Here is a 115,343-nt window from a genome sequence, read left to right on the forward strand (position 1 = left end):
TGAGGGAACAAACCTCAAAATAGTCTGGTGGCGATAGCGAGAAGGTCACACCCGTTCCCATACCGAACACGGAAGTTAAGCTTCTCAGCGCCGATGGTAGTTGGGGTTTTACCCCTGTGAGAGTAGGACGCTGCCAGGCGCACGAAGAACAGCTGATAGAGCTGTTCTTTTTTTTGTTTCTTTGTCCGGAAGGATCAGACAATATTTTGACTATGATAGAAAAAAGAATGTACCAAGATAGAAAGGAAGGAGTCAAGGAAGCAAATTAGAGAGGCCTGGGTGTACGATGTAAACTAGAACTGATCGAACGCGGCTGAGGCAGAGATCCGCCGCTTATTACCGTCAAATGATACAGCCGGAATAGCATAATCCATGGCAGTTGAATCCCTCCCTGTACGGAAAGGCAGATAAAATTTTTGTCAGCGTGGGAATTGTTATGCCAATTGATGTGCTAAAAATGATTTTCGACTACTAGGGGTTTTAGTTGAGGAAGATTTGGCGTTGATGTTGTTAATGATATACAGGGAGGCTGATAAATAAACATTCTTTCTTATCCTTAATTCAGTAACCAGTGATCTATACAACAATAAGCGGAGGATTTACCGTTATACTGCAGAATAGAGCTAGGTTCGGGATATAAGCGGAATCTTTCCCTTTATTTAAGCAATTTTCAGTACTTTTTTCTAGATAAGAGGAATTTCTCCGCTTATTTATCAACCATGCAGATTCCCTTCGCTAGCCTTGCGAGTCCGCTCTTTTATGGTAGAAGTTGAGCAGAATATTGCTGAAGAAGAATTAATGAGTGGCTAATGGACTACCGGGGTACTGAATTTCCATAAGATTGATATAAAAAATGCTTGGAACATATGTCTCCAAGCATTTGTCTTTGCTCATTTACTTACCACTTTGCTTTTTAACGGTAGTGCGAATTACTATACGAATTCGTATTTTTCACTTCAAAACAGAATCAGATATATGATTTTAACAAGCTTTGTAAGCAAGGAGATCACTAATCCCAGGTGATTTCTACGTACGAGATGAAAATAAGAAGAACATAATCACATGAGCATATTAGTAATTTACTTCGTTAAGGGGGAAAATACTCAATGTGCAACATTGGGCTCAATTAGACAATTATGGTTAGTAGTAATAAATTTAGCGATAGTCTTTATAACCATCTCTGTAAAATCACTCCTATGAATGATCAATTTGGTTTACAAACTGTTACTTTTTTGGGAACATTAAAGCCAGTTAAAGGAGAAGGGGCTGACGATTTGCTTGAAAATGGATTAGTTATGGTTGTTATCATATTAGTAATTAATATTGTGTATGTCTCATTTTTTACGATTAGGATGATTCTTACTTTAAAAGGGCAAAGGTATCAGGCTGCATTTTTAAGTACATTTGAAGTAGTAATTTACGTTGTAGGTCTCGGGTTAGTTTTGGATAATTTAAATCAGATTCAAAACTTAATCGCATATGCGCTTGGTTATGGAATCGGAGTTCTCGTAGGAATGAAGATTGAGGAAAAGCTAGCGCTAGGCTATATTACAGTAAATGTTATCACAAAGGAATATGATGCAGATTTGCCAAGGCAGCTTAGGGAAAGAGGGTACGGTGTTACGAGCTGGCCAGCGCAAGGGCTGGAAGGAGACCGGATGGCTATGCAAATTTTAACCCCAAGGAAATATGAATTAAAATTGTACGAGACCATAAAAGATTTAGATCCAAAGGCTTTTATAATAGCATTTGAACCAAAGACAATTCATGGCGGTTTTTGGGTGAAGACAGTCAGGAAAGGAAAGTTGTTTTCATGAGTCAAAAAAGGAAGTTTGAAGTACTTGAAGGTGAAACGATCTCGGAGTGCCTTGATCGCATGGACAAGGAAGGATATACTCCTGTAAGGCGTATAGAAAAGCCGATTTTTAAGGAAGTAGCTAAGGGGAAGGAAACTGAATATGAGCCTGCAGGAAGGCAAATATTCTTTGAAGCGAAAGTAAAAGAGTAGAAAACACGAACGTTTTTTAATTGATATTTGTTAACGTTCGATTTTATGTTGACTATGATGGCTGTAATTGTTAATATGTAAGTGGAAATTATAAACGATTTTTTCCCTCGTATAATAATGGGGATATGGCCCATGAGTTTCTACCCGGTAACCGTAAAACATCGGACTATGAGGGAAAGTAGTGTCAATTTAGAAGGGAATAAGAAGGTTATATCAATGTCTTGCTGATATAGGTTTCTTTGAGCATGCCCGGACAGACTACTTTCTCTTCTGTTTGTAAGAGAAAGCTAGATGTCTGGGCCTTTTTGATTTTGAATGTCAGAGGAATTTTACTAAAGGATTCAAGGAGGTAAATCTATGGCGGAAGTTGCTGTAATTATGGGAAGCAAATCAGATTGGGAGACGATGGGTCATGCCTGTGAAATCCTGGATTCATTAGAAATTCCCTATCTGAAAAAGGTTGTTTCTGCACACCGAACGCCAGATTTAATGTTTGAGTTCGCTGAAGGTGCCCGAAAACAGGGGTTGAAGGTTATCATTGCTGGAGCTGGAGGGGCTGCTCATTTGCCGGGCATGGTGGCTGCCAAAACAACACTGCCGGTTATTGGTGTTCCGGTACAGTCAAAAGCCTTGAACGGACTGGATTCGCTGCTTTCAATTGTTCAAATGCCGGGCGGTGTTCCTGTAGCGACGGTGGCAATTGGTAAGGCAGGAGCCCTGAACGCTGGACTGTTGGCTGCTCAAATGATCGGAGCATTCAAACCTGAAGTGGCTGAAAGACTCGAGAAACTTAGAGCTGAAACGAAGCAATCCGTTCTAGAAAGCAGTGATGAACTTGAATAAAACAGTGATTGTACCGGGGCAAACGATAGGAATTATTGGAGGCGGCCAGCTTGGCAGAATGATGGCTTTTGCTGCAAAAGCCAATGGTTTTAAGGTAGCTGTATTGGATCCAGCAAAAGATTCGCCTGCAGGCCAGACAGCGGATTATTCAATTATCGGACAGTATGATGATTTGTCTGCTGTAAAAAAGCTGGCTGAAGTAAGTGATGTAATTACATATGAATTCGAGAATATTGACGCGAATGCGTTAAATTGGCTGAGTGATCATGCCTATGTGCCACAGGGTACAAGATTGTTAGAAATCACTCAAGACAGGATCTTTGAAAAAAGAGCGATACAACAGGCGGGAGCCGAAGTAGCACCTTATAAAGAGATTCACCAGATTGAGGACCTTTATAAGCACATTAACGGGATTGGCTATCCAGCTGTTCTAAAAACAGCCAGGGGCGGCTACGATGGCAAAGGTCAGCTCATACTAACTGGAGAGCAGGATTTAGCTAACGCTCATGGCCTTTTAGATCAAGGTGCTTGCGTGTTAGAAAAGTGGGTCGCTTTTGAAAAAGAACTATCTGTTATTATATCAAGAAATCCCCAGGGAGAAGCAGCTGTCTTCCCAGTCGGGGAAAACATTCATAAAAATAATATTCTTTATCAGACAATTGTTCCCGCCAGGATTAGCCAGGATGCAGCTCGAAAGGCGATCACACTTGCCACACAGCTGGCTGAGTCTTTGGATTTAACAGGTACGCTGGCAGTTGAGATGTTTTTAACTGCAGATAACGAGATTTATATTAATGAATTGGCACCAAGGCCTCATAATTCCGGACATTATACAATTGAAGCATGTGAAACCTCCCAGTTTGAGCAGCATATCAAGGCTGTCTGCGGATGGCCGCTTGGCAGTACAGAGTTGTTGAAGCCTGCTGTTATGGTTAATATTCTTGGTGATGAACAGGTTGGACTTATTGGTAAAATAAGTGAGTTAAAGGATTGGAAAATCCATCTATACGGGAAGCAAGAAGTAAAGCCGCTCCGTAAAATGGGCCATGTGACTCTGTTGCGCCCAACTGTTGAGGAAGCATTAAATGAAGCAGATCTAAGTGGGATTTGGAACACAGCAAAGGAAAAGATCGGAGGAACAAGTAAATGATAGATCGTTATACCCGCCCTGAAATGGGGGCCATATGGACAGAAGAAAACCGCTTTAAAGCCTGGCTGGAGGTAGAAATTCTTGCTTGTGAGGCATGGGCTGAGTTAGGTGATATACCAAAGGAAGATGTACAGAAGATTCGTGACAATGCCTCTTTTGATGTCGCGCGAATCCAAGAGATTGAAGAAGAGACAAGGCATGATGTCGTTGCCTTTACCCGTGCTGTTTCCGAAACACTTGGAGAAGAACGAAAGTGGGTTCATTATGGATTGACTTCAACGGATGTTGTTGACACCGCTCTTTCGTACTTATTAAAGCAGGCAAATGAAATTTTATTAAAAGATATTGAACGTTTTATAGAAGTACTTAAAAATAAGGCGCAAGAACATAAACATACTGTGATGATGGGCCGTACCCATGGAGTTCATGCAGAGCCGACAACATTTGGCCTTAAGCTTGCTTTATGGCTTGAAGAGATGAAGCGGAACCTGGAGCGATTCAGGACTGCAGCCGAGGGAGTAGAATTCGGGAAAATCTCTGGGGCAGTTGGAACATATGCCAATATTGACCCCTTCGTTGAAAAATATGTTTGTGAAAGACTAGGCCTTCAGGCTGCACCAATCTCAACTCAAACATTGCAGCGGGACCGCCATGCTTTTTATATGTCATCACTAGCGCTAGTTGCAACATCAATTGAAAAGTTTGCTGTAGAAATCCGCGGTTTGCAAAAAAGTGAAACACGCGAAGTGGAAGAGTTTTTTGCTAAAGGCCAAAAAGGGTCTTCTGCAATGCCGCATAAACGTAATCCGATCGGCTCCGAGAATATGACTGGCTTGGCAAGAGTAATTCGCGGTTATATGACAACAGCCTATGAGAATGTTGCCCTCTGGCATGAACGAGATATATCTCATTCCTCAGCAGAGAGAATCATTTTACCTGATGCAACGATCGCACTGAACTATATGCTTAACCGTTTTAGCAATATTGTAAAAAACCTGACAGTCTATCCGGAAAACATGAAGCGTAATATGAATGCGACATTGGGTTTAATCTATTCTCAGCGTGTCCTTCTGACATTGATTGACAAGGGGCTGTCCCGTGAGGAAGCTTATGACACAGTGCAGCCTCTGGCAATGGAAGCATGGGAGAAACAAGTCTCCTTTCGTCAACTGATCGAAGAGGATGATAAGGTAACTAAATTTCTTTCGGCAGCAGAAATTGAGGATTGCTTTGATTATCGTTACCATATAAAGCAGGTTGATGGCATCTTTGAACGGCTAGGCTTATAAGAGCTAAATAAAGAGGGAAGAAGAGTCTTCCCTCTTCCAAATAAAAAAATTGGAAAAAATGCATGCTGAAGATTCCCAATCTTCTATCTATAGGAGGCTTTGTGATGGAGAAGCAAAATCTGCTTTATGAAGGAAAAGCCAAAAAAATTTACACGACAAGCGAAGAAACGATCGTTTGGATTGAATATAAAGATTCAGCGACCGCTTTTAACGGAGAGAAAAAGGCAGATATTCTCGGTAAAGGCCGTTTAAATAATGCGATTACAAGTTTGCTATTCTTGAAGCTTCAAAAAGCAGGAATTGATTCACACTTCATTAAACAGATTTCAGACACAGAACAGCTTGTCAAAAAAGTGAAGGTTATCCCGCTTGAAGTTGTAGTCAGAAATGTGGCTGCCGGGAGTCTTGCGAAGCGACTTGGAATAGAAGAAGGGAAAGAACTCTCAGCCCCCTTGGTGGAATTTTATCTGAAAGATGATAGTCTTGGTGACCCGCTTGTCACTGACGCTCACATTGATGAATTAAAGCTGGCGCCTCTAGAGGAAAGAAACATTCTGATTGAAAAGGCCTTGCAGGTAAATCGAGTTTTAAGCTCCCTATTTGATGGGATGGGTATTCGCTTGATCGATTTTAAACTAGAGTTTGGAAAGGACTTGGAAGGCCGGATTTTACTGGCTGATGAAATATCACCAGACACTTGCCGGCTGTGGGACAAAGAGACAAATGAGAAACTTGATAAAGATGTTTTTCGCCGGGATTTAGGCAGCCTGACAGATGCTTATGAAACCATTTTAGCTAGATTGGGAGGAAAGCAGCATGTATAAAGTAAAGGTATATATCACGTTAAGGGAAAGTGTATTGGACCCTCAGGGAACGGCAGTCAAAGGTTCATTACAAACGCTTGGCTATTCATCTGTAGAAGATGTCAGGATCGGAAAATATTTAGAACTGACACTGAATGAGCGGACGGAAAACATCGATCAGGCTGTTCAGGAAATGTGTGATAAACTGCTGGCAAACCCAGTTATTGAAGATTACCGTTATGAGATTGAGGAGAGTGTTGCACAGTGAAATTCGCTGTAATTGTATTCCCAGGATCTAACTGTGATGTTGACATGTACCACGCTGTTAAAGACGAGCTTGGACAAGAGGCAGAGTATGTGTGGCATGATGCCGAAAGTCTTGACGGCTATGATGGGATTTTACTTCCGGGCGGCTTTTCATACGGTGATTACCTCAGAACAGGTGCCATAGCCCGTTTCAGCAAGATCATGAAGGAAGTCGTGAAGGCGGCGGAAGCAGGGAAACCGGTTCTGGGAGTTTGCAACGGATTTCAGATTTTATTGGAGTCAGGCCTTCTTCCCGGTGCGATGAGACGAAATGAAAGCTTAAAATTCATATGCCGCTCTGTATCTCTAAAGGTGAGGAACAACCAAACGATGTTTACATCTGCTTATGGGCAGGATGAAATTATTCAAATACCAATTGCTCATGGTGAGGGTAACTATTATTGTGACCAAGAAACTCTAGATAAGCTGAAAGCCAATAAACAGATTGTTTTTTCTTATGAAGGAATCAATCCCAATGGCAGCCTGGAAAATATTGCAGGCATTATAAATGAAAATGGTAACGTTCTAGGCATGATGCCTCATCCGGAACGCGCAGTTGATCCGCTTTTGGGCGGAGCAGACGGGCTGAAGCTGTTTAAAGGTATTGTTAAGCAATGGAGGGAAACATATGCTGTTAACGCGTGAACCAGGTCCTGAGCAAATCAAATCATTAAAACTATACAAAGACATGGGTTTGTCTGATGAAGAATTTCAAATGGTAGAAGACATCCTTGGACGGATCCCGAATTATACTGAAACTGGTCTTTTTTCTGTAATGTGGTCAGAACATTGCAGCTATAAAAACTCAAAACCAGTTTTAAAGAAATTTCCAGTCACAGGTGAGAAAGTGCTTCAAGGACCGGGTGAAGGTGCTGGAATTGTCGACATTGGAGATAACCAGGCGGTCGTTTTTAAAATTGAAAGCCATAATCACCCATCTGCAATTGAACCTTTTCAGGGGGCAGCAACAGGGGTTGGCGGTATCATTCGGGACGTCTTTTCTATGGGAGCAAGACCAGTTGCGCTTCTTAATTCGCTGAGATTTGGGGAACTTTCTTCCCCAAAGGTGAAATATCTTTTTAAGGAAGTAGTAGCTGGGATTGCTGGCTATGGGAACTGTATCGGAATCCCTACGGTTGGCGGTGAGGTTCAATTCGACGCATCATATGAAGGGAATCCGCTCGTCAATGCAATGTGTGTGGGAATTATTGACCATAAGGATATAAAAAAGGGGCAAGCACATGGGGTAGGTAACCCTGTCATGTACGTTGGTGCCAAGACAGGTCGAGATGGAATCCACGGTGCAACCTTTGCTTCAGAAGAATTGAATGAGCAATCCGAGGATAAGCGTCCGGCTGTTCAGGTTGGCGATCCGTTTATGGAAAAGTTGTTGTTGGAAGCATGTCTGGAATTAGTTCAGTGTGATGCATTAGTAGGAATACAGGATATGGGCGCGGCCGGACTGACCAGTTCATCAGCAGAAATGGCCAGCAAGGCGGGAATGGGCATCGAAATGAACCTTGATAAGGTTCCCCAACGTGAAACCGGAATGACAGCATATGAAATGATGCTGTCAGAGTCTCAGGAGCGGATGCTAATTGTCGTAGAAAAGGGCCGGGAACAGGAAATTATTGATATTTGCTCCAAGTATGATTTGGATGCTGTTACGATCGGCCTAGTAACAGATGATAAGCAGCTGCGTTTGATTCATAACGGGGAAACAGTCGCTGAGGTGCCGGCAGATGCTTTGGCAGAAGAAGCGCCTGTTTACCATAAGCCTTCAAGTGAGCCTGAATATTTCCGTTTATATCAGGAGATGCCAAATGAAACACCAGGTGTAGCCGATTATCAAGAAACCTTACTTTCACTTTTGAAGCAGCCGACGATTGCCAGTAAAGAATGGGTTTATGATCAATACGATTATATGGTCCGCACTAATACAGTAGTAGCACCTGGATCTGATGCTGCAGTTGTCAGAATCCGCGGGACTAAGAAAGCACTAGCAATGACAACTGACTGTAACTCACGTTATATTTACCTTGATCCGGAAACAGGCGGAAAAATTGCAGTGGCCGAGGCTGCTAGAAATATCATTTGTTCCGGCGGAGAGCCATTGGCAATAACGGATTGTTTAAATTTTGGCAATCCTGAAAAGCCTGAAATTTTTTGGCAGCTTGAAAAAGCGGTCGACGGAATGAGCGAGGCTTGCCGCAAGTTGAATACACCGGTTATCAGCGGTAATGTATCCTTATATAACGAGACTAATGGGACAGCTGTTTATCCAACACCGGTTGTTGGGATGGTCGGGCTAATTGACGACATCAGCCATGTAACAACACAGTCATTTAAACAGGAAGGCGATTTCATTTATCTTCTGGGTGAGGCTGCTGATGAATTTGGGGGCAGCGAGCTGCAAAAGCTTGTCCATGGGAAGATCTTTGGAAAAGCACCTATGCTTAATATAGAAAAGGAAGCTGAGCATCAGCGCCAAGTTTTGAATTCGATTAAAAAGGGACTAATATCTTCAGCTCACGATGTGGCCGAAGGTGGATTAGCAGTTGCTCTTGCAGAGTCGCTAATCGGCACTGGGATGGGCGCAAGGGTTGCTCTAAGCGGTGAGTCAACTTCTGCACTCTTTAGTGAATCACAATCCCGTTTTCTTTTATCAGTAAAAGAAGAAAACCGTGAAGAATTCGAAAGCTTATCAAGTGCTGTTTTAATTGGGAAAGTGACAAGTGATCCTCAATTACAAATAATGGTTGAAGGAAACCAGGTTATCAGTCTTCCCGTCGAGGAGCTGAAAAAAGCCTGGAAAGGGGCTATTCCATGCTTGCTGAATTAAAAGGATTAAACGAAGAATGCGGATTGTTTGGGATATGGGGTCACTCTGACGCAGCACAAATTACGTATTATGGTTTGCATAGCCTCCAGCATCGCGGCCAGGAAGGCACTGGCATCGTTATTAAAGAGGGCAATGAGCTAAAAGGAACGAAGGGTGAGGGCCTGGTTACAGAGGTTTTCACTACCGAAGTTATGCAAAAGCTAAAAGGGAGATCTGCAATTGGCCATGTTAGGTATGCAACTGCAGGAGGCGGGGGTTATGAAAATGTTCAGCCTCTGCTGTTTCATTCGCAAAATGGCAGTCTTGCCCTTGCACATAATGGCAATTTGGTTAATGCAAACGCCCTGAAGAATCAGCTGGAAGCCCAGGGAAGCATCTTCCAGACAAGCTCGGACACGGAGGTTCTTGCCCACTTAATTAAGCGAGGCGGTTACTCTAACATTAAAGGTCTTGTCCGGAATGCTTTAACAATGCTAAAGGGGGCCTTTGCGTTTCTGATTATGACTGAAACAGAAATGCTGGTCGCCCTTGATCCGAATGGCCTTCGCCCCTTGTCATTAGGTAAAATTGGTGATGCTTATGTTGTAGCTTCTGAAACGTGCGCCTTTGATATTGTTGGAGCGGAGTTCGTTCGAGACATTCTTCCAGGAGAGCTGCTGGTCATTAACGATTCGGGCATCCATTCGGAAATGTATTCACTTCATACTAATACTGCCATTTGTACCATGGAATATATTTATTTTTCACGTCCGGACAGCAATATTCACGGGATTAATGTTCATACAGCCAGAAAAAGCTTAGGAAAACAGCTTGCCGCAGAAGCGCCGATTGAAGCTGACGTAGTGACCGGAGTGCCAGATTCGAGCATTTCAGCAGCGATCGGATATGCTGAAGCGACGGGCATTCCCTATGAAATGGGCCTAATAAAAAACCGTTATGTTGGCAGGACTTTTATCCAGCCTTCCCAGTCATTGCGCGAACAGGGTGTGAAAATGAAGCTCTCTCCTGTCAGGGGAGTAGTGGAAGGCAAGCGGGTAATCATGGTCGACGATTCAATTGTCCGCGGCACAACGAGCAGGAGGATTGTCTCAATGCTGAGGGATGCAGGAGCAACAGAGATTCATGTAGTAATTAGCTCACCACCTATTCAAAACCCATGCTTCTACGGTATTGATACCTCCTCCAAGGAGGAACTTATAGCCTCAAATCATTCTGTTGAAGAGATTAGGGAACAGATTGGCGCAGATTCGTTAACTTTTTTAAGTGTTGCCGGTACAATTGAAGCTATAGGCCGAACTGATGCAGGCGAAAATCGCGGCCATTGCCTCGCTTGTTTTACTGGAAGGTATCCAACCGAAATTTACCCGTCAGAGCTTCAGTCGGCGGAAAAATGCTAATTAGGAGGCATCTTCATGGCAAATGCGTATAAGCAAGCTGGAGTCGATGTAGAGGCAGGCTATGAATCAGTTGAACGAATTAAAAAGCATGTGAACCGGACGGCCAGGCTAGGTGTTTTTGGTGGATTAGGCGGATTTGGCGGTAATTTTGACCTTTCAGCCCTTCAGCTTAAGGAGCCTGTTCTTGTCTCCGGAACAGACGGGGTCGGCACAAAACTGATGATTGCCTTTATGTTAAATAAGCATGACACAATAGGCATTGATGCTGTGGCCATGTGTGTAAACGATATTGTTGTCCAGGGAGCAGAGCCACTTTATTTTCTTGATTATATTGCCTGCGGAAAAGCAGAGCCTGAGAAGATCGAGCAAATTGTTAAAGGGATTGCTGATGGCTGTCAAATGGCCGGCTGTGCTCTTATTGGCGGAGAAACTGCAGAGATGCCAGGAATGTACGATGAAAACGAGTATGATCTGGCCGGTTTCACGGTCGGAGCATGTGAAAAAGGCGAACTAGTGTCCGGAGTTGATATTAAACCTGGTGACGTTCTGGTTGGGCTCGCTTCCAGCGGTATTCACAGCAATGGCTACTCACTAGTCCGTAAAATATTTTTTGAGAAGGGCAGCTATACAGCGGACCAACATATTGAAGAGCTGGGCTGTACACTTGGCGAAGAACTGCTTAGACCGACAAAAATTTATGTAAAACCAATTTTAGCCGCGCTAAAAAGTTATAACATAAAAGGAATGGCTCACATCACTGGGGGCGGATTTATTGAAAATATTCCAAGGATGCTCCCTGGTGAGCTTGGAGCTTTACTTGACGAAGGAAGCTGGGAAATGCCTGCCATATTCCCACTTATGGAGAAGGCTGGAAGCTTGAATCGGCAGGAAATGTACAATATCTTCAACATGGGCATTGGAATGGTTTTAGCGGTTGATCAAGCTTCAGCGGATGGACTTGTCAGCTTTCTTAAGGAACATGGGGAAAAAGCCTATAAAATCGGGAAAGTAACTACCGAAAAAGGTATTAAAATTTCTAACATCTAAATCGGAGGCGAACCATGAAGAAAATTGCAGTGTTTGCCTCGGGAAACGGCAGCAACTTTCAGGCCATTGCAGATGCTGTAAGGCAGGGCCGATTAAAAGCTCAAATTTCTTTGCTTGTCTGCGACAAGCCGCAAGCTTATGTCTTAGAACGTGCTTTACAAGCTGAAATTCCTTCCTTTGTCTTTAACGCGAAGGATTATTCCAGCAAGATCCACTATGAAGCAGAGGTATTGGCCCAGCTAAGAAAACGGGGAATTGAATTTATCGTTCTAGCCGGGTATATGAGGCTGGTTGGGGAGACCCTTCTGAAGGCCTATGATGGAAAAATTGTTAATATTCACCCATCTGTGCTTCCGAATTTCCCTGGTAAGGATGCCATCGGACAGGCGCTGGCTGCCAAGGCTGAAGAAACTGGCGTCACGGTTCATTTTGTTGACGAAGGAATGGATACAGGCCCTATTATTGCATCCGAAGTCGTTGAAATCAGCAGTGGTGAAACAAGGGAGTCGCTTCAAAATAAGCTACAGCAAATCGAACATGACCTATACCCGGCCGTCTTACAAGAACTGCTTGCCGGTAACAAGGAGGAACTTCTATGACAAAAAAACGCGCATTGCTTAGTGTATCAGATAAAAATGGAATTGAAGAACTGGCCAGACAGCTAGTTGAACTAGGATTTGAACTGATCTCTACTGGGGGCACAAAAAAGGCTCTTCAATCGGCAGGCATTCCCGTTATTGGGGTAAGTGATGTTACCGGGTTCCCAGAAATTTTAGAGGGCCGTGTGAAAACTCTGCATCCAAGTATACATGGGGGCCTTCTGGCTAAGTACGACGAGGCTGATCATCTTCGCCAGCTGGAAGAGCAGGGGATTGCTCCAATTGAACTAGTATGCGTTAATCTTTACCCTTTTCAGCAAACAATCGCCAAGCCGGATACAAGTGTCGCTGATGCCATTGAAAATATTGATATTGGCGGGCCGGCAATGCTGCGTGCATCTGCTAAAAACCATGCTTACATAACTGTACTTACTGATCCTTCTGACTATGAGACGGTTTTAAAAGAATATAAGAGTGAAGGAAAGACGCGCCCGGAAACGCGCCGCCGATTAGCAGCAAAGGTGTTTCGGCAGACTGCTGCTTATGATGCGCTAATTGCAGAATATATGACAGAACTAGCCGGTGAGGATACCCCAGAAAGATTAACGGTTACATATGAGCTAAAGCAGCCGCTAAGGTATGGAGAAAATCCTCATCAAAAGGCAACTTTTTACCGAAAGCCGCTTGGGTCCGAGTTTTCTATTGCGAATGCGGAGCAGCTCCATGGCAAAGAGTTATCATATAACAATATCAATGATGCAGATGCCGCTTTGCAAATCGTTAAGGAATTCACTGAACCGGCTGCTGTAGCAGTTAAGCATATGAACCCTTGCGGCGTGGGAACAGGCGACTCGGCTTTTTCAGCATTTGGCAAAGCGTTTGCTGCTGATCCTGTCTCCATTTTCGGAGGAATCATTGCGTTTAACCGGGAAGTGGATGCAGAAACAGCACATAAGCTTAGGGAAATATTCCTTGAAATCATCATTGCACCTTCCTTTACAGCAGAAGCTTTGGATATTTTGACAGGGAAAAAGAACTTGCGTCTGTTAACAGTTGCATTCGACAGCAGCAATAAGCCTGAACCGAAACTCGCTTCAATTGAGGGGGGCTTGCTCGTTCAGGAACAGGATCAATATACACTGCAGGATGCAACAATCACTGTCCCAACAAAGCGCCAGCCTTCAGAGGAAGAATGGGCGGCACTTAAGCTTGGCTGGAATGTCGTAAAACATGTGAAATCGAATGCAATTGTTGTTAGTGATAAAGATATGACACTTGGAATTGGTGCAGGCCAAATGAATCGAGTCGGGTCGGCTAAGATTGCCTTGGAACAGGCTGGCAGTAAGGCAAATGGAGCGGCGCTCGCATCAGATGCGTTTTTCCCAATGGATGATACCGTTGAAGCGGCCGCAAAAGCGGGGGTTACAGCAATCATACAGCCCGGAGGCTCAGTTCGTGATGAGGATTCGATTAAAAAAGCAGACGAATACGGTATTGCGATGGTATTTACCGGTGTCCGCCACTTTAAACATTAATAGGTAATCACGGAGGTGTAAGGAGATGAAGGTACTTGTGATTGGCAGGGGCGGACGGGAGCATGCTATCTGCTGGAAGGCCAGCCAAGACAGAAATGTAAACAAGGTTTATGCAGCACCGGGCAATCCAGGTATGGAGACTGTTGCCGAGAGAGTCAATATACAGGAGAGCTGCCAAGACGAGTTAGTCAATTTCGCGAAAGCTAATGCGATCGAGTTGACGATTATCGGACCAGAAGTTCCTCTGCTTGAGGGACTTGCTGACCGCTTTTCCGAAGAGGGCTTAAAGGTATTTGGCCCGAGCAAAGCTGCTGCGCTTATTGAAGGCAGTAAGTCTTTTGCAAAAGACCTTATGCTAAAGTACAAGATCCCGACTGCTGACTATCAAGTGTTTACTGATTATGAAGCTGCCAAGAAATACATTGAAGAAAAGGGCGCCCCGATCGTTTTAAAAGCGGATGGATTAGCGGCTGGAAAAGGGGTTACAGTTGCTTTTACAGTTACCGAAGCTTTAGAAAGCCTGGGGGAAATGCTTCTAGCGGGCAAGTTCGGTGAAGCATCAGCAACTGTTGTAGTGGAGGAATTTTTGGCAGGTGAAGAATTCTCCTTGATGGCGTTTGTAAATGGGACAACAGTTGTTCCGATGGAGATCGCCCAGGACCATAAAAGGGCATTTGATGATGACCAAGGCCCTAATACAGGAGGTATGGGTGCCTATTCGCCTGTTCCCCAAATATCAAAAGAAGCAGTATTAACAGCAATTGATACAGTCCTAAAACCTGCTGCGGCAGCTCTTGTGGAAGAAGGCCGAAGTTTTACTGGTATTTTATATGCAGGATTAATTGATACTAAATCAGGACCAAAGGTAATTGAGTTTAATGCACGATTTGGCGATCCTGAAACACAAGTGATTTTACCGAGAATGGTATCTGATTTGACGGACGTTATTTTGCAGGTTCTAAATGGAGAAACACCTGTAATTGAATGGACCGAGGAAACCATGCTCGGAGTAGTCGTGGCTGCTAATGGCTATCCTGAGCAGTACGAAAAAGGCGCAGAGTTATCAGGGATTCAAGAGCTTTCAGACCATGCATTGGTTTTCCATGCAGGTACCGCATGGAACGAGAATAGAAGCTTTGTAACAAACGGGGGAAGAGTGATTTTAGCCGGAGTGAAAGCTGGATCCCTGAAAGAGGCACATACTAAAGTATATGAGGCACTTCCAAACTTAAAATGTGATGGCGTTTTTTACCGGAGTGACATTGGGGAAAGAGCAATCAAAGCCGTTTCTTCCCGGGTTTCCGAATATACACAAATAGCAAAGCAATGATGCTTCCTATAATAGCGATTAAAACAAATGATACATGGTTTACGTAGTCCCAATACCATGACAATCTAGACATCTCCTTTCAGCCCCCAGCAAGTTGGGGGCTGTTTTTCTGTTATGCGGTATTTTTCCCAATTGATTTAGGTGGGGTTATACGGAAATCAGTTGATCCTGTTGACCTTGTGTTTGTTCTGATTGATTCGATTTAATCATGTCCTGAATCTTACCTCCATTTTCCTCAAAAAGAGCAGTTACAGGGCAGTATCTCACAATTCCTTCTGCAACCTTCATTCCGCCCAGCATGGCGATAATTAAGTTGGATTCACTCTGTGGCTGTTTTATCATTCTCGCCGTTGCCCACGACAAAACTGTGAGCCCCGCTGTAATTCGGATTAGTGCGTTTATGGTACCAACATTTGTCTTCACTTTCATGTGTATTCTCCTTTCCAAACTATTTACAAATAATTAAATTCTTTAGTGCGTTAAACAGTGAAATATGGTAGTATAAAACAAATGAAAGGGCTTTCTTTTCTTGTCTGAGAACTTTCAAGTTAATTATTAATTCCAGTTTAACTTTTGTTATGTTCGGAGTTGAACATTATAGAGAAATAGACAAGCAATACTTCAAGGCGGCCCGTAATGCTTCCTTGAAAAGGTGATAGATCAAGTCTGTGCCCGTTTAACGGGTACTCTGTGCTTATAATACAGGAGGGGAAACAGCTTGCTAGAACAACGATATAGATGGAAAAATAAACACTTGCGAAAACAAGCCGCTGTTTTAGACGGTACCCTTTCGCCCACAATTCTTTTGAAAAATGCGACATACCTAAATCAGGTTTTTCGGCAATGGATGCAAGCCAATATCTGGATCTACGAAGATCGCATTGTTTATGTTGGCGATAAATTACCCGAAAAAACAAATGGATGTGAAGTGGTTGATTGTTCGGGACAACTTCTTGTACCAGGATACATTGAACCACATGCCCATCCTTTTCAGTTATATAATCCCCACTCTCTTGCAAGCTATGCATCACAAGGAGGTACAACGACTCTAATCAATGACAATATGGTTCTGGCATTGCAGTTAGAGAAAAAGAAAGCATTCTCATTTTTAAGTGAAATGCGAAATCTTCCTGTTTCGATGTACTGGTGGTGCCGGTTCGATGCACAGACGGAAATAGAGAGTGAAGAACTTATTTTTTCTCAAGGGAATATTAAGTCCTGGCTGGAACATGACGCGGTATTGCAGGGCGGGGAACTTACTGGCTGGCCTAAGCTGCTTGATGGTGATGACTTAATGCTTCACTGGATACAAGAAGCCAAAAGAATGAGAAAGCAGATTGAAGGGCATTTCCCAGGAGCTTCTGAAAAAACCCTGGCCAAAATGATGCTCTTTGGAGCCGATTGTGACCATGAGGCGATTACAGGTGAAGAGGTCCGCAATCGCTTAATGCAGGGATATATGGTTTCGTTAAGGAATTCTTCCATTCGTCCGGATCTTGGAAAGCTGCTGGATGAGATCCACGAGATGGGAATTGCCGCTTATGATAAGTTTATGATGACAACAGACGGCTCGACTTCAAACTTTTATGAGGATGGAATTATGGATAACATGATTCGTATCGCTATTGAAAAAGGAGTACCTGTAATAGACGCCTATAATATGGCGACAATTAATCCAGCTCGATATTATAATATCGAATATTTGCATGGCAATATTGCGACAGGCCGTATTGCAAACATTAATTTCATCTCTGAGGAAAAAAACCCAACACCCGTTTCTGTATTAGCAAAAGGAGTATGGGTAAAAAAAGACGGAGTAAATTGCGGAGGTTTTCCAGAGGTTAACTGGACTGAGTTTGGGTTTGATAAGCTTGATATTGACTTCGAGCTGACAAGTGACGACTTCCAATTCTCAATGCCTTTTGGCATCAAAATGGAAAACGCTGTCATTACAAAGCCGTATTCCATGTCCATGGATGTATCCAGAGATCAATTGTCAGAGGACCATGACGAGTCCTTCTTTATGCTGCTTGATAAAAACGGAAAGTGGAGAATCAACACTGTATTAAAGGGTTTTGCAACAAGCCTGTCAGGACTTGCTAGCTCTTTCTCAAACACGGGTGATATTATATTAATCGGTAAAAACAAGAGCGATATGCTTGCTGCTTTCAATAGAATGAAAGAAATCGGCGGAGGGATTGTCGCTTGTGAAAATGGAGAGGTAGCAGAAGAAATCCAGCTTAGCTTAAAAGGCATTATGTCGGATAAGCCTGTTCTAGAGTTGATGGAACAGGAAAAACATTTGCTTAATTACCTGAAAACAAAAGGCTATCAGTTTGCGGATCCGATTTATTCATTGTTATTTTTCTCTTCAACTCATCTGCCTTATGTCCGTATTACTCAGCAGGGAATATACGATGTTATGAACAAAATGGTACTCTTTCCAACGATAATGCGTTAAAATGTAAAAGTGAATAGAGAGATATGGTAGACCTATAGGTTACCTTAATATAGGGGTGTATGGGAAATGAAAAAATGGCTGGCTATTGTTGCTGCAGTACTCGTTTTAGCTGCTTGCAGTGAAAAAGAGGAAACAAAAGAGCATGAGGAAAAGGAAACTGTCGAGGTTGAAAAGGAAACTCCAGAAGTGGAGGAATCTTCAAATCGCTTTCCGTTGTCAGGAATCCAAACAGATAACGAGATAACAGGGCGATCTATCGCAGCAGTTATCAACAATCACCCGTTAGCAAGGCCGCAATCAGGCCTTCATCAGGCAGATATTGTATATGAACTGCTTGCTGAAGGTGATGTCACGAGATTTCTGGCTATCTTTCAAAGTGAACATCCTGATAAGATTGGCCCTGTCAGGAGCGCGAGAGACTATCACATTGAGATTGCCAAAGGGTTTGACAGCTTTTTTGTAGCACATGGCTATAGTCCTGATGCAAAAAACATGCTTGAAAACGGCTACATCGACCATATAAATGGAATGGAGTACGATGGAACCTTGTTTAAAAGGGCCAGCTTTAGAAAAGCACCGCATAATTCCTATACCACCTATGAAAATATACTAAAAGGGGCAGAAAAGACTAAAGCCACTATGGACGAAGCCCCAGATTCTTTTGAATTTTTTACAGAAACAGAAGCAGAGAAAAGTAGCGGCCGTGAAGCAGCAGCTGTCTCCGTTGCTTACGGCAGCCCCGCCTTTGAAGTTACATATGAATTCAATGAAGCTGAGAAGAAATATGAGCGATATTCCGGTGGCGAGCTAACGGCAGATCTTGAAACAGAAGCCCCAGTCCTTTTAGACAATATCCTTATTTTAGAAGTTGATCACCGTGTAATTGACAACTCAGGGCGCCGCGAACTAAATTTGGCTTCAGGCGGAAAAGGACTTTTGGTCCAAAAGGGAATTGTTACTGACATTGACTGGGAAAATGTAGACGGAAGGCTTGTTCCAATGCTTAACGGTTCGGAAGCAAAGCTAGTGCCAGGAAAAACATGGGTCAATATTATGCCGGCGAATCCAGGAATTGAGCAGAGTGTATCAATTGGCGAAGATTCATAATCAGTCTATTAAAAGGAGAAAACACATGCAGATTGACAAATTAAGAGGAAAAGAGCTAGATCAGTTATTTAATTCGATCCTATCCCTTAAAGACTTGGAGGAATGCTACCGATTCTTTGATGACTTATGTACGATTAACGAAATTCAATCGCTTGCTCAGCGCCTAGAAGTAGCACGGATGCTTCAGGATGGAAACACTTACCATAAGATTGAAACACAAACAGGTGCGAGTACTGCGACAATTTCTCGGGTAAAACGCTGCTTGAATTATGGTAACGATGCATATGAAATGGCATTGGAAAGAATTAAAAAAGAATCCACGACTACTAATGAATAAAATGCCGGGGCATATTGCCTCGGTTTTTTTATCGTTTTAGACAAAATATGAAAGGAAGTTTCCACCAAGCATTTATTTTAGTACTTACAGTTCAGCTTTTTCGATCTTATAAGGTTAAAGTATAAAGCAAGGATGCTTATGGTTTATAAAACTCTTATTTCCTTTTTGGCTTCCTCTTAAAAAATGATATAATGGAGTAATGGAATTATAGATGGGGGGCAGTTTTTCCATGTATGAAATTAGCGAGTGGCGTCACGCCTTTAAACTCGATCCGAATAAACCGATTTCAGACGAAGATCTTGATAGAATTTGTGAGTCCGGGACAGACGCTATAGTTGTTGGAGGCACAGATGGGGTAACTCTGGAAAACGTCCTTGATTTAATGTCTAGAATTCGACGCTACACAGTGCCCTGTGTTATGGAGGTATCGACCATAGAATCGATTACCCCGGGGTTTGATTTTTACTTTATTCCAACCGTATTAAACAGCCGCAATCCAAAATGGATAACAGGACTCCATCATAAAGCTGTGAAAGAATACGGTGAATTGTTGAACTGGGATGAAATCATTGTTGAGGGATATTGTATTCTTAATGAGTCTTGTAAAGCAGCAGAACTATCGGAGGCTAACACAGATCTTTCATCTGATGATGTTAAAGCCTACGCCATGCTTGCCGAAAAGATGTTTCGCCTGCCAATCTTTTATTTAGAGTACAGTGGCGCATATGGTGACCCTGATTTAGTAAAAGAAACCAAGTCTGTACTTCAAAATACAGTGCTTTTTTACGGCGGCGGCATCGAGACCTCTGAACAAGCAGCAGAAATGGCGAAGCATGCAGATGTAATTGTTGTCGGTAATGCCATTTATCAAAATCTTAATGAAGCATTAAAAACAGTTAAAACAGTTAAGTCATAATGGTTAAAATAACATGCTCGTCTTCGGTATACCTGGGGCAGAGCAATAAATGTTTTACGGTGGTGAATAGTAATTATGCAATTTCTTACAGATAAATTATTAGGGGGATTAAATCCCCAACAGCAAATAGCAGTTAAAGCGACAAACGGCCCGCTCTTGCTAATGGCAGGGGCCGGCAGCGGAAAAACGAGAGTCTTGACCCACCGTATCGCATATTTAATGGTGGAAAAAGGGGTAAATCCCTATAATATTCTTGCCATCACCTTTACCAACAAGGCGGCTAGGGAAATGAAAGAGCGTATCCGCGCAATGATGGGCGGGGCGGCAGACGAAATCTGGATTTCAACCTTCCACTCGATGTGTGTGAGAATTTTGAGAAGAGATATTGACCGTATTGGCTTTAATCGTAATTTTACGATTCTTGATACGACCGATCAGCAGTCCGTTATCAAAGGAATACTTAAAGAGAAAAATATTGATCCGAAAAAGTTTGACCCTCGAGCCATTCTCGGAACGATCAGTTCTGCTAAAAATGAACTGATGGATGCTGAAACGTTTTCGAACCAATCAGGTGATTATTATGATCAAGTTGTCAGTGATGTGTATAAAGAATATCAAAAACGGCTCCGAAAGAATCAGGCACTTGACTTCGATGATTTAATTATGTCGACGATCACCTTGTTCCAGCGTATCCCTGAGGTCCTGGAGTACTACCAGCGCAAGTTTCAATATATTCATGTTGATGAGTATCAGGATACGAACAGGGCTCAGTATATGCTTGTGAAATTACTGGCTTTAAGATTTAAAAATCTTTGTGTTGTTGGTGATTCGGATCAGTCCATTTATCGCTGGCGCGGAGCAGATATTGCGAATATCCTTTCTTTTGAAAAAGATTATCCTAACGCTGAAGTGATTCTGCTTGAGCAAAATTATCGGTCAACACAGCGGATTCTTCTCGCTGCTAACCGTGTGATTGAAAATAATATGAACCGTAAACCAAAAAATCTTTGGACGGAAAATACAGAGGGAAACAAGATTGTGTATTACCGGGCTGATACGGAGCAAAGTGAAGCTCAGTTTGTGGTCGGAAAGATAAAAGAGCTTGTTGACCAAGGAAGCCGGAAACAGTCTGAGATTGCTGTGTTGTATCGAACCAATGCCCAATCGCGTGTAATTGAGGAATCGTTTCTTAAATCAAATATTGACTACTCTATTGTTGGCGGTATTAAGTTCTATGACAGGAAAGAGATTAAAGATATTCTTGCTTACCTTCGCTTAATATCAAATCCAGATGATGATATTAGCCTTCGCCGTGTAATCAATGTCCCGAAGCGCGGTGTAGGCGCCAGCTCGGTTGATAAAATTGCCAACTTTGCTGACATTCATGACCTGTCCATGTACCAGGCACTTGAAGCTGTCGAAATGATCGGTCTTAGTCCGAAAATAGAGCGAGCTGTCTCGGAGTTTCGTAACCTGATTAGAAATAATACTCAGCAGCAAGAGTATCTTTCTGTAACAGAGCTTGTTGAGGAAGTTCTTGAAAAGTCAGGCTATGTTGAAATGTTAAAAGCGGAGAAGTCAATTGAGTCACAAAGCAGGCTGGAAAACCTTGAAGAATTTCTGTCTGTTACAAAGAACTTTGAAGAGACGAATGAAGATAAAAGCCTAATTGCTTTCTTAACAGATCTTGCGCTAGTTGCTGATATAGATAAATTAGATGATGATGGACAAAAGGTTGATGGTGTCGTGTTGATGACCCTCCATTCTGCAAAAGGCCTTGAGTTTCCAATTGTCTTTTTAATTGGCATGGAAGAAGGAGTCTTCCCGCATAGCCGCTCGTTGATGGAAGAGGCCGAAATGGAAGAGGAGCGAAGGCTCGCTTATGTGGGTATCACAAGGGCAGAGGAAGAGTTGTATATCACGAACGCCCAAATGCGCACACTATATGGCAGAACGAATATGAACCCAGAATCAAGGTTTATTAAAGAAATACCAGAAGATTTAATTGAAAATGCAGTTCCTCGAATGGCAAGCAGCCAAGCATCAATGCCGTTTGGCTCAGGCCAAAGATCAGGCGTTCAGCGCAGGGCCGCAGTAAGGCCGGCAGCTGCATCAACTAGCGGTGCCGCTGATATTGGCTGGCAGGTCGGCGACAAAGCAGAGCATGGAAAATGGGGAATTGGCACTGTCGTAAGCGTTAAGGGAGATGGAGAAGGGAAAGAACTCGATATTGCTTTTCCAAGCCCAACCGGAGTGAAACGTTTGCTCGCAAAATTTGCACCAATTAAAAAAGCTTAACAGGGACCAATAACTTGTTTTATTAGGCTGCGTTATAGTTTAATGTTGTTTGCGGCTGCTTGATTTGAGAAGGGGAAGTCACACAAGTTTAGCAGAGTCATTTAAAAAACACTGTTTATTTTCTATGAAAGGGCTGGATTTATGGATCTTCAGACTGCTGAAAGAAGAGTCAAGGATTTGCAAAATCTCCTTAATCAATATAACTATGAATATCACTTTCTTGATAAACCGTCTGTTCCGGACTCTGAGTATGATCAGATGCTGCGCGAGCTGATTGAACTTGAGGCCGAATTTCCGGAACTTAAGTTCGAAGACTCTCCTACCCAAAGAGTAGGCGGAGATATTCTTGAAATGTTTACTAAAGTTGAGCACCGCTCGCCGATGTTAAGTCTTGGCAATGCATTTGGAGAAAAAGATCTTCGGGATTTTGATCGCCGTATCAGGCAGGCTGTTGGGGATGATTTCAGTTATGTTTGTGAATTGAAGATTGACGGACTGGCTGTTTCCCTTAAGTATACGGACGGATTGTTTGTTCAGGGAGCAACAAGAGGGGATGGAACAATAGGAGAGGATATTACGTCTAATCTTAAGACGATCCGTTCCTTGCCGCTTCGTTTAAAGGATCCAGTTACAATTGAAGTGCGCGGAGAAGCGTTTATGCCGAAACGTTCGTTTGAAAAATTAAACGAAGGACGGCTTAAAAAAGATGAAGAGCCGTTTGCAAACCCGAGAAATGCCGCTGCCGGTTCATTAAGACAGCTTGACCCTAAGATTGCTGCTTCCCGAAACCTCGATGTCTTTTTGTATGGGATAGCCGATGTTGGGGAAACCGGTGTACAGTCCCATAGTGATGGACTAGATCTTTTAGAGCAGCTCGGTTTTAGAACGAATAAAGAGCGCAGAAAAACTTCCGATATTGAAGGTGTCATCGAATATGTAAATGGCTGGGTTGAAAAGCGTGCCAATCTTCCATATGATATTGACGGTATTGTCATAAAAGTTGATTCGCTTGAGCAACAGAAGAGCCTTGGCACAACAGCCAAAAGCCCGAGGTGGGCCGTCGCCTACAAATTTCCTGCTGAAGAAGTTGTAACAACGCTAAAGACGATTGAGCTGAGCGTTGGCAGGACTGGGGTAATAACCCCAACGGCAATCCTGGAGCCGGTTCGTGTCGCCGGTACAACGGTTCAGCGGGCGTCACTTCATAATGAGGATTTGATTCGTGAGAAAGATATCAAGCTCGGGGATCAAGTTGTTGTTAAAAAAGCTGGGGACATTATTCCTGAAGTAGTAAATGTCCTTACAGAACGGAGAACTGGAGAAGAAATCGAGTTCAAGATGCCAACTCACTGTCCTGCATGCGAAAGTGACCTGGTCCGTTTGGAAGGGGAAGTCGCTCTCCGATGCATTAATCCAAAATGCCCAGCGCAAATCCAGGAAGGGTTGATTCACTTTGTTTCTAGGACAGCCATGAATATTGATGGTCTAGGCGAAAGAGTTGTCAGCCAGCTGTTTGCTGAAAAGTTGATCAAAGATGTTGCCGACCTATATAAACTAACAAAAGAACAGCTATTAGGACTTGAGCGGATGGGCGAAAAGTCAGTTACAAACCTTTTAAAGGCAATCGAAAACTCAAAGGTAAATTCGCTTGAGAAACTGGTCTTTGGACTTGGGATCCGTCATGTAGGTGCTAAAGCTGCAAAAACTTTGGCACAAGAATTTGAAACAATGGATCGTTTGATGGAGGCTGATCAGGAACAATTGACAGCAGTCAATGAAATTGGCGAAAAGATGGCTGAGGCCGTTTCGACTTATTTTAGCAATGAAGAAGTAAGAAGCCTGATTAACGAATTAAAAACAGCCGGAGTAAATATGGAATATAAGGGCCCTAAGCCCATTAATGCTGCTCAGTCTGACAGTGTTTTTGCAGGAAAAACGATTGTATTAACAGGGAAATTAGAACAGCTGACCAGGGGTGAGGCTCAGGAGCAGATTGAAGCACTGGGCGGAAAAGTCTCAGGAAGCGTCAGTAAGAAGACCGATCTAGTTATTGCTGGAGAAGAGGCGGGCTCTAAGCTCGCAAAAGCAGAGACCCTCGGGATCGAAGTATGGAACGAAGCGAGAATGCTCGAAGAATTAAATCAGTAATTCTCCGTCCTTTCATTTAAAATATGGGACTTATTAACTCTATATAGAGTAGGTTTCATTGATAAAGGAACTACAAATAGAAATAAAAATAAAGTTAAAATAGAGGTGTAAACCGTGAGGATATATCTGATGGCCGCTCTGTCAATAATGCTCTTGCTGTCAGGATGTGCTCCGAACTTCCAAAAGCAAGAGGAAGTCGTACAGCAAAAGGATAACGACACAAAAGAAAAGGCGATTATCCCCAAGTATAAGATTTCGGATCAGTATTATCGGACGATTATGCCATTTGAAGCAGGCAAGGCACGCGGGCTTGTCGTTAATAACCTTAATACTCGCTATGATATCCATGAGTTTGAAACAGGATTAATGCGAGTTGCCCAAAATAACTTTGACGCTAACCAATATGTTTTTAAAGAAGGACAATACCTTGATAGTGGGACAGTAAGGTCATGGTTGAACAGGAAATATACAGAGGATCAGTTAAAAGAGCAGAAACTTGATAAATCAGACAACCTCGGACTTAACCCAGAGATGCCATCTAAGGGCAAGATTGAGGAGCTGAACAAAGACAACCCAATCTACCTGGCTCATATTCTAGAGCATAATTACCTCGTGCCAGTACAGGGTGAGAAATCGACATATCAGCTAGGCGGCGTGGTTATTGGGCTTGCTCTTAATACGGTTCATTATTATCAAAAAGAGGCTTATGGCGCGACGTTTGAAGAGAAGATCCCACGTGAGGTTGTTGAAAGGGAAGGAAAAAAGATTGCTGAACAGGTTCTTAGCCGCTTAAGGGGAATTGATGAACTCAAGGACGTGCCGATTACGATTGCCATGTTTGAACAAAAAAACAGGACCTCGGTTATTCCGGGTAATTTCTTTGCTTATTCCCATGTCCCAAAAGGAAGTTCAAATTTAGGGGACTGGGAAAATATCGATGAAAAGTATGTTTTATTTCCTTCTGACAATGCAAAGGCAGACCACCGCGAAGACTGGACCTTGTTTGAGAATTTTAGGCAAGACGTGGAAACCTATTTTCCAAACTTTAGCGGGGTAGTTGGCAGGGCCTTTTATGCGGAGGGACAAATGCATGAAATGCGCATTGATATCCCGATTCAATTGTACGGCAAGGCGGAGGTGATTGGTTTTACCCAATATGTTACCGGTCTTGTTATGGAACGCTTTCCAGACTACATTGCAGTAGAAGTTACGATATCTTCAGTTAACGGAGAAGAAGCCCTGGTTGTTCGGAAACAGGGTGAAGACGAGCCAATTGTTCATGTATATCAATAACTTAAGCTAAAGAATCTTACTGGTTCTTTAGTTTTTTTTGTGCACCTATTAAAAAAGAAATTCTAGTAAATTTGCTGGTTATTGATAGCGATTTCAGATAATTGAATAGGTTTACGGAAACATGATAGAATGACAGTGGATGAAAACGAATACATTGGAGGCGATCGGATGGTACAGCCATACAAACATGAACCTTTCACAGATTTTGCTGTTGAAGAAGAACGCAACGCTTATCTAGAGGCATTAAAAACAGTTGAAGGTTATCTTGGTCAGGATTACGATCTAATTATTGGCGGCGAACGAGTCACTACAGAAGAAAAGATTATTTCATATAATCCCGCTAATAAAGAAGAAGTGATTGGGCGCGTTTCCAAAGCGAATCAGGAGCTGGCTGAAAAAGCTATGCAAGCTGCTGTTGAAGCATTTAAAACTTGGAAAAAGGTTAAAGCAGAAACCCGTGCAGACGTTTTGTTTAAAGCTGCAGCAATTATCCGCCGGCGCAAACATGAATTCTCCGCATTGTTAACGAAAGAAGCAGGCAAGCCATGGAATGAGGCTGATGCTGACACAGCTGAAGCAATTGACTTTCTTGAATATTATGGCCGCCAAATGTTAAAGCATAAAGACGGAGTTCCAGTGAACAGCCGTCCAAATGAATATAACCGTTATGACTATATCCCGCTTGGAGTGGGTGTAATTATCTCTCCATGGAATTTCCCGCTGGCCATTATGGCAGGTACAACTGTTGCCGCGCTTGTAACTGGAAATACGGTTTTACTAAAGCCTGCTTCGACAACACCTGTCGTGGCAGCGAAGTTTGTTGAAGTATTAGAACAGGCAGGGCTTCCAAAGGGAGTACTAAATTTTGTGCCAGGAAGCGGTGCTGAAGTAGGAGACTATCTGGTCGACCACAAAGACACAAGGTTTATTTCCTTTACTGGTTCACGCGATGTCGGCCTGCGCATTTTTAATCGTGCTGCGACGCACGGTGATGGCCAGCTTTGGCTTAAGCGGGTTATCTCGGAGATGGGCGGGAAAGACACGATTGTTGTGGATAAGGAGGCTGATCTTGAATTAGCTGCCAAGTCGATCGTGGCTTCGGCATTTGGTTTTTCAGGCCAAAAATGTTCAGCTTGTTCCCGTGCGGTAATTGTGGAAGATGTATATGATCAAGTGCTTAATAGGGTAACTGAGTTAACGAACGAGCTAAAAGTGGGCAATCCAGAAGATAATAGCCACTTTATGGGTCCGGTTATTGATCAAAGTGCCTTTAACAAAATCATGGATTATGTAGAAATCGGGAAACAGGAAGGCAGAGTCGTTGCAGGTGGAGAGGGAGACAGCTCTACTGGTTACTTCATCCAGCCAACTGTTATAGCCGATGTTGATCCTAAGGCGCGCCTAATGCAGGAAGAAATCTTTGGACCGGTGGTAGCCTTCTCTAAGGCGAGGGATTTCGACCATGCGATCGAGATAGCTAATAATACTGAGTACGGCTTAACGGGTGCTGTGATTACGACCAACCGTGATCACATTCAAAAAGCGCGCGAAGACTTTCATGTAGGGAATTTATATTTTAACCGTGGCTGCACAGGGGCAATCGTCGGTTACCAGCCATTTGGCGGTTTCAATATGTCCGGCACGGATTCCAAAGCCGGCGGGCCTGATTATCTGCTGCTTCATATGCAGGGCCAAACTACATCTGAAATGTACTAATGCAAAAAATAGGCACTCTGAGAAACAAGGGTGTCAAATTGTCGGCAAAAGGTATCGAGGGCACACACTCTCTCGGTGCCTTTTGTCATTTTTACTATCAATTGCAGGAGAAAGGGTTCACTTACGCTCCAAGCGCTTGCATTACGGGAGGCGTTCGTCGATCCGCCTGTAAGGAAAACCCCCCAGGACATTGATTTGGCGTCTCGAATTTAGCCTGCTCTTTTAAGAAGTTGCTAGATTTTGCTTCTGCCTTGTCCCGATAAAGGGAAAAGTACTTTGTTGTCAACATGAAAAAATGTCAACAATGTAAAATTTATGTAATATATTGTTGCAATGTTTAGAAACTTATGTATAATAAGAATTAATCGAATATACGGGAAGAGACCAAGAGATGAAACCCTAAATGAAAGCCCTTCCAGATAGAGGGCTGCGTTTGGTGTGGACTCTCTTTTTTCTATGCCTTAAATTCGACAGGAATAATCTACTTAAAAATTTATAGGGGGTTTGAAGATGAAAAAGTTTGTAGCAATGCTAACTTCATTAGCATTAGTAGGAAGTATTTTGGCAGCATGTGCAGGGGAAAGTTCATCCGGAGACGGCGGCGGAAGCGGAGAAGAAGGGGATATCGGCAGAATCACTTTTTATTCTCCAGAAACACCTGACATGACAAAAGAACTAGGGCAAAAGTTTGAAGAGCTTAACGAAGGAAGCAGTGTGGATGTTCAATACGCAGGAACAAACGTATTGGTAAACCGCATGATGGCTGAAAAAGATAATCCGCAAGGTGACGTTTGGTACGGCGGCGGAGGGATCCTTCCGTTCGAAGCTGCTGTAGATAAAGGGATTATTGGTGCCTATGTTCCTGATATGGCACAAGATTGGGATGTTGTTGAAGATGGTATCAAGGTAAAGCACCAGGATGGAAAATATGTTGGTGTTGAAGTGTTCGTTTTAGGATTTGCATATAACACTGAACTAGTTTCCGAAGAAGAAGCACCTAAGACATGGGATGACCTTTTAGACCCGAAATGGGAAGGGAAAATTCAGTTCTCTAATCCAGCAGCATCTGGAACTTCTACTTTGATGGTTCTTAGCCAAATGATGCAGCGTGGAGAAGATGAAGGATGGGAGTATTTCCAAAAGCTTTCAGACCAAGCAAACTCTATTCCTGACTCAGGTTCTGGACCAACTAAAGCAGTTGCAATGGGTGAAGCGCACATTGGCGTAGGTTTTGACTTTATGGCTTATGAAGCAAAGGAAAAAGGAGAAAGTGTTGACTTTATTGTTCCAGACAAAACTCCTATTCTAGTAAATCCAGTTTCTATTGTTGAAGGCGGTCCTAACCCTGAAGGTGGTAAAAAGCTAATCGATTTCTTGTTATCCGAGGAAGGCCAGCAGATTCTTGCAAACTGGTACCATATTCCAATCAATCCGGATGTAGAGTCAAAGACTCCACTTTCGTTAGAAAATGTTAAGTCGCATGCTATTGACCTGGATATCGATTGGGTTAATGAAAATTATGATCGTGTAAGAAATGAATGGAAAACGAAAATTCAATAAATAAAGGTGGTTATTATGGGTTCGGTTAAAGTTGATCAACTAACTAAAGAGTTTGCAGGCGTAAAAGCTTTAAATAACGTGAACCTGGATATCCAAGAGGGCGAATTTTTCGCCCTGCTTGGCCCCTCAGGATGTGGTAAAACTACAACTATGAGATGTATAGCAGGTTTTGAACAGCCTACAACAGGTACTATATTAATTGGAGACAAGGCTGTAAACAAGATTCCGCCAAATCGCAGAAATTGCGGTATGGTATTCCAAAGCTATGCGCTATTTCCGCATATGAACGTTTTTGAAAATGTTGCTTACAGCTTAAATATTAAACAATTAAACTCAAGCAATGTGATATCGCAGGCGGGAATCTATTTAAGGCTTCTTAATAGAAAGTTTGGAAAGTATCCTAAGGATATTGAAAAGAAGGTCATGGAAATTCTAGAATATGTAGAATTGGATCGCTATGCTACAAGATTAACGAGTGAACTTTCTGGCGGACAGCAGCAGCGTGTCGCTCTTGCACGAGCGTTAGTTATGGAACCGGCAGTGCTGTTGATGGATGAGCCATTATCAAATTTGGATCAAAAGCTGCGTCATTCTATGCGTAATACGATAAGAAGGATACAGCAGGATTTGGGTATTACAACTATCTTCGTTACTCACGATCAGGAAGAAGCAATGAGTATGGCTGACCGGGTAGCGGTTATGGATCATGGAGAAGTCATGCAAATCGGGACACCGACGGACTTATATAGCAGGCCTGCGACCCCTTTTATTGCAAATTTTGTCGGAACATCTAATATGTTGAAGGGTACGGTTGTTGATGAAGTGGATGGTCTCTCGATTATAAAGGGAGATGGTTTTCAGTTAAGATCATCACAAACATCCACGAAGAAAGAAGTAGACGTAATTATTCGGCCTGAAAATATCAAAGTTTACAAAGCGGACCGTGTACCAAGCGATGCCTCAAATTTGCTGGAGGGTGACATTGTTGTTTCTACGTACCTAGGATCAATCGTTCGATACGATGTCCAGATAGGGAATTACCAGCTTGTTGTTGATACTACATATTCTTCAGGTGAAAGCATTTTAGCTGCAGGAGAAAAAATTAAAATGTCAATAGAGCCTGAAAGGGTGTTATTGATATGAACAAATTAAAGGATGCATTCAATGGACTAACGCTTGTAAAAGCTTTAATCTACCTTTTCTTCATAATTTTCATGCTGCTTCCTTTATTTTCGGTATTCTTAGTAAGTTTTACAGGACAGCCTATCAACTTATTAGGATCGTTAACAGATCCGAAAATCTTAAGCTCGACGATTGAAAAGTTCCAAGGGGCATCAATAGAAAGCTATACAAGCATGCTGCAAAACAGCAGCTATGGTAGTGCATTAAAAAATAGCTTAGGTCTTGCTTTGCTGGTAGCCCTGATTGTTATACTTGTCTGCATTCCGATTGCTTACGGGATTGCAAGAACAACTATGCCTTTCAAAAAAACGATTTCAGCATTATGTACTATTCCGCTGATTGTTCCAACATTTATTTCCGCCTACGCATTCATTATCATGTTTGGGCGCGCGGGCTGGGTTACGCATATATGGCAGTCGCTTGGGTTTGAGGGAATGTTAATCAACCCATATTCAATGACAGGGATTGTCCTTGTTCAAGTGTTTTTCTTTTTTCCATATGCACTATGGCCGATGGTTGCTGCTTTCAAGGTTAGTGATGTTACGCTTGAAGAAGCTTCGCAAAACCTTGGAGCGAAGAACTGGTTTACCTTTGTATTTGTAACCTTCCCGCTTGCCATACCGGGCGTAATATCAAGTGCTTTACTTATCTTTACTGTTAGTTTCTCTGACTTTGGAACCCCGATTATTTTAGCGCCAAGCAATCTCAACTTGCTTGTTGTAGAGGCGTACAGAGAAATTGCAGGTTTCTTTAACTGGGGTGGAGCAGCCATCTTAACGGTGGTTATGGTTCTTGTTGCGGCATTCTTTTTCTGGCTGCAGCACCTATTCACTAAAGGAAAAAACTATGGTTCCGTTTCTGGTAAACCAAAAGTTCAGAAATTAAACGATAATAAAGTTTTAACAAGAGTGATTACTGTTTATTCTGGTTTCCTAGTATTAATTCCATTATTAGCAATGCTTTCAATTACTTTACAGTCTTTTGCGACCACTTGGGGAAAAGATCCTCTCCCAAATGGTTATACGCTGGACCACTATAAAACTATTTTTACAAGCTCTATGGGGAATATTCAAAACAGTATTATTCTCGCGCTCGGAGCACTCGCTTTAAGTGTCGTAATCGCAACATTTGTATCTTATTTCGTTGTAAGGCAAAATTCAACTAAACTTGATTTCCTCACATCGATTCCCTTAGTCGTTCCGGGGATTGCTTTTGGTATTGCTTTGATTCAAACTTTCAACACTGCACCATTGCACCTTACTGGTACAGCACTGCTGTTAATCTTAGCGTACACCATTAGACGGCTGCCTTATATGGTTCGTTCCACAATGGGAACAATGAGGTCAATTAAACAGGATGTCGAAGAAGCAGCTATAAATTTAGGAGCCACCCCGTTGACAGCGGCAATTACGATTATTGGACCATTAATGCTTCCAGGAATTGCAGCCGGTTCGGTGCTTGTTTTTATCACTGTAATTAAAGAAACGAGTATCTCTATTTTGCTGGCACCTGCAGAGTGGGCACCAATGAGTTTGGCGATTTTCCAAAATATCCTGCGGGGTGAGTATTATACGGCAGCGGCGATGTCGATTGTCCTAGTCGTTCTAGTTCTTATCTTACAGGCAATTGCTAACCGCATGTCGGCTAGAAATCCTAACTAACGCTGGAGGAACTGACATTGACAAAAGGATTCATATTTGACCTAGATGGAACCGTTTATTTAGATGATGAAATCATTGAGGGTGCAGCAGAAACCATTCAGGAATTAAAGGCAAGAGGTGACAAAGTTGTCTTCCTCACCAATAAGTCTATTTCTACTCGAGCTGACTATGTAAAAAAGTTAAATAAACTGGGAATTGAAGTAAATCTCAATGAAGTTATCAATTCTAACTTTATCACTGCAAAATTTCTTAAGGACAATTTACAAGAGGGGGAAGCTGCTCTGGTAATTGGAGAGCAGCCTCTTTTTGAAGAGTTACAGGAAGAAAGGATCCCGATAACCAAGGATCCTTCGAAAGCTAAATATGTAGTGTTGGGCTGGGACCGGGAGTTTTCATATGAGAAAATTAACCTTGCTTTTCAAGCATGGCTAAATAAGGCAAAAATTATTGCTACCAACCCTGACAGGACTTGTCCTGTCAAAGGTGGAGAAATCCCTGACTGCGGAGCGATGATTGGCGCCCTTGAAGGGGCAACAGGTGAACGTATAGATTCGATAACTGGGAAGCCTTCCAAACTGATGGCAGAGTATGTTGTGACTAAGATACTTGGGCTCGATGCCGCTAGTTGTTATATGATCGGCGACCGTTTGGAAACAGATATTAAAATGGGCAATGAAAATGGTTTAAACTCTGTACTTGTTTTGACCGGGATTACAACGAAAGAAATGATTGGGAACTCAGTTTACAAGCCGTCTTACGTGTTTGATAGTATTAAGGGTGTTTCCAGCTTATAAATTCAAATTCCACATGGAAGGGTTGCCGGATGATACAGCAAGTGCACCGGATTCAAGTGCTGCCAGCACGTCTGCTCTTTCACTAATAAGTCCGCCCGCGATTAACGGGAGGTGGATTTCTTTTGTTAGCTTATCAATTATTTGCGGCATTAAGCCAGGCAGCACTTCAACGGCGTCAGGTTTGCAAGATTTGGCCATTTCAATCCCTTTTTGAACCGCGCCGAAATCGATCAAAAAAATACGCTGGACTGCCATTAGCCCTTCTTCTTTGGCAAATTTGATTAAATTACTTTTTGTAGTAATAATTCCCGTCGGCTTCCATACCTTAGCTATATAACTAACGGCACTTTTTGTGTTGGAAATTCCGTCTATGAAGTCAAGGTGGACGAAAATATGCATATTGGCTGAGCGAAGCCTTCTGATATGGTCTTCAATATTAATTAAATTTCCAGTCAGCAGGAAAGCTATATTTGAGCTGCTTTTAATAGCCATGTCTATATCTTTTTCATTTTTGATCGAAGCAATCATTTGAGATTCAACCATATCTACAATATTCATAAAGAACCTCCCGTTTAAATTATGTTCTATATTAATTATTTTATCATACTAAATTTAACAATACGTTGCTCGAAAAAAAGATAATTATAGGTCAGAGACTTAGAGATGAAGGCCATAACAATACCCTGGTTAATACAGGCTTTATTGTTGTGGTTTTTTTTATGGAAAAATAGGAGGAATGTCTATTATGAGTGAGTTTTCAGCATTACAAAGGGAACAATTTTTAAAAGAGATAGAAGATAAATCATATGATGTGATCATAATCGGTGGAGGAATCACTGGGGCCGGCCTGGCATTGGATGCTGTGACCAGAGGTTTAAAGACCCTTTTGGTGGAAATGCAGGACTTTGCAAGCGGAACATCAAGCAGATCAACTAAGCTTGTTCATGGAGGCCTGAGATATCTCAAGCAGCTTGAGGTTAAAATGGTAGCTGAGGTTGGAAAGGAAAGAGCTATTGTATATGAGAACGCTCCCCATGTCACTAATCCCGAATGGATGCTTCTTCCTATTTATAAAAATGGAACGTTCGGCAAGTTTTCAACATCGGTAGGCTTGAAGGTATATGATTTCCTTGCAGGTGTTAAGAAAGGTGAACGAAGAAAAATGCTTGGAGTGCAGGAAACCTTGCTTAAAGAACCGTTGTTAAAAACTAAGGACCTGCAAGGCAGCGGCTACTATGTTGAATACCGAACGGATGATGCCCGCCTGACAATCGAAGTAGCTAAAAAGGCATTTGAAAAAGGGGCTGAGCTAGTTAATTATGCAAAAGCAGAAAGTTTTATATACGAAAATGGAACGCTTGCAGGGGCAGTAATAAAAGACCAGCTTACAGGGAAAGAATATTCGGCAAAAGCAAGAAAGGTTATTAATGCGGCTGGCCCATGGGTGGACTCTTTGCGGGAAAAGGACCAGTCTAAAAATGGAAAGAAACTGCAGCTAACCAAAGGTGTTCATATTGTTCTTGATCAAACCGTATTCCCGCTCAAGCAGGCTGTTTACTTTGATACTCCCGATGGGAGAATGGTGTTTGCTATCCCAAGGGATGGGAAGACCTATGTCGGGACGACTGATACTGTCTACACGGAATCACTTGAGAACCCGCAAATTAGCAGGGAAGATGAAGCGTATATAATCGATTGCATTCACTTTATGTTTCCGGATGTGAAGGTAGCAATAGATGATATCGAATCAAGCTGGGCTGGAATTAGACCTCTTATCTATGAAGAAGGAAAAGGGCCTTCAGAAATTTCGAGAAAAGATGAAATTTGGATATCAGATTCTGGCTTGATTACGATTGCAGGCGGAAAATTAACGGGTTACAGAAAAATGGCAGAATCAGTTATTGATATGGTCAGCAAGCAATTAACTGAAGAAACAGGGCAGAGATTCTCGCTGTGCCAGACTAAGTATATGCGTCTCTCTGGCGGTGAGTTTAGAAGTCCTGAAGATTATGCTAAACACACAAAGACAAAGCAGGAAGAGCTTATATCGATAGGGTTTGAGTCGAAAGAGGCTGCGCATCTGGCTGCTTTTTATGGAACCAATGTAGGACATTTAATTGAAATCGCAAAACGAATTAATCATAAAGGTAATTTGCCGCTATCTGTTGAAGTACCGCTCTTGTACTCTATTCACCGCGAAATGGCTCTAAAACCAACTGACTTTTTCATAAGAAGAACTGGTGCCTTACTATTTGATATTGATTGGGTAGAAAAATGGAAAAACCCTGTGATCGAGTATATGAAGCTATACTTAAATTGGGATTCCGAGCAAACAGAGGCTTACACAAAGGAACTAGAGGAGAGAATACTAGAAGCAAACAATTAAAAAACATAACAAATGGTGGCTCCTTACATTAGGAGTCATTTTTTTATAGTCGGAAAAATGGGAATGGAGTATGTCGTGTGGGTGTGTGCTAATACAATAGGGAAATCACAGTCTTTATAACGATATTACGAAAAACTCTTTGGAAGCTAACGTAATTTTATTAATTTATGTGTATGTTTATAGGCGCAAACTTCGGTAAGAGCAAATGCATGCAGGTAATTTGTATATTTATGAATTATAAAATAAAAAACAAAATATTTAAAATACTCAACTATTTATTTTATGTTACGATTATTAGTGTTGTGTTAAGCAAGTTACTTAGTAAGCAAAAGGTGGCTGTATAAAGCTATCGATTGCTTGTATAAGTGATTAGCTTTAATCAAACGTTTGATTAAGAAAAAGGGGGATTAATCAAACGATTGATGAGCCAAAATTTATAGTTAGGAAGGAGAAATGTGTAAAACGCGATGGAAATAGCTACGTTAATTACTTTTATAGTTTATTTAGTCGGAATGTTGATCATTGGAATTGTATCTTATAGGCTGACAAGCAATCTATCAGACTATGTCTTAGGAGGAAGAAGCCTCGGGCCGGGGGTAACTGCTTTAAGTGCAGGTGCTTCAGATATGAGCTCTTGGCTGTTATTAGGTTTACCAGGCCTAGCGTATGCAACCGGAATTTCATCTATGTGGATGTGTATTGGCTTGCTGATTGGTGCCTATTTGAATTGGAAGTTTGTTGCTTCAAGACTTCGGTCTTATACGGAGGTTGCAAACGATTCTATCACGGTCCCCGATTTTTTTGAAAACCGTTTTCGGGATAAAGGCCGTTTGCTTCGAATAATTTCTGCTCTTGTAATTTTAATCTTTTTCACCTTTTATGCCTCTTCTGGGTTAGTTGGGGGAGCACTCTTATTCCAGGAAACCTTCGGAATGTCCTATAATATGGCATTATTAATTGGTGCGATTGTTATTATTTCGTATACATTCCTGGGAGGCTTCCTTGCGGTTAGCTGGACTGATTTCTTTCAAGGCCTGTTGATGTTCTTAGCCCTTGTTATTGTGCCGATCATAGCGATCATTGAACTCGGCGGACCTGCCGATACAATTGATCTGGTCAGGTCAATGAACCCAGGATATTTAGATCCAATGGACTCTATGACTACCCTGGGGATTATCTCCCTTATGGCATGGGGGCTGGGTTACTTTGGCCAGCCTCACATTATCACTCGCTTTATGGCGATTAAATCAGTTGAAGAAGTACCAAAGGCACGTTTTTATGGAATGACTTGGATGACTATTTCAATCATCGGAGCGATTGTAGTCGGACTTACAGGAATTCCGTATTTTGCAGATCAGCCACTAATCCAAGGTGATGTAGATCAAAGTGAAAAGGTGTTTATCTATTTTGCTGATGTTCTATTCAACCCTTGGGTATCAGGAATCTTGCTGGCTGCAATCCTGTCAGCAATCATGAGTACCATTGATTCTCAGCTGCTGGTTTCATCAAGTGCTTTAGCAGAAGATTTTTATAAAGCTCTCATCCGCAAAAATGCTGGTGATAAAGAGTTAGTTTGGGTCGGGCGCTTTGGTGTTATTGTGATTGCACTAATTGCGGTTGTCCTTGCCTATAACGGAAACCCCGAAAAAGGCGGAGCATCAGTCCTTGACCTTGTCAGCTATGCATGGGGAGGCTTCGGAGCCGCTTTTGGCCCAGTTATCCTTATGTCTCTTTACTGGAAACGAATGAACCGTGATGGAGCTTTAGCTGGAATCATTACCGGAGCAGTTACAGTTGTCGTCTGGGAAAGGCTGACCAATGCCAAAATTATTCCATTCCAACTTTATGAGATTGTTCCCGGTTTTATCCTAGCATTAGCTGCTATCATTATATTCAGCTTAATCGGAAACACACCGAAAAAAGCTATCCATGAAGAATTTGATGAAGCAGTCGAGAAAGATCTATAAGTAGATTCAAGTATAAAGGTGACAGGCACCATCCAGTTTTCTGGATGGTGCCTGTCACCTTTTTTGTGTTTCCTTTATCTCAGTCGAAGCGTTCCAGTCCATACGTCGCTAAACGGGCGCTTCTGCTTTTTAGTGAATCTAGCTCCAGCGCCCAGCGACTAGTGTACTTCGCTCTTCTCCCTATGATAAGTCAACATCGAATCACTTGCGCTCTTCGTGTTTCCTTTATCTCAGTCGAAGTGCTCCAGTCCATACGTCGCTAAACGGGCGATTCCGCTTTTTAGTGCTTGTCGAAAAAAAATTCAGAAAAATGTCTTCAAATTGTTGCAAAATATTTTTACTGTTATATAATACAAACATAAATAATTTTTACTGTATTATAACAAAGGGGTGAATCACTTAAAAGGCATTAGAAACAGGGCGTGGCCAATTTGATCTGAGGGTCGATTGTAGGTCTTGCCAGAGCAGAATGAGAAACTTTAAGTTTAAAAGATTCATTAATTAAAATTTTAGGAGGATGAGATTATGACAAACGAAAGAGCTAAACAATTACAAGAAAGCTGGGAAATGGATTCAAGATGGAGTGGGGTTACTCGCCCGTATACAGCAGAAGATGTTATTAAATTGCGCGGTTCAATTGAAATTGAACATACGCTTGCCCGACGCGGCGCGGAAAAGCTATGGAAGTACGTTAACGAGGAAGATTACATTAATGCACTTGGTGCATTGACAGGTAACCAGGCAGTACAGCAAGTAAAAGCTGGACTAAAGGCGATTTACCTAAGCGGCTGGCAGGTTGCTGCGGATGCTAACCTTTCAGGGAATATGTACCCTGACCAAAGCTTATACCCAGCGAATAGTGTACCAGCTGTTGTAAAAAGGATTAACCAGGCACTTCAGCGTGCTGATCAAATCACTCATTCAGAAGGCGACGATTCTGTTGACTGGTTCGCACCGATTGTAGCCGATGCTGAAGCAGGTTTTGGCGGACAGCTAAATGTGTTTGAATTGATGAAAGGCATGATTGAATCAGGTGCAGCAGGAGTTCACTTTGAAGATCAGCTTTCCTCAGAAAAGAAATGCGGACATCTTGGCGGAAAAGTATTGCTGCCTACGCAAACAGCTGTGAAAAACTTAATCTCAGCTCGTCTTGCTGCAGATGTTATGGGAGTGCCTACACTGGTTATTGCCCGTACTGATGCTAATGCTGCCGATCTAATTACAAGTGACGTTGACGAAGCAGATGCGCCGTTTATCACTGGTGAAAGAACACCTGAAGGCTTCTTTAGAACAAACGCCGGCCTTGACCAAGCAATAGCGCGTGGCCTTGCTTACGCACCTTATGCAGATTTAATTTGGTGTGAAACTGCGGAGCCAAGCCTTGAAGAAGCACAGCGCTTTGCAGACGCTATTCATGAACAGTTCCCAGGCAAACTGCTTGCATACAACTGCTCACCTTCTTTCAACTGGAAGAAAAAGCTTGATGATGCTACAATCGCGAAATTCCAAATTGAACTTGGAAAAATGGGCTACAAGTTCCAGTTCGTAACATTAGCAGGTTTCCATTCTCTAAACCACGGTATGTTTGAATTGGCTCGCGGGTACAAAGATCGCGGGATGGCTGCTTATTCTGAATTACAACAAGCAGAATTCGCTAGCGAAGTACATGGTTACACAGCCACAAGACACCAGCGTGAGGTTGGAACTGGCTACTTTGATCAAGTTTCTATGGTTATTACAGGTGGAACGTCTTCTACGACGGCTTTAAAAGGGTCGACTGAAGAAGAGCAGTTCTCCGCTTCCAAATAACACTGTACCATCTTTTATTGCTGTGATTTTTTCACCTATACTACTCCTATTTTTGCCTCCTCTTATATAAGAGGAGGTTTTTTTTGTCCCTGGATGGAAATTCTTTTAATAACACCTTTTTTATGAAATGATCATAAATAGTAATAGCGGTTTGTAAGGAGGCGGAGGGAATGGATAAAACGAAGGTTGATGAATATTTACAGCAAGGCATGTACGGAGCTAAGCAGACTAAGCCTGATGAAAGAAGAAAATTCCTTAGCACGCTTCGTGAAAGGGTTGTTATTGCGCTGACCCAGTCAGAAGTAAGGACAAAAGGAATTCCGAACCAGGTTGATAATTTAATGAAGGAAAACAGAGAAGCTCATTTATTTTTAAACGGAAATATGGATTATTCTTATCTGTCTAAATACGTTAAATTAGCAAAAAAACTAAGCATCTCCTATACACTTGTCACGAACCAGGAACATGATTCCGAGTTGGGGATGGTTTTAGCTTATGACCATGCCATTGATAAAGAAGATATCTATCTCACTGATGTTAAAACTGAGATTACCCCAAAAGCAGAGCAGAAGAAGGGCCTGCTATCTTTTGTGAAAAAAATATTTAAATAAGCTGGATTCATTAATAATCTGATTTGTTCTGTAAAGTGAATGTCTGAATTCTATGGCAGAGATGTCTGTTTTTTCGGAAAAGTATGCAGTATAATATACATGTATAAACCAATTTCAGTTACTACAAGCCTTTGGCTCTAGTCAAAGGCTTTATTTTGTGCAAAAGAATCAAGAAGGAGAGGCTTCTCCGCAGAGATTCAAATTGCTTTAATGCAGCAAAGTTTGTTATTATCATTAGTATTATTAGTAGTTCGAACAAAGTGGAGGTGGCATGATTGTCCAAAATATCAGCCGATCAGGTAAAGCATGTAGCCCATTTGGCAAGAATCGCTGTTTCAAATGAAGAGGCAGAAAAAATGCGGGATGAGCTGGAGAAGATTACAGCATTTGTGGAAAAGTTAAATGAGGTGAATACAGACGGAGTTGAACCGACTTCCCATGTACTCAATATGAAAAATGTAATGAGGGAAGATGTTCCTACAGATGGACTGCCGCGTGAAAAGGTATTGAAAAATGCACCACAGCATCAAGATGGACAGTTTAGGGTCCCATCGATACTGGAATAGAGGAGGGGAGAAGAGTAAATGAGTTTATTTGATCATAAATTATCCGAGCTTCAAGAGTTTTTACATAAGAAAGAAATAACCGTCACAGACCTGGTGAACGAATCGTATCAAAGGATTTCCGAGGTTGATGGCAAGGTCAATGCCTTCCTGACCCTTGATGAAGAAAGAGCGAGAAATAGTGCTAAGTCTATGGACAAGCAGCTTGGCAACGAATCATCGGCCGGCCTATTGTTCGGCATGCCGATTGGGATAAAGGATAATATCGTCACAAAAGGGCTGCGAACTACTTGTGCCAGTAAAATTCTCGAAAATTTTGACCCGATATATAATGCTACAGTGGTTGAGAAATTACATAAGGCTGATACAGTGACAATCGGAAAATTAAATATGGATGAGTTTGCGATGGGTTCTTCTAACGAAAATTCAGGCTTTAAAAAGACTCACAATCCATGGAATCTTGAAAAGGTTCCGGGTGGTTCTTCCGGTGGTTCTGCTGCAGCAGTTGCGGCGGGTGAGGTGCCATTTGCACTCGGATCAGATACAGGTGGTTCAATACGCCAGCCGGCGTCATTCTGCGGAGTGGTTGGTATGAAGCCAACCTATGGATTTGTTTCCCGTTATGGCTTGGTTGCCTTTGCATCATCGCTTGATCAGATTGGTCCGATTACCCGTACGGTCGAGGACAATGCGTATTTGCTTTCAGCAATCGCCGGCCATGACCCGCTGGATTCCACTTCTGCTAATGTGAAGGTCCCTCATTTTGCTGATTCATTGAAGGGCGATGTGAAAGGCCTTAGAATAGCGGTGCCGAAGGAATACATAGGAGAAGGTGTCAACGAGGAAGTAAAGAAATCAATTAAGAATGCCATAAAAGTTCTGGAAGGTCTCGGGGCGACTTGTGAAGAAGTTTCCCTGCCACATTCAAAATATGCCTTAGCTACTTACTATTTGATTGCTTCCTCGGAAGCTTCAGCAAACTTGGCTCGATTTGATGGTGTACGTTATGGCTACCGGACACCGGAGGCAGAGAATTTAATTGAGCTTTATAAGAAAACGAGAGCAGAAGGTTTTGGTGATGAAGTAAAGCGCCGAATCATGCTTGGAACTTTTGCGCTTAGCTCAGGTTATTATGATGCTTACTATAAAAAGGCACAAAAGGTAAGGACATTGATTAAAAAAGACTTTGAAGATGTTTTTCAAAACTATGATGTTATCATTGGACCAACTACACCAACACCAGCCTTTGGAATAGGGGAGAATATCTCTGATCCGGTGACAATGTATGTGAATGACATACTAACCATTCCCGTCAATCTCGCAGGAGTACCGGGAATCTCAGTTCCATGCGGATTTGCAGAAGGTATGCCGCTTGGACTGCAAATTATCGGAAATCATTTTGGGGAAAGCACTGTGTACCAGGTGGCCCATGCGTTTGAACAGGCAACAGATTATCATAAACAAAAACCGCAGTTGTAAAGGGGTGAGAAACTTGAAATATGAAACAGTCATTGGACTTGAGGTCCACGTAGAACTTAAAACAAACTCAAAGATTTTTTCGTCAAGCCCGAACCACTTTGGTGCCGAACCTAACTCAAACACAACTGTAGTTGACTTAGGCTATCCGGGTACTTTGCCGGTGTTAAATAAAAAGGTAGTCGAATACGGAATGAAAGCGTCCCTCGCATTAAATTGTGAGGTCGCCGAACATACCAAATTCGACCGAAAAAATTACTTTTATCCAGACAACCCGAAAGCCTATCAAATATCGCAGTTTGATAAGCCAATTGGAGAGCACGGCTGGATTGATATCGAAGTGAACGGCGAAAAAAAGAGAATCGGAATTACAAGGATTCACCTAGAAGAGGATGCTGGCAAGCTGAATCATGAAAAGGGTTATTCACTGGTTGATTTTAACCGTCAAGGCACCCCGTTAATTGAAATTGTATCAGAGCCTGATATCCGTACTCCGGATGAAGCATATGCTTATTTAGAAAAGTTAAAATCAATCATTCAATATACAGGTGTATCGGACTGTAAAATGGAAGAAGGCTCATTGCGCTGTGATGCCAATATTTCAATTCGCCCTGTAGGTCAAGAGGAACTTGGCACCAAAACCGAGCTTAAAAACTTAAATTCGTTTAACTTTGTACGTAAAGGTTTAGAGTATGAACAGAAGCGCCAGGTTGAAGAAGTAGAAGCAGGTGGTGAGATCAGACAGGAAACACGCCGTTTCGATGAAGCTTCTAACACAACTGTCTTAATGAGGGTAAAAGAAGGCTCAGATGACTACCGCTATTTCCCAGAACCGGACCTTTTGGATGTATTCATCGACGAGAGCTGGAAGGAAAGAGTACGTGCGGAGATACCTGAGCTCCCAGACGAGCGTCAAAAACGTTATGTAGAGCAGTTGGGTTTACCTCTTTATGATGCGAAGGTCCTCACCGTAACAAAAGAGATGGCAGACTTCTTTGAAGCTGCAGTAAATGCAGGTGCAGATGCTAAGCAAGCCTCCAATTGGCTGATGGGTGATGTTTCTGGATATTTAAATTCAGAACAGAAAGAACTCGAAGAGATAGCGCTCACTCCAGAAGCTCTTGCAGGCATGATTAAGCTTATTGAAAATGGAACGATATCTTCAAAAATTGCTAAAACCGTCTTTAAGGAACTGATTGAAAACGGTGGAGATCCAGAACAGATCGTGAAAGACAAAGGCCTTGTCCAAATTTCGGATGAGGGAGCTCTTGTTAAGGTTATCACCGAAATTCTTGACGCGAACCCTCAGTCGATCGAAGATTTCAAGGGCGGTAAAAGCAAGGCAGTCGGATTTTTGGTTGGCCAGGTAATGAAGGCGACCAAAGGCCAGGCCAATCCGCCGCTTGTTAATAAGCTGTTAGTACAAGAACTTAATAAACGCTAGGACAAGCTGTATTCTAGGTTTAATTCAAGGCTCATCTACGATGATTGAAACAGTCGACTGCATTGTTTAAATAGAACAAATTTTACTACGAAGAAACTGATGGATATGGTCCATCAGTTTTTTTGTCGATAAAAAATCGACAGAATATTTCCCGGGCAACAGAAGACTCAGCTATAAAAAGCATTTGTGGGTAAAAGGGATTGTGCATATTTCGACAGAACTCTTGTCTTTAAAGAGAAATTGTCAATTGTAGAAGGATTTTCGAAAAACTGAAGTCGATAGAACTTGAAAGAAACTAATGATGGAAAAGCTCTTTAGGGGAGGAGTAACTAAAAAATGAGAGTTGGTGAAAACATGCAGCCGTTTACCGAAAAAGTTATTACTATTATTAAACAGATCCCTCCAGGCAAAGTTATGACCTATGGCCAAATTGCCAGCCTGGCGGGAAGCCCTAGAGGTGCAAGACAGGTGGTGAGAATACTACATTCAATGAGCGGCAAGTTCAAGCTTCCTTGGCATAGAGTGATAAATTCAAAAGGGGAGATAGGGTTGAAGGACGAAGAAGCAGCCTATACGCAAAAAGCCCTTCTTTTACAAGAAGGGGTTGAAACAAGCATAGACGGCCAGGTTTTATTAGCTCGCTATCAGTTTAAACCAACTGAGATGATTGGGCGATAAGTAAAATGCCCTTTATCAACTAGTATAAAACCTATCCTTTAAAGGAGCCACCCGAAGGAGGAAGCCGGTCATTTTTCATTTTTTTATCATTAAATTTCAATTCTTCGCCTTTAATGAAATTCGCAATATTGGAGCGGTGAAGAAAAATCAGGAGAAGAAAAAAGAAAGAAAAAATGATTTCAGTATTATAGCCAGGATAAAAAAATGAACTTGCCAATAAGGCGGCACCAACAGAGATCGAGCCGGCAAATACATATTTAGTTATTAAGGTGATGGCAAAAAATACAATGTAAGCAATGAAAAACATTTGTAAGTCGGCGATCAGTAACGCACCAGCCGTTGTAGCGATCGCTTTTCCGCCTCTAAAGCCAGCAAACACTGGAAAGCAGTGTCCGAAAACTGCCATAAGACCGGCATATAAAGGCAGGAGGTCTGATCCCATTAAAAAGGGGAGTGCCGCTGCCAGCATGCCTTTTCCAACATCAAAAAGCAGCACAATAACTGCGGCCTTCTTGCCCATGACCCTGAGCGTGTTAGAAGCCCCGGGATTTTTACTGCCCAGATTGCGGATATCAACATTAAACATAATACGTCCTACTAATAACGCAGTTGGAATAGAGCCGATTAAATAGGCTGCAAATAGAATAAACCAATTCATTGTTTCACCCATCTCTGCATACTAAAACGCTTCAGCACTTTTCAAAAGCAGAAACTGTTTATATTGATTTTAACATATACTTCCATTGTTTAGATTGTTTTCCTTGAAAAAGTAATATATTGTAAGTTGTGGTTTTTAGAAAGGTTCGAATTTAATAATCCTCAACCACTTCTCTAGGATTTTCGCTTACGAAATTCATTAAACTTCCCTTCGGTGTAACAAAAACTAAATCTCATGGTCAATTAAATTAATTTACAGTTTTGGTGTAGGGGATGACCAGCTCTTGGTCGTCTATTAAAGTGTAAGCTTACGAAGGGAGGGGAGAGAGATTAGTGATCAGAGTTTAATTGAGAAGGCAAGGAATGGCCATACGCATGCGTTTCGCTTGCTTGTCGAGAAGTACCGCAGTGAAGTGTTCCGAACGATTTATGCTGTGCTGCGGGACGAGAGCGAGGCAGAGGATGCTAGCCAGGAAGTCTTTATGAAGATTTACAACTCGCTCCCTTCCTACCAGAATCAAGGATTTAAAACTTGGATAATCAGAATTGCTGTTAATCATGCAATCGATATAAAGCGGAGAAAAGGTCGGTTTCGAGAGGAATTATCAAATACAATTGAATCTGCCGGTCCTGAAACAGAAAGCGTGGAAACTGTCTTTATTAATAAAGAACAGCAAAGGTTTGTAAGACAAAAGCTTAATGAACTCCCCGAAAACTATCGTGAGGTTATTTATGGATTTTACATAGACGAAAAAAGCTATCAACAAATGGCTATCGAACAAAACGTACAGGTCAAAACAATTGAGACAAAACTGTACCGGGCCAGGCACTGGATGAAATCACACTGGAAGGAGGACGAATTTTAATGAAGCACGCAACTTTGAATGAATGGCTTAGATATGTAAAAGATGAGACAAAAACACAGGACAGGCAGAAATATGAAGATCATCTCTACGAATGTGAACAGTGTTTAGAGCTTTATCTAAAGGCAGTAAATGAAGTTGAGGAAGCTCTGCCGGATTTACCCAATCAAAGCAGCTTTACTGATAAGGTCATGGCTGAGGTTGGTCTGTGCGAAACGAGAAGGAAGCTTGAGCCATCAAGTCATCCTAATTTAAGGTTAATCAATAATAGGTCCTCTGTTGAAAAGTCAGGAACTGGGGAGCAAAGGGATGCGCCAGGACAGCGACAAATCGTTTACCAGTCGCGCCCTTTTTACCAGTCGGCAGCCTTTCATTATATCCTAGCAGCTGCTATGACCCTTCTATTTATGTTTGCAGGCGTATTTCAGTCGCTTACCCAGTATACAGGAGACATTCATGTTGCCGAAAAGCAAGAGTCGTCTATTACTGAAGGTCTTGTAAACAAGACTTTTATGCTGATTGATTCTTTAGAAGTAAAAGTGAAGGAGGAAAACAGAAAATGAGAAATCCTGCAATTGCATTCTTACTGTCCTTTTTTCCGGGGCTAGGTCACCTTTATTATGGCAGGACGCTTCGAGGCCTGTTTTATATGTTGTTTACACTAGGCCCTGTTATACTTGGAATTTTGTTGGTGTTTATTACTCACGCTCAGGACTTTCTAGTTCTGGTTCCGGTGGGGCTGTTCTTTTATGTGGCCAGTCTTATTGATATGGCCATTCAGAGTTCAATAGAAAAAAGGAATGTCGAAGGGACAAAAACCGAGAAATCAGCGGAAGACACTGAGCGGTTTTACACGATTGTTCTCTCATTTGTCCCAGGACTTGGCCATTTTCAATTGGGACTTATGAACCGGGGGGTAACACTACTAGCCTCATTCCTTGGGCTGGCTGCCATGGTTTTCTTTGTGGCTGTGCTTACGGACCGAGGGGAATTTCTCATTTTCCTAGCGATCCTTCCAGTCATTTGGGTTTATGGATTCTTCGATGGGGTTCAACAGCTTAATAAAAAGCAGCGGGGAGAGCAACTAGTAGACCGGTCGATCTTAGAGGATTTTGAAACAAGTCGTGAGGATGGGAAGAAGAGTAAAGCAATTGCAACCTTTTTAGCGATTTTTCCGGGGGCTGGACATCTCTATCTTGGCTTGCAGAGACGAGGAATCCAGCTTATGGCTGCATTCTTGTTTTCTATTTATATTCTTGATGTGTTAAGGCTTGGCATTTTCTTATTTTTGATACCGATTATCTGGTTTTACAGTTTTTTTGATGGGCTGCAAAAAGCTTCGAAGTACAAGGAGGAACCGCTGGAGGATACCCCTGTTATCGCCTATTTAATTAATCATCAAAAGTGGGTTGGAATTGGTTTGGTTTCCTTGGGTGTGTACTATCTAACCACAAACCTTGTCATTCCTGCTATTACCCCGATGTTCTTTAACTTGTTCAATGTAGACCTCGGGTACTGGTTCAGCCATTACCTTCAGACCGCCATTGTTTGTGTACTTCTTATTGGCGGTGGCATAAAGCTGTTAGTTGGCAGTAAGCCGAAAGAAGAGAGTGTTTCAGAGTGAAACGCAGACAGCATGGTTTTATTGTTTAATTCAAGGTAGCAATATTTTTTTGGCAGCATACAAAGCAAGGGAATTGCACAGCCAGGGCGGCAATGGGAGTTAACTGCTTCAGATGCCAAACAGGATGAAGCGCACATTAATGAGAATGATGGTTACCACGATTCAAAACAGTATGATAAGAGTGGTATTTTTAAAATGGGAACAGCCGCCCACCGTCTGCAAATTAGTAATGTTTATAGCTTAAGCTTTAATGCAGATTTTTAAAAGAGGCGGTGGGATAATCAAAGTGTTCTATACTAGCAGATTGCCTGCTGATGTCTTTTAGGCTATGATGAGTAAGTATGGAAGTGTTTTGAATATCATAATCTGTTTAGGATGATAAACCATGAAAAGAGCAAGAATTATTTATAATCCCACTTCAGGCAGAGAGGTTTTTAAGAAAAATATTGCCGAAGTACTGATAAGGCTGGAAAAGGCTGGTTATGAAGCGTCCTGCCACGCAACAACCTGTGAGGGTGATGCGACCGAGGCGGCAAAAATTGCAGTGGAGCGGCGCTATGATCTTGTTATAGCAGCGGGTGGAGATGGTACCATTAACGAGGTGGTCAATGGGATTGCCGAACAGGAATACCGTCCAATGGTCGGCATTATTCCAGTAGGCACAACGAATGACTTTGCCAGAGCACTTCATATTCCAAGAGACATAGAGGCAGCTGTAGATATAATCGTTAAGGGCGAAACCATACCAGTGGATGTTGGACGCATTGATGAAAAGTATTTTATCAATATTGCAGGCGGAGGCAGGCTTACAGAGCTAACCTATGAAGTCCCTAGCAAACTGAAAACGATGATTGGCCAGCTAGCCTATTATTTAAAGGGCGTCGAGATGCTGCCGAGTTTACGTGCCTCACGAGTTTCCATTGAATACGATGGAAAGCTGTTTGAGGGAGAGGTTATGATGTTTTTGATTGGCCTCACCAACTCTGTTGGCGGTTTTGAAAAGCTTGCACCTAATTCATCGATTAATGATGGGATGTTCTCGTTACTTATTTTGAAAAAGTCCAATTTAGCTGACTTTATTCGAATTGCTACACTAGCAGTAAGAGGAGAGCATATTCATGATCCAAGTGTGATTTATACGCAAGCAAACAGAATCAAGGTTTATTCCGATGAAACGGTTCAGCTGAATCTTGATGGTGAGTATGGGGGCAATCTCCCGGCTGAATTTGTAAACCTCTATCGGCACATTCAGGTAACTGTTCCCCTTGCTAAAATCAGACCGGAAGACCGGCCCGAGCTTATGGATAAAATAGAAGATTAGTTTTGAGCCGTTCCTTTGGGACGGTTTTGTTTTATATAGGAAACTAAAATAGTGCCGGATGCTACGGATACTTGGAATTTTCACAAGAATTTTCTCCTGAAAATTTGCTTCCAAAGACTAAATCAAGGAAAATAAAGGGATGAAGCAGCAGGCTGTTAAAATGGGGGAGCTCAAGATGGGTATTAAAAAGAAGGCACTAATCAATATTGATTACACGCATGATTTTGTAGCGGACGACGGAGCTCTTTCTTGTAAAGAACCGGGACAGCGTATTGAATCCGCTATCGTTTCAATCACGAAGGAGTTTATTGAATCAGGGCATTACGTCGTTTTTGCAGTTGACGTTCACGATGAAGGGGATGAATATCATCCGGAGACAAAACTTTTTCCGCCTCATAATCTGAGGGGAACTAAGGGAAGAGATTTATTCGGGAGCCTGAATGAGATCTATCAGACCAATAAACATCGTGATAATGTATATTATCTAGATAAAACAAGATATTCAGCTTTTTCCGGAACAAATCTTGAGAGCAAGCTGCGGGAGCGAGAAATAGCCGAGTTGCATCTTGTTGGCGTTTGTACGGACATTTGTGTGCTTCATACAGCGGTTGACGCTTATAATAAGGGTTTTAAGGTTATTGTATACAAAGATGCAGTTGCTTCGTTTAATGAAGCGGGGCATGAGTGGTCATTAGGACATTTTGAAAATGTCATCGGAGCAGAGGTTAGGTAAGAAACTGCATTAACCGTTAAAAGTAGATAATAGTCTAGCTCGTGTTCGATGCTAGTGGAGGGAGCTTAATGATGAATCGGAAATACCAGGATGACAGCCTAATGCTGCATACAGATTTATATCAAATAAATATGATGGAAACATACTGGCGCGATGGATTTCATAACCGTAAAGCCGTATTTGAACTTTTTTTTCGCAAAATGCCATTCGGCAATGGGTATGCTGTATATGCGGGCCTTGAAAAAGTAATCCAGTTTATTAAGGCGTTTAAATTTACAGATGAGGATCTTAGATATTTGAAAAATGAGGCAGGCTACGGCGATGATTTTCTTGCTTATCTAAAAGATTTGCGGTTTACAGGGACGATTCGGTCGATGAAGGAAGGCGAAATAGTTTTTAATAACGAACCGCTTATCCGGGTCGAGGCGCCACTGGCAGAAGCACAGCTGATTGAAACCGCATTATTAAACATCATCAACTATCAAACCTTAATTGCAACAAAAGCCTCGCGCATTAAGCAAGTTGTTGGAGAAGAAACGGCGATGGAGTTCGGAACCCGGCGTGCCCAGGAAATGGACGCCGCGATTTGGGGTACAAGAGCAGCCTATTTAGCTGGTTTTGAGTCTTCAAGTAATGTCAGGGCAGGCAAGCTATTTGGGATTCCTGTTGCAGGAACGCATGCCCATTCTATGGTTCAGGCGTATAAAGACGAATATACGGCTTTTAAAAAATATGCTGAGTCCCATAAGAACTGCGTATTTTTAGTGGATACATATGATACCCTGCGTTCTGGAGTGCCGAATGCAATCCGCGTTGCCAAGGAGCTTGGCAGCAAAATTAACTTTATCGGGATTCGCCTTGATAGCGGAGATTTGGCCTATTTATCCAAAGAAGCTCGTGCCATGCTCGATGAAGCTGGATTTACCGAAGCTAAAATTGTCGCCTCAAGTGATTTGGATGAATACACGATCATGAGCTTAAAGGCTCAGGGAGCTCAAATTGATATCTGGGGAATTGGGACGAAGTTGATTACTGCTTTTGACCAGGCGGCGCTGGGAGCCGTTTATAAAGTTGTTTCGATCGAAGGCGATAACGGTGCAATGGAAGATACCATTAAAATCTCTTCAAATCCTGAAAAGGTTACAACTCCGGGAATTAAAAAGGTGTACCGAATCATCGACAACATCAATGGGCGTTCTGAGGGAGATTATATTGCTTTGGCTGAAGAGGAGCCAGAGAAGGAAGAAAAGCTGAAAATGTTTCATCCAACTCACACTTATATCAGCAAATTCGTAACAAATTTTACAGCAGTTGATTTACATCATGATATTTTTGTGGACGGAAAGCTTGTGTACAAGCTTCCGGAAATTGGAGAAATAAAAGGATATGTTCAAGAAAGTCTCGGTGTTTTATGGGAGGAATACAAACGTTCTCTAAATCCCGAAGAATATCCAGTTGATCTAAGCCAAAGATGCTGGGACAACAAGATGAGAAACATAGAAGAGGTAAGGGCAAAGGTTAAGTCAATCCGAGCAATGATGGATTGAGTCCAAAAGGAAGCGAAACAACAATATTATTTTAAAGGCAAACTAGTTAGCTGTAATTAATTTTGCTATTCAAACGTCTTTGGAAATTTTTCAGCAAAGGAAGAAAGCAATGAGCAAAACAATACCGGTCCACAGAAATCAGTATATTGATGTGACATTTGAAGACTTAACTCATGATGGTGCAGGTGTCGCTAAAGTAGATGGCTTTCCTATCTTCGTGCCTGGAGGACTTCCAGGTGAAAAGGCAAATATAAAGGTAATCAAGATCAGTAAAGGTTATGGGTTCGGCAGGATGGAGGAGCTTCTGCAGCGGAGCACATTTAGGGTAGAAGTGACAGAAACCGAAGCTCATAAATATGGTGGATGCCAGCTTCAGCATCTGTCCTATGAAGGCCAGCTAGAGTATAAGGAAAATCAGGTTCGTCAAGTGCTTACTCGAATTGGAAAGCTTGAAAACGTGAAGGTTCATCCTGTCTTAGGAATGGACAATCCATGGCACTACCGAAACAAAGCTCAAGTTCCTGTTGGTGAACGAGATGGGAAATTGATTTCCGGGTTTTTCAAGCCCCGCAGCCATGAAATTGTCGACACGAATGAAAGCCTGATTCAGCTTCCGGAAGTCAATGAAGCGATTCAGACTGTAAAAGAGATTTGCAGTGAACTTGGCATTAAGGCTTATAATGAGGAGACTCATAAAGGGGTGCTCCGCCATATTGTCGCCCGATTTGGAAAGCAGACAGGCGAGCTTATGGTAGTGCTTGTAACTAGAACTAGTGATATTCCGCATAAAAGCAAATTAGTTCAGGAAATTGCTGACCGTCTTCCCAATGTGAAATCAATTGTCCACAACATCAATTCCAAAAAGACAAACGTCATTTTTGGACGAGAGACTTCTGTCCTTTGGGGAAATGAAGTCATTTATGATTCGATTGGCGGAGTGAAATTTGCTATATCGGCGCTTAGTTTTTACCAGGTAAATCCTGTCCAGACAAAAGTGCTTTATGATAAGGCTTTGGAATATGCGGAGTTGACGGGGCAAGAATCAGTGATTGACGCCTACTGTGGCATCGGAACGATTTCGCTTTTCCTTGCTCAGAAGGCAAAGAACGTTTTCGGTGTTGAGGTTGTGCCTGAGGCGATTGAGGATGCGAAAAGGAATGCCGAATTAAATGGCATTACCAACGCTGAATTTGCTGTCGGTGAAGCAGAAAAGGTCATCCCCAAATGGTATAAAGACGGGAATAAAGCAGACGTGCTTGTCGTCGACCCTCCTCGCAAAGGCTGTGACGAGGCTTTGCTGCGAACCATCCTGGAAATGAAACCGGCAAAAGTGGTTTATGTTTCATGTAATCCGGCAACCTTGGCAAGAGATCTGCGCATACTTGAAGACGGCGGCTATAAAACACTTGAAGTCCAGCCTGTTGACATGTTTCCGCAAACGACACATTGTGAAGCTGTGGCGAAAATAGAGTTGAGGTGAAGAGGGAGCATCTGCTTTGCGGGCGGGTGCTTTTATTGTGACGAATGGAATATAGGAGATAACTGTGGAACAATATGTGAAACGAGATTTTTCGGGGAGTGACAGGCACCAAAAGTTATGGAGGTTTATAGATGGATAATAATGATTTATTAATTAGATTAAGGTATGCTTTGGATATAAAAAATACAGATATGGCAGAGATTTTTAAACTTGGCGGTGTTGAAGTAACAAAAGAAGAAGTACTGAAGATATTAACTAAATCAAATGATAATGATGATGATCTTGCTGAAAATGACAAGAATATAAAATGCGATAATGTTATGTTCGAGTCCTTTTTAAATGGCTTTATTATTTTTAAACGAGGTAAACAAGAACCGAAGCCGGGGCAGCCTGAAAGACCGCTTTTCTCTAATGAAAGTGCAAATAATATCCTGCTTAAGAAACTTAAAATCGCATTATCACTAACAAGTGAGGATATGATTGAAATATTAGAAGAAGCAGGTGTTTCCATAACAAAAGGAGAATTAAGCGCTATATTGCGGAAAAAAGGCCATAAGAATTATAAAGAATGCGGAGATCGATACGCTAGGAATTTCTTAAAAGGATTAGCTTTAAAATATAGGGCATAAAGAAACACCAGGAAGCAAATGACTAAAACAGCACTTTAACCTATTGAGGCAACGCAAAATAGATCCCCCAGACTTTTTGTTTGGGGGATCCTCTGCTTTAAGAAGTTAAGTTTCATTTCGCCTAAATATTTAAGGGCGTCATCTTTGTGTGCGTGGGTATAATAAACTAACAGTCAGACAGTAGAAAGCAAGTGTCACATAAAAACTATTGAAAAGAAGGGATAAGATGACAAAGAGTGTAGAAACAGGATGGAACTTGGACAACAGTTACACCCGTCTGCCAGAATCATTTTTTACAAAGATAACCCCAAACCCTGTAAGCTCACCAAAACTGATTACTTTTAATGAGCCGTTGGCAACCTCCCTAGGGTTCAGCGTCGAGCTGCTGAAAAGCGAAGACGGTGCAGCTGTTTTTGCTGGCAACGATATTCCTGAAGGTGCTGAGCCTTTAGCTCAAGCTTATGCGGGTCATCAGTTTGGACATCTTAATATGCTGGGGGACGGCCGGGCAATGCTGATTGGAGAGCAGATCACTCCTGATGGGGGCCGGTTTGATATTCAGCTCAAAGGTTCAGGACGAACTCCTTATTCAAGGGGCGGCGATGGCCGAGCGGCACTAGGTCCAATGCTGCGTGAACATATCATTAGTGAAGCGATGTATGCACTTGGGATACCGACAACCCGCAGCCTTGCAGTGGTCACTACTGGTGAATCAATTATCAGGGAAACCGAATTGCCTGGTGCTATCCTGACCCGTGTGGCCGCCAGTCATTTGCGTGTTGGTACCTTTCAATTTGCGGCAGGGAAAGGCAGCACTGATGAGCTCCGTGCCCTTGCTGACTACACAATCAAGCGGCATTTTCCATACATTGAAGATAATGAAAATCGATACCTCTCGCTGCTCCAAGAAGTAATCAAGCGTCAGGCTGAGCTGATTGCGAAGTGGCAGATGGTTGGCTTTATTCATGGGGTCATGAACACCGACAATATGACCATTAGCGGAGAAACCATTGATTACGGCCCGTGCGCTTTTATGAATGAATATGATCCGGCAACGGTATTTAGTTCGATCGACAGAGAAGGCCGCTATGCCTTTGGCAATCAGCCTGGAATCGGGGGGTGGAACCTTGCCCGGTTTGCTGAGAGCCTTTTGCCTCTTCTGCACGATGAGCAGGAAGAAGCTGTAAAATTGGCTCAGAATGAGATATCAGTCTACCCGAATTTATTTAAAAAGAATTGGCTCACAGGAATGAGAGCAAAGCTGGGTATATTTAACGAGGAACAGGAAGATGAGTCCCTTATTGACGACCTTCTTAGCATGATGCAAAATCATAAGGCTGATTATACGAATACTTTTCGTGCATTGACACTAGGCTTGCCAGAGGATACTGTCATGTCAGGGTCAGAAGAATTTCAAAAATGGCATCAGCTTTGGCAGGAAAGGCTGAACAGGCAGCAGGATTCGAAAGACTCGTCACATCAGTTAATGCGTGACAGCAATCCAGCGGTAATTCCTCGTAATCATCGGGTGGAAGAAGCATTGAAAGCTGCAGAAAAACAAGGGGATTTTAGCGTGATGGATCGGCTTCTTAAGGTACTTGCAAGCCCATACGACTACACTGCCGAACAGGCTGATTTTTGTAGACCGCCTGAGCCTTCGAATCTTCCTTACCGAACCTATTGTGGTACCTGATTCCCTTATAAAAAATAATTATCATGTAAGGCTCAGTCTTGAGGACTGGGCCTTATTATCATTAGTAAATTCACTAGCCCAGAGCCGGCCGATGAAAAAGTTTTAGGTTTCTAGTTAATGGGAAGGAGGAAGATAGACGAAGTTAATAGGAGGAATAAGAATGGCCAAAACAATCTTTATTACCGGCGCGGGCAGCGGACTTGGAAGAGGTGCTGCACTTGGTCTGGCAAAGAAAGGGCACCGAGTAATTGCATCAACAGAATTGACTTCTCAAAAAACTGACCTTATGCGGGAAGCGGATGAACAGGGGCTAGATATAGATGTATTCAAGCTCGATATTACAAACAAACGGGATAGGGATCAGATTGAAAACTATGATTTTGATGTTTTTGTAGCGAATGCAGCAATAAATGAAGGCGGCCCGCTTGGGGAAGTGCCGATGGATCGATTCCGTGCGCTATTTGAAGTGAATGTTTTCGCCACACTGGAAACAGTTCAACTAGCGGCTAAAAAGCTGGTGAAAAAAGGCAGCGGGAAAATCGTGTTCATGAGTTCAATGGCAGGAATATCAGCGACACCATACGTAGGTCCTTATTCAGCAACAAAGCATGCTATTGAAGGGATTGCACAAACCTTGAAGACTGAGCTTGAGGAGTTTGGTGTGAAGGTGGCGACTATTAACCCAGGTCCGTTCGAGACTGGCTTTAACAAACGAAGTGCCGAGGAAAAGTGGAAATGGTTTGATGAAGAAAAGCACTTTACGAGGAAAGAAGATATGGAAAAGCAGGAAGAGGGATTAAAAAAACAATTTGAACCGAAAGATATGATTAATAAGATGATTGAAATCATTCCAGCTGACCATCATAAATTCCGTACGGTCTACCCAGAAGAAACCGAAAAACAGTTAAAGAAAACCCAACAGGATCGTTGGGATATGGAAATTTAATAATAAAAACAAAGACTGCCGATTTGATTAATAGGTGAAATAACCCATAAATATAATAGGAATCTCATAAGGATGCAGGCGAGGACTCAGTTTTTAACACTGAGTCCTTTTCTTAAAAGTGAATTTTAACGTTTTGGTATATTGTTTTTTAATATAAAAAATCATATATATATGTGTTCTAAGCTAACCTCTCTTTGCTTACCAGATTAGGTTTATAAGGAATAAAAAGATGTATGCTATTAGTTAGATAACCACCTATAAAGTGTGCTAGTATTTGTATGTTGGAAGGGCTTTCCTTGAGTATAAAAAATACTTCCTGTCTAGGAATAAAACTTTCCAAGACAAATGTAAACATACGTAAATAAATAGAACAGAAAACAGAGGGGGAAAATCATGAAAAAAGTAAGATGGGGAATTTTAAGCACAGCAAAAATAGCCCAAAAAGCGTTGATACCTGCATTCGCCCGTGCTGAAAACGCTGAAGTTATCGCCATTGCCAGCAGCAGTGCAAAAGCCAAAGAGGTGTCCAAGCAATTTAATATACCAAAATCATATGAAAGCTACGAAGAATTAATTCAGGATCCAGATATTGATGCAATATATATACCACTTCCAAACCACTTACATAAAAAATGGACAATGGAAGCAGCTAAAAATGGAAAGCATGTACTTTGTGAAAAGCCTGCTTCCTTGACTGCTTCAGAAACCGAAAAAATGGTTGAATTTTGCCGGGGAAAAAACGTGAAGTTTATGGAAGCCTTTATGTATCAGTTCCATCCCCAGCATGAACGTGTAAGAGAACTTATAGCAGCAGGGGAAATTGGCCAGGTAAAATATATGCGTGCGAGCTTTTCATTCTTGCTGGCACAGCCGGAGGGGAATATCAAAACCGATCCCAATAAAGGTGGCGGCAGTATTTATGATGTGGGCTGTTATGGGATTCACGCAATTCGAAATGTATTGCAATCTGAACCAGCAGAAGTCCAGGCTCGTGCCGAGATTGATCCAAAGTATCAGGTAGATACGACTGCATACGGGTATATGAAAATGGAGAATGGGATCACCGCATCTTTTGACTGCAGTTTTGATATGACCTTTAGAGCTGAATATGAAATTATCGGCACAAAAGGCCAAATCAAGGTTCCAAGAGCTTTCCGTCCTGATAACCATGGTGGAGAAGGTTTAATCATCGTTCAAACCGAAGATAGCACGAGAGAAGAAAAGATATACGGTGATATCTATAAATTAGAAGTTGAACATATGTCAAAAGTGATTTTAGAGGATGGAGAAGTTTCCTATACAGGCGAAAATGCTATTGAAAATATGCGCGTTATTCAGGCTTGTTACGAATCCATTAAAACAGGTAATACAATTAAAATAAACTAGGTTCAAATGCACGCTATTGGTCCTACCTTATCGACTCATTTTCAAAAGACGTATGATTCAAACAATTTTATTAACAAGTTAATAGCTTTCCGGAACAGGCTCAGTCTTTAGGACTGAGCCTTATTTTTTTAAAGGATTCATATTCATGGTAAATACTGTGTTAGGAAACCTCACATGATTATGGAAAACCCGGCTAATCATTCGTATACTAAGTCTCGTTAAGTATTTTAAAATATTAAATAGTTCTGAAAGATATTGCTATTTTAAATTAATGTATGGAGGCGAATTATGTTAACATCAACGACTGGTTATGTAATTTTGTTGGTTTTCGGTGTTTTCTTTACAGGACTTACTATTTTTATGCAAAGCAGAAGCAAGACTGCCATGACGGCTGAGCAGTTTAGTACAGCCGGCCGAAGTGTCGGAGTTGGGCTGGCCAGTGCCTCAATTATTGCAGCGTGGACTTGGGCGGCTACACTTATGATGTCATCATCAACAGGCTTTCAGTATGGTATTAGCGGACCTTATTGGTATGCTGCAGGTGCATGTATTCAAGTATTATTGTTTGCTATAGTTGCCATTCATTTAAAGAGAAAGGCACCAAAGGCTCACACGTTTTTGGAGTTTATCGGTAACCGCTTTGATAAAAAGAACCATAAATTAATGATGTTTTTTGCACTAATGACCAATATTATTGTCACAGCGATGGTGATTCTTGGCGGGGCAATCGCACTAAATTCCTTAACAGGGATGAACATATATATTGCAGCCTTTTTAATTCCGCTGACGTTTACTATTTACACCATGATTGGCGGATTAAAGGCTTCCTTTATCGCTGACTATTTAAATACTGTTATGATTTTTGCTATTCTGATTGTGTTTGCGACTGTTGTTTATATGAAGTTCGGAGTCACTACAGTATATGAAGGGCTGCGTTCTCTTCCAGAGTCACAGCAAATGTTGACAATGGCATCAATTCCAGGCTTGCTTTTCGGAATGATCAATATTATCGGGAACTTTGGAACAGTCTTTGTAGACCAATCATACTGGCAGCGTGCTATTGCTAGTAAAGATAGTGCAGCATCAAAAGCTTATATATACGGAGGAATTGCATGGTTTGCAATACCATTTGCGATTGCAACCTTTCTAGGGGTTACAGCTGCAGGACTAGGGTTAAATATAACGGATCCAGATGCCTCCGCACCTTTAATGGCAGCTCATTTACTTGGTTCTGTAGGATCGATTCTTTTTCTAGTGATGTTATTTATGGCTGTAATGTCGACCGGAGCTGCAGAGCTTACAGCAATAACAAATATTGTCGTGACCGATATTTACAGGAAATCTATCAACCCAATGGCGAGCAGCAGTAAAACACTAAAAGTCTCTCGCATTGTTACACTTAGTTCTGGACTGGGAATGGGGATACTTTCAATCCTGCTCTTTAATATTGGAATTGGACTTGGTTTTGTCTATATGGCAATGGGCATTTTTGTGAGCGGTGCAGTTATACCATTAACTCTTGGGCTGATGTGGAAGCGTGCAACGAATGATGGTTGTTTTTATGGGGCTTTAGTCGGTATGATCTCTGGTGTTACGGTCTGGCTTGTTTCAGCTTATGTAATGTACGGCAATATCAGTGTCGAGTCGTTAGGCCAGCTTCATTCAATGCTGTTTGGAAACCTGGCAGTCTTCATAGTAAGTGGCTTAATCTCTATAGGCCATGCCTTAATGTCTAAAGAAGAGTTTGATTTTGAATCTTTAAAGGATAAATTCAAAAGCTTCGACGACTATGAGGATGAGCATGAAACAGTTAAAACGGTTGAGGCTGTCGGAAGAAGGAAGGTTGTTTAATATGGGAGATAATCAATTATTGAAAGATGCGAAGATGTGTACTCGCTGGGCATTGGGACTAACCTTTATCTTGATTCTAGCCTTCCCAGGGATTATGTTTTTAACAGGTTACAGCTATAGTTTACAGTTTTTTAAAGGCTGGTGTTATCTTGCCTTTGGCTGGCTAATAATAGCTGGACTGTATATTTCAATCCGGCCATGGGTTGAATATTATCTAGAAAGAAAACAAGCTTCAGAGCAAGTATAACTAAAGTAATCCATTAAGCTCAGTCTCTAAGACTGGGCTTTTATTTTAATTTGTAAAACTTGTATATACAAGTTATAATAAAATTAATAGCAGCAAGCAGAGGGCACAGGGCACAGTACCTCGAGTCTGCTATGAAGGAATGGGCAATTAACTAATATGATCTATGAAACCGTTGACATATTTGGATAGACATTTTAACTAAGGCAGATACACTGCCTCTAATAAAGGAGTGCGTTATGCAAGAAGCATGGTGGAAAAAATCAGTTGTTTATCAAATCTACCCGAAAAGCTTTAATGATACCTCTGGCAATGGGGTTGGAGACATTAAAGGCATTATCGAAAAGCTGGATTATTTAAAAGAGTTAGGAGTAGACGTCATTTGGCTGACGCCTGTGTACTCGAGTCCCGAAAAAGATAATGGCTACGATATTAGTGATTATTATTCTATTAATCCCGAATATGGAAATATGAATGATATCGAAAATTTAATAGAAGAATCTCACAAACGAGAGATTAAACTCATTATGGATATTGTTGTTAATCATACATCTACAGAACATCAGTGGTTTAAAGATGCTCTTACCTCAAAAGATAGCCCGTATCGAGACTATTATATTTGGAAAGATCCAGAGGAAGGCAGGGAACCGACTAATTGGTCTTCTAAGTTTGGCGGTTCGGCATGGGAGTACGATGAGCGTTCAGGTCAATATTATCTGCATCTGTTTGATGTTACCCAAGCTGACCTGAATTGGGAGAACCAGCAAGTAAGAAGTGAAGTTTTCGAGGTCATGACTTATTGGCTTAACAAAGGTGTCGATGGCTTTAGGCTCGATGTCATTAATCTTATTTCAAAGGATCCGCGGTTTTTGGATGATGATGGAAAGATCGCGCCAGGAGACGGAAGAAAGTTTTATACAGACGGTCCGCGTGTTCACGAGTTTTTACATGAAGTGAATCAAGAAGTCTTTTCTAAGTATGAAATGATGTCTGTTGGTGAAATGTCATCCACCTCAATAGACGAATGCATCAAATATACTAAACCTGACAGGCAGGAATTAGATATGGTCTTTAATTTTCATCATTTAAAGGTCGATTATCCTAATGGTGACAAATGGACAGCTGCTGATTTTAATTTTATCGATTTGAAAAAAATCCTGTCTGAATGGCAAATCAGAATGCACGAAGGGGGAGGCTGGAATGCCTTGTTTTGGTGTAACCACGATCAGCCTCGTGTGGTGTCAAGGTTTGGGGACGATGGCAAATATCATACTGAATCTGCCAAAATGCTTGCTACAGCTATCCACCTAATGAAGGGGACTCCGTTTATCTACCAGGGAGAAGAAATCGGGATGACGAATCCAAAGTTTAGTGATTTACATGAATACAGAGATGTTGAATCATTAAACATGTATCCTATTTTAAAAGAGAACGGGAAAAATCATCAGGAAATTATCGAGATACTAAAACAGAAATCGAGAGATAACTCACGAACTCCAATGCAGTGGAATGCGGAAAAACATAGTGGCTTTACAGAGGGCGAGCCGTGGATTAGTCCTGCCAGCAATTACACAGCAATAAATGTAGAGCAAGCCTTGGCAGACCCTGTATCGATTTTTTATCATTATCAAAAGTTAATCCGCTTAAGAAAAAAATATGATATTATCACATATGGCGATTTTGTTTTACACTTGCCAGAGCATAAGCAGCTTTTTGCTTATACGCGCAATGCTGAAAATGAGACTCTGCTTGTGTTGAACAATTTTTATGGGACACCAATCACTGTAAATCAATTTGAATATCTATCGGATCGTGATTATGATTGCAATATATTAATCTCGAATTATAAAGATACATCGAATGAGTTAGGGAATATACAATTGCGTCCTTACGAATCAGTCGTGTTTCACTTAGTGAAAAAATAATTAGCAATCCCAAATATATAAGTTAACAAAAAAGAGCAGGAATGAAGTGACCCCAAATTTTAGACTGTGTCTGAAATTCGGGTTCAGTTCAGAAGTGACTGCTCTTTTTGCGTTTTACTCGTTATATTTTCATCGGATTTTTGGGTTGAGGGCGGGGTTAATTACGGAAATTTACTTTTTACCATAAAACATCTGCTAGATTTCCGTCAAACAAATTTGTATCAATATTACATGCTTGGGCATCGATCCCGTATTGCCAGCCTCCGATGAGTGCATTTTCAGGAGCATTTGGCTGGTATTCAGGGGTATTCGATTCAGTGGTGATTCCCACATTGGGTGCTGCTGTCCAAATGTATGTGTTTTCTTGAATATCCGAGTTATTCTCCGCCGCTCGTTCAAAGGCACTGTATAATGCTCTTTCTTCATCAAAAATTCCGTAAATCCCAGGTATAAATCCTGAAGCATTTATACCTTCGTACCATCCTCTGATAAACTCAGAGTCTACCGGAAAACTGGGCTCTATATCAGCAAATATGGCAACACCATCTGGAATTCCCAGGTCATTAGCCAACTGGATAGCTTCTTCTGCTTCAGTTTGGCCGTTCTCGAAACCAGTTGCATCAGTAAAGTGATTCCAGATAACTAGAATTTTAATATCATTCGAGTGAATCAACTCTGCTTCTTCAGCAGTTAATCCAGCAGAAACACCGTCCTTGTCGCCTAAATACCGTCCCCAAATTTCCGGTGTGCCGAAGTTGTTTCTTACACATGAAAGCAAGTCATTCGTGGTAAGACTTGCTGAATCTACGCCCCAAACAATTTCGTCTTCATTATTCGAACTTGAATCATCACTATCTTCATTGCCATTACCATTGTTTCCATTATTGGTCTCGCCGTTGCCGTCTTCAGCATTCGACTCGGGCTTCCCGTCTACGTTATTATTAATAGTATTTGTTACATTTACGTCAACAGTGACCTCGATATTATTTGATACATTGTTTTCAATCTGATTATTATCACTGCTGTTAAGCTTATTATCAATTGAGTTTTCGATATCAGCTTGATCGCCATTCACATTATTCTCGACATTATTAATGACATCACTGTCTGAGTCTGTTCCACTATTACTCCCATGATTTTCATACGTTGTTTTATCTGAGGCTGGGTTGGAATTATAAGAAATGAGGAAACAGGCGAATAAAGAAACAACTACAGCAATCAATGCTGTAATGAATAAAGGCATCAGTTTGTTTGCATCCATATAACAACCCTCCTTATCATTTATTGCATCTTATGCAAGGAGAGGGTTATCTGTTTTTGTACAGTGATAATTGGAAAATCAGCCTGGGTTACATTGGCGAGGGGGAGGTTGGCGAGAAGAAGAGGCTTTGCACAAACCTATTTACAAACATTCACTAAATCGAAAATTAAAAGAGCTGTTGATTTCGCATTTTGGAAATCACGACTCTTTTTTTTATATCACGCAGTTAAGGATTCTGTTCAAAAAAAAAAAGCTGATTATGTTGATCACATAATCAGCTTGTCACGTTATTTAAGGGCCTTGCTTACCTTCAGTTTCTTTCCTTTAATGGTAGTGTTCTCCATTGCCTGTAAAACTAAAGAACCTTTGCCATTCAAGATATCAACATACGACATAGTATCCTGGACAGTGATAATGCCAATATCTTCTGCTGCTACTCCAGGTATTTTCGCAATTGTTCCGACAAAATCTACAGCACGGATTTTTTTCTTTTTACCGCCGCTGAAGTGGAGCTTCATAATATCCTGGTTGATCCGGGCGGTTTTGTTATTTTTAACGATCCTCCGGCCGCCAATCTTCTCTTCGAAAGCTGCTCTTCCGCTTGCAACTTCCTGTGGAGTGGGGGCTTCATCTCGAGGAATCTCAAAACCGATATATCTCTCAATAGCTTTCACGAATTTTCCTTCATAAGGAGTAGCAAACGTAATAGCCTTTCCTTTATTGCCAGCTCTTCCTGTACGTCCTGTTCGGTGGACATAACCTTCTTTTTCCATTGGGACGTCATAATTGATGACAAGCGTCACATTATCAATATCGATGCCTCGGGCAGCAACATCAGTTGCAACCAAGTAACGGAAATTGCCTATTTTGAATCCGTCCATTACAGCAAACCGATCTTCCTGCTCTAGTCCTCCATGGAGCTTCTCGCATGAATAGTTAGAACGGTCCAATTCAGTGAAAACTGAATCTACATGCTCCTTTGTTCTGCAGAATATGATGCAGCTATCTGGGTTTTCAACAACGGTCACATCTTTAAGAAGCGATATTTTTTGGTCTTCCTTCACTTCAATTAAACTGTGTTCTATAGTATCTGTTGTCATACCTGAAGATGCTATCTCGATATTAACAGGATCTTTCATATATTTATGACAAAGGTTTTCGACGTCTTTAGGCAAGGTAGCCGAAAAGACCATCGTTACTCGGTCTGCTGGCAGCTTTTTAATAATCGCTTCTACCTCGTCAATGAATCCCATATTGAGCATTTCATCTGCTTCATCAATAATAAGGTACTTAACCTGGTCCAAAAAGAGGGTTTCCCTTTCAATATGGTCCATGACCCGTCCTGGTGTACCAACTACAACATGCGTTTTTTGTTTTAATTCTTCTCTTTGTTTTGAAAATGGTTCTTTCCCATAAACAGCCATTGCTTTAATCCGTTTAAATCGTCCAATATTCGTTATGTCTTCTCGAACCTGAACGGCAAGCTCTCTAGTTGGAGTTAAAATTAATGCCTGTGGCAGTTTTTCCTCCCATTCGATCATTTCACAAATCGGGATGCCGAAGGACGCAGTCTTGCCGCTGCCTGTTTGGGACTTGACGACAAGATCTTGATTTTCTAATGCTTTTGGGATTACTTCAACTTGGACTTCTGTAGGGTTTTTGTATTTTAACACATCAAGTGCTCTGGTAATTTCCTCACTTAAATGATAATTATCAAAACTAGTTTCACTCATGTTTTAACCTCTTTTTTTGTATTATTCGCCTTACATATAGGATTCTCTCCAAAAAAGTATCATATGCATTTAACTGAACATGATTCATTATACTTGAATTAATAGGGGTAGCGGCTTTTATTTAAAAATTAATCCGCGGATCCTAATTCTAGGGGACTTATTATTGCTAAAATACTTTTTAAAATCCAGATTATAGTCCGGTTTGTAGCAGATCTACTTTAGAATTATTATCGTTTTGGAATAAAATCGATTTTTTTGGAATATATTGAGTTTTTTGGAATAAAATCGGTTTTCCTCTGGAATATATTGAGTTTTTTTGGAATAAAATCAATTTTTTTGGGAATATATATATTTTTTGAACAAAGCTGGTATGAAAAATCTAAGGATAGGCAGAACTTTTAAGCAAGAATGATATAGGAATAGTGCTTTTGGTATTGAAAAAGGTATTTCTTTATAGTTCTAGCAAGAAGAATGCCATAAAATCATCCGGCACAGCCCAAAATTGAGGGGAATATCCTTATAAAGGCCCAAGTTACTTAGGGGAAGAGCAGACATGCAGAGGATGACCATAATTGTAAGAATTTTGCCACACTACACACACACGCTTGCAGGGAAACAATCTTATAATTAGCCCAAATGCACATGCAAATTATTACTGTGAATTGTGCACAGTTCTGGGAGGCGATTTCATGAAAACTTTGATTGTTTTTAGCTCATCCCATGGTACGTCTGCAAAAGCAGCGCTCTTTTTAAGGAATCATATTGCAGGAGATGTGGTCGTACTTAACTTAAAGCGGACAAAGCTGTTTTCTGATGTAGATATTTTTGACGCTGTGATAATCGGCGGCTCTATCCATACTGGAAGTATTCAGAGGGAAATCAAAAAGTTCATGAAGGAAAACCAGGATGTTTTAAAGAGAAAAACATTAGGACTCTTTTTATGCTGTATCCGTGAGGGGGACATTGCCCTGAAACAATTTGATAATGCTTATAATAAGGAATTAAGGGAGTCAGCAGCAGCGACAGGAATCTTCGGAGGAGAATACCTTATTTCAAAAATGAATCTTTTCGAGAGGCTTTTCGTGAAAAGCGTTAGCGGTGTGGTGACTGATACATCCAACCTTGATATAGAATCAATGAATCACTTTGCTGAAACCTTTAACCAGCAAAATAAATCCATGTCGGTTTTTTAGCCAGCAAAAAGCTTTTTTGAAATTTTAAATACCTTTAATAAAAAGATAGAAGCAGGCTGGATCCTTGCTTCTATCTTTTTATTTATCCGGCTGGTGACGAGGGAGATGTGTCATAAAGATTCTGAATTTAGATTAGCTGTAGTATACTTTTGATAAGGAAAAGCTCAATAAAACTTCATTAGCATCAGGCAGTATGCTTTAACACTTAAAGATTGTATAAAGGTTATTTGAAAGCGCTTTTACAATGATAGGGTTACAAAAAGGGGGATTATTGATGGCACTAGTTAATACTGTTAGAGGAAAAGTCGATACGAGTCAATTAGGCATGACGCTAATTCATGAACATATGCGTGTTCGTTCCGAGTCCGTTTTTGTCCAGTTTCCCCATTTGTATGATGAAGATAAGGAATTCGCTAACGCGGTAGAACAAGTAAACAAGGTGAAGGATCTTGGTGTTCGTACGATTTGTGACCCAACTGTAATGGAGCTTGGCCGTGATATCCGTTTTATTGAAAGAATTGCACGTGAAACGGATATGCAAATAATCGCGGCAACGGGGATCTATTCATATCACTATATCGCACCACACTTCCAAAATCGTGATGTGGACTATATGGCGGACTTATTTGTCAGAGATATTGAAGTCGGAATTCAAAATACATCAATCAAGGCCGGATTTTTAAAGTGCGCTACTGATGCACAGGGTATTACCCCAGATGTCGAAAAGGTAATCCGTGCTGTAGCACGTGCTCACAAAATAACTGGTGTACCAATTATGACGCACTCCCATCCAGGAAGCGGTACAGGCCTGAAACAACTGGATATCCTTCAAGAAGAGGGGGTTCATCCCAGCAGAATTCTTATCGGACATACAGGGGATACCCTGAATATGGAGTACATTTTAAAAGTGCTAGAAAGGGGCTCATTTATTGGTATGGATCGCTATGGTATAACAAGGGAGTGTACGACCGAGGACAGGAACAAAATAGTAGTCGAACTTGCAAAAAACGGATACGCCAACCGAATGTTCTTATCACAAGATTATTGCTGTACGATTGATTGGTATCCTGAGAGAGTTGCAAAGGAAAAGTTCCCAAAATGGTCAATGAGTTTTGTATTGGAAGAGATTATTCCAGAATTAAGGGAAAATGGCATTACGGACCAACAAATACAAGATATGATGTTTACTAATGCTCGCCGCTGGTTCGGGGGAGAGTAAGAAGTTAGTAACTAACATTAAATAAGGGATATGTTAATAGTTTCATAAGGCTTTTTTTGAAAGTCTGTTAAACACACTACTAGTCTCTTTTTATTAATAAGAGAATTAATAGTATAGTAAAACAAGGCCGAGACACCTGACTAATCTTCAGGTATCCCGGCCTCTTTTATATTTAATAGAAGATGGTTTGCTTTATTTATTTTATCAGAATTTATAGGTTAAGCATTTTCATCCAGCTCCAGCGCCTAGTCCCTCGAGTCGCTTATGCATCACTATAGGAAGCCCCAGTATCCTGCTCCCACGGCTAGCGCCGCGTCGCAAGGCTGCAAAGAAGCCATTTCAGGTAGATGCCTAGCTGATGAAGTCAAAGAACGACTTCATCTTCAATTGTTCCGAAGGCGCTTGAGCTTTTGTTTTTACCCGGCTGGTGTTGATTTCACCATAATGGCGGCTTAACGACCATAAACCATAACATTAAAAGTAAAAGGCCGATATAGATCCATGTTGTCCGTTCAAGTTTTGATGCCAAGGTCGCTTGATTATGGCCGGGTTCGGTAAACTGGCGGATCGTTGCTGAAAATGCCCGAGCCAGGAAAAACAAGGATGAGAATAAAATAACTAGCGTTGCTAGGATCCAAGGTGTACTCCAATTCCATGGCCCAGAAAGGACAAGCAGAACTCCGGAGACAACCAGTACATGGCCGGAATGCTTAGACAGCCACACAACAAACCGGAATGTCTCCAGATAGGTTTTCATTTTTGAATCTTCTGCTGTACGCAGTTTTTTTACCATCGGCAGTAATATAAAGAACGGGCCAATTGACGCAATGGCACTTAGTACATGGAGGTAAATTAAGGTGCGGTACAATAAATCCATGGTTATTACTCGTTTACAGCACTAAACTCATGAACCCACACTCTCATTTGGGGAAGCCAAGGCATACCTGGATGATAAGAAAGAATCGATTGTTTGTATTCTTCAACTGAAGTATAGCCTTCCTGGTGAGCATGCTCGTCTGTTAGTTCACCAAGAGATTGAGAGTATACGCGTTCTACCTTGAACTTTTTATCTTCAAGTTCCATAATTTCTCCTACGTCCGCATATCTGCCATTTCGGCGTGTAGCAGTCTTTTTGCCTTCTATTACTTTCTTCACGTCTTCTGGCATAGTGACAAGACGTTCAATTGAACAAGTTTTAGGCGGTAATGTGTTTGACGCTTCGTTGTTAGTCATTTAAAAAAACTCCCTTCAAACTATTTCATCTATAAATGTACCATAAATAAGTTAATAAGTATCAATTGCTTGCTAGGGAAAATAGAATACCAATGAAACGTATACTAATTCGCTAAGGGAAAAAACCATCTGTTAACTCCGTAAATGCCTTTTGTCTTGATGGCTAGTTTTTTGATGAATTTAATTCTACCGTTTGCCTTAATTCCTTTGCGGCCGATACACTAGAATCGGCATGGCTGATAGCTGTAATGACCGAGATGCCGTCAGCTCCAGCTTCAATCACAGGTGCCGTATTTCCTGCATGAATACCACCTATTCCAACGAGTGGAATGGTAAACTTCTTAGCTCTTAATTCTGCAATTAATTGGATTCCCTGAACAGCTTTGGCGTCTTCTTTTGTTGAAGTCGGATATATTGGGCCTAGTCCAAGGTAATCAGCCCCAGCCTCAACGGCTTCCTTGGCCTCTATAAGATTGTGGGCAGAAACGCCTAGAATCTTATTTCCGATTTTTTTTCGGACAACAGCTGCTGGTTCATCGTCCTGGCCGATATGTACTCCGTCTGCATTGAGAGCCAATGCCAATTCAATATCATCGTTTACAATGAATGGGATCTGGTGAGTTTTGCAGATAGCCTGCAATTGTTTTGCCAATTTCAATTTGCTTTCCCCTTGCAGGCAACTGTTGCCTTTTTCACGAAATTGAAAAAGCGTGACCCCACCTTTAATCGCTTCTGTTAGAACCTCAGCAGGGCTGTTAATACAGTTGGTGCTTCCAAGGATAAAATAAACTCTTAAATAATTCCGCATTTGGTCGATCTCGATTCTTTCCATTAGAACAACACCTTTCCTCTATTGTAAGCCCAATGGTTTGTTGGACCGTGGCCGCTTCCGATCCCTAAATCGTTTTCAATGGCTGCTTGAATAAACTCTTTGGCAAGTGCAGCTGCGTGCTGAATGGAGAGGCCGTTTGCCAGCCCTGCCGCGATGGCTGCTGAAAAGGTACAGCCTGTACCATGGGTATTTTTTGTCAAAACTCTTTTGCTGGTAAAGTACTGGAAATCGCGTCCGTCGTATAGAATATCCATTGATTCAGTAGTCTGTTCATCATGGCCTCCTTTTAAGATGACATGTTTAGTACCCATATCGATAAGCCGCTTTGCTGCTTCTTTTTTATCCTCAAGAGTGGTGATCGTCATACCAACTAGAACTTCTGTCTCCGGTATGTTTGGTGTAACCACAAACGATAGGGGTAATAAATATTCTTTAAGGGCGGTGACAGCCTCTGTTTGCAATAGACTTGCCCCACCTTTGGCAATCATCACGGGGTCGACGACCACATTGCCCCAGCCATAGCGGATAATCTCTTTCGAAACAGCTTCAATAATGTCTGCACTAAACAACATTCCAGTTTTAATGGCATCTGTCCCCAAATCTTCGCCAATGGAACGTATTTGTTGAATAACCGCCCCGGCTGTTATCGGGAAAACAGCCTGTACTCCAAGAGTATTCTGAGCGGTAACAGCTGTAAGAGCTGACATGCCAAACACACCGAGCTCTTGAAATGTTTTAAGGTCAGCTTGTATCCCAGCCCCGCCTCCACTGTCTGAGCCTGCTATCGTTAATGCTTTTCTTACCCCCATGTGGAAATCCTCCTTTGTTCAACTATTCCTAGATCCTCTATATTCGCAGCAGTCACCTTGTTAAGACTGTTTAAAAGTTCAATCTGAAAAGTTCCTGGTCCCTTGCCTGCAGAAGCCCGTTCAGCTAATTCAGCTGCAACTCCATATACAGCAAGAGCAGAAACAGCAGAGCGCATCGAGCTTGTTTCAACAGCATGAAAGGCTCCGATTATCGATGTCAGCAAGCAGCCTGCTCCAGTCACCTTTGTTAAAAGAGATACTCCATTTCTAACGATAAATGTGATTTTTCCATCAGATATAACATCGTGCTTTCCTGTTATAACCGTTACTGTATCAAGCTTTCTAGCAGCCGATTCGGCAAGCTCCTCGTTATGCCCGTGATCACCGATCGCATCTACGCCTTTTATTTCTGAATGTTGGCCGGCAACGTTTGCAATTTCAGCCGCGTTACCGCGGATAACGGAAATGTTCAAATCGTTCATTATTTTTCTAGCGGTTTCCGTTCGATAGGGGGTTGCCCCCGCACCGACTGGGTCGAAGATGATCGGGATGCCGTGAGCATTTGCGGCTCTTCCGGCTATTAGCATCGAGTTAACCTTAGCTTCATCAAGCGTACCAATATTCAAAACAAGCGCACCAGCAATTTTCGCCATATCCGCCACTTCTTCAGCAGCGTGAGCCATAACCGGTGAGGCCCCAAGGGACAACAGACCATTTGCGGTAAAGTTGGTAACGACAACATTGGTTATATTGTGAACGAGGGGGTTATGATCTCTAACTTTTTCTAATAATTCTCCAATTTGTTCAGTGTTCATTTGTCAGCCTCCTAATTATTAGTTCATGACTAGGCCGCCATCAACGACCAGGTTTTGTCCAGTCACCGCTCTTGCCCAAGGGGAGGCAAAGAAAACAATGGAATCAGCCACCTCTGCGGGATCTGTTACCTTTCGAAGAGGGGTAGATGTTTCAATAATCTTAAACACTTCCTCTGAAGTTGCCGAACTTGCATCAGTGGTTTTCAGTAATCCGCCGGAAACCATATTGACTGTAATACCATGCTGCCCCAGCTCATTCGCCATGTTTCTAGTAAACCCCAACAAGGCTGCCTTACTAGTTGTGTAGTCGTGATAGGGAACAACCGGATGTTGAAACAGGTTTGTGCCAATATTAATAACCCGGCCAAAGCCTAAGTTTTTCATATCTTCAAGTGCGGCCTGAGTAGTATTTAATGCTCCGCGAATAGACCCTTCTAGCTGGAGCTGAAAATCGTACCATTCGATATTCGCTGCATCTTTTTTCTTAATGGGATCAAATTTAAATTGGATGAGGGCATTATTTACAACAGTTGTGATTGGTTTCCCAAAATGGTGTTTGGCTTTGGAAAACATTTGCAGGACTTGCTCAGAATCTCTAACGTCAGCCTTGATTGCTAAGGCATTATCCCCAATTAACCGTTGTAAGTTCATTGCCTTTTCTTCACTATTAAAAAAGTTAATGACGACTTTTGCTCCTTCTCTGGCAAAGGCCTTTACAGTTTCCGATCCTAACCCGCGGCTTCCGCCAGTTACTAAAACAACCTGATCTGCTAATTTCATTTTATTCCTCCTCTAATTTAATTAATGACCACTTGTCTCCAGCTAGGTAAATCGCTATAGCGGAAATTAAATGAAAAAAGCCAGATCCAATTTGGACCTGGCTGGTAGGTGTATGTTAAGAAAAAGCAAGTTACGATCTACTTTCCTCCGCTGGTACGATCCAGATCAGGTCCAAAGGGTTAAAAAACAGTTCGGTCTTTCTCTCAGCCCGCTTAACGGGCACCCCCAGTAGTGCACTATTTAATTTGTTAATGTTAATCTTATCTCCGCAGATGAATTTAGTAAAGTAAAAGATTTTACTTAGGACCGAGGAAAAATTGGGAAGAAAGTATAAACATATTAAATTTTGTCTAATTTTGTACAAATTACTTGAATAAGCCATGCGTTTGCTTTACTATTATTCTCAGTAACACAACATATCGTAATTTTTATTGTAAATAAAACTACATATTGATGTTTTGCCTTGAGTTAGGATGCCGTAAGGCTTAAAAGGGAATCTGGTGAGAGACCAGAACTGCCCCCGCAACTGTAAATGCAGACGAAATGAGCAAACCACTATATAAGCAAACTTATCTTTATAGGTTCTTATATGGGAAGGGCTCAAAGTAGGAAAGATGCATAAGTCAGGAGACCTGTCTTAACTTGATGTTTCACTTCTTCGGGGATTGAGAAGATGTAACGGTGGCGCCAGAAGGAAGTCGCATTATATCTTTTTGCTTCCGTTTGCTGTTATCGTTCCATCCGCTCAATTCCATTGAGCGGATTTTTTATTTTTAGAGACCGTCAATGTTGGGTTGTGGGTAACTGGAAAGGATGTCTATCATCATCCAGCTCCAGCTCCAGGCCCAGCGACTAGTGTACTTCGCCCACCTCCCTATGAGATAAGTCAAGCACGAATGCGCTTCCGCTCTTCGTGTTTCCTTTATCTCAGTCGGTGTGCTCCAGTCCATACGTCGCTAACGGGCGCTTGCGCTTTTGTTTATATAAGGAGGAGTTTTACAATGAATGCAGGGATACAAACGGAATTGAATGTTGTATTAGAAGCGATTAACAAGGCTGCGGAAGAATATAGCATTCCAGCTGAAAAGCTTATCCAGCAGGTGAAGGCTCTAAATGTTTCTGAATCAGATAGCAATCAGCAGGCATTACTTTATGCATTAAATCAAATAGGGATGGACCAGCCAAACTGGACGTATCTGGCTGCACGACTATATTTAAATGAACTATATTCAACAGCATCAGAAAATAGAATGTATTCACGATCTTTAAAGTACGGATCCTTTCAACAATTAGTCCATCGATTATCAGAAAAAGGTATTTATTCTCCGAAGCTATTAAATTCATATGCTAATGAAGAATTAGTAGAGCTCGGTAAAGAAATTAATCCTGAGCAAGATCATTTGTTTAATTACATAGGATTATTTTTGCTGACCGATCGTTATCTTGCTAAGGATCATGATGGGAATCTGTATGAGCTTCCCCAGGAACGTTTCATGATAATAGCGATGACAATTATGCAGAAGGAGGACCCATCTCTCCGTCTAGAGCTGGTAAAGGAAGCCTATTGGGCCTTAAGCAATCTCTATATGACAGTAGCAACGCCAACCTTGTCTAATGCAGGTAAGAATTTTGGACAGCTTTCCTCCTGTTTTATTGATACAGTGGACGATTCTCTTGATGGCATTTATCTGAACAATTGGGATGTTGCCAGACTGAGTAAGGATGGAGGCGGAATTGGTATTTATTATGGGAAGGTGCGTGCGCTAGGTTCGGATATTAAAAAGTTTAAAGGGAATTCCTCTGGTGTCGTTCCTTGGATCAGGCTGATTAATGACACGGCAGTTAGTGTTGACCAGCTTGGACAAAGGCAAGGGGCAATGGCTATCTATCTGGATCTGTTTCATAAAGATATTATGAATGGATTCTTGGATCTGAAAACAAATAATGGAGATGAGCGCCGGAAGGCACATGACATCTTTACTGGCGTGACAATTCCTGATTTGTTTATGAAAAAGCTGCAGGAAGTCGATGTAAATGGGCGAAGCGTTGGAGAATGGGCTACCTTTTGTCCTCATCAGGTTAAGACAATCATGGGCTGGAAGGATAAGGACGGCAGCCCGCTTGGCTTGGAAGATTTTTATGATGAAAAAGAAACAAAGTATTTTACCGAAAAATATGAAGAGGCTGTTCGAAATCCGCTCCTGCCACGGAAAATGTACCGGGCGATGGACATCATGGCCAGAATTATGGTAGCCCAGCTGGAGACAGGTACACCTTATATGTTCTACCGAGACGAAGTAAACCGGCAAAATCCAAATAAACACTTGTTGGGGGAAGGACGCACTTCCATCTACTGCAGTAATTTATGTACGGAAATCACCCAAAATATGTCTGCTACAACGATCGTAAACGAGTATGAGGATGCAGACGGAAATTCCGTAATCGTCCGGAAACCAGGTGACTTTGTTGTCTGCAACCTTTCATCTATTAATCTGGCAAAAGCTATTCCGTCCAATGTATTGGAACGATTGGTCCGCATTCAGGTAAGAATGCTTGATAATGTTATTGATTTAAATACGATTTCAGTCGGCCAGGCAGAGAAAACGAATAAAAAATACCGGGCGATTGGGTTAGGCACTTTTGGCTGGCATCACCTTCTTGCACTTGAGAAGATTCACTGGGAATCTGAAGAGGCTGTAGACTATGCGGATAGATTATATGAAGATATTGCCTACAACACGATCAAAGCGTCAATGGAACTTGCTAGGGAAAAGGGAGCCTACAGTCAGTTTAGTGATTCAGAATGGGAGACAGGCATGTATTTTGAACGAAGAGGCTATTATTCGGACCGCTGGATTGAACTGAGAAATCAGGTTTCACAAAATGGTCTCCGCAATGGCTGGCTTATGGCAATTGCTCCTAATTCATCAACAGCGAAGATAGGCGGTTCAACCGATGGAATTGATCCTCTCTACTCTGTAGAATATGCGGAAGAGAAGAAGAACTTTAAGTTTAAGGTAACTGCTCCTGATTTGAATCACGTTACCTACGACTATTATCGACGTGCCAGGCATGAACTAGACCAGGTATGGAGCATTAGGCAAAACGCAGCCCGTCAGCGGCATATTGACCAGGCTATCAGTTTCAATCTTTATGTCCGCCATGATATAAAAGCCAAAGATTTATTAAATTTACACATGGAAGCTTGGAGAAATGGATTAAAGACGACCTACTATGTCAGGAGTACATCGCAATCAGAAATTGCCGAATGTGAAGCATGCCATAGTTAATCAAACAAGCGGAGGTTTTATCTATGAGTATCAATGCACCTTTAATAAAAGTTAAACTTCTAAATCCTGAATTTCCTAATAAATCAACGGGGATTATCAATGGGAAATCATCGGGTCTGTTAAATTGGAATGATATTGCCTATCCGCAAATGTATGACCTTTACCAAACATTGCTGGCTAACTTTTGGAAAGCACAAGAAATCAATATGCAGGATGATATTAAACAATGGGACATGCTAAGTCCTGTTGAACAAGATGTCTTTCTAAGAATAAATACACAGCTGGCATCATTGGACAGCCTGCAAACACCAACAATGAGTCAGGTAATGGACTATGTTTCAGATTCCAGCTTTAAAGCGATCTTTGCAGTCATCGCCCAGCAGGAGGCTGTTCATAATGAATCTTATTCCTATCTATTAAGTTCGCTTGTCCCTTTAAGGGAACAAAACGACCGCTTTAACGAAGCAAAGACAGATCCTATCGTCCGTAAACGAAATGAAAAGATAGTGGAGGCGTATGAGCTGTTCCGGGAGAGTCCATCTGCTCTGAATCTATTTAAACTTGGAGTCAACTCGATTAATCTTGAAGGTATTTATTTCTATGCTGGATTCGCTTTCTTTTATCATCTCGCCGGGCAGCAGAAGATGCTCAAGACAAGTACAATGATCAGTTATATCCAGAGAGATGAAATGCAGCATGCTTATTTTATGTCTCAGTTTATCCGGATTCTTTTAACCGAAAACCCTGAACTGCATACAGAGGAAAATATAAATTATATTTACAGGACGATAGATCAGGCAGTACAGTTAGAAAAAGAATGGGCAGCCATTATATTAAAGGATATAAAAGGAATCGACTTGAATGAGTTTGGAGCCTATGTGGAATATCTGGCAAACAAACGCTTCAGACAGCTCGGCATGAAAAACTTTTATCCAGAGCGGGAGAATCCAATGCCATGGATTCATGTTTTCAGTGATGAGATGATGAATGAAACGAAATCTGATTTCTTCGAACAGAAGTCGAGAACCTATTCCAAGGTAAGCCAGTCAAATGGGTTCGATGAATTATAGCAGCATGCTGAAAATTGCTTTAATATACTCGTCGTTAACCGGAAATACCAAAGAGCTAATCAATCTTATTAAACAGTCATTTCACCACTACAAGGCAGATGTCCAGATTTACAAAGTAAACGACTTCGAACTAGATAAGCTAAATCGGTACGACGTAATTGTAATTGGCACATACTCATGGGGAAACGGAGAAATCCCCCGTGAGATGGTTCGGCTTTATAGGGCTTTTGAGCTTCAAGATGTACAAAACGTAGTGACAGGTATTGCAGGAACAGGGGATCAATTGTATCCATCTTATTGCGGGGCAGTAAACAGATTTAGAGATATGCTGTTTGTTCAAACAAAGTTAGCTGCAACTCTGAAAGTAGAACTCTTTCCTCAAGCTAATGATATTGTTAAGTGTGCAAAGTTCACTGACATAATCATCAGCCGTGCGTCTCAACTTCATTGAAAATATTTAATGTTCCATACTAATTAAACGTTTGATTAAAAAGAATCTGACGACTTCGATTGATAAGACGCTTTAAAAAATAAATCGGCTCGTGTCAGCTCAATAAAGTTTCATAGAAAAATGGTATACTTTATAAGATGAAAATCACCTTCCAGCTAAATTGGAAGGTTTTCTTTTTGGTTTTAGTCTTATTTTTGAAGTATCATTCTAGTAGAAGTTTCATTATGAAAGGAAATAGTATAGAAATGACAACAAATCAGAAGACATCTTATTCGCCAATGAGAAGCCGGTTGGGGAATTTTATTTCAAGCTCTAAATTTAACCATTTTATTACTGCATTGATTGTGTTCAACTCTATTTTAATTGGACTAGAGACTTACCCAGCAATATACGAACAAAATAAAGAAGCTTTCTTTGTCCTGGATTATATTATCCTGTTGATTTTTGTGGCGGAATTAGCTCTGAAACTTTTTGTAGAGCGACGGGATTTCTTTAGAAACCACTGGAATAACTTTGACTTTATCATTGTTGTTGGCAGTTTGGTACTTTATAATACACCGTTTGTCAGTGTCCTGCGTATCTTCCGGGTGCTTCGGGTGCTGCGGACCATCACATCGGTTCCTTCATTAAGGAGAATTGTCAGCGCTCTGTTTATGGCGGTCCCAACAATCGGCAGTGTAATCCTGTTAATGTCGATTATCTTTTACGTTTATGCGGTTATCGGCACGGCCTTCTTTGCAAATGTTGAGCCAGAGTACTTCGGTAATTTACAGCTTTCATTTATTACCTTGTTTCAAGTTTTCACGTTAGAATCGTGGGCCAGCGGTGTATTCAGACCAATTTTTGCCGAGGTTAGCTGGTCGTGGCTTTATTTTATCTCCTTTATCGTGATTGCAACGTTTATTATGATTAATTTAATTGTTGGGGAAATCGTTAATAATGCCCAGAAAATTTCTGAAGAGATCGAAGGTGAAACACAAGATATTAAAGAAGATACTTCCGAAATCAAAGCTTTAAAGTCTGAAGTTACCGAATTGAAGGAGCTTTTAAAAGCCTTTATAGCAAAAAACGAAACCAAAGGGTAGAGTCCGAAATAACCTTTTAAAAAAGGAGAACAATTATTCATGTCATTATCGACCGTGCTTTTGTCAATATTCGTCCTGCTTATCTATTTAGCAATCACCTATTATATTGGTTATAATGGCTGGGTTTGGATTAGACCAGGCATTTTAAAAAGGTTCAAATGGGTCTATGTAGGGTTTATTATCATATTCTCTGCGTCTATGTTTCTTGGTAGGGTATTTTCGTGGCTTCCTTTGGAATTAATGGGAAGCTTTTGGATTGTAATTGTTGGTTATAGTTTAATTTTATTGCCGCTTGCCAATATACTGGTTTACTTTTTAAAAGGAAAAGGAATCTTTTGGATTGGTCTCGGGATTATGGCCTTCTACCTTTTCGTCTTCATTTATGGATCATTCAATGCCTGGAATCCGGTAGTAAGATCATATGATATTGAAGTAGAGAAACAAGCTCAGCAACAGGAGTTAAAGGTTCTGATGGTCTCTGATTTACATTTGGGCCCAATAGTGGGCGAAAAGCACTTGGAGCGCCTCGTTGCAATTGTTGATAATGAAAAACCGGATATCGTGTTAATTCCGGGAGATATAATCGAAAACAGTATTGAGCCATTCATTAAAAATGACATGGGTAAGATACTTGCTAAAGTCAGTGCGCCTCTTGGTGTTTATGCTGTACCAGGTAATCACGATTATTATGGTGATGATCTCCTAAAGATGGCTGCTGAAGTAGAAAAAAGCGGAGTCCGATTATTAATGGATGAGACAAGCATGGTTCAGAATAGCTTTTACCTTGTCGGCAGAAATGATAAAACTGACCCTCAAAGAGCGGAGGTAAGTGAGCTCGTAGAAGGCCTGGATCAAACGAAGCCGCTTATAATGCTAGATCATCAGCCATTTGAGCTTGAGGTTGCAGAGGAAAATGGTATTGATGTTGTTTTATCTGGACACACGCACAGGGGACAGCTGGCACCCGCTAATCTTATTACGAGCATGATTTTTGAGAACGATTGGGGCTATCTGCAAAAAGGCAGTCTTCACTCCTTTGTATCATCCGGTTTTGGCACCTGGGGCCCGCCGCTAAGAGTCGGAAGCAGGTCAGAGGTAATGGTAATCAATATAAATTTTGATAGCTAATCAATCGTTTGTTTAAAAGTTTTTCCTAAATCTTACCGTTCCTGGCATTTGAAACTTTCTTGTAACATATCCGTATAGTATACTAGCATTCAAAAGATGCTCTTTTATCGATAGGAGGGGCCGCATTGAATTTTAAACTAAATGAAAATACTCCGGCTTTTATAAAAACAGAAGTTGAGAAGCTGAAGGCCACATTAGCACCCTTATTAAAAAAGAATTTCCGATATACGATGTTTTCATCTCTATTGATTAGTATATCGATTGTTAATTTATTCTTTATCATATTTGGTGACCAGCCTATAAGCTCGCCAATTCCGATTCTCTTATTTGCCTTTTTGGGGGCACTCGGTTTTGCGATCTCAAAAGAAGGCCGCCTATTGCAAAAGGATATATTAAAAATTAGCAGAGATTACATCCTTGAACGAATTAACTTAAGCAAATTTGTGACCAGCCATCGAAAAGCTGAATATAAAAATATCATTACAGATCAGCCATTTATGGCTATGAAGCTATTTATTGAATTTTTAAATGAAGAGCAGCGGAAAAAGCAGGCTGCTAACAACCACACTGAGGCATAAGGCTGAATCCAAACAATAGGGCTAAAAAAAGGCAGGACATGGGAGCGCTCATGCTCCTGTTTTTTTTAGGGCGGCCGGTATTGTCTCTTATAAAAAGCACAACAATAATATAGTTGGTAGGATTAGTTATCCTTAACGGGGTATAAGAGAACACAAAGGGGTTTGATGGTATGAATGGAAAGTCAGCACTGATTGCCGGTTCGACGGGATTAGTTGGGAATGAATTGCTTCACTTCTTGCTTGAAGGGGAAGAATATGAAAAGGTGATCGCGATTGTACGTAAACCGCTTGAGTTGAAGCACCCAAAACTGCAAGAAGTCGTGGCAGATTACGACCACTTGGAGGATTACCACGCACATTTTACTGCAGATGATGTTTTCTGCTGTTTAGGGACAACTATTAAGAAAGCAAAAACAAAAGAGGCCATGCATAAAGTAGACGTGGAATATCCACTGGAAATCGCAAGGCTGGCGATCGCCAAAGGGGCAAAGCATTATTTGCTCGTCAGCAGCATGAATGCCAATCCTGAGGCAACATTCTGGTATCCAAAGATGAAAGGCGAACTTGAACAAGAACTGAGGAAAATACCTTTTGAAACTATTTCAATTGTTAGGCCTTCTCTTTTATTAGGAAATCGAAACGAATTCAGAATGGGAGAGAGGACGGCCGAAGTGCTGTTTAAGTTTCTATCCCCTGTATTTAAAGGGCCGCTTAAACAATTCAGAGCGATTACTGGAAGAAATGTCGCACTCGCCATGTATAAAATAGCCCAAACTAACCCGTCCGGAACAACCATCTACCCATCCGTAAAACTCGAAGAAATCGCCCAGAAATAACAGGGAAGGTGACAGGCACCATCCAATTAAATGGAAACTGATTTGGAAAAGAGGAAGATGCTAGTGAAATTTATTAGAATTATTTTTGGGTTATTTGCTTTTGTGTATCTGCTACTTAAGCTTCCGGTATTTGGCAGGAGGGCATCACAGGATAAAATTCAGCAGTTTAATGAATCAGCTAATTTTATTAATGGAAAGTTCGTCAATCAGGAGCGGACCACGATGGACGCCGGTTTACGAACCAGCCTTTCGATTGCCCGGGACTTTATTAAACCGAATCCAAACAGGAAGCCCGCAGCACCGTTGCCTGTTCAGCGACTGGCTATTTCAGGTGAAAAGCATGATGGTGGAACGAAAGTAACCTGGTTTGGGCATTCGGCCTTTTTAATCGAGATTGATGGGAAGCGCTTGTTGCTGGATCCGATGTTCGGAACAGCCCCATCGCCATTTCCGGCTTTTGGGGGAAAGCGGTACAGTGAAAAGTTACCCTTTGAAGTAGAGGACCTGCCCTTTATTGATGCTGTTCTCTTTTCCCATGATCATTATGATCACCTTGATTACGGTACAATTAAAAAGCTCCGTGATAAGACTGGTCGATTCTTCGTACCGCTTGGTGTAGGAAGCCACCTTGAAAGATGGGGTGTTGCTCCTAGTAATATCGAAGAACACAATTGGTGGGATGAAATGGAATTTCAAGGGCTGAGTTTAGCTTGTACCCCATCAAGGCACTTTTCAGGGAGAAGCCTGACAGACCGTAATGCTACGCTCTGGTGTTCCTGGGTTATTACAGGGCAGGAGGAAAAAATCTTCTTTAGTGGGGATAGCGGGTATGGTCCTCATTTTAAAGAAATTGGTGAAAAATACGGTCCCTTTGACTTAGCATTAATGGAATGCGGCCAGTATGACGAACGTTGGGCAGCCCTTCATATGATGCCGGAAGAAACTGTTCAAGCTCATATTGATGTAAAAGGAAAGCTAATGATTCCAATTCACTGGGGCGCTTTTACATTATCGGTGCATGATTGGACCGATCCCGTTGAACGGGCACAAAAAGCAGCTAAGGAACGAGGCATCTTAATCTGTACTCCTAAAATTGGTGAAACTGTTCACGTCAGTTCTGAAGAATACCCAACAGTTCCGTGGTGGAAAGCCTAATAAAAAAAGCTCCGGATTTGCTCCGGAGCTTTTTATGATATGGATACTAAATTGTGGATCATGCGAAAATTTTAGTTCCTATAATCCTGCTGCTTCGGGTTTGATATATTCCTTTTGGGAGCCATTACGCCGGTGATAAGTTATATAGAAACTGATAAAAAGAATCAGCGCGCCAACTGCATAAGGGAATTCAATATTGATATCAAATAAAATTCCAGCAAGCGCAGGGCCGACCATGTTCCCAATGCTCATGTACATATTGTTCAACCCCGCAACAAACCCTTGTTCATTCCCAGCCATTCTGGACAGCAAGGTGTTCAGAGCAGGGCGGACAAGCGAAGTTGCAGTAAAGAAAATGAGCGTTATGATTAAAATGGACCAAAACGTTGTTGCAAACATAAATACAACCATACAAACAGCTGATGCAAAGAAGGTCCAGTAAATCACCTTTATTTCTCCGAACCGGGTCAGCATCCGATCCACGACCATTGATTGAACAATGACACCAACAAGTGCCCCAATTGTTATTACCAATGCAATATCTTTAGGAGTGTAGCTGAATTTATGGTCCACATACAATCCGAATATCGCCTCAAAGTTAGCCAGGCCAAACGTCATCATAAAAATCAAAACAAGAAAAATAAAGTAAGGTGTTCGGAAGGATCGCCTCATCTGCACGAGCAGGCTTTCCTTCTTTCGGGTAGAATTTCTTGCCTCTTCCTGTGCTTCATTTGAAAGAGTTTCAGGCAAGAACAGGATGGAAAGAACTGTCGCAGCGGCAGCTATAAATGTGGCGGTATAGAAAGGAACCCTAAGACCTAATTCGGCCAAGAAGCCGCCTATCCCCGGGCCAATTACAAAGCCTAACGACATACAAGCCCCTAATAAGCCCATTCCTTTTCCGCGTTCTTGGTCTGTAGTGATATCGGCCACATAGGCCATCATTGGAGGGACAAGAAAAGCAGCGCCAATCCCGCCTAGCAGCCTTGAAGCATAAAGCATCCAAAGCTCTGTTCCAACTGCAAAAATAAGCTGGGACAGGGTAAAACCGATCAGACCAATAATGATTGGTTTTTTGCGGCCGTATTTATCGGAAAACTCGCCTGCAACAGGGGAGAATAAAAATTGCGTAAACGCAAATACAGCAATTAAATACCCCATTGCCTGGCCGCCAACACCAAACTCCTTAATAAATAAAGGCAGTACAGGGATAATTAACCCAATGCCAACCATGGCAATAAACATATTAACCATGAGGATCATAAGCGGCATACGGTTTTGTTTTAATGAACTCATTGCGTCCTCCTTTACAAATGAAACTCCTTTATTGAAGGGCCTCAAAGCCCTTGTAGCAAACATTCATTACCGGAGAATTTTACTACTAGGATATGGAATACGCAAGAAATAGTTTTTTTCAAAATTCGCCATGGCTATTAAAAAGAAACCGTCTAATTCGTAACTGAGAAAAGGCTCTTTTAACTTTAGAACCATTATCGTTAAGGAATATATCTATTTTTTTTGGAATATATTTAACTTTTTTGGAATATATCTGTTTTTTTGAGAATATCCATCAAGTTTTATGGAATATAGTTTTAAGATGGGGTTGAACAGGGCTAACGCAGCTGGAAAAATGCTTAGATAGTAGTCCTTTTACAAGGAATTGGCATGAACTTCATCCAATATGTTTAAATTTAAACACAAACAAATAGAAAACGAGCTGGGATTGCTTAGTATACAAAAAAAAGAACAAACCCCATAACAGGATTTGCCCCCGGCTGATTTATTCTGCTAATGCATTTACTGCGTCATCCATTGCTTTTTGGCTGGCAATTAAGCCATTAATTGTCCAATAGCTTGGATCGTTGATTTCATATACTTGTCCATTTTTAACAGCGTCGAGTCCATTCCAGATTGAACTGTTAGCAAGAACTTCCAATGCAGGTTCACCAGGCTTGCTGACTAGGAAGATATGGTCAGCTCCCAGTTCTGGCAATTTTTCTAGTGTTAGCGGGTCCCAAGAAGCTCCGGCAGGTCCTAAATTCTCAACGAACGCCGGCTGTTTAACACCTAAATCATTATATAAAACTTTTGCGCTGAATCGGTCGTTTTCAAGCAGGTAGATTTGATCGCCCATCACCCAAAGCACTGCAGCTGTTTCCTCGCCAATTGCGTCTTGTACTTTCGTTTTTGCTTCTTCGGCTTTGGTTTCATAATTTTCCAGTGCTTCCTTTGCCTGATCTTGTTTTCCAAGGATTTCGCCCATCTGTGTCAATTGTTTGCGCCAATCAGAGCTTACCTCATCTTTGAAAACAAAAGTTGTTGTAATCTTTTTATATTCTTCGTATTGTCCGTTTTGAATAGCAGACGGTGAACTAAAAATAATCAAGTCAGGATCAGCAGCCATAGCTTGCTCTAGCGGCAGGTCCCAGCCGATCTTAGGAACATCTTTTAAGTCATCCTGCAGATAATCCAATACTGTATCACCGATTGACCATTGTGCAGCAGGGGTTACACCTAACGCGACAAGGGAATCCTCTTGGTAAGGTGCGATTACTTTATCAATGTTTGCAGGGATCACTACTTCACCCATTGCATCCTCAAGTGTGCGCTCTTCGTTATTAGATTCTTCATTTTTAGGTTCTTCATTCTTAGGCTCAGCTGCTTGATCATCACCGTTACCGCAAGCCGATGCAAAGATTAAAATAAACAAAAGGGAGAGAGATAGATAAAAATGTTTTTTCATTTTTGGTGTTGCCTCCTAGTTTGTAAGTTTCTTGTGTTAATGCAAATGATAATCATTTTCAAAAAGATAGTCAATATGGTTTTAAAAGATTCTTAAGGCAATTTTGTGAAAGAATCGTGAAAGAAGTTATTGTTATTACTTCTATGATAATATTACATATTGAAATATGTCTAAAGGCTCTTTATACTTAAATGATGAGAATGATTATCAATTTTAAATGAATTTATAGCATAGAAGGTGTAATCTTGTGAACGGAAACAGCAGCGGTCAGGCCAACGGTACAGCTATTACCCATAAATCAAAAAGTTCTCTTGCTGGCTTGCTCGTACTGTTGGGCGGTGCTATAGCACTCATTCTGTCCCTTGCTGCTTCCATCGCATATGGCGCAGCTGAGATTACGATCCCAACTGTGTGGGAGGCTGTCGTGCATTTTAATCCCGAGATAGCTTCCCATCAGATTATTCAAGAGCTTCGTATACCACGAGCGCTTGGCGGGGCACTAGTTGGCGCTTTCCTTGCTGTCTCCGGAGCGGTTATGCAGGGATTGACCAGAAACCCGCTGGCATCTCCTTCTATTATGGGTGTGACTGATGGTGCCGCATTTGCGTTAGTCTTAACACTTGCGTTCTTCCCGGCTGCAACGATGATGGGCCTTACTTTTGCATCATTTGCAGGAGCAGGACTAGGTGTGGTGATTGTCTTCATGATCGGTGCCTTTTCAACCGGAGGACTGACACCTGTAAAACTTGCACTTGCTGGTGTAGCGGTAGGCTCGATGCTTAGTGCGATTTCGTCGGCGGTAGCCCTCCACTTTCAAGTCGCAAAAAACATGGGGTTCTGGTATGCAGGCGGATTAACATCTGTCAGCTGGACCTCTGTTCAAATTTTAGCGGCAGCCGGCCTGGCTGGATTATTGCTTGCTATGTTTATCTCCCGTTCGATCACCATTTTGAGCCTGGGTGAAGAGGTTTCCAAAGGGCTTGGACAAAATACGTTTTTAGTAAAATCAATTGGTGTTATCGTGGTGCTGCTGTTAACTGGTGCTGCTGTCTCCATTGCTGGTGCAGTCGGTTTTATCGGGCTTGTGATCCCGCATATCGCTCGCTTTATCATCGGCTCCGATTACCGCTGGATCATCCCTGGCTCTGCTGTGTTAGGTGCTCTGTTATTGGTCCTTTCCGATATAGCAGCGCGGATGGTTAATGCCCCGTTTGAAACGCCGGTTGGTGCAATCACAGCCATTATTGGGGTTCCATTCTTCCTTTACCTGGCTCGCGGGGAAAGGAGAGGGCTTTAATGAATAAGGAAAAACGAAACCGATTTATCGCGATTATTACTCTCTTATCATTACTCATAACCGTCCTGTTTATTATTAGCCTTAACATGGGTGTTGTGCGAATCGCGCCGCTGGATGTATTTAAAACACTAGTCGGGCTAGGCAACGATCGTGATGAACTCGTCCTATTCGACTTCAGGCTTCCAAGGATGGTGCTCGCCCTCTTGATCGGCGCAGGCCTCGCGATGTCAGGGGCCATTCTGCAGGGGGTTTCTAAAAACGACCTGGCAGACCCGGGAATTCTAGGAATCAATACCGGAGCAGGATTTGCTGTCATATTGTTTATTTATTTTTTCCAAGGTTCAATGATGGCGGTAAGTACCCTGGGTATTTTCCTAATGCCGCTTTTTGCTCTAATTGGCGCAGTTACAGCCGCGCTTATCATATATGTTCTGGCATGGAAAAAGGGCATCGATCCAATCCGGTTAATTCTAGTCGGAATTGGGGTCAATGCCGGTTTCGGTGCCGCGATTATTATTTTTCAGCTTAAAATGAATCCCCAGGACTTTATGCAGGCGGCCGTGTGGCTGTCCGGAGACATATGGGGTGCAAACTGGAAGGTCGTCAGTGTACTGGCGCCGCTAATTCTTATCCTTATTCCGATCGCGTTTTATAAATCACATATGTTAAATCTTATGAACTTAGGCGACTCGGTCGCAGTTGGGCTTGGTATCAGGGTGGAACGGGAAAGACGGCTGCTGCTCATGCTGGCTGTTGCTCTGGCAGGATTCAGTGTAGCGGCAGGCGGAGGCATTACGTTCCTCGGCCTTGTTGCCCCGCATATTGCCAAGAAAGTGATTGGGCCAAAACATCAGTTATTCCTGCCGATCACAGCCTTGTTAGGAGCCTTCCTGCTTTTGCTGGCTGATACGCTCGGTAAAAATTTGCTGGCACCAACAGAAATTCCCGTCGGAATCGTCGTTGCGATTTTAAGTGCCCCTTATTTTATCTACCTGTTAATGAAAGTAAAATAAAAGGAGTGATAAACATGGTTTCACTTTCTACAGAACATTTGAAGATCGGTTACGGAGATAAAACAATTGTTGAGGATCTGAATTTGAACATCCAAGAGGGTAAAATCACAACGATAATTGGGGCAAACGGGTGCGGGAAATCAACCATTTTAAAAACAATCGCCCGTGTTCATTCAGCTCGTTCCGGTATGGTCTATTTAGACGGCAAAAAGATTCATAAAGTTCCAACCAGGGAAATAGCCAAGAAAATGGCTGTCCTGCCACAAAGTCCGGACGCGCCAGGAGGACTGACGGTTTATGAATTAATCTCGTTTGGCCGTTCCCCTCACCAAAATGGCTTTGGCCGATTGTCTGAGCAGGATCACAAAGTGATAAACTGGGCCTTGGAAGTAACCGGGCTCGAGTCGTTTGCCCACCAAGCCGTCGATGCCCTTTCAGGCGGACAGCGGCAGCGCGCCTGGATTGCAATGGCAATTGCACAAGAAACCGATTTGCTGCTGCTTGATGAACCAACCACCTATCTAGATATGGCCCACCAGCTTGAAATTTTGAAGCTGCTGGAAAAACTGAATAGAGAAGAAGGCAGAACGATCGTAATGGTCATTCATGATTTGAACCATGCTGCCCGTTTCTCTCACCATATGGTGGCTCTCCGGAACGGGAACATAATAAGAGAAGGCTCGCCGATAGATGTAATGACCTGTACTGTACTGAAAGATGTGTTTCAAATTGATGCAGAGATTGTTGTCGATCCGCGGACGAAAAAACCGGTCTGTCTGTCTTATGATTTGATTACAGCCGAGCAGCAAGTGGCGAATGTTAAGAAAGTTGTTTAAGCATTAAAGGAAATGCCTCAATGGGGCATTTCCTTTTTAGATTCTGCTATGCTTACTGCATGCTGCCTTTTCCAGCTTGCAAATCCATTTATAATACCCTAGTAAAAGCAGCAGAAGGATCGGGTTAATCAAAGCAGCATGCCATAGCTTCCACCAGCCATAATTAAAGTAGCCCCAAGGCTGAGGAAGCAAGGTGACCACCTCGTAAAGCAGGATCCAGATGACCCATAGCAAAATAAAGGCTGCTTGTTTAAGTAATCCTCTTCTAAAAGGGAACCAATTCAGGAATATCGTATTTACAGGCGGAATAAGAACAAGATGAGGCAAAAAATCAGCCCAGTCAATTTCTTTTCTAAAATACCAGTAGCCGTGATATTTGAACTCAACAATAGTATCAAAGCAAAGCTGCAAAGCAACCGTATAAACCCATATGTGGACAATCTGATTGCCAGTCAGCCGTTTATTAGTCGTAAAGGCTATAAGGTTAAAGACAGCAATTGCGATCAAAAGTCCAATCATTATAACATCGCCTTTCCCAGATAGACCCCGGCTAAAAATATCGTAGCAATTACAATGACATGAAAAACAATCCAGGCCCAGCGCCCATACCGGAATGATTGAGAATCGATGGGCCTTCTGCGCTGAGGGGGTATGATTTTTCCGCCTAACAGCTCGAAAAGCAGCAGGAAAATCCACCACAGTGTATAAGAATCCCATAAGTCCCATTCTTGATGGAATTTAAAGATGGAGGTTTGTTTAAAAATGTATTCCCCAAAAACACCTAAATGGACAACCCCCCAATAAAATGGTATTTTCCAGATCCATCTCTCTGGGCTGTACCGAACACCAACCAAGACAATAAACGGAAATAGCGTTGAAATTAAACCATAGGGAATTAAAAAGTGGCCATGGAAAGGCATATTTGGAAACGAGTAAAAGCCTATGAAGGTAAAAAAGTAGCACAAGAAATTGCCGACTATGGAACTGGCCAAAAATAAAAGGCCATACCTCCGCCAGTCCAATCGTATAATAAAATAGCAGCCAATTACGCCTGATATTATGAGGGTTAACATTCCAATTGCCTGATAGCTCAAATTTATCACCCTAATTGCATTTTTTCTTAGCCTTTGCTTAAACTTCCATAATTAAACAGTCATTTACTTTTCAAAAAAGTCGTTGACAGGCTTTCATTCTTACACTAGAATGAAAAACATCATTTAAAAGTTAAATATAGTGTAATTTTCTTATCCAGAGAGGTGGAGGGACTGGCCCTACGAAACCTCGGCAACGGATCCATACAATGGGACACCGTGCCAATTCCTGCAAGCTGATGGAAGCATCACTTGTTAGATGAGAAGATGACGGATAAATATATCCCTCTTCTTGTCTTGCTATGCTGATAAGAAGGGGGATTTTTGTATTATCAGAGAAAACGAGACGAGCATCACGCTGCCTTATCATGACTGAATTTTTAATGAATATGAGTATTCAGAATAACTAATCTAAATCAGTAACGGCCACATACATAGATTCGTTACTTGCTTTTTAAGTTAAGGGTGATTTTGTGACAGTGCTGATTGTAGCGGAAGGTACGTAGACTCCAGCGGGAGTGCTAGGCCAAGGGAGACCCCACAGGCGCTTAAGCGCCGAGGAGGCTCCCGGACTGCCCGCGGAAAGCGAAGTGCCTGAAGCGAAGATCCGCAGATAAGTTCAACTCAGCCATTAAAATAACAAACAACACCATATAACAGGGGGGAAACAACGATGAAACGGAATTTTTTCAAAAAAGCAATCGTACCGGCCTTGGCATTAACTTTATTGCTGACAGGCTGTAATTCTAGCAACGGATCATCTGAATCTGCGAATGGAAATGAACCAGTTTCGCTCGACAATGTTCCTGAAGTATTCGCAAACGGCAACGATAAGAAAATTAAGGTTATCCGCAAAATTGGCGGGGACGATCATACAGCTCAGTTCCTGGCTGGTGCAAAGGCCGAGGGTGAAGCAATGGGCTTCGAGGTTGATGTGTTTACGGCTAATGGCGATACAGCAAAATTCCATGATGCAATTGATCAAGGATTGCAAGAGGATTATGATGGATTCATCATCTCCCATGGTGATGATGCTGCGACAGTCGATAGTGTTAAGAAACTGAGAGACGCTGGAAAAAGCGTGGTAACATTTGACTCAAACGGCGACCTGCAAAATGTTGAAGGAGTCACGCTTACTTCCCAGGACGATGAGGCGTTAGCTAAGCTTGCACTCGATCAACTAGTGAATGATACAAAGGGCGAGGGCAATATCGTGTACCTTTGGGTTGACGGATTCCCGCCAATGGTTAGAAGAAACGCTGTTTATAAAGAAGTACTAGAACAAAATCCTGGCCTTAAAGAGGTTGAAAGATTCGGGGTAGCTGCAGCTGATACAAGTGTTCAAACGCAAAATGCGGTTGCTGCGATGCTTAATAAGCATCCAAAAGGAAGCATTGATGCGATTTTTGCTACATGGGATGCATTTGCAATCGGAGCAGCAAGAGCGATTAAAGAAGCTGGCCGTGACGAAATCAAGATTTACGGAATTGACGTTTCTAACGCTGACCTTCAATTGATTCAAGAAGATAACAGCCCATGGAAATACACAGCAGCTGTAGATCCAAAGCTAATCGGCGAAGTGAACATGAGACTTCTTGCAAAAAAGATTGCTGGTGAAGAAACTCCGCAAACATATGACCTTGAGGCTTCCCTCATTTCACAGGAAGACCTGCAAGCCGCCAGCGAACCGGTTAACATGGTTAATCTAGCTGATATTATTCCAGGCTGGGGCGAAACAGATGCATTCCAAGAAGACTGGATCCAGACATTAAAGGATCATTACAACAAATAAATCAAATCAGGCCAGGCAGGTTAGTCTGGCAGGCTGATATAAAAGCTTAAAATCTCACTCTCTTATTGGGGTCCATCGATAAGAGAGTGTTTCTATGAAGACACAAGGTGGTGGGGGAAGAAATGGCTATTACACTTGAAATGAAAAATATTTCGATTGAGTTTCCGGGTGTGAAGGCGCTCGATAATGTGGATTTCAAAACAGAAACAGGAGAGGTTCATGCACTGATCGGCGCAAACGGAGCTGGGAAATCAACCTTAATGAAAGTTCTTTCCGGTGCCTATCACCATTTTACAGGGGAAATTTTTCTGGACGGAGAAAAAATCAACATACAATCTCCAAAGGATGCACAGGATTACGGAATTCAGATTGTATACCAGGAAGTTGATACCGCGTTAATTCCATACTTATCAGTCGGCGAAAACATCATGCTGAATGAAACGGTGAATATGGGCAAAAAGACATTTATGAACTGGAAAGAGGTTCATAGAAAAGCAGCAGACATCCTGAAGACGATGAATGTGGATGTATCAACCCGCAAGCTGGCAAGCGAACTAACATTGGCTGAAAAACAAATGGTGTTGATCGCCAGGAGCCTTTTACAAGAATGTAAGTTTCTTATTTTAGATGAACCAACTGCTCCGTTAAGCAATAAGGAGACTAGTGAATTATTCCGGATTGTCAGAGAGTTGAAAAAGCAAAATGTCGGCGTCATATTCATTTCGCACCGGCTTCCAGAGCTGTTTGAAATATGTGATGAAATTACCGTAATGAGGAATGGTCAGTTTGTCATTAATGAACAAATAGCGCAAACTTCCCAAAATAAAGTGGTTGAACATATGCTGGGCCGGAAATTAGAAGATCAGTTTCCAAAGCTCAACGTTGAAATTGGCGAAACAGTCCTTGAAGTTAAAGGGCTTCATGATACAGGTAAAATTAAAAATATGAACCTTGAGGTTAAGGCGGCCGAAATTGTCGGTCTTGCCGGCCTGGTAGGCGCCGGAAAAACAGAACTGTGCAAAGCACTGTTCGGTGCTGAAAAAGTGAAATCAGGCGAGATCTTTCTTAGAGGGAAAAAGCTGAAAATTAATACCCCGTATGATGCGGTAAAACAAGGAATGGCTTTAGTTCCGGAAGAAAGGCGCAAAGAAGGCGTGCTTGTGACAGAGACAGTAGCAACCAACCTGACCGCAGCCAGCCTGAAACGTTTTTCTGGAGTATTTTCTTTCCTTAATTTTAAAGCCGAAAAGCAAAAGGCAGCTGAAGTGATCACGAGCCTTGGGATTAAGACGCCATCTGCAGAAACAAAGGTTCAGAACCTTTCGGGCGGAAATCAGCAGAAGGTCGCGATCGGAAAATGGCTGATCGCTGATGCTGATGTGTATGTATTCGATGAACCGACAAAAGGGGTCGATGTCGGTGCCAAAAAGGACATTTTCGAACTGATTTCTGGACTCGCCCAGCGTGGCAAAGCGGTTATTTACGCTTCCTGTGAGCTGTCAGAAATCATCGGGATCACCGACCGTGTGTATGTGATTTATGATGGCGAAGCGGTAAAGGAATTGGACACAAACTCCACCAGCGAAGAAGAGCTGTTATTTTATTCAACAGGAGGCAAATAGCATGAGCGAACCCAATCCTGCACCGGATCTGCCGGTAAAAAAGACCAGGACATTCGATTTTTTTGATTTTTTATATAAATATGGAACCATTTTAACAATTTTTATATTAGTAGCTGTATTCGCTTGGGCAAACCCAAGCTTTATCCAGACAAATAACCTGATTAGCATTTTGCGGTCCATCTCAATCGTGACGATTATCGCAATCGGCATTACGATTTCATTATCGGTCAATGGCTTTGACCTTTCTGTCGGATCGGTTGCGTCACTCTCAAATGCGATTGTGATTTCGATGTTCGTCTGGTTCTCACACAACACGCTTGTTGCCATTTTATCGGCGATTGCCGCGTCCCTTATTGTTGGGGCCTTGAACTCTTTTATGATTGTAAAAATGAAAATCCCAGATATGCTGATGACCCTGGCGACGATGTTCATCATTCAGGGAATAGCATTGACCTATACAAAGGGAGCGACCGTTTCGCAAAACATGGTGATGCCTGATGGAACTTTTGCTGAAGGAACAATCAGTCCGTTTTTTGCGAAAATTGGCCAGGTTCCATGGATCATCTTAATTATGGTCGTCGTGGTTATAGCTGTTCATATTTTTCTGACCTACACAAAGCATGGCCGCTATATGTATGTGATTGGCGGCAACCAGGAGGCGGCGCGCCTTTCCGGTATACCTGTCAATAAATATAAAATAGCTGCTTATCTGTTATCAGCACTGTTCGCGAGTATCGGCGGTATCGTGCTGGCTTCGCGGATTATGACAGCGGAAATTAATGCGGGAGCTCCGTACTTAATGGATTCAGTTGCTGCAGCCTTTATCGGATTTTCCGTGCTTGGCGCCGGAAAGCCCAATGCCTTCGGGACCTTTGTCGGGGCTGTCCTGATCGGGATTCTCGCCAACGGCCTTGTGATGATGTCAGTGCCGTATTATGCAATGGATATTGTAAAAGGAACCGTTTTAGCGTTCGCGCTAGCATTAACTTACTATAAACAAAAGTAAAGTGGGGGATTTGATATGACAGTTTTTACGAGCGGATATTTTACAATGAAGGAAGCTGAAGCAATCGAATATAGCAGAACCCAGCTGAATTACTTTGCGCCTGACGCTGATCTGACGTGCAAGGAAATCGGCGACGGCAACCTTAACTATGTTTTTAGAGTAGTAGATGAAAAGAGCGGGCAGTCGATTATCATTAAGCAGGCAGGCCCAGTTGCGCGCATTTCTGATGAGTTCAAGCTTTCAACAGACCGGAATCGGATTGAAAGTGAAATCCTTACTCTGCAAGCGAAACTTGCACCAGGTTTTGTTCCGCAGATGTTTAACTACGACCCGGTCATGAATTGCTGCGTGATGGAGGATCTGTCTGATCATGAAATTATGAGAACAGCGTTAGTGAATCATAAGAAATTTCCGCTGTTTGCTGACCATATCACAACCTTCATGGTAAAAACCTTGCTGCTGACCTCAGACGTTGTGCTCGGTCATAAAGAAAAGAAGGAGCTTGTTAAACGGTTCATCAATCCTGAGCTTTGCGAAATTAGCGAGGACCTGGTTTTCACCGAGCCGTTCTACGACTGTCCGCGCAATGAGGTGTTCGAACCTGTCCGCGACTTTGTTGCGCGTGAGTTCTGGGCTGACGAGCGTTTGGCATTAGAAACTGCTAAACTGAAGTTCGAGTTTTTGAACAATGCCCAATCGCTGCTGCACGGTGATTTGCATACAGGCTCTATTTTTGTAAAAGAAAACTCTACGAAGGTCATCGATCCTGAGTTCGCTTTCTACGGCCCAGCCGGCTATGATATCGGAAATGTGATCGCTAACCTGATCTTCGCCTACTCCAATGCTAAGGCAACGATTGAGGATGAGGCAGCACGTGCTGATCAGCTCGATTACCTGACAAACACAATTACCGACGTGATTGACCTTTTTATTGAAAAATTCAACCGTGAGTGGGACGCGAATGTTACTGAGCAGACAGCAAAATATCCTGGCTTTAAGGAATTCTACCTGGATGGCATTCTGCGAGATACCGCCGCTGTCACAGGGCTTGAGCTGAGCCGCAGGATTATCGGACTTGCACCTGTGAAGGATATTGTGTCGATTGAAGATGCCGACAAGCGGACATCTGCCGAAAAAACCTGTCTGTCTGCCGCAAAGACCTTTATACTAGAGAGAGACACTTTCAAAACAGGCGATGATTTTGTAAAATTGCTGAAGGAAAGTGAACAGAAGTATTTTTAGAGAGTTTGCTAGGGTATGGGGGCTAACGGCTGGATTCAAACTAGTGGAGCTCAAAAAACAGGGACAACCTTAACATAGTGTTTATAATAGTAATATTGCTTCTAAAGGAGGCTACAACATGGGAAAACCGGTCGATGTGATTCAATCGGTAAGACTTGATGATGAAAAAGATGCGCTTATCCTGCTGGATCAGACGCTGCTGCCAAACGAAAAGCGTTTTTTAGAATTAAAGGAAATGAAAGATATTTGGGATGCTATTTATCTCTTAAAAGTCCGCGGTGCGCCCGCAATTGGAATCGCCGCTGCTTACGGTGCCTATTTGGGCACAAAAGGTTCAGCAGCGGAAACCTATCAGGACTTATATGAGGATTTTAAAAAGGTAAAAGACTATTTAGCCACGTCCCGCCCGACAGCAGTGAATTTATTCTGGGCGCTTGAGCGAATGGAAGCACGCTTTAAAAAGGAAGAAGGCAACACCGTTTCTGAAGTAAAAGCAGCTTTAAAAGAAGAATCAGAACTGATCCGGGCTGAAGATGAAAAAGTGTGCGAATCGATCGGAGAGTACGCACTTTCCGTGCTGGAGCCTGGCTGGGGTATCTTAACACACTGCAATGCAGGTACAATTGCGACGGCGAAATATGGTACCGCATTGGCTCCAATTTACCTAGGCCAGGAACAAGGCTATGATTTTAAAGTGTTTGCCGATGAAACCCGTCCTCTGCTTCAGGGTGCGCGCCTGACTGCCTGGGAGCTTCAGGAAGCTGGCGTCGATGTTACCTTAATTTGTGATAACATGGCGAGCATCGTTATGAAGGAAGGGAAAATCCAGGCAGTGCTCGTCGGCTGTGACCGGGTTGCTGCCAACGGAGATTCCGCCAACAAGATCGGTACTTCTGGAGTTGCCATTTTAGCTAAGCACTATAATGTTCCGTTTTATGTGTGCGCGCCGCTGTCTACGGTGGATTTGGCATGTGCGACAGGCGATGATATTCACATCGAATTGCGTCCATCCAGTGAGATTACCTCACAGTGGTATGAAAAACCGATGGCACCAGCCGATGTAAAAACGTATAATCCAGCCTTTGATGTAACCGACAACGATTTAATCACCGGAATCATCACCGAAAACGGCATTGCTTACGCACCATTTACAGAAAGCCTGCCGAAAATGTTTAAAAAATAGAAGAATAGTAGCTGGTCCCTATCTTAAATTGACAGAGGCCACTGAAAAAGTCCTTTAACTATAAAAAAGCAGAGATCCTTATTCCTTAGGGTTTCTGCTTTTTCGTTTATAACTCAACTGTTTTCTTAGACATTGTTTCACTCCAGGCTGCTCGCTTTCCGCGGGGCGGACGCTGAGCCTCCTCGTCGCCAAAGGCTCCTGCGGGGTCTCATCTGTCCCGCTGCTCCCGCAGGAGTCTCGCACCTTCCGCTTCAATCAACCGTTTATCAACAGGAATTGAAAAACAATATGGAGGATGAAATTGCTACTCCCAGGAGCTCATCAAATTCATCGAGAAGGAAGAGGCCCTTCTGCAGTATCCCAAGGTGAACGAACAACTTAACATATTTAAGGATACAATTTCAGACGATATGAATAGCTTAAGTCTTTGAAGGACCGGGATGCAATAATTGGCAAACGGCGCTGACTCCATCTAAGTAATTACAAATAAAACACAGCAGACAAGCCAAAAAAGCCCAATTTCTAATTCTTTTAGTTAATCAGCCGCTTAAAAGGGAAAAGATAACCTAATGAGATGTCAAAAACCTTAGGAGCATAAACGATGAAGCTATTAGTGATTGGTGGGGTTGCAGCCAGCATGTCTGCCGCCTCAAAGTTATCGAGAATGGATAAGGATGCAGAGATTACTGTATACGAGAAAGGGCCTGTGTTATCTTATGGTGCCTGCGGGCTGCCCTATTATGTGTCAGGAGAAAATGATGATTACACGAAAATGATTGCCCGGACGAAGGAACAATTTGAAGAAAGAGGTATGGAAATACATCCGAATCATGAAGTGGTTCAGGTGATTCCTGAGAAAAAGGAAATAGTTGTTAAGGACCTGGAAAACAACCGGACTTTCAGCGATTCCTACGACAAGCTGATGATCGGAACTGGAACCTTTCCAGTCGTACCGCCGTTTAAAGGGGGCGAGCTTGATAATATCCACGTGCTGAAAACACTTGGAGATGGGATTCAGCTAAAGGAAGCCGTTAATCAACAGGATATCCACAATATCGTGATTGTTGGGGGCGGCTACATTGGAATTGAAGTCGCCGAAGCAATGGGCACGCTTGGTAAAAACATTAGGGTTATCGAGATGGCCGACCGGATAATGCAGGCCTTTGACAAGGAAATCACCGACCTGGCCGAGGAGGAGCTTATCAAGCAGGGAGTAAAGTTAAACCTTGGCGAAAAGGTCGAAGGCTTTAAAGGTGATGGCCGGGTTGAGGCAGTGCAGACGGACAAAGGTACCTATAAAGCTGACCTCGTGCTGATGTCAATCGGTGTAAAGCCAGCGACAAAGTTTCTCGAGGGGAGCGGAATTCTACTTGCCGAGAATGGCGCCGTGATCATAGACCGTGAAATGCGAACGAATATTGAGGACATTTATTCCGCTGGGGATTGCGCGCTCGTGTATAACAAGGTAAAAGAAGAGAACGACTATATCCCGCTAGGCACCAATGCGAACAAAACCGGAAGGCTAGCGGGAGCTAATCTTGCCGGTAATCATGATAAATATGTCGGAACCCTAGGCAGTGCCGCCATTAAAGTGTTCGACCTTGAGATGGGCCGAACCGGAATATCGGAATCGGAAGCCGCAGACCTAGCTATTGACTACACGACCGTTTTTATTAAAAGTGCCGATCACCCAGGGTATTATCCAAATCAAACCCCGCTTTGGATCAAGCTGATCTGCGAAAAGCGAACCAGAAGAATTCTTGGTGCCCAGGCAATCGGCAACAAAGGAGCCGTGCTCAGAATCGATATCTTTGCGGTCGCGATTCATAACAACATGACTGCCGACGACCTCGGCATGGTTGATCTGTGCTACGCGCCGCCATTTGCCGGAGTCTGGGACGCCGTGCATATTGCCAGTAATGCAGTGAAGAAGGGAGAGGAATAAAAGCCAGCACCCAGAGAATTACCAGTACTAAAAAAGGCGCTGTATCGCGGGAAGTCTCCCAGCCATACAGCGTTTTTTTGTTAGAAATTAATCTGCTGGCCTTCAGTTATCTTTAGGCGGCTAATTGTTCCTTCTGGCAGCTCTATAACCGAGTAAGCACCTTTGACCGGTTTTACAAATTTCCAGGGCTGGAGGTTGTTTATCAGTTTGACAACTCTTCCTCCTCTATCAATAAAAACCGCATCAATCGCAAAATTCATAAAGCACATATGAATCGAATTACATGGCGTGATCCATAAGCCTTCCTGATCCAACGGTCTTTTTCTGAACATTAACCCTCTCAATCGGCTCGTGAAATGATCAGCGACCTTAATTGTAAAAGGAAACGATTTATTAACAGCTTCACTCATCATTCCGCAATACCCCCATTTATTAACTAGTATCTCTACTATAATCCAATTCTACTTTGTTCTCAATATAGAAAATTGTATTTTCGTGTCGTATTTTATTGAGAACAAAATTTCCAAAATCTATTTACAAACTAGGACAAAGGATATATTATTACCTTAAGGTTGTTCAGTATATAGAACAAATAGTGATCAACTTGTTAACTATTCAGAACAGTTAACGATCAAGCACCCGTTCTGTAAAGTGAACAAATCTCAAAAAACTAAACAATATTAGGAGGAAAAGAGAATGTTAGAAAAAATGAAGAATTTAGTAGTGGAAGAAGAAGGACAGGCATTGACGGAGTATGGGTTGATTATTGGGTTGATTGCAGTGGCTTGTATTGCAGGTGTTACATTATTAGGTGGTCAATTGTCTGCACTAATAGGAAAAATCACTGATGGATTAAAAACATCATCAGGAGTAGGGTCTTAATTCAAGATTCAGAATATATCGCCCTGCTTTTCAGGCATGAGAAGTGGGGCTTTTTCAATAAGGAAGGATGAGATTCTTGCTAACTTTTTTTCTTTCAACCATCTTAGCGATTAGTTTTATAACAGATATTAAATTCAGGAAGATTTATAATCTGGTCACTCTCCCATCTATAATTGCTAGCCTCTTATACTATTTTTACATTTTTGGGATTGACGGATTTTTTTTTAGTGGGAAAGGTTTTCTTGTTGGCGTAGGTCTTCTCATAATACCTTACCTTCTAGGCGGCATGGGCGCCGGAGATGTCAAACTCATGGCTGCAATCGGTGCTCTGATGGGAGCGAGCTTTGTGTTTTATTCGTTTATCTATACGGCGTTAATCGGCGGGGTGATTGCTCTGGTGTTAATTATGAAGTCAAAGGGTGTTTGGAACACAATCAAATCCTTCTTCTTTAATGTTGTGTTTTTAAGAAGCAATCTTGGTTCAATGACAATTAGTAAGGATAAGGCTTCGAGCATATCATTTCCATATGGGGTCGCAATCGTGCTAGGCACATTCTGTACACTAATCTGGGGTGGGTTTTAATGAAATCAGAAGAAGGACAGTCGCTTGTTGAGTTTGCACTAGTTATTCCGCTTCTTTTACTGCTTCTGTTCGGAATAATCGATTTTGCAAGGGTATTTCATGTGTACTTAACAATGGATCAGGCTGGCAGAGAGGCTGCGAGAGCGGCAAGTATACATAGAACTACGGATGCAGGGTATGACGCAGCCATTCATTTTGGGAGTTCAATTAGTTTAAATACGGGTCATGTAGATGTTATTTTTGATGATCCGGCTAACCCATCGGGGAAAAATGTAGAAGTGTTAATTACCTATCCAGTCAGTCTTATCACTCCTATAATAGGTAATTTTTTTGCTGACGATTTCGAACTTGTAGACAGCACCGAAATGAGGGTGGAATAGGTGAAAAGAATACTGATTAAGGCACTAACTAACTTTAGAGAAGAAAGTGGTGGAGCACTAGTTCTTGTGGCTATTTCAATGGTTGCATTGCTTGGCTTCACTGCTATTGTAATAGATGCTGGAAGATTATTTATCACAAAAAGCCAATTGCAAAATGCTTTAGATGCAGGAGTCCTAGGCGGTGCACAAGGACTTTTGGTGAGCACGGCACACGCTGAGTCAATCGCTATAGAAATAGCGGATAAAAATGGATATGTTCTGGAAAATAGTGAAGTTAAAGCGGAGACAAAACAATATATAGAAGCAAAAAAAACAGTTACAGTTCCTATGACCTTTGCCAAAATCATAAATATTCCAACTGCCTCAGTTACGGCTAAAGCCAAGGCAATTGTCGCTCCGTTAAAGAAAGCAAGAGGAATTGCTCCGATTGCAATTTCTAAGGACTTAATACCCGAGGGGCCAGATGGAACCAATTTATTGTGTACAAAGGAGATTTTGACAGATGAAGAAAAACAGAATCAACCGAACTCAGGGCAACATAGCCCAGGGAATTGTGGGTTTCTAAGCCTTACCGGGGCAGAAGGTGAACAAATAAATTTAAAAGAAGCGTTATTAAACGGAGGAACATACTCAACGGATGATGAACCGTTAACCACCAAGCCAGGAGGCATCACGCAGGCTAAAGGGCCTATAGATGAATTAATTAAGATGGATGAATCAGCTGGAAGAACTCACTGTGAGGATTACACAACGGCTGATAATTCATGTAAGAGAGTGATATATGTTGTAGTAATTGACTCCTGGGATGGCATTAATGGCACAAAGCAGGTTGATGTAGTTGGCTTCGCTGCATACTGGATAGAAGGTTATGATTTCACGGGACAAGACAAATATCTTAAAGGCAGAATCATTGATACTATTTCACCTGGCGAGATAGAAGAGATGATTGGTGAATGGGACGATAACCTTCTTTATGGTGTTACTCTCTCTGAATAAAACAAAGGAGGTCAACATGAATACGAAAAAAATCTGGGTTTGGTCACTGGCACTGGGGATGATGGTAGCGGCCCTTACATATATTACTTTTTTTTCAAAACAGCCAGCGACTGTTGCTTCAAACGTACAGGTACAGGAGTTGGATAAGACGGATGAGCCGGTAGAAGAGGAAGAAGTGGAACCAGACTATACAAGAGAGATTCTCAATCCAATGGTTGAAATTAGCAAGGGAAAGAGAGCGATCTCAATTAACGTCGATGTTTCGCCTGGGGTTTCAGGCTACGTAGAACCTGAATCCAAAGTGGATGTTGTTGCTTATGAGTCAGTTAACGATGAAGAAAAAGATAAGGACTTTAAATCTGCAGTGCTTGTTCTTGAAAATGTAAAAGTCCTTGCATCAGGTATATCAGCAAATACAAAGGAGCAGGCACTGCTTTATCAGACGGTGACACTGGAAGTTACGCCTGAAGAGGGCTTGATGCTTAGTTTGGCATCAAAAGACAAAGATGGATTTTACTTGATGCTTAGAAATGATGAGGACACTGAAACTGGCAAACAAGGACTCAAGGAAACTCGTGAAATATTTAAAGAACGAAAGGAGAAGGAAGCAGAATGAATATAACATGGTTATATTTTTCCGATACAAACTCCCCTCCTGGTGATATTGAGACTTTTTTGGAAAGAAAACAGCAGTCTCTTATTAGCACAAATCAAGTGGAAAAGCTCAATGGCCTCCTAAGGGAGCTTGAGCAAACGGTCTTGTTTCTTAAAGCGAATTCAGTCTTCAATGTATATGAGCTATGCCAGGAGATTTCTATCTTACATCCGCAAACTTATATTATCCTGATTGTTCCGGATAATATGGAAAATATTAAAAAGGCCATGCATATGGGAGCCTCAGATATTCTTAGGGCATCTTTTATATTGGAGGAAATGCAAGAGGCGATCCTCCAAGCAAAAAAGTACATGCACCAACGTGCTGCCAAAAGCAGCATGCCATTCCAGAGTCTCCTCAAAGAAAAGAGCAGGGTCATCTCGATCTGCAACCCTAAAGGCGGAATTGGGCGGACATCAGTCGCAGTTAATTTAGCTGCGGCCTTTGCAAGGAACGGCAAAAAGGTTGCTATCATTGATGCAAATCTCCAGTTTGGGGATGTTGCGATGTACTACAATCTAAAACCGAAACGCACAATTTATGAGTGGGTGAAAGAGGCTTATGGTCGCTCCAATTATACAATTGACCAGTATATGGCGATCCATGAAAGCAAAGTAGCAATCCTTGCGGCTCCTGCACGTCCTGAGTTTTTTGAGGGTATCACGGAAAATCATCTTAATGCAGCGATTGAGGAGGCAAAAAAACTATTCGACGTGATCCTGATTGATACACCAAGCTATCTTTCCGAAATTCACGTTTGCTGTCTTGAACAATCAGATGAAATTTTGTTGCTTACTACAAATGAGATCTCCGTTGGGAGGATTACAAAGCTTTATTTGGAAACCTTAGAAACGCTTAATTTAAAGGACAGCGTGAAGCTGATAATTAATAAACAAGCGAAAAACAAAGGGCTGGAGATAAAGAAGTTAGAGGAAATTCTTGATACCAAGGTTTATGCTGCACTGCCAGATCAAGAAAGTGTGGCGGCTGCTTCTATTGCGATGGGCTCACCGTTTATTCTATCAAATCCTCGCAGTCACCTGGGGAAAGCAATCTGGCAGCTGACCGAGAAGCTTCATATCAAAGAGGAACAAGCTGCTGCGCCAAGAAAAAAGGAAAAACGCTGGTTTTTAGTCAGCAAATGAAGGGGGACTGAACTTGTCGCTATTTAATCGTAATAGGGAACCCAACCGTACACAGGAAACAGAGAGTAACAACCATGCTATTGCTGTTAAATCAAAAGAATCCACCGAAATAGAGTCCAATCTTCATAGTTACCTTCTTGAGGAATTGAAAAAATATCCTGGACAGACATTAGAGGAAGAAAATAAGAAGATTGAGGAACTCGGCCAATCCTTTTTAGAAGAAGAAGGAAGCCGGTTGACGTTTGAAGAAAAGAAAGAAGTTCTGCGGTATATAAAAGATGAACTATTAGCTTTTGGGCCGATTACTCCTTTGTTAGAGGATAACGCGATCAGTGAAGTAATGGTGAACGGATTCCAAGAGATTTATTATGAAAAAAACGGCAAGATCCTAAGAAGCAGTATTACGTTCCATGACGATCAGCATGTGCTGCGAGTGATTGAAAAAATTGTCGCGCCAATTGGCCGGCGAGTGGATGAAAGTTCTCCGATGGTGGATGCGCGCTTGCCTGATGGCTCCCGTGTTAATGCGATTATTCCTCCCCTAGCATTAAAGGGCCCAAGTTTAACGATCCGGAAGTTTTCAGATAAACCCTTTACAATCCACGACCTGGTTCGTTTCGGTACAGTTAGTTCTGACATGGCTGAATTCCTTGATGTTTGTGTAAAGTCTAAACTTAATATTTTTATCAGTGGAGGTACAGGCTCAGGTAAAACTTCTACGCTTAATGTCCTATCCTCTTTTATTCCTAATAGTGAACGTATTATTACCATTGAAGATGCTGCAGAGCTGAAGCTAAATCAGGATCACATTGTTTCATTGGAATCCCGCCCGCCAAATATTGAGGGGAAGGGACAAATTTCAATCCGGGATTTGACACGAAATGCTTTGCGGATGCGGCCAGATCGAATTGTCGTCGGAGAGGTTCGGGGGGCAGAAGCCCTTGATATGCTACAAGCGATGAATACAGGCCATGATGGCAGTCTTAGCACCGGCCATGCCAACTCACCAAGAGATATGCTATCCCGTCTAGAAACGATGGTGCTGATGTCGGGATTCGATTTGCCGGTTCGGGCTATTAGGGAACAAATCGCAAGTGCTATTGATGTGATTGTCCAACAGGCACGGATGAGGGATGGTACTCGAAAAATTACTCATGTAACCGAAGTTCTTGGGATGGAAGGAGATACGATTGTGCTTCAAGATATCTTTGTTTTTCAGGAGTCGGTTATTTCGGAAGAAGGAAAAATTGAAGGCCGTTATATCTCAACAGGGATTCGTCCTCGTTTTGCAGATAAGCTTGAGCTAAATGGCTATAAGATACCTGCTTCCTGGTTTGCGGGGGAGTGGTAATATGGACGGCATATTGGAAATAGCCCTTGTTTTTATCGGATCTACTCTCCTCATTTACATGTTTATTGCAGAGTATCTGAAAAAGAAGAAACATGAAGACCGAGTAGAAAAATTCCTACCCAAAGTGATTATGGAAGAAATCGATACTGAAAAAGTAAAGAAGGATAGTGTTTTCAAGAGCTTCTTTCAAAAGATGTCTGAAGCTCTTAGGGAAGTTCAATTCAGCAAACGAACTGAAAGGCTGTTGTTGGAAGCCGGAAGTTCATTAAAGCCAGAGGAGTTTTTTGTCTTTAGGGCTTTTCTAGCAATAGGTGCCGGTATGCTATTCTCCCTCATGGGGTTTTCATGGTACATAGGGATTTTATGCGCAGTTATTGGGTTTGCTATTCCACAATTTTATATGAAACGGAAAAGGAAAAAACGACTGGAGCTTCTGTCCCATCAGCTTATTGATTTACTTGGGATGATGGCCAATTCAATGAGAGCTGGATTTAGCTTTTTGCAAGCCATGCAGCTTGTTGGAAATGAAGTTCCTGATCCGTTAGGTCCTGCGTTTGAGCGGGTCGTCCGTCAGACAGGACTTGGGATTCCGCTTGACGAGGTATTACAAGAGATGGTCGATCGTCTCCCGAATAAAGAGCTTGAGGTTGTTGTCCGTGCGATCCTTGCCCAGCGTAAAAGTGGGGGAAATTTGGCTGTCCTCCTTGAAACAATGGAAGAAACAGTTAGGGGCCGAATCAGGATTCTTGAAGAGTTAAACACTTTGACCGCTCAAGGGAAGATGTCCTCATATATTATTACTTTCCTGCCGGTCGGCCTTGCCCTTTATTTATCATTCTTTGGCGGTGACTACTTCCAACCTATGCTGGAACACCCTTTGGGATGGGCCTTGATTTTCGTGAGTGCTATTTCTGTTATCCTTGGATGGTTTTTTATCCAAAAAATCATCAAAATTGAGGTGTAAACCATGCTAAATATCATTCTTTTATTCTTAACGGCAGGATTTTTCAGCTTGGTTTTTGCGGGGATCTTATTCAGTATATTTAATCGACAGATTGCGTTCAATACCCGTGTTAACCAGACTTTTGGGCAGCCAGGTAAACATGCCAGTTCTGAAGCACCTAAAGAGGTGAGAAAAAGTATATCCTCAACTATTATTCAGAGGTACTGGCAGAGGGGAACACAATATCTTAATAAGAAGCTCTCTAAATCAGAGAAAAAGAGACTGGAAGTTTTGCTCCGGGATGCAGGCTACCCATTTAAGTCAGCAATAGATTTTCGGCTATCCCAGCTGGTTCTTGGAGCAGGCGGCAGTTTATTGATGTTATTTTTAATTGTTCCAGTTATAGAAAATAAATCAATGGGTTGGCTGCTTACTGCGACGGTTGGCTTGTTATTTTTTAGATATCCCGTGTTTAATCTAGGAAAAAGAAAGACAGCAAGAATTAAGGAAATAAACAAAGGAATGGCTGATTTCTTTGATACGGTCAACCTCTTGCTAGAAGCTGGAATGGGGCTGGACCTAGCACTATCCGATGTATCGAGAAAAATGACTGGGCCACTATCTGATGAGTTCCTCCAAACCTTAGAAGATATGAAGCTTGGCATGACACGAAGGGAAGCCTTTTACGAGCTTAAAAAGCGAGTTCCATCAGATTCCTTCCAAAGTGTAATCAGTTCTTTGATTCAGGCGGATCAGCTTGGAATTGGGATGGCAAAGGTATTAGGGAACCTGACCAAGAGAATTAGGGAACAAAGGCGTGAGGCTGCCAGAGAACAGGCAATGAAGGCACCAGTCAAAATGTTATTCCCAATGGTATTCTTTATCTTTCCGTCACTGTTTATCGTGATTTTGGGGCCACTAGTTATTCATCTAGTTACGAAAGGCCTAGGGGGATAAAATTTAATAACAAAACCTTGTTCTTAATAACAAGGTTTTTGTTTGGTTGTCTTGTTCTTTATAAAACACATAAAAATCGATTAAAATGATATATATTACCAAAACGTTCTCTTTAGTGAAAACAACCCCTTGTTTTATTCGTTATATAGGTTATACTAGATTTAACAATTCTATATAAAGAACAAAAGGAGGTTATTATGAGAACGATTACTTACAGTAAAAGGAGAAAGGTCAGAAAGAAAAGGTTCCATCTGTTTTCAGGTATGACTCTATTATTTCTGGTCTTCTCTCATGTTTTCGGTCCCGCGAATATAGTAAAGGCAGAGGGATCGGAGTGGGATAAGAGTGGTCTAAAGTTTATTAACCAGTTTAATAATGGTGATGGGAGTATCAGTGCCATTGTCCAAAATGATGGTGACGCTGCTATGGAAGGAGAAGCAGACTATCTAGTATATTGGTCCGAAACAGGGAATCCAAAACAGGGACAAGCTGTTGATGGATCAGCGGGAAAGATTGAGCCTCTTCAGCCAGGTGCAATTTTTACGCTAAAGTTCACCCCGAAAAAATCAGGTAACTACAAATTCAAGGCATATCAAAGGTCTGGCCATGAAGGAACCGGCGAGCTTTGGAGCGAAACTATTGAATTTACTCTATCTGATCCTGAAACTCCGACTGATCCAGAGGAACCAACTGACCCAGAGGAACCAACTGATCCAGAAGCACCAACTGATCCAGAGGAACCAACTAATCCTGAGGAACCAACTGATCCAGAGGAACCAACTGATCCAGAGGAACCAACTGATCCAGAGGAACCAACTGATCCAGAGGAACCAACGGACCCAGAAGACCCAACAGACCCAGAAGAACCAACAGACCCAGAAGAACCAACAGAGCCAGAGGAACCAACGGACCCAGAGGAACCAACAGACCCAGAAGACCCAACTAACCCAGAGAATCCAACCGATCCAAAAGATCCGACGAATCCAGAGAATCCAACCGATCCAGAAGACCCAACTAACCCAGAGAATCCAACCGACCCAGAAGATCCGACGAATCCAGAGAATCCAACAGACCCAGAAGACCCAACCAATCCAGAGAATCCAACAACCCCAGAAAACCCAACTGATCCAGAAGATCCGACCGGCCCAGAGAATCCAACAACCCCAGAAAATCCAACTGATCCAGAAGATCCGACAAACCCAGAGAATCCAACAACCCCAGTAAAACCAACTAAGCCAGAAGATCCAACTAATCCGAGTGGACCGATCGAGCCAACAAATCCTAAAGACCCAGCCAAACCTAATCCTGAAAAAACGCCTGTTGTAAAGCCTGTGGTTAAACCAGCTGTGAAGGTTACGCCTGCCGCCAAGACCCTGCCTGAAACAGGTGAAGCAGATCCATCAATCTTTTACACAGCAGGCCTTATGACAATTGTAGCTGGAATGATTCTATTAGGGATCCAGAGAAATAGACGGAGAGTTAATCATTAGGGGGAGATGCTCTCCCTCTTTTTTTTAGGAGAGGATTTTATATGAAAGCTATTGCTTTGTCTTTGTTGTTGATTGGAAGCGGAATTATGCTTTATCCAACAATAAGCGATTATTATGGTGCAAACCAGCAAAAACAATTGCTAGATTCATTTAAGGCACATGCACAAAATGATCAGGAAAATGTAAAACGAGAGTACAGTCAGTTAAATAGAACATTTAATGGGCAAACTTCTAATGAGATTCAGGACGTAACGACGTCATCTGCAATAGGAATTATTGAAATAGATAAAATTGATTTGCAGGTTCCGATTGTGGAGGGGGTTACCCAGTCTGATCTTAAATTTGCTGCAGGATATATGCCCGGAACTTCCAAAATAGGGGAACAAGGCAATGCAGCGATTGCGGCACATAGAAGTTTTACCTATGGCGAATTATTTAACCGCTTAGATGAGCTCGGTCCAGATGATCACATCTCCATCTCTTTACCATCAAAAGACCTTACATACAAGGTGACAGATAAATTCCTCGTAAAGCCTGAAGACCTCTCAGTTTTAGCTCCAGAACAAAATGAATCAGTGATTACACTAATAACATGTCATCCCATGAAGAACCCCACACATAGATTAATTGTAAAGGCAGTCCTTGATAAACAGCAGAATTCTTAAGTCAAACCGAATGAACAACATGTTTAGAAAAATGGCCTAATGTAAATGAAGTAAAAGAGGAGAAAACCTGAATCAATAAATTTTAAGGAGAAGCTTATGATCTTTCTGTTCCATTATTTATCGACCTTAAACATTGTGGATGCTGTTCTCACCTTTGTCGGTTTGGAGAACGCTTTGATTGAAGAAGCCAACCCTTTAATGAGCCAGATCTATAGCGAACACCCTTTTCTCTTTATTTTTGTAAAGCTGTCTCTTTCGTTTTTATTGTATTTGTTTATTATCTATAAAAAAGTGCCCAATTCCAAAGTAACAAAAGGATTGACAGTCATAGCCTCTGTTTTTTACACTATTACCTTCATTGTTCACTGTATATGGATCACATTGCTATAATATAAGCTAAGCCGCTTTCCAGGAGAGGCGGCCTTAGTATTGAAAGAACGTATATTGTGATATAAAACGTAGATTTGAATTAAACAAAACTTAGCCCAGCCTTCAATCTTACCGCCTCGATGACCGTCCCAACGGACTTGTTAAAAATAAAAATACAATTTTCAGTATTTTCACAATAAATGTGTTGCAAACTCGATATGAAAACGATATTATAATAGTACCGATACGTACTAGTACAACGGTGGAATGGATGATCAGCATGTTGTTTGTAACGGAAATGCCCACTGAAGCGCGGGAAAAAATGTTTTTTGCAGGTCTGGACTTGTTCACAACGAAGGGCTTTAAGGAAACAAGTATCTTAGAGATCGTCGAATCAGCACGAGTCTCGAAATCAACATTTTATCAGTTTTTTTCTGGGAAAGAGGATTTGTTAACATCGCTGTGCCAGCGGCTGGCTGATGAGATTTATAATGAGGTTAAAGCTGCAGTTGATTCAGAGGAAACAGTGAATAGCAAGGCGCTCAAAGGAATTCGCCGCTATATCGAGATTTGTTTTTCTGAAAAGGAGACTGCCCGGCTGCTGCTAATCGTATCAGCGGGTGTTAGTCCAGATATGGAAAAGATCAGGCTTGAAGTTTATGAACGCTTTGCGGCAATGGTTTTTCATGCAGTGCAGCTTCCGGAAACCGTGACAGAAAGGCAAATTAAGTCTGCTTCATTAGCGATGGTTGGTGCAATCAACCAGGTGGTAATTCACAGCCTAGTTGACAATGGCGAACAGGATATTGATGAGCTGGCTGAACTCTTAACAAGAATTGTCATGAGCGGGTTTATTAGTCTAGCCTATTAATCTTTGAAATTTAAAGGGGGTGAGGAACCGGTTAAGGATACTGGCTAATAGACTATGCTTTTCAATAGAGTTCCTATAAATTGATGTAATTAAGTTCATTATGTTTAGATAGTACCAATACGTACTGGTACAAAAAATAAAAGACCATGCAAAGGAGGAAGATTATGCTAGAACAGGCATCCAAACAGGGTTTAAGCTTCCAGCTATCAGAAGAGCAGGAGGATATCCGCAAATGGGCAAGAGGATTTGCGGAGAAGGAAATTCGTCCAGTAGCCCCTGAATTTGATGAACGAGAAGAATTTCCAATGGAGGTTCTAAAAAAAGCTGCAGCTGTCGGCCTGACAAATTATCCAGTTCCAGAAGAATATGGCGGAGGCGGTTTGACGAATGTCATGTCTGCTTGCTTAATCATGGAGGAGCTGTATTGGGGCTGTGCTGGAATTGCGACGAGCCTTTCAGCAGCCGGCTTGGCGGGACTACCAATCTATTATATGGGATCTGAGGAACAAAAGAAGAAATGGATTCCATACCTTTGCGACCCGGAAAAACCGATGCTAGGGGCAATGGCTCTAACGGAACCCGGTGCAGGTTCTGATGTAAAAGCTCTTAAGACAAGAGCTGTACGTGATGGCGATGAGTGGGTCCTGAATGGCCGAAAATGCTTTATCACTAATGGCGGGATTGCCGATCTTTATGTGGTATTTGCTAAGACTGATCCGGATGGCGGCTATCATGGAGTCTCAGCTTTTATCGTACCGGGTGATACGCCAGGATTATCTGCAGGTAAGAAAGAGCGCAAGATGGGTATTCGCGCTTCGCATACCGGAGATATCATTCTTGAGGATGTGCGCGTACCACATGAGAACATGCTTGGTCAGGAAAATATGGCCTTTTTCGGTGCAATGCAAATGCTTGAATATTCCCGTCCTGCTGTAGCAGCAGGGGCAGTTGGAGTGGCTAGAGCAGCATTTGAATATGCCCTTGATTATTCAAAGCAAAGGGTTCAGTTTGATCGGGCTATTTTTAAGAACCAGGAAATTGCTCACTTGCTGGCAGAAATGAAAATGAAAATTGATGCAGCACGTTTGTTAACTTGGAGAGCAGCAGAGCTTGCTGATCGGGGAGAATCGTGTGCAGTCGAAGGAAGTGTAGCGAAAGCATTCGCTGCTGAAACAGCGATGTGGGTTACAACCAATGCGGTTCAGATCCTTGGCGGCTATGGGTATATGCGTGACTTCCCTGTTGAAAAATGGATGAGGGATGCAAAAATTCTCTCAATTTATGAAGGAACGACTCAAATTCAGAAAAAGGTAATTGCGGCAGGGTTGTAAATAAGTAATTGTAATTATTGGGAAAGTTCTTTATGATAAAATTGTAATTAAAATTTTTATAATATTCAAACTATAGGAGGAAATGACATGTCACAAACATTTAAAGAAAAACCATTAAAGGAAGTTTTTGCAGAAATTGAAAAGGCATTAAACTCAAACCCGGCCCCTTATGAAGGCCAAAGTATCGTATATCAGTATGAATTATCTGGAAATGAAGAGGCAACTTACCAGCTTCACCTGAAGGATAACAAGGCCAGAGTTGTCGAAGGTACAGACGGAGAAGCCGACTGCACACTTAAACTGTCAGATAGTAACTTTAAAGATATGATTCTAGGAAATTTAAATGGAACGGCTGCTTTTATGACTGGAAAGCTGAAGATCCAGGGCAATATCGGGCTTGCTATGAAAATGGAAAGTATTTTGCGCCAGTACGATACCAGCCAGTACGCATAAGCATAACTGCCTGGGAATGGTTCATTCTGCCTATGTTAGGCCTAGGTTGCGCAAATGTAATAAAATAACCGCCCAGTGTTTCCTGACACTGGGCCACCCTTTGAAGTGTTCCTAGGAGAAGCGTTCAGTATCCGCAAAGGCTATTACTCCGTCTTTTGCAAAGAGTCAGTTACAATCATCTAGACGTTTGTGCTTTTATTAAGAAGCGAAGCGTATATATTACTAGACATCTATCTTTCTAACTTCAGCATCAATGCCCTCGAGATCTTTTTGGTCTGTTTCGGACTGAAAGGAAGCAATCAGCGCAACTGACACTTTCAGCATGGCGGTGTTGACCGAGGAGCTTGCACATTTCGCTAAGTCCTGCCTATTATCCCCACATAACTGCACTCTTCATGCGGGATACAGATTGGCCCATCACGGCTAAAAACAAACCTATATACAGTAGTCTTATTACATTTATTAAAGGAGGAGTCCTATGAAAGCGCTTAACCTGTTGGACAGTGTTTACCGGTCGGTTAAAAGATTTCCAGATAAAAAAGCCTTAATGTGGAAAGTTGACGGAAAATATCGAGGAATTACTTATGGGGACTTTTGGGCCGAGGTAAGAAACACGGCTGCAGGCCTCGCCTGCCTTGGAATTGGAAACGATGATAAGGTAGCGATACTGTCTGAGAATAATCCAAAGTGGCCAATATCTGATGTAGCAATTTTAAGCCTTGGAGCAGTCTCTGTTCCGATTTATCCAACCTTGCCGCCGGACCAGGTCGCACATGCACTTCGCAATGCTGACTGCAAAGCGGTTTTTGTTGAAAACGGTTTGCAGTATCAAAAAGTCCTCGAGTGCGGAGTCCAAGGCTTAGACATTATTGTCATGCAGCCAGGTGAAGCGCTAGATTTAACGAATAAGACTCTTTCCTTTTTTCAGTTAGTTCAAAAGGGAGCAGACAATCCCATCGTTGATTGGGAATCAATATGGGGAGCTATTGGCCGTGATCAGCTGGCGACAATCATTCATACATCAGGTACAAGTGGTGCCCCAAAAGGAGCAATGCTGACTCACGGGAATATTTTATCCAATATTGAGGGTGTCCAGTTCTGGTGCGTTGAAGCACGTCCTGAAGATGTGATGCTTTCCTTTTTACCGTTATCACACGTATTTGAACGAATGGCAGGCCAATTTACGCCGCTTTCTGTTGGAGCGACGATTGCCTATGCGGAGAGCATCGAAACGATTCCTCAAAACCTGCAGGAGGTAAAGCCGACTGTTATGACGACTGTTCCAAGATTGCTAGAGAAGGTCTATGCAAAGGTTCAGGAGCAAATTGAGGCAGGGACGCCACTGCGGAAGAAGATTTTTGCCTGGGCGGTTAAGGTAGGAATGGAACGGTACAATTATCTTGTTAATTCGCCTGTAGACCAATTAATTAATGGGCAAATGCCAAAGGATCTTCAGCGAAAATGGAACCTCGCAAATCGTTTAGTTTACAAAAAGGTTAAAAGTAATCTTGGCGGAAGAATGCGCGGGTTAGTTTCTGGTGGAGCTGCGCTGAATCCTGAAATAGCCAGTTTCTTCTGGGCGATTGATGTTCCAGTTCTTGAAGGCTACGGCTTGACGGAAACTTCACCTGTAGTGGCGACGAACCCGATGTCACGGGCCAAAATTGGCACGGTTGGAAAACCGCTCCCGAATTTAGACGTGAAGATTGCTGAAGATGGAGAAATTCTCGTTAAAGGTCCTAGCGTTATGGTGGGCTACTACAAAAATGAAGAGGCAACAGCTGAAGATATTATCGATGGCTGGTTCCATACCGGTGATATAGGGTCCTTTGATGATGAAGGCTTTTTAAGAATTGTGGATCGGAAGAAGCGCCTGCTGATCTTATCAACTGGTAAAAATGTTGCCCCGGCCCATATAGAAAATACGATTAACCAAAGTATTTACATTGAAAATTCGCTCGTAGTAGGGCATGGCCGCAAGTATGTAATTGCCATTGTCATTCCTGATTTTGAAAACTTAAAGCCTTGGGCCTATAAAAAAGGTGTAAAAGCGAACAGCCAGCTTGATCTCGTCCAAAATGGAGAGGTTAAAAATCTTATTTCAAAGGAAGTTGAACGAATGGCGAGCAGGCTCGCGTCGTTTGAGCAGCCGAAAAAAATTATTGTCATTGGTGGAGAATGGACAGTGGATACCGGTGAGATTACACCATCATTAAAAGTCCGCTACAAACATATAGAAGAAAAATACAAGAAGCTGATCAACTATACGTATGAACAAGACGGTTCAATCCAAATTAGTGAAGCATTAGCAGAGGTTGCAGCCGGAAAAGCCAATGAGAGTGAGGATGATATTCGTGAGCTTACCACTTGAGGGAAAAGTTGCCCTAATAACCGGTGCCTCTAGAGGCCTCGGAAGAATCGATGCTCTAACACTGGCAAGAGCTGGAGCGGACGTTATTGTAACAGATATTTTAATTGAAGAAGATGAGCATTTACAAGAAACTTCTGAACGGCTTGGTCCGATGGCTCAGGTGATGACACAGACAAAACAGGTGTATACGAAGTCAACAACTGAGCAGATAAAAGCACTGGGAAGACGTTCATCAGCATATCGGATGGATGTTACGAATCGCGATGAAGTTCAGTCTGTGTTCAATGAGGTAATCAAGGAATACGGCAGGATTGATATTCTTGTTAACAATGCAGCAACACTCGACCATACAGTAAAAATCGAGCACCAAAATGATGACTTCTGGGATCGGGATCTGAAGGTTAACCTAACCGGTGCCTATAACTGCAGCAAAGCTGTTTGGCCTTATATGAAGGATCAGAAATGGGGACGAATCATCAATATGGCGTCTGTAGCTGGAACGATGGGCGGGTATGGCCAGGCGAGCTACTCAACGACTAAAGCTGGCGTTCTCGGCTTGACAAAGACACTAGCGCTTGAAGGAGCAAAATACAATATTACGGTCAATGCTATTATTCCTGGAATTATTAATACGGAGGCATTCCAAATGTCAAATCCTGATTTGAGAGATCGGATGATTGCCCGCACGGCCTTTAAACGTCCTGGTGAGCCGGAGGATATTGCCAATGCGATTTCATTCCTGGTGTCCGATCAGGCAAAATACATTACCGGAGTCGGACTGCCAGTAGCAGGCGGAATAGATTTGTTTACGTTTTAATACTAGCAAGACGAGAGGATGAGAATGAATGCAAGCGAATGATGCTGTAATAATTGATGCAGTCAGAACCCCAGTCGGCCGAAAAAAAGGCTCGCTGTCACAGACAAGGCCAGACGAAATGGCGGCTCATGTACTAAAGAAACTGGTCGAACGCAATCAGCTTAATCCTGCCGAGGTAGAAGATATCAAAATGGGCTGTGTTACCCAAATTGGCGAGCAGGGGTCAAATATTGGCCGAATGGCGGGGTTAATTGCAGGATTTCCCGTTGAAGTATGCGGTGTAAGTGTAAATAGAATGTGTGCTTCAAGTCTTGAAACCTTAGCTCAGGGAGCGCATGCGATCATGGCAGGAATGTCAGACTGCGTAATCGCCGCTGGTGTTGAAAGTATGAACAGGGTTCCGATGGGAACTGATGGTGGCAATTTCAGTGATAAATTATTGGATCAGCATACGATAATTCCACAGGGGTTTTCTGCTGAACTTATTGCGGAACGCTGGGAGCTTAAGCGTGAAGAGCTTGATGAATTCTCATATCAAAGTCATCAGAAAGCTGCACGGGCTCAAGAAGAGGGCCGGTTTGATAATGAAATTGTCTATATTGAGGGGAAAAATAAAGAAGGCGAGACTTTCTTGATGAACATGGATGAAACTCCACGGCCAAGTACGAGTCCTGAAGCACTAGGCAATTTGAACCCGGCATTCCGCCCTGACGGAGTTGTCACAGCTGGGAACTCCAGCCAGATCAGTGACGGGGCGGCGGCTGTGCTGCTTGCTTCAAGAAAAAAGGCAGAGGAACTTGGCTTGAAGCCTCGTGCAAGAGTGGTTGCTACCGCCCTGGCAGGGGTAGACCCAGAAATTATGCTGACAGGCATTATTCCGGCTACAGAAAAGGTTCTGAAGAAAGCCGGATTAAACATTAAAGATATTGATATATTCGAAGTGAATGAAGCATTTGCCAGTGTGGTGCTTTCGTGGCAGAAGGATACTGGTGCTGATCTTGAAAAAGTAAACCCGAATGGGGGAGCGATTGCCTTAGGACACCCGCTCGGCGGCAGCGGTGCCCGAATTATTGCTACGATGGTCAATGAACTGGAACGGAGCGGCGGACGTTATGGGCTTGCAACGATGTGTATTGGCTTCGGGATGGCTTCTGCTGTCATTATCGAAAGGGAGGGTGCTTAAGTGCAGGTAGACGAAAGGCAATGTCTTGTAGAAACAAAGGATAAAGTACTGATGATTACTATTAACCGTCCGCCTATGAACACCCTCAGCAGACAAACATTGCTTGATATTGAAAAAGTATTGAATGAAGCGGAAAACGACAATGGCATTCGAGCTGTCTTGATTTCTGGTGCTGGGGAGAAAATGTTCTCAGCTGGAGCAGATATTACGGAATTTGGCAGCATGGGTGATAAAGAAGAAGGAAATAAAACGCTGATTCGCATGCATGAGTTATTTAACAGGATTGAAAACTATCCCAAACCAGTCATTGCCTGTATAAATGGGAAAGCACTGGGTGGAGGAAATGAACTGCAAATGGCCTGCCATTTAGTGGTCGCAGCAGATTCAGCAGAGCTCGGGCTGCCGGAGGTTCGCCTTGGAATTATTCCTGGGTATGGAGGGACACAAAGGCTGCCTCGTTTGATCGGCAGAAGAAGGGCTCTTGAATTAATGCTAAGCGGAGACCGGATTTCTGCAGAAAAGGCACTGGAATACGGTTTAGTAAATCGGGTAGTTCCCGCTGAAAAGGTTAGAGAAGAAGCCTTTAACCTCGCTGCCAGGCTGGCTTCGGGAGCCCCGCTTGCGATTAAAGGGATTCTCGATTCTGTTTATCGGGGCAGTGAACAGGACCTTGAAGCTGGTTTAGCTGTTGAACGGGAAAATTCATTGGCTGTTTCAGGCTCGGAGGATGCAATTGAAGGAGTAACTGCATTTTTCTCCAAAAGGCCTCCAGAGTTTAAAGGGAAGTAACAAGCTGTAAAATAAATGCAAGAAACAAAAATCAAGGCAGGCTCATTCAGGAGCCTGCCTTGGTTTGTTTTGGTTGTGGGCTTAAACTGCAAGGTTGGGCCAAACCCGTGAATCAGTTCCGGTACTGGTTCATCCAAACCCCCAGAATCACTTCCGCCCGAAGATGAAGTTTAAAGAACAACTTAATCTGGCTTTCAGTCAGCCTCATTTAGGCTTTACGGGGTTGTACAAGGAGCTTCCGCTTTTGTTTCATCCAGTTCGACTTTCTAGAAACTGGGAAACTTCAACTCCTCTTGCAGAAGCAAACTGAGTTTCTTTGTCAGATCCTTCGAAGTACAGGATGTACTAGTGCCGACGATGCCACAGGACGTGGCGGTTAGTCGGCCAGTTTCCGTGTTTCTGAGTAGTCAGTTCCGCTTTTGGTATTAGCTGCATACCTGGTTTTTACCGGAGTGCTTTGCAAAGTATAACTGCCTGTCTGCGAGGTCGATTGCTTCTTTTAGATTTTTAAAAGCATTAAGCTGTGCTACCCCGATTGAAAGGGAAATCTTAAAGTCTGGGTATGTGCTATGAGGAAATAGTGGTGCGGAAGCAACTCGCTTACGAATCTTATTTAGAGTAGCCATAGCCTGATCTGGGTGGTCAACAGCGATAAAAAGTATATATTCATCACCCCCATATCTTGCTGCAAACATATCCTTGCTCCTGTTGTTAAGAATAATTTCCCCGACCGTCTTTATAGCTGTATCCCCTGCCTGGTGACCAAAGGTGTCATTAATTTTTTTGAAACAGTCAATATCCACCATGGCTATGTACATCAGTTTATTCTGAGGTATATATTTTTGGATCGCATCTTCAAATTTCCTCATATTATACAATCCTGTTAACGGATCTCGTTCAGCGAAGTATCGCATTTGTTTTGTTAGAGTAAGATGTTTTTGCCCTGTAACAATGAAAAAATAAAGAATAAAGGAACCTAATAACAAAGAAAGATAACGGACTAAAGCAATTTCTGTAAAAATCTCCAGACCTTCAGGCATAAGCCAAATAATCGGCAGATCCGAAATCAGCCAGGCAGCAGTGACCACAAGAAAGGGTTTAAGGATGTGAAATCGATTCTGGTCTTGAGGATAAAGGATTATTGGCAATATCGAAGATAAAATCATTCCAAATAGGATTTCATGAGCAACCGTTTCTCCTCCAAGGAAAAACCGATAGAGTGAGGCCATGATCAGGACAGGAACGGTATATCTCCATCCATGATAAAAGGAAACAAAAATAAGAGGAGCGATCCTCAAATCAAACAGGTGGTCAGAAAATCGTATTGGAAAATGAAACATAGAAATAATCGCTAGAGTCACTATCAATATATGAAAAATTGGCATGAAGGTATTTGATAATTTTTTGGTTTGATTTAGA

104 protein-coding genes, 1 rRNA gene and 4 riboswitches (1 of these 109 running past the window's edge) are annotated in these 115,343 nt (G+C 42.1%); of the genes, 87 read left to right on the forward strand and 18 right to left on the reverse strand.

What is annotated here, in order from left to right; translation table 11 throughout:
- Positions 1–23: 23 nt before the first annotated feature.
- From rrf to purD, 15 genes are all read left to right on the forward strand, one after another.
- Positions 24–139, forward strand: a 5S ribosomal RNA gene (gene rrf, locus HRJ06_RS13915).
- A 1,135-nt stretch (positions 140–1,274) separates the two neighbouring features.
- Positions 1,275–1,817, forward strand: a complete 543-nt coding sequence (locus HRJ06_RS13920; RefSeq protein ID WP_197969969.1) for a DUF2179 domain-containing protein — start codon at positions 1,275–1,277, stop codon at positions 1,815–1,817.
- Positions 1,814–2,008, forward strand: coding sequence for an NETI motif-containing protein (locus HRJ06_RS13925; RefSeq protein WP_174733553.1), 195 nt, complete (start codon positions 1,814–1,816; stop codon positions 2,006–2,008). The genes HRJ06_RS13920 and HRJ06_RS13925 overlap by 4 nt, the downstream gene beginning before the upstream one ends.
- A gap of 87 nt (positions 2,009–2,095) precedes the next feature.
- Positions 2,096–2,197: riboswitch (purine riboswitch) on the forward strand.
- Between the two features lie 168 nt (positions 2,198–2,365).
- A complete protein-coding gene (gene purE, locus HRJ06_RS13930) occupies positions 2,366–2,851 on the forward strand; it encodes a 5-(carboxyamino)imidazole ribonucleotide mutase (RefSeq protein ID WP_174733554.1) in 486 nt (161 codons plus the stop codon).
- On the forward strand, positions 2,838–4,001 hold the full coding sequence (gene purK / locus HRJ06_RS13935) for a 5-(carboxyamino)imidazole ribonucleotide synthase (protein ID WP_174733555.1): 1,164 nt from the start codon (positions 2,838–2,840) through the stop codon (positions 3,999–4,001). The genes purE and purK overlap by 14 nt, the downstream gene beginning before the upstream one ends.
- Positions 3,998–5,290 carry an adenylosuccinate lyase gene (purB, locus tag HRJ06_RS13940; RefSeq protein WP_174733556.1) on the forward strand — a complete coding sequence of 431 codons (1,293 nt, stop codon included), beginning with the start codon at positions 3,998–4,000 and terminating at the stop codon, positions 5,288–5,290. The genes purK and purB overlap by 4 nt, the downstream gene beginning before the upstream one ends.
- A 104-nt stretch (positions 5,291–5,394) precedes the next feature.
- Positions 5,395–6,114 carry a phosphoribosylaminoimidazolesuccinocarboxamide synthase gene (gene purC, locus HRJ06_RS13945; RefSeq protein WP_174733557.1) on the forward strand — a complete coding sequence of 240 codons (720 nt, stop codon included), beginning with the start codon at positions 5,395–5,397 and terminating at the stop codon, positions 6,112–6,114.
- Entirely contained in the window at positions 6,107–6,361 is a 255-nt protein-coding gene (gene purS, locus HRJ06_RS13950) for a phosphoribosylformylglycinamidine synthase subunit PurS (protein ID WP_174733558.1), read from the forward strand. The genes purC and purS overlap by 8 nt, the downstream gene beginning before the upstream one ends.
- Positions 6,358–7,044, forward strand: coding sequence for a phosphoribosylformylglycinamidine synthase subunit PurQ (gene purQ / locus HRJ06_RS13955; RefSeq protein WP_174733559.1), 687 nt, complete (start codon positions 6,358–6,360; stop codon positions 7,042–7,044). The genes purS and purQ overlap by 4 nt, the downstream gene beginning before the upstream one ends.
- Complete coding sequence (gene purL, locus HRJ06_RS13960; RefSeq protein WP_174733560.1) at positions 7,028–9,241, forward strand: phosphoribosylformylglycinamidine synthase subunit PurL; 2,214 nt, start codon at positions 7,028–7,030, stop codon at positions 9,239–9,241. The genes purQ and purL overlap by 17 nt, the downstream gene beginning before the upstream one ends.
- A complete protein-coding gene (gene purF, locus HRJ06_RS13965; RefSeq protein ID WP_174733561.1) occupies positions 9,226–10,638 on the forward strand; it encodes an amidophosphoribosyltransferase in 1,413 nt (470 codons plus the stop codon). The genes purL and purF overlap by 16 nt, the downstream gene beginning before the upstream one ends.
- Positions 10,639–10,653: 15 nt before the next feature.
- Positions 10,654–11,685, forward strand: a complete 1,032-nt coding sequence (gene purM, locus HRJ06_RS13970; protein ID WP_174733562.1) for a phosphoribosylformylglycinamidine cyclo-ligase — start codon at positions 10,654–10,656, stop codon at positions 11,683–11,685.
- A 14-nt stretch (positions 11,686–11,699) separates the two neighbouring features.
- Positions 11,700–12,284, forward strand: coding sequence for a phosphoribosylglycinamide formyltransferase (gene purN / locus HRJ06_RS13975; protein WP_174733563.1), 585 nt, complete (start codon positions 11,700–11,702; stop codon positions 12,282–12,284).
- Positions 12,281–13,819: a bifunctional phosphoribosylaminoimidazolecarboxamide formyltransferase/IMP cyclohydrolase gene (purH, locus tag HRJ06_RS13980; protein WP_174733564.1), complete on the forward strand. Its 1,539-nt coding sequence runs from the start codon at positions 12,281–12,283 to the stop codon at positions 13,817–13,819. Before purN ends, purH begins: the two co-directional genes overlap by 4 nt.
- Positions 13,820–13,844: 25 nt before the next feature.
- On the forward strand, positions 13,845–15,149 hold the full coding sequence (gene purD, locus HRJ06_RS13985; RefSeq protein ID WP_174733565.1) for a phosphoribosylamine--glycine ligase: 1,305 nt from the start codon (positions 13,845–13,847) through the stop codon (positions 15,147–15,149).
- Here purD and HRJ06_RS23610 read toward each other — a convergent pair.
- Entirely contained in the window at positions 15,097–15,222 is a 126-nt protein-coding gene (locus tag HRJ06_RS23610; protein WP_338421102.1) for an EYxxD motif small membrane protein, read from the reverse strand. The genes purD and HRJ06_RS23610 overlap by 53 nt on opposite strands.
- Positions 15,223–15,296: 74 nt before the next feature.
- Complete coding sequence (locus HRJ06_RS13990; RefSeq protein ID WP_174733566.1) at positions 15,297–15,578, reverse strand: YgaP family membrane protein; 282 nt, start codon at positions 15,576–15,578, stop codon at positions 15,297–15,299.
- Positions 15,579–15,867: 289 nt separating this feature from the next.
- Here HRJ06_RS13990 and HRJ06_RS13995 point away from each other — a divergent pair, with 289 nt between their 5' ends.
- From HRJ06_RS13995 to HRJ06_RS14050, 12 genes are all read left to right on the forward strand, one after another.
- Positions 15,868–17,610: an adenine deaminase C-terminal domain-containing protein gene (locus HRJ06_RS13995; RefSeq protein WP_174733567.1), complete on the forward strand. Its 1,743-nt coding sequence runs from the start codon at positions 15,868–15,870 to the stop codon at positions 17,608–17,610.
- A 66-nt stretch (positions 17,611–17,676) separates the two neighbouring features.
- Positions 17,677–18,717 (forward strand): DUF3048 domain-containing protein, encoded by a 1,041-nt coding sequence (locus tag HRJ06_RS14000; protein ID WP_174733568.1) that lies wholly within the window; start codon positions 17,677–17,679, stop codon positions 18,715–18,717.
- Positions 18,718–18,742: 25 nt separating this feature from the next.
- Positions 18,743–19,054 carry a YerC/YecD family TrpR-related protein gene (locus HRJ06_RS14005; RefSeq protein WP_174733569.1) on the forward strand — a complete coding sequence of 104 codons (312 nt, stop codon included), beginning with the start codon at positions 18,743–18,745 and terminating at the stop codon, positions 19,052–19,054.
- 229 nt (positions 19,055–19,283) lie between these two features.
- Positions 19,284–19,970 carry a heptaprenylglyceryl phosphate synthase gene (gene pcrB / locus HRJ06_RS14010; protein WP_174733570.1) on the forward strand — a complete coding sequence of 229 codons (687 nt, stop codon included), beginning with the start codon at positions 19,284–19,286 and terminating at the stop codon, positions 19,968–19,970.
- Between the two features lie 75 nt (positions 19,971–20,045).
- Entirely contained in the window at positions 20,046–22,268 is a 2,223-nt protein-coding gene (gene pcrA, locus HRJ06_RS14015; RefSeq protein ID WP_174733571.1) for a DNA helicase PcrA, read from the forward strand.
- A gap of 141 nt (positions 22,269–22,409) precedes the next feature.
- A complete protein-coding gene (gene ligA, locus HRJ06_RS14020; protein ID WP_174733572.1) occupies positions 22,410–24,416 on the forward strand; it encodes an NAD-dependent DNA ligase LigA in 2,007 nt (668 codons plus the stop codon).
- A gap of 114 nt (positions 24,417–24,530) precedes the next feature.
- The gene (locus tag HRJ06_RS14025) at positions 24,531–25,709 is read left to right on the forward strand and encodes a CamS family sex pheromone protein (protein WP_174733573.1); all 1,179 of its coding nucleotides are present in this window, start codon (positions 24,531–24,533) and stop codon (positions 25,707–25,709) included.
- A 168-nt stretch (positions 25,710–25,877) separates the two neighbouring features.
- The gene (pruA, locus tag HRJ06_RS14030) at positions 25,878–27,425 is read left to right on the forward strand and encodes an L-glutamate gamma-semialdehyde dehydrogenase (protein WP_174733574.1); all 1,548 of its coding nucleotides are present in this window, start codon (positions 25,878–25,880) and stop codon (positions 27,423–27,425) included.
- Positions 27,426–27,935: 510 nt separating this feature from the next.
- Positions 27,936–28,985, forward strand: a complete 1,050-nt coding sequence (locus HRJ06_RS14035) for an ABC transporter substrate-binding protein (protein WP_174733575.1) — start codon at positions 27,936–27,938, stop codon at positions 28,983–28,985.
- Positions 28,986–29,000: 15 nt separating this feature from the next.
- Positions 29,001–30,128: an ABC transporter ATP-binding protein gene (locus HRJ06_RS14040; protein WP_174733576.1), complete on the forward strand. Its 1,128-nt coding sequence runs from the start codon at positions 29,001–29,003 to the stop codon at positions 30,126–30,128.
- The gene (locus HRJ06_RS14045) at positions 30,125–31,828 is read left to right on the forward strand and encodes an ABC transporter permease (RefSeq protein WP_174733577.1); all 1,704 of its coding nucleotides are present in this window, start codon (positions 30,125–30,127) and stop codon (positions 31,826–31,828) included. Before HRJ06_RS14040 ends, HRJ06_RS14045 begins: the two co-directional genes overlap by 4 nt.
- A 17-nt stretch (positions 31,829–31,845) precedes the next feature.
- Positions 31,846–32,622 (forward strand): HAD-IIA family hydrolase, encoded by a 777-nt coding sequence (locus tag HRJ06_RS14050; protein ID WP_174733578.1) that lies wholly within the window; start codon positions 31,846–31,848, stop codon positions 32,620–32,622.
- On the opposite strand, the gene HRJ06_RS14055 is transcribed toward HRJ06_RS14050, so the two are convergent.
- Entirely contained in the window at positions 32,617–33,180 is a 564-nt protein-coding gene (locus HRJ06_RS14055; RefSeq protein WP_174733579.1) for a glycerol-3-phosphate responsive antiterminator, read from the reverse strand. The genes HRJ06_RS14050 and HRJ06_RS14055 overlap by 6 nt on opposite strands.
- 187 nt (positions 33,181–33,367) lie before the next feature.
- Between HRJ06_RS14055 and HRJ06_RS14060 the strand changes: the two genes are divergently transcribed.
- The 8 genes from HRJ06_RS14060 (at position 33,368) to HRJ06_RS14095 (ending at position 43,556) form a co-directional block, all read left to right on the forward strand.
- Positions 33,368–35,008, forward strand: coding sequence for a glycerol-3-phosphate dehydrogenase/oxidase (locus tag HRJ06_RS14060; protein ID WP_174733580.1), 1,641 nt, complete (start codon positions 33,368–33,370; stop codon positions 35,006–35,008).
- Between the two features lie 467 nt (positions 35,009–35,475).
- Entirely contained in the window at positions 35,476–36,975 is a 1,500-nt protein-coding gene (putP, locus tag HRJ06_RS14065) for a sodium/proline symporter PutP (RefSeq protein WP_174733581.1), read from the forward strand.
- Between the two features lie 525 nt (positions 36,976–37,500).
- Entirely contained in the window at positions 37,501–38,784 is a 1,284-nt protein-coding gene (gene aceA / locus HRJ06_RS14070) for an isocitrate lyase (RefSeq protein ID WP_174733582.1), read from the forward strand.
- A 170-nt stretch (positions 38,785–38,954) separates the two neighbouring features.
- Complete coding sequence (locus tag HRJ06_RS14075) at positions 38,955–39,395, forward strand: YueI family protein (protein WP_174733583.1); 441 nt, start codon at positions 38,955–38,957, stop codon at positions 39,393–39,395.
- A gap of 275 nt (positions 39,396–39,670) precedes the next feature.
- The gene (gatC, locus tag HRJ06_RS14080) at positions 39,671–39,961 is read left to right on the forward strand and encodes an Asp-tRNA(Asn)/Glu-tRNA(Gln) amidotransferase subunit GatC (RefSeq protein WP_174733584.1); all 291 of its coding nucleotides are present in this window, start codon (positions 39,671–39,673) and stop codon (positions 39,959–39,961) included.
- A gap of 18 nt (positions 39,962–39,979) precedes the next feature.
- On the forward strand, positions 39,980–41,437 hold the full coding sequence (gatA, locus tag HRJ06_RS14085) for an Asp-tRNA(Asn)/Glu-tRNA(Gln) amidotransferase subunit GatA (RefSeq protein ID WP_174733585.1): 1,458 nt from the start codon (positions 39,980–39,982) through the stop codon (positions 41,435–41,437).
- Positions 41,438–41,450: 13 nt separating this feature from the next.
- On the forward strand, positions 41,451–42,878 hold the full coding sequence (gene gatB / locus HRJ06_RS14090; protein ID WP_174733586.1) for an Asp-tRNA(Asn)/Glu-tRNA(Gln) amidotransferase subunit GatB: 1,428 nt from the start codon (positions 41,451–41,453) through the stop codon (positions 42,876–42,878).
- 354 nt (positions 42,879–43,232) lie between these two features.
- Positions 43,233–43,556 (forward strand): MGMT family protein, encoded by a 324-nt coding sequence (locus HRJ06_RS14095; RefSeq protein ID WP_174733684.1) that lies wholly within the window; start codon positions 43,233–43,235, stop codon positions 43,554–43,556.
- 31 nt (positions 43,557–43,587) lie between these two features.
- Here the strand turns inward: HRJ06_RS14095 and plsY are convergent, their stop codons facing one another.
- Positions 43,588–44,214, reverse strand: a complete 627-nt coding sequence (gene plsY, locus HRJ06_RS14100; protein ID WP_174733587.1) for a glycerol-3-phosphate 1-O-acyltransferase PlsY — start codon at positions 44,212–44,214, stop codon at positions 43,588–43,590.
- Positions 44,215–44,599: 385 nt separating this feature from the next.
- Between plsY and HRJ06_RS14105 the strand changes: the two genes are divergently transcribed.
- From HRJ06_RS14105 to treC, 14 genes are all read left to right on the forward strand, one after another.
- Positions 44,600–45,079, forward strand: coding sequence for a sigma-70 family RNA polymerase sigma factor (locus tag HRJ06_RS14105; RefSeq protein ID WP_197969965.1), 480 nt, complete (start codon positions 44,600–44,602; stop codon positions 45,077–45,079).
- Complete coding sequence (locus tag HRJ06_RS14110) at positions 45,079–45,639, forward strand: anti-sigma factor (protein WP_174733588.1); 561 nt, start codon at positions 45,079–45,081, stop codon at positions 45,637–45,639. Before HRJ06_RS14105 ends, HRJ06_RS14110 begins: the two co-directional genes overlap by 1 nt.
- Positions 45,636–46,700 (forward strand): DUF6677 family protein, encoded by a 1,065-nt coding sequence (locus HRJ06_RS14115; protein WP_174733589.1) that lies wholly within the window; start codon positions 45,636–45,638, stop codon positions 46,698–46,700. The genes HRJ06_RS14110 and HRJ06_RS14115 overlap by 4 nt, the downstream gene beginning before the upstream one ends.
- Before the next feature lie 385 nt (positions 46,701–47,085).
- Positions 47,086–48,021 (forward strand): diacylglycerol kinase, encoded by a 936-nt coding sequence (locus tag HRJ06_RS14120; protein ID WP_174733590.1) that lies wholly within the window; start codon positions 47,086–47,088, stop codon positions 48,019–48,021.
- A 175-nt stretch (positions 48,022–48,196) separates the two neighbouring features.
- Positions 48,197–48,754, forward strand: coding sequence for a cysteine hydrolase family protein (locus tag HRJ06_RS14125; protein WP_174733591.1), 558 nt, complete (start codon positions 48,197–48,199; stop codon positions 48,752–48,754).
- Between the two features lie 71 nt (positions 48,755–48,825).
- The gene (locus HRJ06_RS14130) at positions 48,826–50,301 is read left to right on the forward strand and encodes a nicotinate phosphoribosyltransferase (RefSeq protein WP_174733686.1); all 1,476 of its coding nucleotides are present in this window, start codon (positions 48,826–48,828) and stop codon (positions 50,299–50,301) included.
- 109 nt (positions 50,302–50,410) lie between these two features.
- The gene (rlmD, locus tag HRJ06_RS14135) at positions 50,411–51,781 is read left to right on the forward strand and encodes a 23S rRNA (uracil(1939)-C(5))-methyltransferase RlmD (RefSeq protein ID WP_174733592.1); all 1,371 of its coding nucleotides are present in this window, start codon (positions 50,411–50,413) and stop codon (positions 51,779–51,781) included.
- A gap of 131 nt (positions 51,782–51,912) precedes the next feature.
- Positions 51,913–52,410, forward strand: a complete 498-nt coding sequence (locus tag HRJ06_RS14140) for a YehS family protein (protein ID WP_174733593.1) — start codon at positions 51,913–51,915, stop codon at positions 52,408–52,410.
- Positions 52,411–52,636: 226 nt separating this feature from the next.
- On the forward strand, positions 52,637–54,103 hold the full coding sequence (locus HRJ06_RS14145) for a protein adenylyltransferase SelO (protein WP_174733594.1): 1,467 nt from the start codon (positions 52,637–52,639) through the stop codon (positions 54,101–54,103).
- Positions 54,104–54,263: 160 nt separating this feature from the next.
- A complete protein-coding gene (locus HRJ06_RS14150) occupies positions 54,264–55,049 on the forward strand; it encodes an SDR family oxidoreductase (protein WP_174733595.1) in 786 nt (261 codons plus the stop codon).
- A gap of 393 nt (positions 55,050–55,442) precedes the next feature.
- Complete coding sequence (locus HRJ06_RS14155; protein WP_197969966.1) at positions 55,443–56,435, forward strand: Gfo/Idh/MocA family protein; 993 nt, start codon at positions 55,443–55,445, stop codon at positions 56,433–56,435.
- Between the two features lie 288 nt (positions 56,436–56,723).
- Positions 56,724–58,286, forward strand: coding sequence for a sodium:solute symporter family protein (locus tag HRJ06_RS14160; RefSeq protein ID WP_174733596.1), 1,563 nt, complete (start codon positions 56,724–56,726; stop codon positions 58,284–58,286).
- A 1-nt stretch (position 58,287) separates the two neighbouring features.
- Complete coding sequence (locus HRJ06_RS14165; RefSeq protein ID WP_174733597.1) at positions 58,288–58,533, forward strand: hypothetical protein; 246 nt, start codon at positions 58,288–58,290, stop codon at positions 58,531–58,533.
- 236 nt (positions 58,534–58,769) lie between these two features.
- Positions 58,770–60,455: an alpha,alpha-phosphotrehalase gene (treC, locus tag HRJ06_RS14170; protein WP_174733598.1), complete on the forward strand. Its 1,686-nt coding sequence runs from the start codon at positions 58,770–58,772 to the stop codon at positions 60,453–60,455.
- Between the two features lie 178 nt (positions 60,456–60,633).
- On the opposite strand, the gene HRJ06_RS14175 is transcribed toward treC, so the two are convergent.
- Positions 60,634–61,716: a glycoside hydrolase domain-containing protein gene (locus HRJ06_RS14175; RefSeq protein ID WP_174733599.1), complete on the reverse strand. Its 1,083-nt coding sequence runs from the start codon at positions 61,714–61,716 to the stop codon at positions 60,634–60,636.
- 287 nt (positions 61,717–62,003) lie between these two features.
- Positions 62,004–63,449 carry a DEAD/DEAH box helicase gene (locus tag HRJ06_RS14180; protein ID WP_174733600.1) on the reverse strand — a complete coding sequence of 482 codons (1,446 nt, stop codon included), beginning with the start codon at positions 63,447–63,449 and terminating at the stop codon, positions 62,004–62,006.
- Between the two features lie 689 nt (positions 63,450–64,138).
- Here HRJ06_RS14180 and HRJ06_RS14185 point away from each other — a divergent pair.
- Positions 64,139–64,642: a flavodoxin domain-containing protein gene (locus tag HRJ06_RS14185; protein WP_174733601.1), complete on the forward strand. Its 504-nt coding sequence runs from the start codon at positions 64,139–64,141 to the stop codon at positions 64,640–64,642.
- Between the two features lie 274 nt (positions 64,643–64,916).
- Positions 64,917–65,861 (forward strand): phosphotriesterase family protein, encoded by a 945-nt coding sequence (locus tag HRJ06_RS14190; protein ID WP_174733602.1) that lies wholly within the window; start codon positions 64,917–64,919, stop codon positions 65,859–65,861.
- Between the two features lie 436 nt (positions 65,862–66,297).
- Here HRJ06_RS14190 and HRJ06_RS14195 read toward each other — a convergent pair whose 3' ends face one another.
- The 6 genes from HRJ06_RS14195 to HRJ06_RS14220 all read right to left on the reverse strand — a co-directional run bounded on the left by HRJ06_RS14195 (position 66,298) and on the right by HRJ06_RS14220 (position 70,330).
- On the reverse strand, positions 66,298–66,738 hold the full coding sequence (locus tag HRJ06_RS14195) for a DUF2269 family protein (protein WP_174733603.1): 441 nt from the start codon (positions 66,736–66,738) through the stop codon (positions 66,298–66,300).
- A 5-nt stretch (positions 66,739–66,743) separates the two neighbouring features.
- Positions 66,744–67,094: an ASCH domain-containing protein gene (locus HRJ06_RS14200; RefSeq protein ID WP_174733604.1), complete on the reverse strand. Its 351-nt coding sequence runs from the start codon at positions 67,092–67,094 to the stop codon at positions 66,744–66,746.
- 163 nt (positions 67,095–67,257) lie between these two features.
- A complete protein-coding gene (gene thiE, locus HRJ06_RS14205) occupies positions 67,258–67,926 on the reverse strand; it encodes a thiamine phosphate synthase (RefSeq protein ID WP_174733605.1) in 669 nt (222 codons plus the stop codon).
- On the reverse strand, positions 67,926–68,735 hold the full coding sequence (thiD, locus tag HRJ06_RS14210) for a bifunctional hydroxymethylpyrimidine kinase/phosphomethylpyrimidine kinase (protein WP_174733606.1): 810 nt from the start codon (positions 68,733–68,735) through the stop codon (positions 67,926–67,928). Before thiD ends, thiE begins: the two co-directional genes overlap by 1 nt.
- Positions 68,726–69,550 carry a hydroxyethylthiazole kinase gene (gene thiM / locus HRJ06_RS14215; RefSeq protein ID WP_174733607.1) on the reverse strand — a complete coding sequence of 275 codons (825 nt, stop codon included), beginning with the start codon at positions 69,548–69,550 and terminating at the stop codon, positions 68,726–68,728. The genes thiD and thiM overlap by 10 nt, the downstream gene beginning before the upstream one ends.
- An 18-nt stretch (positions 69,551–69,568) precedes the next feature.
- A complete protein-coding gene (locus HRJ06_RS14220; protein ID WP_174733608.1) occupies positions 69,569–70,330 on the reverse strand; it encodes a 3-oxoacyl-ACP reductase in 762 nt (253 codons plus the stop codon).
- A gap of 125 nt (positions 70,331–70,455) precedes the next feature.
- A riboswitch (TPP riboswitch) is annotated at positions 70,456–70,567 on the reverse strand.
- Between the two features lie 217 nt (positions 70,568–70,784).
- A riboswitch (cobalamin riboswitch) is annotated at positions 70,785–70,984 on the forward strand.
- A gap of 347 nt (positions 70,985–71,331) precedes the next feature.
- Here HRJ06_RS14220 and HRJ06_RS14225 point away from each other — a divergent pair.
- The 8 genes from HRJ06_RS14225 (at position 71,332) to HRJ06_RS14260 (ending at position 79,923) form a co-directional block, all read left to right on the forward strand.
- Positions 71,332–73,620, forward strand: coding sequence for a ribonucleoside-diphosphate reductase subunit alpha (locus HRJ06_RS14225; RefSeq protein ID WP_174733609.1), 2,289 nt, complete (start codon positions 71,332–71,334; stop codon positions 73,618–73,620).
- A 23-nt stretch (positions 73,621–73,643) separates the two neighbouring features.
- Complete coding sequence (locus HRJ06_RS14230; RefSeq protein WP_174733610.1) at positions 73,644–74,690, forward strand: ribonucleotide-diphosphate reductase subunit beta; 1,047 nt, start codon at positions 73,644–73,646, stop codon at positions 74,688–74,690.
- Positions 74,671–75,141, forward strand: a complete 471-nt coding sequence (locus HRJ06_RS14235; RefSeq protein WP_242035254.1) for a flavodoxin domain-containing protein — start codon at positions 74,671–74,673, stop codon at positions 75,139–75,141. The genes HRJ06_RS14230 and HRJ06_RS14235 overlap by 20 nt, the downstream gene beginning before the upstream one ends.
- 245 nt (positions 75,142–75,386) lie before the next feature.
- A complete protein-coding gene (locus HRJ06_RS14240) occupies positions 75,387–76,226 on the forward strand; it encodes an ion transporter (protein ID WP_174733689.1) in 840 nt (279 codons plus the stop codon).
- Between the two features lie 39 nt (positions 76,227–76,265).
- Positions 76,266–77,354 (forward strand): metallophosphoesterase, encoded by a 1,089-nt coding sequence (locus tag HRJ06_RS14245; protein WP_174733611.1) that lies wholly within the window; start codon positions 76,266–76,268, stop codon positions 77,352–77,354.
- Positions 77,355–77,479: 125 nt separating this feature from the next.
- A complete protein-coding gene (locus tag HRJ06_RS14250) occupies positions 77,480–77,932 on the forward strand; it encodes a DUF5392 family protein (protein WP_174733612.1) in 453 nt (150 codons plus the stop codon).
- A 170-nt stretch (positions 77,933–78,102) separates the two neighbouring features.
- Positions 78,103–78,768 carry an NAD(P)H-binding protein gene (locus HRJ06_RS14255; protein ID WP_174733613.1) on the forward strand — a complete coding sequence of 222 codons (666 nt, stop codon included), beginning with the start codon at positions 78,103–78,105 and terminating at the stop codon, positions 78,766–78,768.
- 57 nt (positions 78,769–78,825) lie between these two features.
- A complete protein-coding gene (locus HRJ06_RS14260; RefSeq protein ID WP_174733614.1) occupies positions 78,826–79,923 on the forward strand; it encodes an MBL fold metallo-hydrolase in 1,098 nt (365 codons plus the stop codon).
- Positions 79,924–80,001: 78 nt separating this feature from the next.
- Here the strand turns inward: HRJ06_RS14260 and HRJ06_RS14265 are convergent, their stop codons facing one another.
- Together HRJ06_RS14265 and HRJ06_RS14270 are read right to left on the reverse strand one after the other, a co-directional pair.
- Positions 80,002–81,219, reverse strand: coding sequence for an MFS transporter (locus HRJ06_RS14265; protein ID WP_174733615.1), 1,218 nt, complete (start codon positions 81,217–81,219; stop codon positions 80,002–80,004).
- A 484-nt stretch (positions 81,220–81,703) separates the two neighbouring features.
- On the reverse strand, positions 81,704–82,666 hold the full coding sequence (locus HRJ06_RS14270) for an ABC transporter substrate-binding protein (RefSeq protein WP_174733616.1): 963 nt from the start codon (positions 82,664–82,666) through the stop codon (positions 81,704–81,706).
- Positions 82,667–82,913: 247 nt separating this feature from the next.
- On the opposite strand from HRJ06_RS14270, the gene HRJ06_RS14275 reads away from it, so the two are divergent.
- The 3 genes from HRJ06_RS14275 to HRJ06_RS14285 are packed head-to-tail and all read left to right on the forward strand — an operon-like array spanning position 82,914 to position 85,812.
- Positions 82,914–83,963, forward strand: a complete 1,050-nt coding sequence (locus HRJ06_RS14275) for a FecCD family ABC transporter permease (RefSeq protein ID WP_338421103.1) — start codon at positions 82,914–82,916, stop codon at positions 83,961–83,963.
- A complete protein-coding gene (locus HRJ06_RS14280; protein ID WP_174733617.1) occupies positions 83,963–84,976 on the forward strand; it encodes a FecCD family ABC transporter permease in 1,014 nt (337 codons plus the stop codon). The genes HRJ06_RS14275 and HRJ06_RS14280 overlap by 1 nt, the downstream gene beginning before the upstream one ends.
- Positions 84,977–84,990: 14 nt before the next feature.
- A complete protein-coding gene (locus HRJ06_RS14285; RefSeq protein ID WP_174733618.1) occupies positions 84,991–85,812 on the forward strand; it encodes an ABC transporter ATP-binding protein in 822 nt (273 codons plus the stop codon).
- Between the two features lie 36 nt (positions 85,813–85,848).
- Here the strand turns inward: HRJ06_RS14285 and HRJ06_RS14290 are convergent, their stop codons facing one another.
- Entirely contained in the window at positions 85,849–86,331 is a 483-nt protein-coding gene (locus HRJ06_RS14290; RefSeq protein ID WP_174733619.1) for a hypothetical protein, read from the reverse strand.
- Positions 86,331–86,906 (reverse strand): CBO0543 family protein, encoded by a 576-nt coding sequence (locus HRJ06_RS14295; protein ID WP_242035255.1) that lies wholly within the window; start codon positions 86,904–86,906, stop codon positions 86,331–86,333. Before HRJ06_RS14295 ends, HRJ06_RS14290 begins: the two co-directional genes overlap by 1 nt.
- Positions 86,907–87,053: 147 nt before the next feature.
- A riboswitch (SAM riboswitch) is annotated at positions 87,054–87,169 on the forward strand.
- Between the two features lie 407 nt (positions 87,170–87,576).
- On the opposite strand from HRJ06_RS14295, the gene HRJ06_RS14300 reads away from it, so the two are divergent.
- From HRJ06_RS14300 to HRJ06_RS14325, 6 genes are all read left to right on the forward strand, one after another.
- Positions 87,577–88,695 carry a sugar ABC transporter substrate-binding protein gene (locus HRJ06_RS14300; RefSeq protein ID WP_174733620.1) on the forward strand — a complete coding sequence of 373 codons (1,119 nt, stop codon included), beginning with the start codon at positions 87,577–87,579 and terminating at the stop codon, positions 88,693–88,695.
- A gap of 122 nt (positions 88,696–88,817) precedes the next feature.
- Positions 88,818–90,317, forward strand: coding sequence for a sugar ABC transporter ATP-binding protein (locus tag HRJ06_RS14305; RefSeq protein WP_174733621.1), 1,500 nt, complete (start codon positions 88,818–88,820; stop codon positions 90,315–90,317).
- A gap of 1 nt (position 90,318) precedes the next feature.
- A complete protein-coding gene (locus tag HRJ06_RS14310; protein ID WP_174733622.1) occupies positions 90,319–91,323 on the forward strand; it encodes an ABC transporter permease in 1,005 nt (334 codons plus the stop codon).
- Positions 91,324–91,338: 15 nt separating this feature from the next.
- Complete coding sequence (gene mtnK, locus HRJ06_RS14315) at positions 91,339–92,565, forward strand: S-methyl-5-thioribose kinase (RefSeq protein WP_174733623.1); 1,227 nt, start codon at positions 91,339–91,341, stop codon at positions 92,563–92,565.
- Between the two features lie 118 nt (positions 92,566–92,683).
- On the forward strand, positions 92,684–93,748 hold the full coding sequence (mtnA, locus tag HRJ06_RS14320; RefSeq protein WP_174733624.1) for an S-methyl-5-thioribose-1-phosphate isomerase: 1,065 nt from the start codon (positions 92,684–92,686) through the stop codon (positions 93,746–93,748).
- 601 nt (positions 93,749–94,349) lie between these two features.
- Entirely contained in the window at positions 94,350–95,693 is a 1,344-nt protein-coding gene (locus tag HRJ06_RS14325; protein WP_174733625.1) for a CoA-disulfide reductase, read from the forward strand.
- An 80-nt stretch (positions 95,694–95,773) separates the two neighbouring features.
- Here HRJ06_RS14325 and HRJ06_RS14330 read toward each other — a convergent pair whose 3' ends face one another.
- The gene (locus tag HRJ06_RS14330; RefSeq protein ID WP_174733626.1) at positions 95,774–96,106 is read right to left on the reverse strand and encodes a DUF192 domain-containing protein; all 333 of its coding nucleotides are present in this window, start codon (positions 96,104–96,106) and stop codon (positions 95,774–95,776) included.
- Between the two features lie 283 nt (positions 96,107–96,389).
- Between HRJ06_RS14330 and HRJ06_RS14335 the strand changes: the two genes are divergently transcribed.
- The 19 genes from HRJ06_RS14335 to HRJ06_RS14430 all read left to right on the forward strand — a co-directional run bounded on the left by HRJ06_RS14335 (position 96,390) and on the right by HRJ06_RS14430 (position 113,924).
- Positions 96,390–96,575 carry a Flp family type IVb pilin gene (locus HRJ06_RS14335; protein WP_174733627.1) on the forward strand — a complete coding sequence of 62 codons (186 nt, stop codon included), beginning with the start codon at positions 96,390–96,392 and terminating at the stop codon, positions 96,573–96,575.
- A 76-nt stretch (positions 96,576–96,651) separates the two neighbouring features.
- Entirely contained in the window at positions 96,652–97,158 is a 507-nt protein-coding gene (locus tag HRJ06_RS14340; RefSeq protein WP_242035256.1) for an A24 family peptidase, read from the forward strand.
- A complete protein-coding gene (locus HRJ06_RS14345; protein ID WP_174733629.1) occupies positions 97,158–97,538 on the forward strand; it encodes a TadE/TadG family type IV pilus assembly protein in 381 nt (126 codons plus the stop codon). The genes HRJ06_RS14340 and HRJ06_RS14345 overlap by 1 nt, the downstream gene beginning before the upstream one ends.
- The gene (locus HRJ06_RS14350) at positions 97,539–98,534 is read left to right on the forward strand and encodes a pilus assembly protein TadG-related protein (protein WP_174733630.1); all 996 of its coding nucleotides are present in this window, start codon (positions 97,539–97,541) and stop codon (positions 98,532–98,534) included. It abuts the gene before it with no gap.
- A gap of 16 nt (positions 98,535–98,550) precedes the next feature.
- A complete protein-coding gene (cpaB, locus tag HRJ06_RS14355) occupies positions 98,551–99,150 on the forward strand; it encodes a Flp pilus assembly protein CpaB (protein ID WP_174733631.1) in 600 nt (199 codons plus the stop codon).
- Positions 99,147–100,334: a CpaE/TadZ family protein gene (locus HRJ06_RS14360; RefSeq protein ID WP_174733632.1), complete on the forward strand. Its 1,188-nt coding sequence runs from the start codon at positions 99,147–99,149 to the stop codon at positions 100,332–100,334. The genes cpaB and HRJ06_RS14360 overlap by 4 nt, the downstream gene beginning before the upstream one ends.
- A 13-nt stretch (positions 100,335–100,347) precedes the next feature.
- Entirely contained in the window at positions 100,348–101,685 is a 1,338-nt protein-coding gene (locus HRJ06_RS14365) for a TadA family conjugal transfer-associated ATPase (protein WP_242035257.1), read from the forward strand.
- A gap of 1 nt (position 101,686) precedes the next feature.
- Positions 101,687–102,649 carry a type II secretion system F family protein gene (locus tag HRJ06_RS14370; protein ID WP_174733633.1) on the forward strand — a complete coding sequence of 321 codons (963 nt, stop codon included), beginning with the start codon at positions 101,687–101,689 and terminating at the stop codon, positions 102,647–102,649.
- Between the two features lie 3 nt (positions 102,650–102,652).
- Positions 102,653–103,585, forward strand: a complete 933-nt coding sequence (locus HRJ06_RS14375; protein ID WP_174733634.1) for a type II secretion system F family protein — start codon at positions 102,653–102,655, stop codon at positions 103,583–103,585.
- A gap of 197 nt (positions 103,586–103,782) precedes the next feature.
- On the forward strand, positions 103,783–105,075 hold the full coding sequence (locus HRJ06_RS23300) for an LPXTG cell wall anchor domain-containing protein (protein ID WP_242035258.1): 1,293 nt from the start codon (positions 103,783–103,785) through the stop codon (positions 105,073–105,075).
- 41 nt (positions 105,076–105,116) lie between these two features.
- Positions 105,117–105,740, forward strand: a complete 624-nt coding sequence (locus HRJ06_RS14390) for a class D sortase (RefSeq protein ID WP_174733637.1) — start codon at positions 105,117–105,119, stop codon at positions 105,738–105,740.
- 96 nt (positions 105,741–105,836) lie between these two features.
- The gene (locus tag HRJ06_RS14395) at positions 105,837–106,130 is read left to right on the forward strand and encodes a DUF5658 family protein (protein WP_174733638.1); all 294 of its coding nucleotides are present in this window, start codon (positions 105,837–105,839) and stop codon (positions 106,128–106,130) included.
- A 250-nt stretch (positions 106,131–106,380) separates the two neighbouring features.
- The gene (locus HRJ06_RS14400) at positions 106,381–106,980 is read left to right on the forward strand and encodes a TetR/AcrR family transcriptional regulator (RefSeq protein WP_174733639.1); all 600 of its coding nucleotides are present in this window, start codon (positions 106,381–106,383) and stop codon (positions 106,978–106,980) included.
- A 164-nt stretch (positions 106,981–107,144) separates the two neighbouring features.
- Positions 107,145–108,311, forward strand: a complete 1,167-nt coding sequence (locus HRJ06_RS14405; RefSeq protein WP_174733640.1) for an acyl-CoA dehydrogenase family protein — start codon at positions 107,145–107,147, stop codon at positions 108,309–108,311.
- 87 nt (positions 108,312–108,398) lie between these two features.
- The gene (locus HRJ06_RS14410) at positions 108,399–108,764 is read left to right on the forward strand and encodes an SCP2 sterol-binding domain-containing protein (protein ID WP_174733641.1); all 366 of its coding nucleotides are present in this window, start codon (positions 108,399–108,401) and stop codon (positions 108,762–108,764) included.
- A gap of 478 nt (positions 108,765–109,242) precedes the next feature.
- Complete coding sequence (locus HRJ06_RS14415) at positions 109,243–111,135, forward strand: AMP-dependent synthetase/ligase (protein ID WP_174733642.1); 1,893 nt, start codon at positions 109,243–109,245, stop codon at positions 111,133–111,135.
- Entirely contained in the window at positions 111,110–111,952 is an 843-nt protein-coding gene (locus HRJ06_RS14420) for an SDR family NAD(P)-dependent oxidoreductase (protein ID WP_174733643.1), read from the forward strand. Before HRJ06_RS14415 ends, HRJ06_RS14420 begins: the two co-directional genes overlap by 26 nt.
- A gap of 28 nt (positions 111,953–111,980) precedes the next feature.
- Complete coding sequence (locus HRJ06_RS14425; protein ID WP_174733644.1) at positions 111,981–113,135, forward strand: thiolase family protein; 1,155 nt, start codon at positions 111,981–111,983, stop codon at positions 113,133–113,135.
- Positions 113,136–113,924: an enoyl-CoA hydratase-related protein gene (locus HRJ06_RS14430; RefSeq protein WP_197969967.1), complete on the forward strand. Its 789-nt coding sequence runs from the start codon at positions 113,136–113,138 to the stop codon at positions 113,922–113,924. It abuts the gene before it with no gap.
- A gap of 425 nt (positions 113,925–114,349) precedes the next feature.
- On the opposite strand, the gene HRJ06_RS14435 is transcribed toward HRJ06_RS14430, so the two are convergent.
- A protein-coding gene (locus HRJ06_RS14435) for a GGDEF domain-containing protein (protein ID WP_174733645.1) crosses the window boundary here: on the reverse strand, positions 114,350–115,343 show its 3' portion. 71 nt of this gene lie beyond the right edge of the window; only the last 994 of its 1,065 coding nucleotides appear in the window; its start codon lies beyond the right edge, outside the window; it ends in the stop codon at positions 114,350–114,352.

Origin of the sequence: Mesobacillus harenae (genome assembly GCF_013343715.1) — a bacterium.
GTDB classification, from domain to species: Bacteria; Bacillota; Bacilli; order Bacillales; family Cytobacillaceae; genus Mesobacillus_A; species Mesobacillus_A harenae.

Coding starts and splice junctions, on each gene's coding strand:
- purE (WP_174733554.1), top strand. CDS start 2,366: ATGGCGGAAGTTGCTGTAATTATGGGAAGCAAATCAGATTGGGAGACG.
- putP (WP_174733581.1), top strand. CDS start 35,476: ATGGAAATAGCTACGTTAATTACTTTTATAGTTTATTTAGTCGGAATG.
- purC (WP_174733557.1), top strand. CDS start 5,395: ATGGAGAAGCAAAATCTGCTTTATGAAGGAAAAGCCAAAAAAATTTAC.
- pcrB (WP_174733570.1), top strand. CDS start 19,284: ATGTATGAAATTAGCGAGTGGCGTCACGCCTTTAAACTCGATCCGAAT.
- thiE (WP_174733605.1), bottom strand. CDS start 67,926: ATGGAAAGAATCGAGATCGACCAAATGCGGAATTATTTAAGAGTTTAT.
- HRJ06_RS14325 (WP_174733625.1), top strand. CDS start 94,350: ATGAAGCTATTAGTGATTGGTGGGGTTGCAGCCAGCATGTCTGCCGCC.
- HRJ06_RS14045 (WP_174733577.1), top strand. CDS start 30,125: ATGAACAAATTAAAGGATGCATTCAATGGACTAACGCTTGTAAAAGCT.
- HRJ06_RS23610 (WP_338421102.1), bottom strand. CDS start 15,222: ATGTCTAGATTGTCATGGTATTGGGACTACGTAAACCATGTATCATTT.
- HRJ06_RS14060 (WP_174733580.1), top strand. CDS start 33,368: ATGAGTGAGTTTTCAGCATTACAAAGGGAACAATTTTTAAAAGAGATA.
- HRJ06_RS14240 (WP_174733689.1), top strand. CDS start 75,387: ATGACAACAAATCAGAAGACATCTTATTCGCCAATGAGAAGCCGGTTG.
- mtnK (WP_174733623.1), top strand. CDS start 91,339: ATGACAGTTTTTACGAGCGGATATTTTACAATGAAGGAAGCTGAAGCA.
- treC (WP_174733598.1), top strand. CDS start 58,770: ATGCAAGAAGCATGGTGGAAAAAATCAGTTGTTTATCAAATCTACCCG.
- pruA (WP_174733574.1), top strand. CDS start 25,878: ATGGTACAGCCATACAAACATGAACCTTTCACAGATTTTGCTGTTGAA.
- HRJ06_RS14180 (WP_174733600.1), bottom strand. CDS start 63,449: ATGAGTGAAACTAGTTTTGATAATTATCATTTAAGTGAGGAAATTACC.
- HRJ06_RS14190 (WP_174733602.1), top strand. CDS start 64,917: ATGGCACTAGTTAATACTGTTAGAGGAAAAGTCGATACGAGTCAATTA.
- HRJ06_RS14410 (WP_174733641.1), top strand. CDS start 108,399: ATGTCACAAACATTTAAAGAAAAACCATTAAAGGAAGTTTTTGCAGAA.
- HRJ06_RS14420 (WP_174733643.1), top strand. CDS start 111,110: ATGATATTCGTGAGCTTACCACTTGAGGGAAAAGTTGCCCTAATAACC.
- pcrA (WP_174733571.1), top strand. CDS start 20,046: ATGCAATTTCTTACAGATAAATTATTAGGGGGATTAAATCCCCAACAG.
- HRJ06_RS14265 (WP_174733615.1), bottom strand. CDS start 81,219: ATGAGTTCATTAAAACAAAACCGTATGCCGCTTATGATCCTCATGGTT.
- HRJ06_RS14260 (WP_174733614.1), top strand. CDS start 78,826: ATGCTAGTGAAATTTATTAGAATTATTTTTGGGTTATTTGCTTTTGTG.
- HRJ06_RS14230 (WP_174733610.1), top strand. CDS start 73,644: ATGAGTATCAATGCACCTTTAATAAAAGTTAAACTTCTAAATCCTGAA.
- HRJ06_RS14395 (WP_174733638.1), top strand. CDS start 105,837: ATGATCTTTCTGTTCCATTATTTATCGACCTTAAACATTGTGGATGCT.
- HRJ06_RS14115 (WP_174733589.1), top strand. CDS start 45,636: ATGAGAAATCCTGCAATTGCATTCTTACTGTCCTTTTTTCCGGGGCTA.
- HRJ06_RS14370 (WP_174733633.1), top strand. CDS start 101,687: ATGGACGGCATATTGGAAATAGCCCTTGTTTTTATCGGATCTACTCTC.
- HRJ06_RS14160 (WP_174733596.1), top strand. CDS start 56,724: ATGTTAACATCAACGACTGGTTATGTAATTTTGTTGGTTTTCGGTGTT.
- aceA (WP_174733582.1), top strand. CDS start 37,501: ATGACAAACGAAAGAGCTAAACAATTACAAGAAAGCTGGGAAATGGAT.
- HRJ06_RS14310 (WP_174733622.1), top strand. CDS start 90,319: ATGAGCGAACCCAATCCTGCACCGGATCTGCCGGTAAAAAAGACCAGG.
- HRJ06_RS14415 (WP_174733642.1), top strand. CDS start 109,243: ATGAAAGCGCTTAACCTGTTGGACAGTGTTTACCGGTCGGTTAAAAGA.
- mtnA (WP_174733624.1), top strand. CDS start 92,684: ATGGGAAAACCGGTCGATGTGATTCAATCGGTAAGACTTGATGATGAA.
- HRJ06_RS14255 (WP_174733613.1), top strand. CDS start 78,103: ATGAATGGAAAGTCAGCACTGATTGCCGGTTCGACGGGATTAGTTGGG.
- HRJ06_RS14285 (WP_174733618.1), top strand. CDS start 84,991: ATGGTTTCACTTTCTACAGAACATTTGAAGATCGGTTACGGAGATAAA.
- HRJ06_RS14200 (WP_174733604.1), bottom strand. CDS start 67,094: ATGACTAACAACGAAGCGTCAAACACATTACCGCCTAAAACTTGTTCA.
- HRJ06_RS14390 (WP_174733637.1), top strand. CDS start 105,117: ATGAAAGCTATTGCTTTGTCTTTGTTGTTGATTGGAAGCGGAATTATG.
- gatA (WP_174733585.1), top strand. CDS start 39,980: ATGAGTTTATTTGATCATAAATTATCCGAGCTTCAAGAGTTTTTACAT.
- HRJ06_RS14155 (WP_197969966.1), top strand. CDS start 55,443: ATGAAAAAAGTAAGATGGGGAATTTTAAGCACAGCAAAAATAGCCCAA.
- HRJ06_RS14330 (WP_174733626.1), bottom strand. CDS start 96,106: ATGATGAGTGAAGCTGTTAATAAATCGTTTCCTTTTACAATTAAGGTC.
- thiM (WP_174733607.1), bottom strand. CDS start 69,550: ATGAACACTGAACAAATTGGAGAATTATTAGAAAAAGTTAGAGATCAT.
- rlmD (WP_174733592.1), top strand. CDS start 50,411: ATGAGCAAAACAATACCGGTCCACAGAAATCAGTATATTGATGTGACA.
- purM (WP_174733562.1), top strand. CDS start 10,654: ATGGCAAATGCGTATAAGCAAGCTGGAGTCGATGTAGAGGCAGGCTAT.
- purH (WP_174733564.1), top strand. CDS start 12,281: ATGACAAAAAAACGCGCATTGCTTAGTGTATCAGATAAAAATGGAATT.
- HRJ06_RS14220 (WP_174733608.1), bottom strand. CDS start 70,330: ATGAAATTAGCAGATCAGGTTGTTTTAGTAACTGGCGGAAGCCGCGGG.
- purF (WP_174733561.1), top strand. CDS start 9,226: ATGCTTGCTGAATTAAAAGGATTAAACGAAGAATGCGGATTGTTTGGG.
- HRJ06_RS14360 (WP_174733632.1), top strand. CDS start 99,147: ATGAATATAACATGGTTATATTTTTCCGATACAAACTCCCCTCCTGGT.
- purL (WP_174733560.1), top strand. CDS start 7,028: ATGCTGTTAACGCGTGAACCAGGTCCTGAGCAAATCAAATCATTAAAA.
- HRJ06_RS14375 (WP_174733634.1), top strand. CDS start 102,653: ATGCTAAATATCATTCTTTTATTCTTAACGGCAGGATTTTTCAGCTTG.
- HRJ06_RS14185 (WP_174733601.1), top strand. CDS start 64,139: ATGAAAACTTTGATTGTTTTTAGCTCATCCCATGGTACGTCTGCAAAA.
- purB (WP_174733556.1), top strand. CDS start 3,998: ATGATAGATCGTTATACCCGCCCTGAAATGGGGGCCATATGGACAGAA.
- HRJ06_RS14040 (WP_174733576.1), top strand. CDS start 29,001: ATGGGTTCGGTTAAAGTTGATCAACTAACTAAAGAGTTTGCAGGCGTA.
- plsY (WP_174733587.1), bottom strand. CDS start 44,214: ATGAATTGGTTTATTCTATTTGCAGCCTATTTAATCGGCTCTATTCCA.
- purD (WP_174733565.1), top strand. CDS start 13,845: ATGAAGGTACTTGTGATTGGCAGGGGCGGACGGGAGCATGCTATCTGC.
- HRJ06_RS14400 (WP_174733639.1), top strand. CDS start 106,381: ATGATCAGCATGTTGTTTGTAACGGAAATGCCCACTGAAGCGCGGGAA.
- HRJ06_RS14290 (WP_174733619.1), bottom strand. CDS start 86,331: ATGATTGGACTTTTGATCGCAATTGCTGTCTTTAACCTTATAGCCTTT.
- HRJ06_RS14270 (WP_174733616.1), bottom strand. CDS start 82,666: ATGAAAAAACATTTTTATCTATCTCTCTCCCTTTTGTTTATTTTAATC.
- HRJ06_RS14130 (WP_174733686.1), top strand. CDS start 48,826: ATGAATCGGAAATACCAGGATGACAGCCTAATGCTGCATACAGATTTA.
- HRJ06_RS14140 (WP_174733593.1), top strand. CDS start 51,913: ATGGATAATAATGATTTATTAATTAGATTAAGGTATGCTTTGGATATA.
- HRJ06_RS14300 (WP_174733620.1), top strand. CDS start 87,577: ATGAAACGGAATTTTTTCAAAAAAGCAATCGTACCGGCCTTGGCATTA.
- ligA (WP_174733572.1), top strand. CDS start 22,410: ATGGATCTTCAGACTGCTGAAAGAAGAGTCAAGGATTTGCAAAATCTC.
- purK (WP_174733555.1), top strand. CDS start 2,838: ATGAACTTGAATAAAACAGTGATTGTACCGGGGCAAACGATAGGAATT.
- purN (WP_174733563.1), top strand. CDS start 11,700: ATGAAGAAAATTGCAGTGTTTGCCTCGGGAAACGGCAGCAACTTTCAG.
- HRJ06_RS14035 (WP_174733575.1), top strand. CDS start 27,936: ATGAAAAAGTTTGTAGCAATGCTAACTTCATTAGCATTAGTAGGAAGT.
- HRJ06_RS14120 (WP_174733590.1), top strand. CDS start 47,086: ATGAAAAGAGCAAGAATTATTTATAATCCCACTTCAGGCAGAGAGGTT.
- thiD (WP_174733606.1), bottom strand. CDS start 68,735: ATGGGGGTAAGAAAAGCATTAACGATAGCAGGCTCAGACAGTGGAGGC.
- HRJ06_RS14245 (WP_174733611.1), top strand. CDS start 76,266: ATGTCATTATCGACCGTGCTTTTGTCAATATTCGTCCTGCTTATCTAT.
- HRJ06_RS14110 (WP_174733588.1), top strand. CDS start 45,079: ATGAAGCACGCAACTTTGAATGAATGGCTTAGATATGTAAAAGATGAG.
- HRJ06_RS14075 (WP_174733583.1), top strand. CDS start 38,955: ATGGATAAAACGAAGGTTGATGAATATTTACAGCAAGGCATGTACGGA.
- HRJ06_RS14425 (WP_174733644.1), top strand. CDS start 111,981: ATGCAAGCGAATGATGCTGTAATAATTGATGCAGTCAGAACCCCAGTC.
- HRJ06_RS13925 (WP_174733553.1), top strand. CDS start 1,814: ATGAGTCAAAAAAGGAAGTTTGAAGTACTTGAAGGTGAAACGATCTCG.
- cpaB (WP_174733631.1), top strand. CDS start 98,551: ATGAATACGAAAAAAATCTGGGTTTGGTCACTGGCACTGGGGATGATG.
- HRJ06_RS14175 (WP_174733599.1), bottom strand. CDS start 61,716: ATGGATGCAAACAAACTGATGCCTTTATTCATTACAGCATTGATTGCT.
- HRJ06_RS23300 (WP_242035258.1), top strand. CDS start 103,783: ATGAGAACGATTACTTACAGTAAAAGGAGAAAGGTCAGAAAGAAAAGG.
- HRJ06_RS14405 (WP_174733640.1), top strand. CDS start 107,145: ATGCTAGAACAGGCATCCAAACAGGGTTTAAGCTTCCAGCTATCAGAA.
- HRJ06_RS14000 (WP_174733568.1), top strand. CDS start 17,677: ATGAAAAAATGGCTGGCTATTGTTGCTGCAGTACTCGTTTTAGCTGCT.
- HRJ06_RS14225 (WP_174733609.1), top strand. CDS start 71,332: ATGAATGCAGGGATACAAACGGAATTGAATGTTGTATTAGAAGCGATT.
- HRJ06_RS14095 (WP_174733684.1), top strand. CDS start 43,233: ATGCAGCCGTTTACCGAAAAAGTTATTACTATTATTAAACAGATCCCT.
- HRJ06_RS14305 (WP_174733621.1), top strand. CDS start 88,818: ATGGCTATTACACTTGAAATGAAAAATATTTCGATTGAGTTTCCGGGT.
- HRJ06_RS14145 (WP_174733594.1), top strand. CDS start 52,637: ATGACAAAGAGTGTAGAAACAGGATGGAACTTGGACAACAGTTACACC.
- HRJ06_RS14165 (WP_174733597.1), top strand. CDS start 58,288: ATGGGAGATAATCAATTATTGAAAGATGCGAAGATGTGTACTCGCTGG.
- HRJ06_RS14335 (WP_174733627.1), top strand. CDS start 96,390: ATGTTAGAAAAAATGAAGAATTTAGTAGTGGAAGAAGAAGGACAGGCA.
- HRJ06_RS14150 (WP_174733595.1), top strand. CDS start 54,264: ATGGCCAAAACAATCTTTATTACCGGCGCGGGCAGCGGACTTGGAAGA.
- HRJ06_RS14195 (WP_174733603.1), bottom strand. CDS start 66,738: ATGGATTTATTGTACCGCACCTTAATTTACCTCCATGTACTAAGTGCC.
- HRJ06_RS14280 (WP_174733617.1), top strand. CDS start 83,963: ATGAATAAGGAAAAACGAAACCGATTTATCGCGATTATTACTCTCTTA.
- HRJ06_RS14055 (WP_174733579.1), bottom strand. CDS start 33,180: ATGAATATTGTAGATATGGTTGAATCTCAAATGATTGCTTCGATCAAA.
- HRJ06_RS14005 (WP_174733569.1), top strand. CDS start 18,743: ATGCAGATTGACAAATTAAGAGGAAAAGAGCTAGATCAGTTATTTAAT.
- purS (WP_174733558.1), top strand. CDS start 6,107: ATGTATAAAGTAAAGGTATATATCACGTTAAGGGAAAGTGTATTGGAC.
- HRJ06_RS14125 (WP_174733591.1), top strand. CDS start 48,197: ATGGGTATTAAAAAGAAGGCACTAATCAATATTGATTACACGCATGAT.
- HRJ06_RS14235 (WP_242035254.1), top strand. CDS start 74,671: ATGGGTTCGATGAATTATAGCAGCATGCTGAAAATTGCTTTAATATAC.
- HRJ06_RS14345 (WP_174733629.1), top strand. CDS start 97,158: ATGAAATCAGAAGAAGGACAGTCGCTTGTTGAGTTTGCACTAGTTATT.
- HRJ06_RS13990 (WP_174733566.1), bottom strand. CDS start 15,578: ATGAAAGTGAAGACAAATGTTGGTACCATAAACGCACTAATCCGAATT.